At 46.5% G+C, this 115,343-nt stretch carries 110 protein-coding genes (1 of these 110 running past the window's edge); 65 read left to right on the top strand and 45 right to left on the bottom strand.

The annotated features are described in order from the left end of the window. Positions 1-649 carry the 3' end of a glycerol-3-phosphate transporter gene (gene glpT / locus AC5WJX_RS02240; RefSeq protein WP_494483179.1) on the top strand. The gene continues 695 nt to the left of window position 1, outside the view, so only the last 649 of its 1,344 coding nucleotides appear in the window; its start codon lies beyond the left edge, outside the window; its stop codon occupies positions 647-649. Then, positions 649-1,335: a GDSL-type esterase/lipase family protein gene (locus AC5WJX_RS02235; RefSeq protein WP_494483178.1), complete on the top strand. Its 687-nt coding sequence runs from the start codon at positions 649-651 to the stop codon at positions 1,333-1,335. Before glpT ends, AC5WJX_RS02235 begins: the two co-directional genes overlap by 1 nt. Before the next feature lie 7 nt (positions 1,336-1,342). Here the strand turns inward: AC5WJX_RS02235 and AC5WJX_RS02230 are convergent, their stop codons facing one another. Next, a complete protein-coding gene (locus AC5WJX_RS02230) occupies positions 1,343-2,107 on the bottom strand; it encodes a DeoR/GlpR family DNA-binding transcription regulator (protein ID WP_440428750.1) in 765 nt (254 codons plus the stop codon). Between the two features lie 287 nt (positions 2,108-2,394). On the opposite strand from AC5WJX_RS02230, the gene glpK reads away from it, so the two are divergent. From glpK to AC5WJX_RS02215, 3 genes are read left to right on the top strand one after another with little or no spacing between them, the layout of a single operon-like run. After that, a complete protein-coding gene (glpK, locus tag AC5WJX_RS02225) occupies positions 2,395-3,888 on the top strand; it encodes a glycerol kinase GlpK (protein ID WP_494483177.1) in 1,494 nt (497 codons plus the stop codon). Positions 3,889-3,910: 22 nt separating this feature from the next. Further along, on the top strand, positions 3,911-4,639 hold the full coding sequence (locus tag AC5WJX_RS02220; protein WP_440428753.1) for an MIP/aquaporin family protein: 729 nt from the start codon (positions 3,911-3,913) through the stop codon (positions 4,637-4,639). 37 nt (positions 4,640-4,676) lie between these two features. Then, positions 4,677-5,981: a D-alanyl-D-alanine carboxypeptidase/D-alanyl-D-alanine-endopeptidase gene (locus AC5WJX_RS02215; RefSeq protein ID WP_494483176.1), complete on the top strand. Its 1,305-nt coding sequence runs from the start codon at positions 4,677-4,679 to the stop codon at positions 5,979-5,981. Between the two features lie 24 nt (positions 5,982-6,005). On the opposite strand, the gene AC5WJX_RS02210 is transcribed toward AC5WJX_RS02215, so the two are convergent. From AC5WJX_RS02210 to AC5WJX_RS02175, 8 genes are all read right to left on the bottom strand, one after another. Then, on the bottom strand, positions 6,006-6,668 hold the full coding sequence (locus tag AC5WJX_RS02210; RefSeq protein WP_494483175.1) for a bifunctional 4-hydroxy-2-oxoglutarate aldolase/2-dehydro-3-deoxy-phosphogluconate aldolase: 663 nt from the start codon (positions 6,666-6,668) through the stop codon (positions 6,006-6,008). Positions 6,669-6,682: 14 nt separating this feature from the next. Then, complete coding sequence (locus tag AC5WJX_RS02205; protein WP_494483174.1) at positions 6,683-7,735, bottom strand: PfkB family carbohydrate kinase; 1,053 nt, start codon at positions 7,733-7,735, stop codon at positions 6,683-6,685. Positions 7,736-7,739: 4 nt separating this feature from the next. After that, entirely contained in the window at positions 7,740-9,158 is a 1,419-nt protein-coding gene (gene uxaC, locus AC5WJX_RS02200) for a glucuronate isomerase (protein WP_494483173.1), read from the bottom strand. Positions 9,159-9,187: 29 nt separating this feature from the next. Further along, positions 9,188-10,381, bottom strand: a complete 1,194-nt coding sequence (gene uxuA / locus AC5WJX_RS02195) for a mannonate dehydratase (RefSeq protein WP_494483172.1) — start codon at positions 10,379-10,381, stop codon at positions 9,188-9,190. A gap of 53 nt (positions 10,382-10,434) precedes the next feature. Next, entirely contained in the window at positions 10,435-11,247 is an 813-nt protein-coding gene (locus AC5WJX_RS02190) for an SDR family oxidoreductase (protein WP_494483171.1), read from the bottom strand. Between the two features lie 26 nt (positions 11,248-11,273). Then, entirely contained in the window at positions 11,274-12,578 is a 1,305-nt protein-coding gene (locus AC5WJX_RS02185) for an MFS transporter (protein WP_494483170.1), read from the bottom strand. 33 nt (positions 12,579-12,611) lie between these two features. Next, positions 12,612-13,793 (bottom strand): Gfo/Idh/MocA family protein, encoded by a 1,182-nt coding sequence (locus tag AC5WJX_RS02180; RefSeq protein ID WP_494483169.1) that lies wholly within the window; start codon positions 13,791-13,793, stop codon positions 12,612-12,614. A gap of 103 nt (positions 13,794-13,896) precedes the next feature. Continuing rightward, the gene (locus tag AC5WJX_RS02175; protein WP_494483168.1) at positions 13,897-14,949 is read right to left on the bottom strand and encodes a LacI family DNA-binding transcriptional regulator; all 1,053 of its coding nucleotides are present in this window, start codon (positions 14,947-14,949) and stop codon (positions 13,897-13,899) included. A 372-nt stretch (positions 14,950-15,321) separates the two neighbouring features. Here AC5WJX_RS02175 and AC5WJX_RS02170 point away from each other — a divergent pair, with 372 nt between their 5' ends. The 11 genes from AC5WJX_RS02170 (at position 15,322) to AC5WJX_RS02120 (ending at position 31,103) form a co-directional block, all read left to right on the top strand. Beyond that, positions 15,322-18,732 (top strand): SusC/RagA family TonB-linked outer membrane protein, encoded by a 3,411-nt coding sequence (locus tag AC5WJX_RS02170; protein WP_494483167.1) that lies wholly within the window; start codon positions 15,322-15,324, stop codon positions 18,730-18,732. 27 nt (positions 18,733-18,759) lie between these two features. Continuing rightward, complete coding sequence (locus AC5WJX_RS02165) at positions 18,760-20,562, top strand: RagB/SusD family nutrient uptake outer membrane protein (protein WP_494483166.1); 1,803 nt, start codon at positions 18,760-18,762, stop codon at positions 20,560-20,562. A 60-nt stretch (positions 20,563-20,622) separates the two neighbouring features. Then, the gene (locus tag AC5WJX_RS02160; RefSeq protein WP_494483165.1) at positions 20,623-22,893 is read left to right on the top strand and encodes a DUF7133 domain-containing protein; all 2,271 of its coding nucleotides are present in this window, start codon (positions 20,623-20,625) and stop codon (positions 22,891-22,893) included. 31 nt (positions 22,894-22,924) lie between these two features. Continuing rightward, positions 22,925-24,292 (top strand): 3-keto-disaccharide hydrolase, encoded by a 1,368-nt coding sequence (locus AC5WJX_RS02155; protein WP_494483164.1) that lies wholly within the window; start codon positions 22,925-22,927, stop codon positions 24,290-24,292. A gap of 112 nt (positions 24,293-24,404) precedes the next feature. Next, positions 24,405-24,776: a transmembrane 220 family protein gene (locus tag AC5WJX_RS02150; RefSeq protein WP_440428766.1), complete on the top strand. Its 372-nt coding sequence runs from the start codon at positions 24,405-24,407 to the stop codon at positions 24,774-24,776. A 7-nt stretch (positions 24,777-24,783) separates the two neighbouring features. Next, entirely contained in the window at positions 24,784-25,470 is a 687-nt protein-coding gene (locus AC5WJX_RS02145; protein ID WP_494483163.1) for an EboA domain-containing protein, read from the top strand. A gap of 14 nt (positions 25,471-25,484) precedes the next feature. Beyond that, entirely contained in the window at positions 25,485-26,471 is a 987-nt protein-coding gene (locus tag AC5WJX_RS02140) for a TatD family hydrolase (RefSeq protein WP_494483162.1), read from the top strand. 4 nt (positions 26,472-26,475) lie between these two features. Then, positions 26,476-27,354: a UbiA-like protein EboC gene (gene eboC, locus AC5WJX_RS02135; RefSeq protein ID WP_494483161.1), complete on the top strand. Its 879-nt coding sequence runs from the start codon at positions 26,476-26,478 to the stop codon at positions 27,352-27,354. 13 nt (positions 27,355-27,367) lie between these two features. Next, complete coding sequence (locus AC5WJX_RS02130; protein WP_494483160.1) at positions 27,368-28,540, top strand: 3-dehydroquinate synthase; 1,173 nt, start codon at positions 27,368-27,370, stop codon at positions 28,538-28,540. Next, on the top strand, positions 28,540-29,748 hold the full coding sequence (gene eboE / locus AC5WJX_RS02125) for a metabolite traffic protein EboE (protein WP_494483159.1): 1,209 nt from the start codon (positions 28,540-28,542) through the stop codon (positions 29,746-29,748). Before AC5WJX_RS02130 ends, eboE begins: the two co-directional genes overlap by 1 nt. After that, complete coding sequence (locus tag AC5WJX_RS02120) at positions 29,745-31,103, top strand: alkaline phosphatase family protein (protein ID WP_494483158.1); 1,359 nt, start codon at positions 29,745-29,747, stop codon at positions 31,101-31,103. The genes eboE and AC5WJX_RS02120 overlap by 4 nt, the downstream gene beginning before the upstream one ends. Positions 31,104-31,127: 24 nt before the next feature. Here AC5WJX_RS02120 and AC5WJX_RS02115 read toward each other — a convergent pair whose 3' ends face one another. Genes AC5WJX_RS02115 through porX form a run of 4 tightly spaced genes read right to left on the bottom strand, consistent with a single transcriptional unit; the run spans position 31,128 to position 35,053 of the window. Beyond that, positions 31,128-31,802 carry a M15 family metallopeptidase gene (locus AC5WJX_RS02115; protein ID WP_494483157.1) on the bottom strand — a complete coding sequence of 225 codons (675 nt, stop codon included), beginning with the start codon at positions 31,800-31,802 and terminating at the stop codon, positions 31,128-31,130. 7 nt (positions 31,803-31,809) lie between these two features. Further along, positions 31,810-33,036 carry an alanine dehydrogenase gene (locus AC5WJX_RS02110; protein ID WP_440428775.1) on the bottom strand — a complete coding sequence of 409 codons (1,227 nt, stop codon included), beginning with the start codon at positions 33,034-33,036 and terminating at the stop codon, positions 31,810-31,812. 46 nt (positions 33,037-33,082) lie between these two features. Beyond that, positions 33,083-33,499, bottom strand: a complete 417-nt coding sequence (gene tsaE / locus AC5WJX_RS02105) for a tRNA (adenosine(37)-N6)-threonylcarbamoyltransferase complex ATPase subunit type 1 TsaE (protein ID WP_494483156.1) — start codon at positions 33,497-33,499, stop codon at positions 33,083-33,085. Then, positions 33,500-35,053 carry a T9SS response regulator signal transducer PorX gene (porX, locus tag AC5WJX_RS02100; protein ID WP_440428777.1) on the bottom strand — a complete coding sequence of 518 codons (1,554 nt, stop codon included), beginning with the start codon at positions 35,051-35,053 and terminating at the stop codon, positions 33,500-33,502. A gap of 93 nt (positions 35,054-35,146) precedes the next feature. Between porX and AC5WJX_RS02095 the strand changes: the two genes are divergently transcribed. From AC5WJX_RS02095 to AC5WJX_RS02065, 7 genes are all read left to right on the top strand, one after another. After that, entirely contained in the window at positions 35,147-36,370 is a 1,224-nt protein-coding gene (locus AC5WJX_RS02095) for an HD domain-containing protein (protein WP_494483155.1), read from the top strand. 111 nt (positions 36,371-36,481) lie between these two features. Then, positions 36,482-37,558, top strand: a complete 1,077-nt coding sequence (lpxD, locus tag AC5WJX_RS02090) for a UDP-3-O-(3-hydroxymyristoyl)glucosamine N-acyltransferase (RefSeq protein ID WP_494483154.1) — start codon at positions 36,482-36,484, stop codon at positions 37,556-37,558. After that, positions 37,558-38,970, top strand: coding sequence for a bifunctional UDP-3-O-[3-hydroxymyristoyl] N-acetylglucosamine deacetylase/3-hydroxyacyl-ACP dehydratase (locus tag AC5WJX_RS02085; RefSeq protein ID WP_440428780.1), 1,413 nt, complete (start codon positions 37,558-37,560; stop codon positions 38,968-38,970). The genes lpxD and AC5WJX_RS02085 overlap by 1 nt, the downstream gene beginning before the upstream one ends. Continuing rightward, the gene (gene lpxA, locus AC5WJX_RS02080) at positions 38,967-39,752 is read left to right on the top strand and encodes an acyl-ACP--UDP-N-acetylglucosamine O-acyltransferase (RefSeq protein WP_494483153.1); all 786 of its coding nucleotides are present in this window, start codon (positions 38,967-38,969) and stop codon (positions 39,750-39,752) included. Before AC5WJX_RS02085 ends, lpxA begins: the two co-directional genes overlap by 4 nt. A gap of 12 nt (positions 39,753-39,764) precedes the next feature. Beyond that, the gene (locus AC5WJX_RS02075; protein ID WP_494483152.1) at positions 39,765-40,385 is read left to right on the top strand and encodes an ABC transporter ATP-binding protein; all 621 of its coding nucleotides are present in this window, start codon (positions 39,765-39,767) and stop codon (positions 40,383-40,385) included. A 151-nt stretch (positions 40,386-40,536) separates the two neighbouring features. After that, positions 40,537-41,097, top strand: coding sequence for an elongation factor P (gene efp, locus AC5WJX_RS02070; protein ID WP_440428783.1), 561 nt, complete (start codon positions 40,537-40,539; stop codon positions 41,095-41,097). A gap of 87 nt (positions 41,098-41,184) precedes the next feature. Further along, a complete protein-coding gene (locus tag AC5WJX_RS02065; RefSeq protein WP_494483151.1) occupies positions 41,185-41,760 on the top strand; it encodes a 5-formyltetrahydrofolate cyclo-ligase in 576 nt (191 codons plus the stop codon). Between the two features lie 7 nt (positions 41,761-41,767). Here AC5WJX_RS02065 and AC5WJX_RS02060 read toward each other — a convergent pair whose 3' ends face one another. Beyond that, positions 41,768-42,538 carry an exodeoxyribonuclease III gene (locus AC5WJX_RS02060; RefSeq protein ID WP_494483150.1) on the bottom strand — a complete coding sequence of 257 codons (771 nt, stop codon included), beginning with the start codon at positions 42,536-42,538 and terminating at the stop codon, positions 41,768-41,770. A 25-nt stretch (positions 42,539-42,563) separates the two neighbouring features. After that, complete coding sequence (locus AC5WJX_RS02055) at positions 42,564-43,280, bottom strand: peptidylprolyl isomerase (RefSeq protein WP_494483149.1); 717 nt, start codon at positions 43,278-43,280, stop codon at positions 42,564-42,566. Between the two features lie 196 nt (positions 43,281-43,476). Between AC5WJX_RS02055 and AC5WJX_RS02050 the strand changes: the two genes are divergently transcribed. Next, complete coding sequence (locus AC5WJX_RS02050; RefSeq protein ID WP_494483148.1) at positions 43,477-43,767, top strand: hypothetical protein; 291 nt, start codon at positions 43,477-43,479, stop codon at positions 43,765-43,767. A 32-nt stretch (positions 43,768-43,799) separates the two neighbouring features. Here the strand turns inward: AC5WJX_RS02050 and AC5WJX_RS02045 are convergent, their stop codons facing one another. Further along, positions 43,800-44,558, bottom strand: coding sequence for an SDR family NAD(P)-dependent oxidoreductase (locus AC5WJX_RS02045; RefSeq protein WP_494483147.1), 759 nt, complete (start codon positions 44,556-44,558; stop codon positions 43,800-43,802). A 46-nt stretch (positions 44,559-44,604) separates the two neighbouring features. Beyond that, positions 44,605-46,320, bottom strand: coding sequence for an IlvD/Edd family dehydratase (locus tag AC5WJX_RS02040; protein WP_494483146.1), 1,716 nt, complete (start codon positions 46,318-46,320; stop codon positions 44,605-44,607). Positions 46,321-46,515: 195 nt separating this feature from the next. Here AC5WJX_RS02040 and AC5WJX_RS02035 point away from each other — a divergent pair, with 195 nt between their 5' ends. The 3 genes from AC5WJX_RS02035 to AC5WJX_RS02025 all read left to right on the top strand — a co-directional run bounded on the left by AC5WJX_RS02035 (position 46,516) and on the right by AC5WJX_RS02025 (position 50,214). Beyond that, positions 46,516-48,873, top strand: coding sequence for a S9 family peptidase (locus AC5WJX_RS02035; RefSeq protein WP_494483145.1), 2,358 nt, complete (start codon positions 46,516-46,518; stop codon positions 48,871-48,873). Positions 48,874-49,012: 139 nt separating this feature from the next. Further along, on the top strand, positions 49,013-49,558 hold the full coding sequence (locus tag AC5WJX_RS02030) for a peroxiredoxin (RefSeq protein ID WP_440428791.1): 546 nt from the start codon (positions 49,013-49,015) through the stop codon (positions 49,556-49,558). Between the two features lie 71 nt (positions 49,559-49,629). After that, a complete protein-coding gene (locus tag AC5WJX_RS02025; protein WP_494483144.1) occupies positions 49,630-50,214 on the top strand; it encodes a carboxymuconolactone decarboxylase family protein in 585 nt (194 codons plus the stop codon). Positions 50,215-50,303: 89 nt separating this feature from the next. Here the strand turns inward: AC5WJX_RS02025 and AC5WJX_RS02020 are convergent, their stop codons facing one another. Further along, positions 50,304-52,796: a phosphoenolpyruvate carboxylase gene (locus AC5WJX_RS02020; protein WP_494483143.1), complete on the bottom strand. Its 2,493-nt coding sequence runs from the start codon at positions 52,794-52,796 to the stop codon at positions 50,304-50,306. Between the two features lie 479 nt (positions 52,797-53,275). On the opposite strand from AC5WJX_RS02020, the gene AC5WJX_RS02015 reads away from it, so the two are divergent. Then, positions 53,276-53,590, top strand: a complete 315-nt coding sequence (locus tag AC5WJX_RS02015) for a hypothetical protein (protein ID WP_494483142.1) — start codon at positions 53,276-53,278, stop codon at positions 53,588-53,590. A gap of 53 nt (positions 53,591-53,643) precedes the next feature. Here AC5WJX_RS02015 and AC5WJX_RS02010 read toward each other — a convergent pair whose 3' ends face one another. From AC5WJX_RS02010 to AC5WJX_RS01995, 4 genes are read right to left on the bottom strand one after another with little or no spacing between them, the layout of a single operon-like run. After that, positions 53,644-55,191, bottom strand: coding sequence for a DHA2 family efflux MFS transporter permease subunit (locus AC5WJX_RS02010; protein WP_494483141.1), 1,548 nt, complete (start codon positions 55,189-55,191; stop codon positions 53,644-53,646). A gap of 4 nt (positions 55,192-55,195) precedes the next feature. Beyond that, positions 55,196-56,239 (bottom strand): HlyD family secretion protein, encoded by a 1,044-nt coding sequence (locus AC5WJX_RS02005; protein WP_494483140.1) that lies wholly within the window; start codon positions 56,237-56,239, stop codon positions 55,196-55,198. Positions 56,240-56,256: 17 nt separating this feature from the next. Next, positions 56,257-57,573, bottom strand: coding sequence for a TolC family protein (locus tag AC5WJX_RS02000; protein ID WP_494483139.1), 1,317 nt, complete (start codon positions 57,571-57,573; stop codon positions 56,257-56,259). Next, on the bottom strand, positions 57,570-58,190 hold the full coding sequence (locus AC5WJX_RS01995) for a TetR/AcrR family transcriptional regulator (protein WP_494483138.1): 621 nt from the start codon (positions 58,188-58,190) through the stop codon (positions 57,570-57,572). Before AC5WJX_RS01995 ends, AC5WJX_RS02000 begins: the two co-directional genes overlap by 4 nt. Before the next feature lie 218 nt (positions 58,191-58,408). Here AC5WJX_RS01995 and AC5WJX_RS01990 point away from each other — a divergent pair, with 218 nt between their 5' ends. Continuing rightward, a complete protein-coding gene (locus AC5WJX_RS01990; RefSeq protein WP_440428800.1) occupies positions 58,409-58,591 on the top strand; it encodes a hypothetical protein in 183 nt (60 codons plus the stop codon). Between the two features lie 25 nt (positions 58,592-58,616). Further along, the gene (locus AC5WJX_RS01985; RefSeq protein ID WP_440428801.1) at positions 58,617-59,180 is read left to right on the top strand and encodes a DUF2911 domain-containing protein; all 564 of its coding nucleotides are present in this window, start codon (positions 58,617-58,619) and stop codon (positions 59,178-59,180) included. A 79-nt stretch (positions 59,181-59,259) separates the two neighbouring features. Here the strand turns inward: AC5WJX_RS01985 and AC5WJX_RS01980 are convergent, their stop codons facing one another. From AC5WJX_RS01980 to AC5WJX_RS01960, 5 genes are all read right to left on the bottom strand, one after another. Further along, positions 59,260-59,751 carry an anti-sigma factor family protein gene (locus AC5WJX_RS01980; RefSeq protein ID WP_440428802.1) on the bottom strand — a complete coding sequence of 164 codons (492 nt, stop codon included), beginning with the start codon at positions 59,749-59,751 and terminating at the stop codon, positions 59,260-59,262. Continuing rightward, the gene (locus tag AC5WJX_RS01975; RefSeq protein ID WP_440428803.1) at positions 59,748-60,329 is read right to left on the bottom strand and encodes an RNA polymerase sigma factor; all 582 of its coding nucleotides are present in this window, start codon (positions 60,327-60,329) and stop codon (positions 59,748-59,750) included. Before AC5WJX_RS01975 ends, AC5WJX_RS01980 begins: the two co-directional genes overlap by 4 nt. Before the next feature lie 112 nt (positions 60,330-60,441). Then, a complete protein-coding gene (locus AC5WJX_RS01970; RefSeq protein WP_494483137.1) occupies positions 60,442-60,789 on the bottom strand; it encodes a DUF6249 domain-containing protein in 348 nt (115 codons plus the stop codon). A gap of 104 nt (positions 60,790-60,893) precedes the next feature. Then, positions 60,894-61,412, bottom strand: coding sequence for a DinB family protein (locus AC5WJX_RS01965; RefSeq protein ID WP_494483136.1), 519 nt, complete (start codon positions 61,410-61,412; stop codon positions 60,894-60,896). Continuing rightward, positions 61,393-62,604 (bottom strand): sensor histidine kinase, encoded by a 1,212-nt coding sequence (locus tag AC5WJX_RS01960; RefSeq protein ID WP_440428807.1) that lies wholly within the window; start codon positions 62,602-62,604, stop codon positions 61,393-61,395. Before AC5WJX_RS01960 ends, AC5WJX_RS01965 begins: the two co-directional genes overlap by 20 nt. A 46-nt stretch (positions 62,605-62,650) precedes the next feature. Between AC5WJX_RS01960 and gltX the strand changes: the two genes are divergently transcribed. The 8 genes from gltX to AC5WJX_RS01920 all read left to right on the top strand — a co-directional run bounded on the left by gltX (position 62,651) and on the right by AC5WJX_RS01920 (position 71,993). After that, positions 62,651-64,156, top strand: coding sequence for a glutamate--tRNA ligase (gene gltX, locus AC5WJX_RS01955; RefSeq protein ID WP_494483135.1), 1,506 nt, complete (start codon positions 62,651-62,653; stop codon positions 64,154-64,156). A 9-nt stretch (positions 64,157-64,165) separates the two neighbouring features. Next, positions 64,166-65,008 carry a KPN_02809 family neutral zinc metallopeptidase gene (gene ypfJ, locus AC5WJX_RS01950; protein ID WP_494483134.1) on the top strand — a complete coding sequence of 281 codons (843 nt, stop codon included), beginning with the start codon at positions 64,166-64,168 and terminating at the stop codon, positions 65,006-65,008. A 111-nt stretch (positions 65,009-65,119) separates the two neighbouring features. Then, a complete protein-coding gene (locus tag AC5WJX_RS01945; RefSeq protein ID WP_494483133.1) occupies positions 65,120-66,244 on the top strand; it encodes a hybrid sensor histidine kinase/response regulator in 1,125 nt (374 codons plus the stop codon). Between the two features lie 14 nt (positions 66,245-66,258). Then, positions 66,259-69,846: a response regulator gene (locus AC5WJX_RS01940; protein WP_494483132.1), complete on the top strand. Its 3,588-nt coding sequence runs from the start codon at positions 66,259-66,261 to the stop codon at positions 69,844-69,846. 14 nt (positions 69,847-69,860) lie between these two features. Next, a complete protein-coding gene (locus AC5WJX_RS01935; RefSeq protein ID WP_440428988.1) occupies positions 69,861-70,229 on the top strand; it encodes a response regulator in 369 nt (122 codons plus the stop codon). A gap of 1 nt (position 70,230) precedes the next feature. Next, positions 70,231-71,052, top strand: a complete 822-nt coding sequence (locus AC5WJX_RS01930; protein ID WP_440428814.1) for a CheR family methyltransferase — start codon at positions 70,231-70,233, stop codon at positions 71,050-71,052. After that, positions 71,034-71,615, top strand: a complete 582-nt coding sequence (locus AC5WJX_RS01925) for a chemotaxis protein CheB (RefSeq protein WP_440428815.1) — start codon at positions 71,034-71,036, stop codon at positions 71,613-71,615. Before AC5WJX_RS01930 ends, AC5WJX_RS01925 begins: the two co-directional genes overlap by 19 nt. A gap of 15 nt (positions 71,616-71,630) precedes the next feature. Beyond that, positions 71,631-71,993, top strand: a complete 363-nt coding sequence (locus AC5WJX_RS01920) for a response regulator (RefSeq protein WP_440428816.1) — start codon at positions 71,631-71,633, stop codon at positions 71,991-71,993. On the opposite strand, the gene AC5WJX_RS01915 is transcribed toward AC5WJX_RS01920, so the two are convergent. Further along, a complete protein-coding gene (locus AC5WJX_RS01915) occupies positions 71,988-73,667 on the bottom strand; it encodes a DUF8614 domain-containing protein (protein ID WP_494483131.1) in 1,680 nt (559 codons plus the stop codon). The genes AC5WJX_RS01920 and AC5WJX_RS01915 overlap by 6 nt on opposite strands. A 121-nt stretch (positions 73,668-73,788) precedes the next feature. On the opposite strand from AC5WJX_RS01915, the gene AC5WJX_RS01910 reads away from it, so the two are divergent. Further along, positions 73,789-74,613, top strand: a complete 825-nt coding sequence (locus AC5WJX_RS01910) for an N-acetylmuramoyl-L-alanine amidase (protein ID WP_494483317.1) — start codon at positions 73,789-73,791, stop codon at positions 74,611-74,613. Positions 74,614-74,990: 377 nt separating this feature from the next. Here AC5WJX_RS01910 and AC5WJX_RS01905 read toward each other — a convergent pair whose 3' ends face one another. After that, positions 74,991-76,652, bottom strand: coding sequence for a glutamine--tRNA ligase/YqeY domain fusion protein (locus AC5WJX_RS01905; protein WP_494483130.1), 1,662 nt, complete (start codon positions 76,650-76,652; stop codon positions 74,991-74,993). Positions 76,653-76,731: 79 nt separating this feature from the next. Here AC5WJX_RS01905 and AC5WJX_RS01900 point away from each other — a divergent pair, with 79 nt between their 5' ends. The 7 genes from AC5WJX_RS01900 to AC5WJX_RS01870 all read left to right on the top strand — a co-directional run bounded on the left by AC5WJX_RS01900 (position 76,732) and on the right by AC5WJX_RS01870 (position 81,604). Continuing rightward, positions 76,732-77,151 (top strand): cobalamin B12-binding domain-containing protein, encoded by a 420-nt coding sequence (locus AC5WJX_RS01900; RefSeq protein ID WP_494483129.1) that lies wholly within the window; start codon positions 76,732-76,734, stop codon positions 77,149-77,151. A 1-nt stretch (position 77,152) separates the two neighbouring features. Next, entirely contained in the window at positions 77,153-77,935 is a 783-nt protein-coding gene (locus AC5WJX_RS01895; RefSeq protein ID WP_494483128.1) for an enoyl-CoA hydratase/isomerase family protein, read from the top strand. Between the two features lie 101 nt (positions 77,936-78,036). Then, the gene (locus tag AC5WJX_RS01890; RefSeq protein WP_494483127.1) at positions 78,037-79,419 is read left to right on the top strand and encodes a sigma-54-dependent transcriptional regulator; all 1,383 of its coding nucleotides are present in this window, start codon (positions 78,037-78,039) and stop codon (positions 79,417-79,419) included. A gap of 6 nt (positions 79,420-79,425) precedes the next feature. After that, entirely contained in the window at positions 79,426-80,478 is a 1,053-nt protein-coding gene (locus AC5WJX_RS01885) for an AI-2E family transporter (protein ID WP_494483126.1), read from the top strand. Between the two features lie 34 nt (positions 80,479-80,512). Next, positions 80,513-80,776: a YtxH domain-containing protein gene (locus AC5WJX_RS01880; protein ID WP_494483125.1), complete on the top strand. Its 264-nt coding sequence runs from the start codon at positions 80,513-80,515 to the stop codon at positions 80,774-80,776. Between the two features lie 20 nt (positions 80,777-80,796). Next, positions 80,797-81,171: a phage holin family protein gene (locus tag AC5WJX_RS01875; protein WP_440428827.1), complete on the top strand. Its 375-nt coding sequence runs from the start codon at positions 80,797-80,799 to the stop codon at positions 81,169-81,171. Beyond that, complete coding sequence (locus AC5WJX_RS01870) at positions 81,155-81,604, top strand: hypothetical protein (RefSeq protein ID WP_440428828.1); 450 nt, start codon at positions 81,155-81,157, stop codon at positions 81,602-81,604. The genes AC5WJX_RS01875 and AC5WJX_RS01870 overlap by 17 nt, the downstream gene beginning before the upstream one ends. Before the next feature lie 41 nt (positions 81,605-81,645). Here AC5WJX_RS01870 and aspS read toward each other — a convergent pair whose 3' ends face one another. Continuing rightward, complete coding sequence (aspS, locus tag AC5WJX_RS01865; RefSeq protein WP_494483124.1) at positions 81,646-83,394, bottom strand: aspartate--tRNA ligase; 1,749 nt, start codon at positions 83,392-83,394, stop codon at positions 81,646-81,648. 243 nt (positions 83,395-83,637) lie between these two features. On the opposite strand from aspS, the gene AC5WJX_RS01860 reads away from it, so the two are divergent. The 5 genes from AC5WJX_RS01860 to AC5WJX_RS01840 all read left to right on the top strand — a co-directional run bounded on the left by AC5WJX_RS01860 (position 83,638) and on the right by AC5WJX_RS01840 (position 87,818). Continuing rightward, positions 83,638-84,201 carry an RNA polymerase sigma factor gene (locus AC5WJX_RS01860; protein WP_494483123.1) on the top strand — a complete coding sequence of 188 codons (564 nt, stop codon included), beginning with the start codon at positions 83,638-83,640 and terminating at the stop codon, positions 84,199-84,201. Next, entirely contained in the window at positions 84,185-84,706 is a 522-nt protein-coding gene (locus AC5WJX_RS01855; RefSeq protein WP_494483122.1) for a hypothetical protein, read from the top strand. The genes AC5WJX_RS01860 and AC5WJX_RS01855 overlap by 17 nt, the downstream gene beginning before the upstream one ends. Further along, positions 84,703-85,860 (top strand): DUF4097 family beta strand repeat-containing protein, encoded by a 1,158-nt coding sequence (locus AC5WJX_RS01850; RefSeq protein ID WP_494483121.1) that lies wholly within the window; start codon positions 84,703-84,705, stop codon positions 85,858-85,860. Before AC5WJX_RS01855 ends, AC5WJX_RS01850 begins: the two co-directional genes overlap by 4 nt. A 105-nt stretch (positions 85,861-85,965) precedes the next feature. Next, on the top strand, positions 85,966-86,751 hold the full coding sequence (locus AC5WJX_RS01845; protein ID WP_440428833.1) for a TerC family protein: 786 nt from the start codon (positions 85,966-85,968) through the stop codon (positions 86,749-86,751). An 11-nt stretch (positions 86,752-86,762) separates the two neighbouring features. Then, positions 86,763-87,818, top strand: a complete 1,056-nt coding sequence (locus AC5WJX_RS01840) for a nucleoid-associated protein (protein ID WP_440428834.1) — start codon at positions 86,763-86,765, stop codon at positions 87,816-87,818. Positions 87,819-87,914: 96 nt separating this feature from the next. On the opposite strand, the gene AC5WJX_RS01835 is transcribed toward AC5WJX_RS01840, so the two are convergent. The 6 genes from AC5WJX_RS01835 to fcl all read right to left on the bottom strand — a co-directional run bounded on the left by AC5WJX_RS01835 (position 87,915) and on the right by fcl (position 92,723). Beyond that, positions 87,915-89,102 (bottom strand): class I SAM-dependent rRNA methyltransferase, encoded by a 1,188-nt coding sequence (locus tag AC5WJX_RS01835; RefSeq protein WP_494483120.1) that lies wholly within the window; start codon positions 89,100-89,102, stop codon positions 87,915-87,917. A gap of 99 nt (positions 89,103-89,201) precedes the next feature. Continuing rightward, positions 89,202-89,813: a superoxide dismutase gene (locus tag AC5WJX_RS01830; protein WP_494483119.1), complete on the bottom strand. Its 612-nt coding sequence runs from the start codon at positions 89,811-89,813 to the stop codon at positions 89,202-89,204. Positions 89,814-89,891: 78 nt separating this feature from the next. After that, positions 89,892-90,365, bottom strand: coding sequence for a nucleoside deaminase (locus AC5WJX_RS01825; RefSeq protein ID WP_494483118.1), 474 nt, complete (start codon positions 90,363-90,365; stop codon positions 89,892-89,894). A gap of 17 nt (positions 90,366-90,382) precedes the next feature. Further along, on the bottom strand, positions 90,383-90,718 hold the full coding sequence (locus AC5WJX_RS01820) for a tRNA-binding protein (protein WP_494483117.1): 336 nt from the start codon (positions 90,716-90,718) through the stop codon (positions 90,383-90,385). A gap of 56 nt (positions 90,719-90,774) precedes the next feature. Continuing rightward, complete coding sequence (locus AC5WJX_RS01815; RefSeq protein WP_440428839.1) at positions 90,775-91,707, bottom strand: hydrogen peroxide-inducible genes activator; 933 nt, start codon at positions 91,705-91,707, stop codon at positions 90,775-90,777. An 86-nt stretch (positions 91,708-91,793) separates the two neighbouring features. Next, entirely contained in the window at positions 91,794-92,723 is a 930-nt protein-coding gene (gene fcl, locus AC5WJX_RS01810; protein ID WP_494483116.1) for a GDP-L-fucose synthase, read from the bottom strand. A gap of 91 nt (positions 92,724-92,814) precedes the next feature. Between fcl and trmB the strand changes: the two genes are divergently transcribed. The 3 genes from trmB to AC5WJX_RS01795 are packed head-to-tail and all read left to right on the top strand — an operon-like array spanning position 92,815 to position 94,182. Further along, entirely contained in the window at positions 92,815-93,465 is a 651-nt protein-coding gene (gene trmB / locus AC5WJX_RS01805) for a tRNA (guanosine(46)-N7)-methyltransferase TrmB (RefSeq protein ID WP_494483115.1), read from the top strand. Between the two features lie 42 nt (positions 93,466-93,507). Further along, positions 93,508-93,834: an MGMT family protein gene (locus tag AC5WJX_RS01800; protein ID WP_440428842.1), complete on the top strand. Its 327-nt coding sequence runs from the start codon at positions 93,508-93,510 to the stop codon at positions 93,832-93,834. A 6-nt stretch (positions 93,835-93,840) separates the two neighbouring features. Further along, positions 93,841-94,182, top strand: coding sequence for a carboxymuconolactone decarboxylase family protein (locus AC5WJX_RS01795; RefSeq protein ID WP_440428843.1), 342 nt, complete (start codon positions 93,841-93,843; stop codon positions 94,180-94,182). 75 nt (positions 94,183-94,257) lie between these two features. On the opposite strand, the gene AC5WJX_RS01790 is transcribed toward AC5WJX_RS01795, so the two are convergent. After that, positions 94,258-94,953, bottom strand: coding sequence for a hypothetical protein (locus tag AC5WJX_RS01790; protein ID WP_494483114.1), 696 nt, complete (start codon positions 94,951-94,953; stop codon positions 94,258-94,260). Positions 94,954-95,019: 66 nt separating this feature from the next. Between AC5WJX_RS01790 and polA the strand changes: the two genes are divergently transcribed. Then, the gene (gene polA / locus AC5WJX_RS01785; RefSeq protein WP_494483113.1) at positions 95,020-97,830 is read left to right on the top strand and encodes a DNA polymerase I; all 2,811 of its coding nucleotides are present in this window, start codon (positions 95,020-95,022) and stop codon (positions 97,828-97,830) included. A 54-nt stretch (positions 97,831-97,884) separates the two neighbouring features. On the opposite strand, the gene AC5WJX_RS01780 is transcribed toward polA, so the two are convergent. The 7 genes from AC5WJX_RS01780 to AC5WJX_RS01750 all read right to left on the bottom strand — a co-directional run bounded on the left by AC5WJX_RS01780 (position 97,885) and on the right by AC5WJX_RS01750 (position 103,772). After that, entirely contained in the window at positions 97,885-98,562 is a 678-nt protein-coding gene (locus AC5WJX_RS01780; RefSeq protein ID WP_494483112.1) for a metal-dependent hydrolase, read from the bottom strand. Between the two features lie 26 nt (positions 98,563-98,588). Continuing rightward, positions 98,589-98,894, bottom strand: coding sequence for a YbaB/EbfC family nucleoid-associated protein (locus AC5WJX_RS01775; RefSeq protein WP_440428847.1), 306 nt, complete (start codon positions 98,892-98,894; stop codon positions 98,589-98,591). 121 nt (positions 98,895-99,015) lie between these two features. Then, positions 99,016-100,092: an NADPH dehydrogenase NamA gene (gene namA, locus AC5WJX_RS01770; protein WP_494483111.1), complete on the bottom strand. Its 1,077-nt coding sequence runs from the start codon at positions 100,090-100,092 to the stop codon at positions 99,016-99,018. A 265-nt stretch (positions 100,093-100,357) separates the two neighbouring features. Further along, positions 100,358-100,993, bottom strand: coding sequence for an outer membrane beta-barrel protein (locus AC5WJX_RS01765; RefSeq protein ID WP_494483110.1), 636 nt, complete (start codon positions 100,991-100,993; stop codon positions 100,358-100,360). 39 nt (positions 100,994-101,032) lie between these two features. Further along, positions 101,033-102,283 (bottom strand): glutamate-5-semialdehyde dehydrogenase, encoded by a 1,251-nt coding sequence (locus AC5WJX_RS01760; RefSeq protein ID WP_494483109.1) that lies wholly within the window; start codon positions 102,281-102,283, stop codon positions 101,033-101,035. A 2-nt stretch (positions 102,284-102,285) separates the two neighbouring features. Next, positions 102,286-103,371: a glutamate 5-kinase gene (gene proB, locus AC5WJX_RS01755; RefSeq protein WP_494483108.1), complete on the bottom strand. Its 1,086-nt coding sequence runs from the start codon at positions 103,369-103,371 to the stop codon at positions 102,286-102,288. Positions 103,372-103,442: 71 nt separating this feature from the next. Next, positions 103,443-103,772, bottom strand: coding sequence for a hypothetical protein (locus AC5WJX_RS01750; RefSeq protein ID WP_494483107.1), 330 nt, complete (start codon positions 103,770-103,772; stop codon positions 103,443-103,445). Positions 103,773-104,516: 744 nt separating this feature from the next. Between AC5WJX_RS01750 and AC5WJX_RS01745 the strand changes: the two genes are divergently transcribed. The 10 genes from AC5WJX_RS01745 (at position 104,517) to AC5WJX_RS01700 (ending at position 114,946) form a co-directional block, all read left to right on the top strand. Next, positions 104,517-105,191, top strand: coding sequence for a GNAT family N-acetyltransferase (locus AC5WJX_RS01745; protein WP_494483106.1), 675 nt, complete (start codon positions 104,517-104,519; stop codon positions 105,189-105,191). Positions 105,192-105,252: 61 nt separating this feature from the next. Next, positions 105,253-106,446: an argininosuccinate synthase gene (locus AC5WJX_RS01740; RefSeq protein ID WP_494483105.1), complete on the top strand. Its 1,194-nt coding sequence runs from the start codon at positions 105,253-105,255 to the stop codon at positions 106,444-106,446. Next, positions 106,436-107,407, top strand: coding sequence for an N-acetyl-gamma-glutamyl-phosphate reductase (gene argC / locus AC5WJX_RS01735; protein ID WP_494483104.1), 972 nt, complete (start codon positions 106,436-106,438; stop codon positions 107,405-107,407). The genes AC5WJX_RS01740 and argC overlap by 11 nt, the downstream gene beginning before the upstream one ends. 55 nt (positions 107,408-107,462) lie before the next feature. Continuing rightward, positions 107,463-108,596, top strand: a complete 1,134-nt coding sequence (locus AC5WJX_RS01730) for an aspartate aminotransferase family protein (protein WP_494483103.1) — start codon at positions 107,463-107,465, stop codon at positions 108,594-108,596. Positions 108,597-108,605: 9 nt separating this feature from the next. Beyond that, positions 108,606-109,571: a Rossmann-fold NAD(P)-binding domain-containing protein gene (locus tag AC5WJX_RS01725; RefSeq protein ID WP_494483102.1), complete on the top strand. Its 966-nt coding sequence runs from the start codon at positions 108,606-108,608 to the stop codon at positions 109,569-109,571. Positions 109,572-109,590: 19 nt separating this feature from the next. Next, complete coding sequence (gene argB / locus AC5WJX_RS01720) at positions 109,591-110,379, top strand: acetylglutamate kinase (protein WP_494483101.1); 789 nt, start codon at positions 109,591-109,593, stop codon at positions 110,377-110,379. A gap of 2 nt (positions 110,380-110,381) precedes the next feature. Next, on the top strand, positions 110,382-111,200 hold the full coding sequence (proC, locus tag AC5WJX_RS01715; RefSeq protein ID WP_494483100.1) for a pyrroline-5-carboxylate reductase: 819 nt from the start codon (positions 110,382-110,384) through the stop codon (positions 111,198-111,200). Positions 111,201-111,202: 2 nt separating this feature from the next. Continuing rightward, positions 111,203-112,270, top strand: a complete 1,068-nt coding sequence (locus tag AC5WJX_RS01710; RefSeq protein ID WP_494483099.1) for a M20 family metallo-hydrolase — start codon at positions 111,203-111,205, stop codon at positions 112,268-112,270. 72 nt (positions 112,271-112,342) lie between these two features. Then, positions 112,343-113,677, top strand: a complete 1,335-nt coding sequence (argH, locus tag AC5WJX_RS01705; protein WP_494483098.1) for an argininosuccinate lyase — start codon at positions 112,343-112,345, stop codon at positions 113,675-113,677. 15 nt (positions 113,678-113,692) lie between these two features. After that, positions 113,693-114,946, top strand: a complete 1,254-nt coding sequence (locus AC5WJX_RS01700) for a pyridoxal phosphate-dependent aminotransferase (RefSeq protein ID WP_494483097.1) — start codon at positions 113,693-113,695, stop codon at positions 114,944-114,946. 232 nt (positions 114,947-115,178) lie between these two features. Here the strand turns inward: AC5WJX_RS01700 and AC5WJX_RS01695 are convergent. Beyond that, a partial coding sequence (locus AC5WJX_RS01695; protein ID WP_494483316.1) for a transposase occupies positions 115,179-115,343 on the bottom strand: 165 nt, incomplete at its 5' end.

Below are 115,343 nucleotides of genomic sequence, written 5' to 3'. Positions count from 1 at the left end.
TTCTGCAGAACAGGAGAAGGAACTCAGTGCAAAAGAGATCTTTTTTACCTATGTGTTTAATAACCGGATGTTATGGTACATCGCTTTCGCGAATGCTTTTGTTTACCTGGTGCGTTATGGTATCCTGGATTGGTCGCCGACCTTTCTGAAGGAGGCAAAAGGCTTTACAATCAATGAATCAGGTTGGTCTTATTTCTTGTATGAATATGCAGGTATCCCGGGGACACTGTTGTGCGGCTGGATTAGTGATAAGGTGTTTAAAGGTCGACGAGCACCGGCAACCGTGATCTATATGGTACTGGTAACGGTCGCGGTCTTTGTTTATTGGAAGAATCCTCCGGGTAACATCTGGGTAGACAATGCGGCGCTGATCTTTATTGGATTTCTAATTTATGGACCGGTGATGCTGATCGGTGTTCAGGCACTGGATCTGGTGCCGAAGAAGGCTGCAGGTACTGCTGCAGGGTTGACCGGACTATTTGGGTACCTTGGAGGCGCTTTATTTGCGAACATCGCAATTGGTATTGTGGTGGATGAATGGGGCTGGGATGGTGCCTTTGAGATGATCATTGCAGCATGTATCCTATCCATATTCTTTACGGCACTATCATGGAACCGCGAAAAACAGAACTTAGTAAACCTAAAATAATGAAGAACGCATTTAAGACTGGCTGCCTCTTTTTTATCTTGTTCCTGCTTGGAAGTAGCGCAGGAGCACAAAAGCTGACCTGGGACAGTACCTATCGTCCAAAAACCTATGCGGAGCAGGTTGCCAAATTCAGGAAGGCGGCCCACTCCAAAAAGGATGTTGTCTTTTTGGGTAACAGCATCACCGCTGGAACAAACTGGGCAACCCTGCTTGACTTGCCTAATGCTAGAAACCGTGGAATTTCTGGAGATATCAGCTATGGTGTACTGGAGCGCCTGGATGAAGTGATCGCAGGTAAGCCGGCGAAGGTATTCCTGCTGATCGGCATAAATGATATCTCGAGGAACATTCCCGATTCCCTGATCATTGGAAACATCAAGAAAATTGTATCGCGTATACGTCAGGGCTCAAAACGAACAAAGGTCTATGTGTACACCTTGTTACCGGTCAATAGTTCCTTTGGAAAGTTCAAAAATCATTACAACAAGGATGAACATATCCTTTGGGTAAATGCTGAAATCCGGAAATTTGCAGGCGGCAAGGTCTCTGTTATTGACATCTATCCAGACTTTCTGGATGAAGAAAACCATTTGAGAAAGGAGCTGACCAAGGATGGATTACATCCAAATGCTGCTGGCTATGAGGTTTTTAAAGCAAAACTGAAGCAGGCTGATTATTTGAAATAGATGATCTTTAAACGATGGTCACCTTAATGCTCATGCCTTCCAGCTGCTGTTTGATGTGGCTGGAAATGCCACTGTCGGTGATAATTTCATCGATCTCTTCGACACCGCAGATACGTCCAAAGCCACGTTTCCCGAATTTGGTGGAGTCGGCAAGCACAATTACTTTGTGTGATACTGCAATCATCTGCCGGTTTAGATGTGCTTCCAGGACATTCGTTGTCGTAATACCGAAATTCAGATCGATACCATCAACCCCCAGGTATAATTTGCTGCAAAAGAAGTCTGCCAGGATCTGCTCTGCATAAGGCCCCATAACGGAAGAAGAGCTCTTGCGGAGCAATCCGCCAAGCAATAGTACTTCCACTTCCGGGTGACGCAGCAGTTCCTGGGCAACGTTTATTGCCGAGGTGATTACCGTTAAGGAGTCCAGCGGTTGAATGTTCTTGGCCAAAGCGAGCACGGTTGTACCGGAGGCGATAATGATCGAATCATTCGGTTGAATAAGCTTCGCAGCCATTGACCCGATCTTCGACTTTTCTGCGGCTTGCAGTTTTTCTTTCTCATTGACGTTCCGATCTACGGTGTAGGTGTCGGTTAAGGTCGCACCGCCATGGGTTCTGAACAGTAAATTCTTTTCTTCGAGAAGTTTAAGGTCTTTTCGAATGGTCACGGATGATACATCCAGTTCTTTACATAAATCCAGCACACTCACATGCCCTTCCTTCTGAATTTTATTTAAAATAAACTGGTGTCTTTCCGCTATATTAACCATGATTGAGGATTTGTCTGGCCAATTTAATACCCAGGATTGAATTCCAAAGCATTTTTATTTATGGTAGATCGGAACTGCAGGCGGGATCGGCTGTAAAATCTTTAATACAAGTTCTGGCGAACACACCAGGGTGGGTTTTTATGGTGCTTGGGATCAGTGCTTTAGCAAATTTGGTCTTTCGTTTTTAGATGCTTTTGTTTCTTTTCATATTTCATTTAATTTCATATACTTGAACAGGCGATTTCGTATTTTGTGATATTGAAAAAACCGAGACCAAATCAGACTGTATGAATAAATATATTTTAGCCTTTGATCAGGGTACCACAAGTTCCCGTGCGATTGTTTTTGATCGTACCGGTGCCATTATTTCCATTGCGCAACGTGAGTTTAAGCAGATTTACCCCCAACCAGGCTGGGTAGAACACAATCCTAAAGAGATATGGTCTTCACAGGTGTCTGTAGCTACGGAGGCCGTTCTAAACGCCAACCTGACCGCGGAGCAGATTGCGGCGATTGGCATTACCAATCAACGGGAAACGACGATTGTTTGGGATAAGGTAACGGGTGAACCTGTATATAATGCTATTGTATGGCAGGACCGAAGGACCGCAGATTATTGCGGATCGCTGAAAGCACAGGGGCATGACGTGCTGATCCAGGAGAAAACCGGCTTAATTGTAGATGCCTATTTTTCGGGCACCAAAATCAAGTGGATTTTAGATAATGTTGAAGGCGTACGTGATAAAGCAGCAGCAGGAAGATTACTTTTCGGTACGGTAGATTCCTGGCTGATCTGGAATATGACCGGCCGTAAGGTCCATGTAACAGATGTTACGAATGCCTCCAGAACCATGCTGTACAATATTCATACACTTTCCTGGGACGAGGACTTGCTTGCCTTGCTGGATATACCGGCGAGCCTTTTACCGGAGGTAAAATCATGCAGCGAGGTTTATGGTGAAACTTCAGGATCTGTCCTGGCCGCAAAGATCCCGATTGCAGGGATAGCAGGGGATCAGCAGGCAGCGCTTTTCGGCCAGATGTGTACCCAACCGGGAATGGTAAAAAATACTTATGGTACGGGCTGTTTCATGCTGATGAATATCGGAGAAACACCCATCCTCTCTAAAAATAATCTGGTAACCACCATTGCCTGGAAGATCAAAGACCAGGTTCACTATGCCCTGGAGGGCAGTATCTTCATTGCCGGCGCTGTAGTGCAATGGTTACGGGACGAGCTGAAGATCATCAACACTTCGGCAGATGTAGAACGGCTGGCGCTTAGTGTTGCGGATAATGGTGGCGTTTATCTGGTTCCGGCATTTGCGGGCTTAGGTGCACCACATTGGAACCAATATGCCAGAGGTACGATCTTCGGACTGACCAGAGGTACCAACAATGGACATATCGCCCGCGCAGCCTTAGAAAGCATTGCTTTCCAAACCATGGAGGTGCTGAATGCCATGGAAGCGGATTCCGGTAAAAATATTCTTGAACTCCGCGTGGATGGCGGGGCAACGGCAAATGATCTGCTGATGCAGTTTCAGGCTGATGTTCTGAATACTCAAGTGGTACGTCCTCAGGTCACAGAGGTGACTGCCATTGGCGCAGCTTACCTTGCCGGACTGGCTATTGGTTACTGGGATAGCCTGGAGGAAATACAGCAGCAGTGGAAGATTGATAACAGCTTTTCCCCGCAGGAAACGGCGGCTATGCCTGAAATGATCAAAGGCTGGAATAAGGCGGTAAAAGCGGTAAACGTTTGGACAGAACTTGAATAAAATTACCTCATCAAAATAAATTATGAATCAATTTACGGCTGAACTTATTGGGACCATGTTTGTGATCCTGCTGGGCAACGGTGTTGTGGCTAACGTGGTGCTTTCCGGTACCAAGGGCGAAAGTAGTGGTTGGATTGTGATCACTACAGGTTGGGCACTTGGCGTGTTCACGGGAGTGGTGATTGCCGGACCTTATAGCGGCGCACATCTAAATCCTGCAGTAACCATCGGACTAGCCATTGCGGGCAAGTTCGACTGGGCAAATGCACCGATGTTTATCCTTGCGCAGTTCCTGGGTGCCATGCTGGGCGCACTGCTGGTCTGGCTTACCTATAAAGATCATTTTAAGGTAACCCATGATCCTGGTTGCAAAGCGGCAGTATTCTGTACAGCACCGGCCATACGAAATACGACCTCCAACCTGATTGGTGAGATGGTCGGCACCTTTGTACTAATTTTTGTGATCTTTTATTTTACAAACCCCGAGATGGGCGACAAAACGCCATTTGGATTGGGCTCCCTGGGCGCATTGCCGGTAGCTTTTCTGGTCTGGGGCATTGGCCTCTCGCTTGGTGGTACCACAGGATATGCGATCAACCCTGCGCGCGACCTTGGTCCCAGGATTATGCATGCGCTGCTGCCCATCCCGAAGAAAGGCGATGGAAATTGGGGCTATGCCTGGATCCCGGTTGTAGGGCCTATTATTGGTGCCGCAATTGCCGCCTTGCTCTTTTTGTACCTGAAAAATTAATTAACTTGTCCGCCATACCCGGACAAGTTAAATTTACATGAAGAAAATCATCCTAGGCCTCCTCGCCAGTATTGTTTGCAGTGCCTGCTCCATGAACCAGAAAATGGCCAAGCAGGTTGCCAGGCAGTTTGACAAACCTGCTATAACCAACCAGTACCATACTGGTTTTGCCTTATATGACCTGCAGTCAAAAAGGATGATCTATGAGAAAGATGCTGATCGCTACTTTGTTCCGGCATCCAATACCAAACTCTACACTTTTTACGCTGGCTTGAAGATGCTGGGTGATTCCATTCCGGCCTTGCGTTATGTAGAACGCGGCGATTCGCTGATCTTTTGGGGCACTGGTGATCCCTCGTTCCTGGAGAACCAGCTGAAGAGTGATCGTGTACTGCGCTTCTTGAAGCATAGCCCCAAAAAATTGTTTTTCGCCGCCGGGCGTTATGCTGGGAATTTTTATGGGAATGGCTGGTCCTGGGACGACTTTAATGACTATTACCAGCCTGAGATCAACGAATTCCCCATCAAAGACAATATGCTTGCCTTAAGTGGCAGCAATGGCAAGTTGCAGGTATTACCGGCATCGCTGAACAACTGTATTGTCAAGGACACGAGTGCGGATCGTAAAGCTTTTCGCGTGGTTCGTGCTTATGATCAGAATCTTTTCAAGTACCCGGACATGCCTGTTCCGGGAGATTATACGCAATATGTGCCTTATAAGACAAGTACGGTATTGACGGTAAACTTGCTTACGGATGCGGTTAAACGCTCTATTGGTGTGATAAGCATGAAAATGCCCGGGGATGCTAAAACCTTGTACAGTGTTAAAACAGATTCGGTTTTGAAGGCTATGATGCTGCCAAGTGATAACTTTATTGCTGAACAGCTACTGCTCGTTTATTCTAATAGCCTGGGTGCAGAATTAAATGGCGTAAAAGCGATTGCACATGTCCGAAAGCAATACCTATCCAATCTGCCAGGAAATCCCTCCTGGGTCGATGGTTCCGGACTGTCGAAAGGCAACCTGTTCAGCCCAAGGGATATGGTGTCGGTACTGGATTCCATTTACCATACCGTGAAGGATCAGAAAAGATTGTTTGATATGCTGCCGGCAGGAGGTAAGTCAGGAACATTGAAGAATGCTTATCCTAAAACCGATAACCCTTTTGTTTACGGCAAAACAGGGACTTTATCTGGCGTGCACAACCAAAGTGGTTACGTGCTGACCAAAAAAGGGAAAGTTCTGATCTATTCTTTTATGAACAACAATTATGTGCTGCCTATGGCCGAGGTCAGGAAAGAGATGGCCCGGGTGGTAAGTTACATCCATGAACATTTCTAGACTCAGGCTAGAAATGTTTCGTTTCTACCGGTTTTCCTTTATGGTTTGTAGCACGTTTTTAGTGTTTTCTTGCAGGCTTGCATAATCTTTTTCCTGTACCAGCGACTTGCTGATCAGCTTGCTGCCCATCCCTACGGCACTTACGCCAGCCTTGAACCAGGCACTGATATTTGCTGCGGTAAGGTCTACACCACCGGTCGGAATGAAGTGCTGCCCCGGGAATAGCTCCCTGATGGAAGCGATGTATTCAGGTCCCAGGATATTCGCCGGAAAGATCTTGATGAGCAATGCGCCATATTGCTGCGCCAGATCAATTTCTGTAGGGGTCATGCAGCCCGGGATCCATAATAATCCCGTTTGTTGTGCGAGCTTGCCCACTTCAGGGTTGATGATCGGAGAAACCAGGAAATCGGCACCAGCGTTAAGGAATGTTTCAGCATCCTGAAGGGATTTTATCGTGCCAATGCCCAAATGTAGATCCGGCATGCTACGGTTTTTCAGTTCGATCAGGTGTTTGAAGTTCTCCAATGCGGCAGGACCGCGGTTGGTATATTCAAATACACGTACCCCGGCCCGGTATAAGGCGGTGAGTATTTCGGCACTTTCTTCCTTGCTGTCCAAATAAAACAGGGGTAATAGTCCCTGCTCCAATAATGCTGCTAATATTTCTTCTCTGGTTTTCTTCATCTGTAAAATGTTGCTCAGGTTTTCTTAATCGAGGCGTAGATCTCCGCTGTTTTGGTACTGGTCGCGTCGCTTGCAACGAAAAGTTTGTTGAATGCCGCTGCGGTGGCAAAATCCAGAATCTGCTGGTCATTGTGCCCCTGGAAATGGCCGTAAATTAATCCGGCCATAAAACAATCGCCACTCCCAACTTTATCAACGTAATCTGGTGTACTGTATACTGCGGAACGGTAAAACTGCTCGTCAGCATAAAGCGTTGTGTAATATTTTATGCCACTTTCCATAAAATCGAAGCGATAGGTGTTTGCGACCACCTTACATTTCGGAAACAGGCTGATAATGGCCTTGGAAGTGATTTCTGCCTGCTCAAGATAACCTTGTTCTGTATCGCGTGCTTTCAGATCGGCAGCTAAAGGTGTGCCGAGCATCAGTTCTGCGGCCCATACATTGCCCATGATCAGGTCAACGTATTTTGCCAGTTGCGGCATTATTTCAATGGGCTGTTTTCCATACTGCCATAGCTTTGCACGGTAATTCAGATCCAGGGAGATAAAGATGCCGTTTTCGGAAGCATATTGCAGGGCTTCCGCACAAACCGCTACGACATTTTCAGAAAGCGCCGGACATATCGCGGAAAAGTGAAACCAAGAGATGCCTTTAAATACCTCGGGCCAGTTAATTGCACCTGGTTGCAACTCCGCAAATGCGGAATGTGCGCGGTCGTAGATCACGCCGGCATGTTTTACATCCTCGCCGGCGGTCAGGTAATAGATACCCATACGTTTACCCTGCAAGCTAATCCGGTCTGCGTTTACCTTTCTCGCTTCAATATAGCCGATCAGTTGCCTTGAAAGCATGTTGTCCGGGATAGCGGTCAGGTAAGCTGATGAAACGTCCCAGAGCGTAAGCGCTGAGGCAACGTTAAGTTCTGCACCCCCAACGTATACAGGTAGCTGGTTAGTCTGTAGCCAATCAGCATTTGCATCCGGACAGATCCGCAGCAGTAGCTCGCCAAAGGATAACACGCCTTTGCCCGCTGGATTGAACCTGGTGTTTTCAGTTGTACTCATGGGCTTATCCGTTCTTTGAAGCGGGAAATGCAAAGTAGTTCTTCGCATTGTAATAGCAGATATCCTGGATGGTCTTTCCGATCCATTCGATGTCGTTCGGCAGTTCACCGTTCTCGACATCGTTCGCATAAAGGTTGCACAAAATGCGACGGAAGTACTCATGCCGCGGGAAAGAAAGGAAGCTGCGTGAATCCGTCAGCATGCCAACCATACGGCTCAACAGGCCGATGTTGGATAGCGTGTTTAGCTGTTTGATCATACCTTCCTTCTGGTCGTTGAACCACCAGGCAGAGCCGAACTGGATCTTTCCGGCAAGGGAGCCATCGTTGAAGTTCCCGATCATAGCGGCCATCACATCGTTGTCGGCAGGATTCAGATTGTAAATAATCGTTTTGGTCAGGCGGTCATCTGCATCAAGCTTATCAAGGAAGCGGGATAGGGCAGCGGCCTGGCTAAAGTCACCAATGGAGTCCCAGCCGGTATCCGGGCCAAGGTTTTGCAGTGCACGACGGTTATTGTTGCGTAAGGCCCCCAGGTGGTATTGTTGCACCCAACCTTTTTCGTGGTCCCAAAGCGCAAACTCGTAGAGCATGGCCGACTTAAACTTTAGGGCTTCGGAAGGGGTAAGTGCAATTCTGAGTCGTATGTTTTCGAAGATCTGCCGAATTTCTGCGGCTTCAAAATCTTCCGCATAGATCTGTTCCAGGCCATGATCAGACACGGTACAGCCCTTGGCGGCGAAGTAGTCGTGCCGGCTCTTTAAAGCTTTCAAATAGCTATCATAATCGGTGATTTCGATATCGCTGATACTTTCAAGCTTGTCAATATACTGGTTAAGCGCATCGAGATCATCCGGGTTCATGGCCTTGTCAGGACGGAAAGCAGGTGCTACCCCGATTTCGAACGCGCCTTCAAGCAATTGCTGGTGGAAGTTTAGCGAATCTAATGGATCATCTGTGGTGCAGACCTGTTGTACGTTCATGCGGCGCAGGAGGTTCCTTACGGAAAACTCAGGGCTTTGCAGTTGCTCATTACATTGCTGGTAAATGGTTGAAGCGTTTTTATCCGACAGCAGTTCATGAATGCCAAAATAGCGTTGTAATTCCAGGTGTGTCCAGTGATAAAGTGGATTACGCATCGTATAGGGGACGGTTTCTGCCCACTTACCAAACTTCTCTTCATCGGATTTATTGCCGGTGATGTAGGCTTCGCTAACACCGTTTGCGCGCATGGCACGCCATTTATAGTGATCGCCTGCCAGCCAGATCTGCGTCATGTTACCGAATTGCAGGTCCGCTGCAATCTGATCTGGTGGCAGGTGGTTGTGGTAGTCGATGATGGGCATTTCTTTCGCATAGTCGTGGTATAAACGTGCTGCGGTTTTCGTCTCCAGGAGGAACTGCTCGTCCAGAAATTCTTTCATATTGCCGGTTTTAGGTCGTTCTTTTAAATTCAATTACTGTTATCCAGACTTCTGCGGATGCCCAGTTCCAGTCCGCGTAGTTCGGCCAGTCCGCGCAAGCGGCCAATTGCCGAATAGCCAGGGTTGGTTTTTTTATGCAGGTCGTCGAGTATTTTATGGCCATGGTCGGGCCGGAATGGCATTCTGGTGTCTTTTCTTCCTGCCGCAATGCGTTTCTGCTGTTCCTGAACCAGGGCTTTCATCACGGCATACATATCGACGTCACCATCCAGGTGATCGGCTTCATGGAAGTTGCCATCTTCATCCCGCCGGGTGCTTCGTAGATGAATGAAATGGATCCGGTGCCCGAGGCGTTCCACCATGCCTGGCAGGTCGTTATCTGCTCTTACGCCGAAGGAGCCTGTACAATACGTCAGGCCATTGTGGCTGGAGGGTACGGCTTCATACAGCGCCTGAATGTCGGCTTCCGTGCTCACTACCCGCGGCAGGCCCAGGATGGGATATGGTGGATCATCGGGATGGATACAAAGCAGCACACCAGCCTGTTCTGCGGCGGGTACCACCTGCTTCAGGAAATGGATCAGGTTTGCCTGCAGTTCCTTCGGACCGATGTGTTCATAGCTTTTCAGCACCTTGAGAAACTCGACCAGGGTATAACCTTCTTCAGATCCAGGTAGTCCGGCAATGATGTTTTTAACGAGCAGCTTCTTATCCGTTTCTTTTTGCTCCTCCAGCCAGGTATGTGCTTTTTGTTGAATTTCTTCGCTGTAGGCTGCTGCGGCACCTGGGCGTTGCAGAATGTATAGCTCGAATGCGGCAAAGGCTAACGCTTCGAAGCGCAACGCAGTGGAGCCATCCGGCATTTCATAGTCCAGGTTGGTGCGTGTCCAGTCGAGCACCGGCATGAAGTTGTAACAAACGATGTCTATGCCGCAGGCACCCAGGTTAAGTAAGGTGGTTTTATAATTTTCAATGTAGCGCTCGTAATCGCCGCTACGTTTTTTGATGTCCTCGTGTACGGGTACGCTTTCCACGACGGACCAGGTTAAGCCCGCTTGTTCAACTTCAGCTTTACGCTCCAGAATTTCTTCTTTAGTCCAGATCTCTCCGTTGGGGATATGATGCAGGGCGGTAACAACGCCAGTGGCACCTGCCTGCCGTATGGTTGATAGTGGCACCGGGTCATTTGGACCGTACCACCTCCATGTTTGTTCTAAGCTCATAATTCTTTCATCACGCTTATAAATTACCTTTTTTAAATGGCTAACGCTTGTCTTTAAACGCCCCCGAATACGGCAAAACCGCCATCTACACTGACTACCGTTCCGGTTACAAATTTGGAGTCGTCGCTCAGCAGCCAGATCAGCGCACCCTCAAGTTCCTCCGGTTCACCGAAGCGCTTAAATGGCGTTTGGCGGATGACAAGATTACCACGTTCCGTCAGGCTCTGGTCTTCATTCGTCAGCAGTCGTCTGTTCTGTTCGGTAATGAAGAATCCCGGTGCGATGGCATTCATGCGGATCTTATCGCCATATCGATTGGCCAGCTCCACGGCAAACCAGCGTGTATAGGCATCAATAGCAGCTTTGGCAATGCTGTAGCCCATGACTTTGGTAATTGCCCGCTGAGCGGTCATAGAAGATATATTGACGATGCTGCCTTGTCCGACCTTTGCGATCTCAGGTCCGAATACCTGCGTAGGCTGGATGGTGCCTTGCAGGTTCAGGCTCATGACCTGGTTGAAGGCATTCATGTCCAGGCTGAAGAGATCCTGCTCCGGTGCGATCACCGCGCCAGGCATGTTGCCCCCTGCGGCATTCACCAAGCCGTCGATACGGCCAAACCGGAGGAGGATTTCAGCTTTCGCTGCTTCCAGACTGCTGATATCCATCACGTCGGCCATGACGGCAAGGGCGCTGCCTCCCTGAGCTTCAATTGCTGCTGCACGTTGCTGCGCGATCTCCAGCTTGCGACCGAGAATGACGACTTTACCGCCCATGCGGCTGATGCTGCTGACAAAAGAAGCGCCGAGCACGCCTGTTCCGCCAGTGACTACAATGACTTTATCTTTTAATGTTCCAAATTCCATATGGATGTGTTTGCAATAGTTTTAGATCAGTTTACTTCCTCTTGTATCATCGTAATGGGCTTCATTTTGCGGGTAAGGAGTGTGATGATTCCCCAAGCCAGAATATATGCGCAGCCACTGATGATAAATAGAATATGGTAGCCTGCGGAAATGTTTCCAAGATCTTTATAATAAGCCAATAATGTACCCACGAATATAGGGAAAAGGGCAGAGGCTATAGAACCCGACATCCCGCCGATACCTACGACGGTACTTACGGCCGATTTCGGAAACATGTCTGATACGATGGTGAAGATGTTTGCGCTCCAGGCCTGGTGTGCTGCGGTTGCCAAGGCAACCAGGGCTACCACATTCCAGATGTTCGAGGCATATTGCACCAGAAAAATCGGCATCACCAGGATGGCCACAATGAGCAGGGTGGTCTTTCTCGCCTTCAATGCCGGCCAACCCGATTTGATGAAATGGGAGGACAGATAGCCGCCGCCGATACTGCCAAAGGTGGTTGCGCCATAAATCGCGGCCAGCTGCAGGCTCGGTTTAGTTAGATCCAGGGCAAAGGTATCAGCAAAGAAAGAGGGCAGCCAGAACAGGAAGAACCACCAGATCGGGTCGGTAAGTACCTTACCCACGATATAGACCCAGGTTTGTTTCAGGCCCAGCAAATGACCCCACTTGATCTTCATTTTAGCTTCCGGTGCTGCCTGGTCCACATCGCTCATGATGTAGTCGAACTCCGGCTTTTTAAGTCTTTTCTGCTTGGTCGGAATCTCATAGAAGATCCACCAGAAGATCAGCCATATAAACCCTATGGCGCCGGTGATGACAAATGCTTCCTGCCAGCCATACAAACCGAGGATCCAGGGTACAATGACCGGGGCAAGTACAGCACCCACACTGGTTCCGGAGTTGAAGATCCCGGTAGCCAGGGCACGCTCCCGCACGGGAAACCATTCTGCAACCGCTTTAATCCCTGCAGGGAAGTTACCGGCTTCCGCCAGGCCCAGCAATCCTCGTACAAAGCCGAAGCCCAGGGTGCTTTTTGCCAGTGCATGCAGCACCGCCGCAATACTCCAGACGAGCACGGAGATACCGTAACCTATCTTTGACCCCACTTTATCGATGAAGGTTCCGAAGATCACATAACCTACGGCGTACATGATGGCGAATACCATCACGATATAGCCATAGTCGACTTCCGTCCAGTGGAATTCCTTCTCCAATGTGGGCTTAAGCAGGCCAATAACCTGACGATCAATGTAGTTAATTGTTGTTGCGAAAAATAAAAGGGCGCAGACGATCCAGCGGTAGTTTCCTCTTTTTGCGTTTTCCATATTCAAAAACGGGTTTATATTTGGTGATTTTGGTTAAAGGGTGGTGATGGCGACTTCCGTGCCTCTCTGCTCCGCAGACACGTAGCCCGCGTATATGGTTGCCATGACGTCTGCAGCCAGACTGCTGTTGGATTCGATCGGGGCTCCAAATGCAGCGCTGCGGTAAAAGGCATCCATTTCATGCTGGTATCCATTGAACCATCCTTCATCCGGGGAAATGCTTGACCAGCCTTGTTTGGTTTCTGTTTTTTCGACTACATAAACATCCTTGAAGTAGGTTTCATTTGGGGTATAGGCCTGCATGGCATCATTTGGTGCAATGTTGCAGACGGTGCGGTGGTTGTTGGCATTCACTTCCAGGCGGTTCTTTACTCCGCCGAGCACGAGCTCAGTCGCAAACAGGTTGGCAACCGTATTATCTTCAAAAACGATGTGCACCATCGCCAGGTCTTCAATGTCTTTATAGTGGGTTTGCAGATGACCTTTATTGTCGTAAGTTTCCATGCGAGTAATGGCATGGGTACGCGCGGATACGGTTTTTGGCCGTATTGGGGAGCCACTACGGGTACGGCCTTCGACATGTTTGAGATAGATGGCCGCAGCGATCGGGTGACTGCCTTTGCCGATCATCGACCCACCGCCGGACAACTTCCATTCGCCATAAGCCAGGGAGTGGGAGCCGGAATGCGATTGTTCGCCATGCATCCATAGAATCTGGCCGCCGGTTTTTTCCAGTACTTCACGTTCTTTCTGAATGGCGGGGGCGTAAACCCAGTTCTCCGCATACATGATCCGGCCCTGACTGGAGCTTTCAGCGTCCAGCATTCGTTTCAAACTTGCTAAGGTATGGTCCAGTCCGGTTTGGCGTGGAAAGGTATCGCCATTGAAGCTACTGCTGCCGTCACCAAAATAACCGGTAAAAGGCTTTTCGACAATTGCATGTTTGTGCTTTTGCAGAATGGCAAGCACCAGAGGTTCATGGGTAACCGGAGGGCTGCAAACATGCAGTACGTCGCAGGCATCAATAAGTGCTTCAAGCTGCTCAAAGGCCTGGATGTTTCGATCGCTGGTAAACTGCTGCAGTTTATCCATGTTCCTGGAATAGGCACCAACAACTTCAACCTTGGTGCTGAAAACACGTTTAAGGGCATCAAAATGAAATCTGGCAGCGAAGCCAGAACCGATGATGCCGGCCTTTATTACACTTTCGTTCATAGCTTATATTTGGTATTCTATTGCCGCAAGGATATGCAATCGTTTGCATTACATATTTAGAAATAATAATCCTTATATCAAAAGAAATCTTCGAAATAAAAGCTTAGTCCTTTTTGTGTCGGGTTGGTATCGTGCTACTGGACTCCCTGGTAATCAGCTCTACGGGCGTAGTCATGGAAATGTAGCTCTTATTGTTAAGATCCTGTGTTTCGATCAGGTCCATGATCAGCTTGGCAGCGCCGTCGCCCATCAAATGGGGGAACTGTTCTACGGAGGTAATTTGTGGCCTGGAGATCTCCGTCCTGCTGTCATTTGCATAGCCAGTGACCTTCAGTTGTTTAGGAACGCTGATGTTTTTGGTTCTCGCATATTCCAGTACTGCAAGTGCCGCGGTGTCATTACATGCAAAAACTGCATCCGGTACCTGAGCTTTACTGAACAGTGCTTGGCAGCTGTTCAGCGTATTTTCTTTGTTGAGCTCATGAAAGTAGACCAGCGATTCATCATAAGGGATATTAAATTCCTTTAATGCTTCTTTATAGCCACTGAGCCGCTGCAGGTAGATGCTGCAACTTAAGGGACCGCTGATGTGTGCAATGCGTCTGCAACCTTGCTCCAGCAGATGCCGCGTAACTTGGTATCCACCAGTGTATTCGTCTCCAACAATTTTATGGCAGGTTTTATCAATGGGTACCCGGTCGTAGAAAACAACAGGCACATTGCCTAAGGTGCTGCGATCAAAAATATGGTAGTCTTTGGTATATAAGGTCACAGAAACGATGAGTCCTTCCACCTGCGTGCCCATCAAGAGATTTACGATCTTTTTCTCCTGTTCTGGCGACTCATTGGACTGGAAAATCATGAGGTTGTAGCCAAAGGTCTGCAAGCGGTTCTGTATGGCGGTAATTACCGCAGCCTGAAAGGGCATGGAAATCCTGGGCACAATCAGTCCGATGGTCTTGGACCTACTGCTTCTAAGTGCGGCAGCAAGCGCATTATACCTGTAGCCAAGTTGTTGAGCAACAGCTTTTACTTTTTCTTTCGTTTCCTCACTGATGTGCGGGTGGTCGCTTAGTGCCCTGGAAACGGAAGACACCGACATGCCTACTTCGGTAGCGATGTCTTTAATAGTTACTTGTTGCTGTTTCTTTCTCATTTGCTGCAATCGTTCTCAAAAATAGCAGTAAAAATGTTACAGTGTCTACTCAATTTTTCCTTTCCACCTGTGAACCTCGATTCCTCCCGCTTAAAGCTGTTCCAGAGAATATGCTTTGATAACCTAGTAAAGGCCTTTGAGTAAAATGCTGTACATCAGATAAGTTGATTTCTACCTTCAACATTTTGTTTATTCTAATTTTTTGTATAAATATGTATCTGCAATCGTTTGCAGACATATACCAAATATAGACCTATAGATTATGATACCTCAAGAACCTCGAGCATCCAGCTCCTGATCCTGTAGCTGCGTGTTTCTGATCCACCTGCGCTCAGCCGTATATAATTCAACTTCTAACCAAAATAAACCTGTATGAATTCAAATTTTATCAAACCCTTAAGCTGGCAGGCCGTCTCCCGGACGCGCGTGCACCAGTTTGTGGCGGTAATTTTATTTACCGCAGTGACGACCGCGGAAGCGAGTGTAAGGCCATTACCTTTGATGGAGACGGTTTTTCAGCAGACCACCATTTCGGGTACCGTGACAGATGGGTCCGGACAGGGGATTCCTGGTGTGAGTGTGCTGGTGAAAGGTACGACAAATGGCACCTTGACCGATCCAAATGGGCGCTACACCTTGAATGCGCCTGCCACGAGCATGCTCGTGTATTCTTACATTGGCTATATAAGTCAGGAGATTCCGGCGAACAACCGTAAGGTCATCAATGTGAAACTTGCAGAGGACGTGGGTAACCTGAATGAAGTGGTGGTGACGGGGTATGCGACCGAGCAAAGAAAAGATATCGTCGGTTCGGTTTCTATTGTGGATGCAGAAGCCCTGCAATCTACGCCTACCGGAAATGTGACCAGTCAGCTGCAAGGCCGTTCACCGGGCGTAACTGTCAGCGGTGATGGTAGTCTGGATGGTGGTGCAAAGGTTCGGATCCGGGGTTTTGGTTCATTTACCGGCTCAGAACCGCTATATGTTATCGACGGGGTACCGGTATCGGCCAATACGCCAAACGCCGGATCCAGAAGTGGAAATACTTCCTCAGCAATTGATAACCTGAATCCAAATGATATTGCTTCTGTGCAGGTATTAAAGGATGCAGCCTCGGCTTCAATCTATGGTGCACGTGCGGCAAACGGGGTGGTGATCATCACCACGAAAAAGGGTAAAGCGGGTGCAGCGAAGATCACAGTTGATTCCTATACCGGCATCAATTACGTGAGTAAAGGGGATTTCCCGGATCTGCTGAATGCCAGAGAACTTGGTGATCTGTACTGGAGGCAGATGGAAGGTGCCTATGCGGCCACAGGGAATGCTGCCTATGCTGTTGGGGGGGCAAGCTGGAAACATGACCAGTTCGGATCTGGTGCAACACCGGTAGTTCCGGAGTATATTCTGGTAAATAACAACGGTTCAAGAATTGGCGGTGCGGCATTGGAGCGCATGCGGACCACCGATCCTGCTTTATTTGCTTCCCTTACTGACCCTAAAAATTACGATTTCAAGACCCATCAAATTGTAAAGTCCAGCGATACGGACTGGTTTGATGAGATTTATAACCCCGCACCCATCACTAACATTCAAGTCGGCGCGAGTGGTGGATCAGAAAATGGCAACTACGCATTGAGTCTTAACTACCTGACCAGGGAAAACACAGCAGCGAAAACCAATACGTTCGACCGGTATACCATGCGTGCGAACTCAAACTTTAAAATCAAAAATAACATCCGTCTAGGGGAAAATATTCAGTTCTCCTTCAGCCAGGTTAAAGGTGCAGGCAGCCCGGATGGTGCCGGTCCACAAACAGCCTGGGTGATGTCTCCACTGATTCCGGTTTATGACATCATGGGAAATCCGGCAAGTAGCGCTGCCCCACAGCTGGTTTCTACAAACGATCCTGGAAGAAATCAGGTAACAGAAACCTACCGCAACCGCTTCGACAATATGGCGAACTATGGTGTTTTCGGGAATGTTTATGCGGAGGTGGATATCCTAAAAGGGCTTACTGCACGAACTTCGTTTGGCCTTGATTATTCTTCGAGAAACTTCAAGAACATGACGCCGATCACCTACGAGCATGCTGAAAATACTGCGGCAAACAGCATCTCCAACGCCAAGAACTACAGCAATACCTGGACGTGGACCAATACTTTAACTTATAGCAGGACCTTTGCAGAAAAGCATGACTTCAAGATCCTTGCAGGTACTGAAGCCATCCGCTCGTATGCAGAGGATCTGTTCGCGCAGCGTCTGGGGATTTCACAGAACCTGGAGGATAATCCAAACTTCCAGGTGATTAATGCGGGTATTGGCGCACAGACCAATAGTGGAACTTTCCGGCGCAGCAGTTTATACTCACTGTTCTCCAGGCTTGATTATGCCTTTGCAGGCAAGTATCTTTTGAATGCCACCTTGAGAAGAGATGAATCGAGCCGTTTCTCTAAGAACAACCGGGTAGGTTATTTTCCAGCTGTGGCAGCCGGTTGGCGTGTCAGCTCGGAAAACTTCATGAAGGATATCGAGTTTATCAGCGATCTGAAGCTACGCGGTAGTTACGGTATCATCGGTAATCAAAGTGGCTTACCGGATGAGAACCAGTATAATGTTTATGTGTCCAGCCTGGGTGAAGGCTACCCGATCACTGGGGCACAATCTGGTTTCAGCGACAGTTACACCTTGGCTAGTGTCGCTAATTCGAATGCGAAATGGGAGCAGAATGCCACCACCAACATTGGTTTGGATGCAAGCTTGTTCAAGGGAACGGTTGATTTTACCATAGAGGTTTACAAGAAAAAGACCAAAGACTTGCTGGTACGGAATCAGGCGCCGGTTACGGGTACAATGGCTGTACAGCCATTCTTAAATGCCGGAGACATGGAGAATAAGGGTATCGATATCGGAATAGCAAAAAGAGGACAGTTTAAGGAAGGTTTTACCTATGAAGTTGGGCTTACCTTTTCCAAATACAAAAATGAAGTCACCCGTATTCTGGATAATCCACTGGCTACGATCATGGGCGCCAGCTCTCGTCTAAATGGCAGTCCAAGTTTGACCCGTGTGGGCAGTCCGATCGGATCATTCTACGGTTACCAGCTGGACGGATTCTTCAACAGTCAAGCGGAGGTAGATGCTTTTCAGGCGGTATACAACCCGAATGGTACTACAACGCCATGGATTCCTGCGGAAGTAGGTAACTGGCGCATCAAAGATGTAAACGGAGACAACGTGATCAATGCGCTTGACCGTACGATCATCGGCTCGCCGCACCCGGATTTTCAAAGCAGTCTGAACCTGTCTATGGGCTATAAGAACTTTGACTTTACGGCATTTGTATTCTGGAACCAGGGTGGGGAGATCTTTAACCTCAGCAGGTACAACGTGGATTTTAATACCTTCCAGTTTAACCGCAGCGCCAGAATGTTAAACGAATCCTGGACGCCTGAACTCGGGAATAATGCCAAACTGCCAAAGCTGAATATCCTGGATAATTATTCAAACTCCAACGTTACGGATTACTACCTGGAGGACGCGTCATACGTACGGTTGAAGACCATTCAGCTGGGTTACACCTTGCCAACGAACCTGGTGAATAAAGCGAAAATCGACCGGGTCCGTGTTTACGTGCAAGCACAAAACCTTTTCACCGCAAAAAATGCAACAGTGCTTGATCCGGATGCGGGGTTGAACGGGGATACCGATACCGCTATGGGCGTGATCACCAATACACTGCCGACGCCAAAACAAGTGATATTCGGACTTAGCGTTGGCTTTTAAAACAGTTACAAACCTTAAATTAAGAACATGATGAAAAATTTTCATTCCAAAATAATTGCCCTCCTCTTATGCAGCAGTTCGCTGATGTTCTCCTGTAAGGACAGCTTCGTGGAACAGCCACCCATCGGATCATTTCCGGAAAGTGTGCTGAGTACGCCAGAGGGGATCAGAAAAGCTTTAATCGGTGCCTATGCACCGCTCAACGGTACGGAAGGCCTGGAAAGAACGCCTGCTCAAGGCTTGTTCGGCAGCATTCGTGGCGGGGAAGCCAACCGTGGCTCAGGCTCCGGGGTACAGCCTCAGATGACACAGGTGCAACGCTTCGAGGTAAACACCAGCAACAGTTCGGTCTTGCTGTTCTTCAACCACTTCTCGGATGCTATAGCCCGGACGAATCTGGTGCTCAAAGCCTTGCCGGATGTACAAGGGCTGGATCAGGCAGAACGTACCCGCCTGGAAGCAGAAGCCCGGTTTCTGCGAGGCCACTATCACTTCATGATGAAAAGGCTGTTTAAGAACTTTCCCTGGATGGATGAAGGCAGCGTGGAAGATGCCAGGGTACCCAATACCGACGAGAGCGGCAATTTTCTTGAAATCTGGCCACAAATTGCGGCAGAGTTTAAGTTTGCTTCTGAAAACTTGCCTGCTACCCAGTCGGATTTGGGCCGCGCAAATAAATGGGCAGCAAAGGCTTATTATGGAAAAGTGTTGGTTTACATGGGCAATGAAGGTGATGATGCCAACTATGCGCTTGCTAAAGTGGAGTTTGATGATGTTATCGCTAACGGCGTAACCTCTCGGGGCCAGAAATACGCGCTTAATCCCAACTATCATGATAACTTCAACAGTCAGCTGGAGAATGGTCCGGAGTCTGTGTTTGCTATTCAGCATTCGGTAAACGATGGTAGTTCAAGTAATCATGCGAATGCAAACCGCGAAAATCTATATACCGGCGTGCAGGCAAGTGATGGTCCTACTTTGGGGCGTGGCTATGCCTACTTTAATCCATCGCAATGGTTCGTAAACAAGTTCAGGGTGGACGCTAATGGACTGCCGATCTTCGATGATGCGGCGCGAAATGCGGCTTTCATCAAAAATGATGACGGCATTGAATCTACCGCCGCATTTACGCCGGATGCAGGCTTTATTGATCCACGTCTGGACTGGACCGTAGGCCGACGAGGTATTCCATACCTGGATTATGGTATTATGCCTGGGAAGGCCTGGGTGAGGGATCAGGCATTCGCAGGGCCATATATTGGTAAGAAGTACTTTGTGCTTAAGGCCCGGGAGGGGGTGGATACCGCTCCTGGAACACCGTACAATAACCTGAACATTGATATCATCCGCTTTGCTGATGTTTTATTGCTTGCTGCAGAAGTGGAATCCAGACTGGGCAATTTAGGCGCTGCCATGGCTTATGTGAACCAGGTACGTAACCGGATGGCAACCAACACGACAAATCCGGAAAATTGGGTGCAGAACAATGGTGCTGCAGCGGCAAACTATAAAATTGGCTTATATACCGCTGGTGCTTTTCCTTTTGATAATCCTGCAAATGCGTTGAAGGCGGTATTCTACGAGCGTACGTTGGAGCTTGGGCTGGAAGGACACCGTGCTTACGATGCCATTCGTTTTGGCGCCGAAGACAATACTACCGATGCTGCCGAGTTTAATGGCTATTTGCAGTATGAATCGAAATTGCGGGGCTTCGTTGCCGGTGCTTCTTACTCCCGAAACCCGGATGCCTTAATCCCGATCCCGCAACAAGCTGTAGAAAATAGCTTTAAAGACGGGAAAGTTACATTGAAGCAGAACCCTGGTTATTAATTGTTCCTATTTTAGAGCTGCCGGCGCTGAGCCGGCAGAAATCCAAATATATCACCTTGTATGAACCTAAAACAGTGGCCTAAACCGATACGAGCCCTATTTATATTAAGCCTGGCTGCCATCACTGTCTTGTGTAGCCAGTGTAAAACTGACCCGATTTCTGCAGAAGCCTCGCTGGATAACATGACCGTTGAAGAGGGCTTTGAACTGAAGTTAATCGCTTCGGAACCGCTTATTGCGGCACCAGTGGCGCTGACTTTCGATAATCAAAGCCGCATCTGGGCGCTTGAGATGAATGGCTTTATGCCGGATACCCTTGGTACCGGAGAAGATAGTCCAAGTGGAAAAGTGGTTATTCTTGAAGACAAAGACCAGGATGGCGAAATGGACGAGCGCAAAGTGTTTCTGGACAGCCTTCGTTTACCCCGTGCACTTTGCCTGATCGAGGATGGCTTGCTTGTCGCGGAGCCGCCTTACCTCTGGTATTACGAGATCAAGAATGATAAGCCCGGTAAAAGGGTGCTGGTGGACAGCTTGTATGCCGATGACGGGAATGTTGAGCATCAGCCGAATGGCCTGTTGCGCGCAATGGACAACTGGATCTATAATGCGAAATCTGCCAAAAGATACAAGAAAGATGGCGACCGCTGGATCATTGAAAAGACACACTTTAGAGGGCAGTGGGGCATCAGTCAGGATAATTACGGCCGATTGTTCTATAACCACAACTCCGCAAATGTGATCGGCGACTACTTCAGTCCAGGTTTAGGAGCAACCAACAAGAACCAGCGCGAGGTTGCGGGTTACAACATGGCCGTGGTGCCCGACAATAGGGTGTATCCTGCACATGCTACTCCAGGGGTAAACCGCGGATATCTTCCTGGTGTATTGGATACGACACAGCGGCTGGTGAATTTCACTGCCGCCTGTGGACCATTGATCTACCGTGGCGACCTCTTTGCTTCGGCTTACCGGTTAAATTCCTTTGTTGCAGAACCTGCAGGGAACCTGGTAAAGCGGAACATCATGAATTTAGACAGTGGTTATGTTGCTAAAGGGACTCAGGCATATCAGGAGAAAGAGTTTATCTCCAGCGTAGATGAACGTTTCCGGCCGGTGAACCTGCATGACGGCCCGGATGGTGCTTTATATGTCGTGGATATGTACCGCGGTATCATCCAGCATAAAACCTACCTTACGCCATATCTGAAAAATGAAATTAAAAAGCGGGATCTAACCTTGCCACTGGTTTGCGGCCGCATCTATAAGGTTGTGCCTAAAGGTAAAGCACCGAAGTTCAAGGCGATGCCGAAAGCGTCGCAGGCCCTGGTGCAGCTTTTAGGAGATCCGAATGGCTGGATCCGGGATCGCGCACAGCAGATGCTGGTAGACCGAAAGCAAAAGGATGTGGTTCCGGCGTTGAAAAAAATGCTGCAGTCGAATAATGTGCTTGCACGTATCCATGCCTTCTGGACTCTGGAAGGGCTGCATGCATTGGAAAGTCCTGAAGTGCTTGCCGCGCTGAATTCCAATGCATGGCCGGTAAAAATGCAGGCACTTAGTGTTATACCCGCTGTGATAAACCAGCGCACTGCGGCGGCATATGTTACAGCCCTGAACAGCCCTGCCATGCTGAATGATAAACTTGCTGCCCCATACCTGGCTCTACTTGCGCAAACGATAAGAGCCTACGACAGCAAGGCTGCTGAGGCCATGCTAAATCAACTGGTTAAAAACTATGCTAACGACAAGTTTGTAGCAGATGCGGTAATCTCCAATCTGGAGGGCAAAGAGGAAGCCTACCAAAAGCAGGTACTTAACCAGCTGCCTGATACGTCATTGATCATCAATAAACAGCTTAAAACGATTGTGACCAATAAGTTCAATGCGCTGAACAACAATGATCCGAGGGAAACAGAACGGAAGTTCCCAAGAGGTGCAGCTTTGTTCCGTACCAATTGCCAGACCTGCCACGGCGCAGATCTGAATGGCATAAAGTCACTTGCACCGCCCTTGAACAAGTCTGAATGGGTGACGGGCAAAAAAGAACGGCTGGCTGCAATCGTGCTTTATGGCCTTACCGGACCTGTGGAAGTGAATAAACATCTGTACACCAAACCGGAGATCATGGCTGATATGCCTGGAATTGGTAGCAGCATAGAATTTTCTGATGAGGATATCGCGCAACTGCTAAGCTACATTCGCGATTATGGCCGGAACAAGGCCGATAAGGTGAAGCAGCAGGAAGTCACGAAAGTAAGGGAACAATTCAAAGGGCGTGATAAGGCATTCACCGTTGAAGAATTGCTGAGCAATCCATTTACAAAATAACAACAAGTATTAGCAACCAAACCATAACGATATGAACATAAGTAAATTATTGATCCTGGCAGTGTTCTGTTATTCAGGAACCTGTACAGCCCAACAGAAGCAATCCAGTGGTGGCTGGAAGTCCTTGTTTAACGGAAAAAACCTGGATGGCTGGGAGCAGCTGAACGGAAAGGCCACCTATGAAGTTAAAAATGGGGAGATCATTGGAACTACCGTTCCTAAGGAACCGAACTCTTTTCTGGCCACCAAGGAAAAATACAGCGACTTTATCATGGAGCTCGAATTATTGGTAAACAATGATATGAACTCGGGTATACAGATCCGGAGCGAAAGCAAGGCAGATTATCAGGATTACCGTGTGCATGGCTACCAGGTGGAGGTCGATCCTTCGGAACGCGCCTGGAGTGGTGGAATATATGATGAAGCCCGCCGTGGTTGGTTATACCCGCTGGATATTAATCCTAAAGGACAGAAAGCGTTTAAGCGTGACGCATGGAACAAGTACCGGATCGAGTGTATTGGAAATTCTATCCGCACCTGGGTTAACGGTATTCCAACCGCGAATGTGGTGGATGACATGACACCTTCAGGATTTATTGCGCTGCAGGTGCATGGCATCTATGGTGATATGAAGCCGGGCATGCAGATCCGCTGGAGAAATATCCGCATACAAACAGAGCATTTAAAACCTTCAAAAATGGACGACATATTTGTAGTAAACCTGGTGCCGAATGATCTGTCTGCACAGGAAAAGCAGGAAGGGTACCAGATGCTGTGGGATGGCAAAACCACTAAAGGCTGGGTGAGTGCAAGAAACGGCACCAAGTTCCCGGAAAACGGCTGGAGCATTTCCAATGGAGAACTGAATGTACAGGAAGCCAATGGTCAGGAGTCCACAAACGGTGGCGACATCATTACCGAAAAGCAGTATAAAGCATTTGAGTTGAAGTTCGATTTTAAACTGACCGAAGGCGCGAATAGCGGAGTAAAGTATTTTGTAACGCTGGCCGAAAAAACCAAAGGTTCCGCAATAGGTCTGGAGTATCAGATTTTGGATGATGAACGTCACCCGGACGCAAAGATGGGTAGGGACGGAAACCGCACCCTGTCATCACTATATGACCTGATCACCAGTAAGAAAATTAACAATGCTAAGCGTAAGATCGGGGAGTGGAACAGGGGATTGGTGCGTGTATATCCCGATAATCGTGTTGAGCATTGGTTGAACGGCTTCAAAGTGCTTGAATACAAGCGTGGCTCTGAGGAATTCAAGGCCTTGGTTCAGATCAGTAAGTATAAAGATTGGAAGGATTTTGGCCAGGCAGCGCAGGGACATATCCTACTTCAGGATCATGGCAATAAGGTTTCCTTTAGAAGCATTAAGATCAAAGAATTGTAGGTCTACTGAAGCCCAGCCTGTGTTGAGCCGGGCTTTAGTATATTCTTTTGTTACAAAATTTAGAACCAGATCTGTCGAATAATTGGTTAATTGGGTTTAGAAAACCAAATATATGCTGCTGACGATTCTGAACGTGATTTTCTGCATCTCTTTCATCGGCTTCGCTTACGTGAATCTGAATGATGGAGATTCCTGGCTTTGGGTGCCGATCTACCTGGTAGCCGCAGGCTTATGTGGGCTGGCTGCGATTCATTTCTATTACCCGCTTGGCTATCTGATTGCCATATCTTTTTACTTGATCTACGCGGTACGGCTGTTTTTCAGCAAAGACGGTGTCTTGGACTGGATTAAAGTTTATGGCCGGCCAAGTCTGGTCGAAAGTATGCAGGCAACGAAGCCTTACATCGAAAAAGCCAGGGAGTTTTTCGGGCTGCTCATCATCAGTGCTGCATTGGGAATCAATTATTTTACGACGTTGATATAGGCGTAACATGAAGACTGGAACGATGGAGGGCATTGAAAACCTGTTTACCTATCTGCTGGAAACCAGGTTGCGACCTGAGGCATACAGCTCGCTGAGCAACATAGCGGCTACGTTTAAAAATACGGGTGATTTAAAGCCCTTGAACAGAGTTTTTGCGCAGGTGCCGCGTTATGCATCCAAGGATCTGCTCGGCGGGGAAGATAAAGCCATACAGGAAATAAGCGTGCTCATTCCAGGGTACGAGCTAGGTGACTGGACCATTGAAACGTTCTGTCGGGTGTGGCTGTTGCAGCAGCTGCCCGCTGGTGATCAAGACAACTATGTGAAAGCTGTAGACACCCTGTTTGTAGGTGCGGAACTCCAGGAGCTGGTGGCGCTGTACAAAGCTTTACCCTTGCTGCAATACCCCACATACTGGCTAAGCCGCTGTGAGGACGGTATCCGGAGTAATATGGGTAATGTGCTGGAAGCCATCATGTACCATAACCCTTATCCAAGGCAGTACCTATCTGAAGCGGCATGGAACCAAATGGTTTTAAAAGCTTTTTTCACGGATAAAGATGTATTAAGAATATACGGATTGCAGGAGCGCCTAAACCCGGCACTTCAAGCAACATTATCAGATTATGTGCAGGAACGTCTGGCAGCAGGGAGAAGCGTTAATCCGGAGATATATAAATTAATAGAAGTATAGAAATCGCAAGAGATATGTGTTGTAATAACAATTTGAATGAACGTCATCAAGGTACAAGAACGCATACGCAACTTGACCTGACTGACATCTCCGGAATGCGGTTCTTTGATCCGCATGTACATATGACCTCGCGGACCACGGACGACTACCAGGCTATGGCCGATGCGGGCATTGTGGCGTTAATTGAGCCGGCCTTTTGGCTTGGCCAACCCCGGACAGGCTTAGACAGCTTCCGCGACTACTACAGCAGCCTGATTGGCTGGGAACGATTCCGCTCCTCACAGTTTGGTATCAAACATTATTGCACGATCGGCTTAAATTCCAGGGAGGCAAATAATGAAGCACTGGCGGAGCAGGTGATGGAGCTGCTGCCATCTTTCGTCTATAAAGAAGGGGTTGTGGGTATCGGTGAAATCGGCTTTGATGACCAGACCGCCGCAGAAGAAAAATACTACAGGTTGCAGCTGGAACTCGCCAAAGAGGCCGGGCTACCGGTGCAGGTGCACACGCCGCATCGTGATAAAAAGAAGGGCACCAGCAGAAGCATGGATATTGCCATCGAACATGGCTTGTCGCCAGCTTCGATAATTATAGATCACAACAACGAAGAAACGGTAAAGGAAGTGCTGGATCGCGGATTCTGGGCAGCTTTTACCATTTATCCATTTACCAAGATGGGCAATGAACGGATGGTGGAGATCCTCAAGCAGTACGGCTCTGAGCGGATTATGATCAACTCTGCGGCGGACTGGGGTATCAGTGATCCGCTGGCTGTACCGAAGTCGGCCGCTTTAATGAAGCAGCGCGGCATATCGCTGCAGGACATTGAGCTGGTAACCTACCGGAACGCAATTACCGCCTTTGGACAGAGCGGCCAGATCAATGAAAAAGATTTTGATCAGGTACGCGAGGTGGATCAGGCACAGAAATTTGAAAGCAACTCCATATTACGTGGCGGACAACAGCCGCGGATTGATAAGAACAACATCATCATTGCATAAAGGTATGGCTAAAGCATTGGGATTGGTCAGGTTAATGCGACTGGCAAATGTGGTTACCGCGATTGCCGATGTACTCGCTGGTATTGCCATTTCGGGTTATTTCAGCAGTTCGGAAGATTACCTGCCGGTGTTGCTGCTTTGTGTCTCTACAATCGGTCTTTATAGCGGAGGCATCATCTTCAACGATGTTTTTGATGCGGGGCTGGATGCCATTGAGCGGCCGGAACGGCCCATCCCCAGCGGCATGGTCTCCCGGGCGGAAGCCATTGTTTTCGGAACGTTATTTTTCGGTATAGGCGTTGGGGCAGCGGCTTTGTTCCAGCCAGAATCTCTGGTGATCGCCATATTAATTGTACTGGCCTGCCTAAGCTATAACCGCTGGGCAAAACATTATACCGTATGGGGGCTGCTGAACATGGGGCTTTGCAGAGGCTTAAACCTCATGCTGGGGATGAGTATCTTGTCGCATGAAATTGGAAACTGGTGGTTCCTCGGGCTCATTCCCTTGGTTTATATTGCCTCCATCACCATCATCAGCAGGGGTGAGGTTCATGGTGGAAATCGGAAGATGCTGCGCATTGCTGCAATTTTGTACGCAGTGGTAATTATCAGCATTCTCGGGGTTTCCGCTTCCTTGCATAATATTGAACTGACCCTGGTTTTTCTCATTCCTTTTGTGCTGATGATTTTCAAGCCACTGTTAAGGGCTTTCCGTCTGCCCAGTGCAGAAAATATTGGAAAGGCGGTTAAAGCAGGTGTCATTGCGTTGATCCTACTGAATGCATCCTGGGCCGGCGCTTTTGGCATCTGGCAATTGGCCCTGTTCATCGTTATTTTATTACCACTCTCCCTGTGGCTGAGCAAATCTTTTGCCGTCACCTAATCAGACGATCATCATGAATTTTTTAGAGCAATCCTTTCATATCCGGTACGAATACAAGGTCTTTTTTACAGAGGGCCTGTTCGACACCGACAATCTCACGTTAGCAAACTTTTTCAGGGCTCAACCTTCAACGGTAGAAAAGAAGGTTCTGTTTGTGTTGGACGCAGGTCTGCTGGAAGCGAATCCATCCTTGAAAACGGCAATCACAGCATACTTTCAGGTACATACCGATGTGCAGCTCGCCGGGGAACTGTTGATCGTTCCTGGTGCTGAGGCCGCAAAGAACGACCCGGAAGCCTTTGAGCGAATTATTGACGCGGTGAATACCGAAGGGATCGACCGGCACAGCTATATTGCGGCCGTTGGCGGTGGCGCAGTGCTTGACCTGGTTGGTTATGCAGCTGCGGTGGCACATCGTGGTATCCGGCACATCCGCATACCCAGCACGGTGCTTTCGCAGAACGACTCCGGTATCGGCGTAAAAAATGGCATCAACTATAAAGGGAAGAAAAACTTTATAGGCAGCTTCGCACCACCGGCAGCGGTATTCAATGATAAGCGGTTCTTGCTGAGCCTGAATAATCGCGATTTCCGTTCTGGTATCGCAGAGGCTATAAAGGTAGCCTTGATTAAGGATGCTGCATTTTTTTCCTGGATGGAGGAACATGCCCATCTGTTGTTGAACCGCGATATGGATAGCATTGCTTACCTCATCAAGCGCTGTGCGCAACTTCATATGGAGCATATTGCCGGAGCAGACCCCTTTGAAATGGGCTCTTCCAGACCGCTGGATTTCGGTCACTGGTCTGCGCACAAGCTGGAACAGCTGAGCAACTTCAGCATTACACATGGGGAAGCTGTGGCTATGGGAATGGCGCTCGACAGCACATACTCGCTTCATGCCGGGGTACTGACGGAAGAGAAACTGCAACGCATCCTAAATTTACTGGCCATATTCTTCGACATTACCCATCCACTAATGCGGATCACCGACCTCAAGGCGCCAATTCTAGATGGCTTAGCCGAATTTCGCGAGCATCTCGGCGGTAAGTTATGCATTACCCTGCTCCGCGACATTGGTGTGGGATTCGAGGTTAATGAGATGGATCTGCATACGCTTTTACAGTCCAGCCAGTATATCCTGCAATTCAAAATGTTCCAGTTCAAAACGAATACCCTCCATTGATGAAGACCAAATCAGGGCATCTAGGCTATTGTACAAACATCCATGCGGGAAAAGACTGGAACGCAGATTTCGAGAATCTAAAAACCCACTTTCCGGAAATAAAGGCCGCCATCTCGCCAACCGAACCAATGGGTATCGGCTTGCGGCTGTCGAACACAGCCAGTATTACGCTAGCAGATCCAGCAGTGCAGGAAGAATTTAACAGCTGGTTAAAGGAAAATCAGGCATATGTCTTTACCATGAATGGCTTTCCTTATGGAGAATTCCATCATACCGTGGTTAAGGCGGATGTTCATAGCCCGGACTGGACCACAGCGGCACGAAAAGATTATACGATTCGTCTGGCACAGCTCCTAGCTGGCTTGTTGCCGGAAGCTATGGATGGCGGCATTTCAACGTCGCCCTTAAGCTACCGTCATTGGTTCCACACGGCCGATGCACTAAATGCTGCGGTTGAAATGGCAACTATGAATATCCTTGAGGTTGTAAAAGAATTGATTTCCATCTACCGGGAAACTGGTAAATTAATTCACCTGGATCTCGAACCTGAACCCGATGGTGTGATTGAATCCGGACCGGAATACATCAGTTGGTACGAAACCCAACTCCTGCGAATTGGTATACCGCTAATTGCGGGAACCTTCAGCCTGAATGATCAGGAAGCGGAAAGCCTGATTAAACAGCACCTTTGCCTCTGTTATGACGTTTGTCATTTCTCCATCGGCTATGAAAATCATGCTGCGGTACTCGAACAGCTAAAAACGAAAGGTTTAAAGGTTGGCAAAATACAGATCAGTGCCGCCTTAAAAGGCAAGTTTAGCGATGAAGCCCATAACCAGGCAATTCTGGAGGATTTTAAGAAGTTTAATGAGCCCACCTATCTTCATCAGGTTGTAGCAAAAGATGCTGCTGGCAAGTTAACGCGCTATCCGGACCTGGATGAAGCCTTAGCTGCTTTTCATCCAAAAGCAGCAGCAGAATGGCGGGCCCATTTTCACGTGCCGGTTTCTACCGACCGGATCGGGCAGCTTTATTCCACCAGGGACGATATTGTCCAAGTACTAGAGCTTCAGAAACAAGCACCCTTTACCAATCACCTGGAAGTCGAAACCTATACCTGGGAGGTGCTGCCTGAAGGAATGAAAATACCCATCGCCCAATCCATCAGCAATGAACTGGACTGGGTGATCAATCATGCGATAAAATGAAGAAAACCGTAGTTATTGATGTTGTTGGACTGTCCTCAAACTTAATTGGGGAACACACACCGTTTCTCCAACGATACCTGAAAACACATCATATCAGCCACATTAAGCCTATGCTGCCTGCAGTTACTACAGCAGTGCAGTCGACCTATCTCACCGGGAAGAATGCCACGGAACATGGAATTGTGGGCAATGGCTGGTACGACCGTACGGATGCAGAAGTGAAGTTCTGGAAACAGTCCAACAAGCTGGTACAGCAACCAAAAATATGGGATAAAGCGAAAGCCATAGATCCCAACTTCACTTGTGCGAACATGTTCTGGTGGTATAACATGTACTCCAATGCAGATTATTCGGTGACTCCAAGGCCCAACTACCTTGCTGATGGTAGAAAAATACCGGATTGCTATTCCGCACCAGCAGAACTGCGTGACATCCTGCAGCAGGAGCTGGGTCAGTTTCCTTTGTTTCATTACTGGGGCCCTGGGGCGGACATTAAATCCAGCGATTGGATTGCCAAGGCGTCCATGCTTACTGACGAGCGTTATGACCCTACATTAACCCTGATCTATTTGCCACATCTGGATTATTGCCTGCAGAAATTTGGGCAGGATTTTTCCAGGATCAGCAAGGATCTACAGGAAATAGACAATTTGCTCAAAGATCTGGTGAACCATTATGAGCGTAAAGGTGCCAGCGTGATCATCCTTTCCGAATATGGCATTGTGCCGGTTCACAGGCCCATTCACTTGAATCGTGTGCTGCGCGAACATGGCCTTCTGCAGGTACGTGTGGAGCGAGGGCTCGAACTGCTTGATGCCGGTGCTTCTAAGGCCTTTGTCGTAGCAGATCACCAGGTGGCGCATGTTTATATCAACGACCCCACAGTAACGCAGCAGGTAAAAGAAATCCTTTCCAGCAGTCGCGGTATTTCCTTGATGCTTGATGAAGCTGGTAAAAAGGCTTATGGCATTGCACACGAAAGGGCAGGAGACCTGGTATTGGTAGCCGAAGCAGACAGCTGGTTTACCTATTACTTCTGGCTGGACGATGCAAAAGCCCCGGATTATGCGCGTTGCGTAGACATCCACAAGAAACCTGGATATGATCCTGTGGAGATGTTTATGAGCTCTAAAGGTCGTGCAGCCTACAAGTTACTGCAAAAAAAGGCGGGCTTCCGGTATGTAATGGATGTGGTGCCACTGGATGCCAGGCTGATCAAAGGTTCTCATGGTAGCATTAATGTTTCCGAAGCATTCTATCCGGTGCTGATTACCGATAAAGCACAACCTATTGCGCAGTTGGAGGCGACGGAGATCCATGATGTGATCTGGCGGGAACTTATGCGGGATGAATAGGAAATGAATCGTCTGCTGGCGGGATTAAAGCTTTTCAAAGGGAATATCCATCAGCTCATATTTCTCCCAGCCGCGGAAGTCGTAATGCCACCATTCGTTGTACATCACGCGGAAGCCATGTTTCTCCATTACCCCGATCAGGAAATCCCGGTTTTTCTTTATTGCGGTCGGTAAGTCCTGGTAATCTGCGGCAGCGGCCTTGCTGAAACTGTCGTAAGGCGTCGGCATGGGCACATCCTTGCCCGTTTTCAGATCAATGATCGATAGATCTACTGCGCAACCACGGTTATGCTTGGAACCACTTTTTGGATGGGCTACAAAGTTCTTGTCGGATGCTTTCTGGTAAAAGGCTACCGTGATCGTGTACGGGCGGTAGGCGTCAAATATCTTCAGTCCATAACCTTTCTTCTTCAGTTCGGCCTGTATTTTCTTCAACTGTTCCACCACAGGCTTTCTCGCGAAAGCTCGGGCTGATGGATACATCACCTGCTTCATGAAGTTGTTTTTTGTGGCATAGCGGATGTCCAGCACCACGCCTGGAACTGCCTTTTTGATGTCTACCAATGCTTTTTCCGGATGTGCCTTAATGGATGCACGGTACGCCTGCGGACTGTTGATGATGTTCAGGCCATAGGGGTTCTTTTGTGCCCAAAGCACCGATACCTGAAAGAAAAGCAGCAAAGCAAGGATGTACCTCATGATCCTATCAACGATTAGAAACCACAAGCAACTCTATGTCCTTGTATGGCAGGTTAAACTTGTTTGCAAGGTCTTTATTCGTCAGATGCCCTTGATAGATATACAGCGCCTGCCGGATACCCGGCTTGCTCCAGGCCAGGTTCACCATGCCACCCATCTCACCAATATCCACCAGAATTGGGGTGAAGATATTCGTCAGCGCATAAGATGCCGTACGAGGCACCCTAGAAGCAATGTTTGGTACACAGTAATGAATTACATCGTACTTCCGGAAAACCGGGTCTTTATGATTGGTTACTTCGGAGGTCTCAAAACAGCCGCCCTGGTCAATACTTACGTCGATAACCACGGAATCCGGCTTCATCTTGCTTACGGTCTCTTCGGTAACAATGCAGGGGCTGCGTCCATTCGTTGCACGGATGGCACCTATAACTACGTCGCAGGTGGTAATGGCTTTATTCAGCACAATAGGCTGCATAACGGATGTATATACCCGGTCGTGCAGGTTGTTCTGCAAGCGGCGAAGCCGGTAAATGGAGCTGTCGAATACCTTTACTTCGGCACCCAGAGACAGGGCAGTTCGAGCTGCATATTCACCCACGGTTCCTGCACCCAGAATAACGATCTCTGTTGGAGGCACACCGGTAAAGCCGCCAAGCATCAAACCTTTGCCTCCCGTAACGTTGCTCAGGTACTCTGCAGCGATGAAAATGGATGTTGCTCCCACAATTTCGCTCATGGCCCGTACCACGCTCAGGCTGTTGCCTTCATCGCGTAAGTGCTCAAAGCTTAAAGCATTTATCTTTTTATCTAAAAGGGCTTTCAGGTAATCCAGTTTAATGGAGCCCATCTGAAGTGCAGAAATCAGCGTCTGCCCTTTATGCATCATCGCGATTTCTTCGAAGGTGGGCGGGGCAATCTTTACCAGGATATCGGCATCGAAAACTTCTTTTTTGTTAAACGTAATAATGGCACCCTGCTCCGCATAGTCATGGTCGGAGAAGTTCGCACCAACACCGGCACCACTTTCCAGCACCACCTTGTGCCCATGGTTCACCAGCAAGGCCACGGAAAGCGGGGTTAGGGCAATCCTGTTCTCCTGAAAAGAGATCTCCTTAGGGATGCCGATGTAAAGACTATTGTTCTTCTCTTTTATCTCTGACAAGGTCTCCTTTGGCTGTATTAATCCTTGCTGGGCAATAGAGGCCATTTCTTCTCTTAAACAAGTAGCCATTTTTATTTATTAAGTTCTTAGAATACTAAAGATAAGCAATAAGGCATTAAATTTTCGAAATGCTGATTAGTCGCTGTTCCGGACCGGTGACCTGGATGTCAACTTTCACATGATGCTCGGGGATCAACAATGCAATGCGTTCCGGCCATTCAATCAGGCAGCGGTCGCCCGAATAGAAGTATTCCTCGTAGCCGATGTCGTAGGCTTCTTGTAAATCCTTGATCCTGTAGAAATCAAAATGATAGATCTTGCCATTTTTGGCCAGATATTCATTGACAATGGAGAATGTTGGACTGGAGACCAGATCATCAACACCCAGGGCTTCACAAATCACTTTAATGAAAGTGGTTTTCCCGGCGCCCATATCGCCTTCAAACAGAAAGATCTTCTCCGCTGCTGCAAACTCGAGTAATTGCCTGGCAGCAGATTTAAGATCTTCCTGACTATTTATCTGAATATTCATTTATCGTGAACTGTATGTCGCTACCGGAATAACCATTTCTTCAAGTGAGATACCTCCATGCTGAAAGGTCTCGTTGTAATAATTCACAAACTGATTGTAATTGTTCTGGTAAACGAAGTAGCGGTCTTCTTTCGCAAAAATATAATTTGAGCTGATATTGATCTTTGGCAGCTGCGCTTCATGCGGATTTTTGATCAGAAACACCTCTTTAGCGTTATAGTTCAAATTCCGTCCCTGCTTATAACGCAGGTTCGTGTTCGTATTGCGATCACCAATTACCTTACTTGGATGTTTTACCCGGATGGTGCCGTGATCGGTTGTGATCACCAGCTTCACCGGCTTCTGTGAGATCTTTTTCAACAGATCCAATAATGGCGAGTGCTCAAACCAGGACATTGTTAAGGAGCGGTAAGCTGCATCATCATTTGCAAGCTCGCGGATCATCTGCATATCGGTACGCGCATGCGAAAGCATGTCGACAAAGTTGTAAACGATAGCATTAAATTCGTTTTGCATCAGGTTGTTCACCTGTTCCGTTAATGCTTTTCCATCATCATAGGTCAGGATCTTGTTATAGCTGAATTTGCAATCCTTACGGAGACTTCTCTTGATCTGATCTTCCAGAAAGGCCGCTTCATGCAGGTTTTTACCACCGTCATCATCGTCATTCTGCCACATTGAAGGGAAACGTTTTTCCATTTCCAAAGGCATCAGGCCCGAGAAGATGGCGTTTCTCGCATATTGGGTGGCTGTTGGAAGGATACTGGAATAAGTATCTTCCTCTTCCATACGGAAGTATTCCGTGATCAGCGGATTGATGATTTTCCATTGATCATAACGAAGGTTGTCGATCAGAATAAAGAAAACCGGAACATTGGGATTGATTAAAGGAAATACCTTCTTTTTAAGGAGTTCATTCGATAGCAATGGCGCTTTCTCTTTGCCATTTACCCAGCCCAGGTAATTGTCTTCAATGAACTTGGAGAACTGCATGTTGGCCTCAGACTTCTGCATGGTAAGAATTTCATGCATCTGCGGATCATCCAGCTTCTCGAGCTCCAATTCCCAAAATACCAGCTTTTTATATACGTCGACCCATTCTTCATAGCTCAGCTTATCGTTTAGGGTCATACCCAAACGCCTGAAATCCTGCTGGTAGGCCATAGAGGTCTTCTCGCTCACCAGGCGCTTGTTGTCGATAATCTTTTTTATGGTTAATAGTACCTGTTTCGGATTTACAGGCTTGATCAGATAGTCATCGATCTTTGAACCGATCGCATCTTCCATCAGGTTTTCTTCTTCACTTTTGGTGATCAGCACCACCGGCACGTCACTCTTTATATTTTTTATCGCGGAAAGCGTTTCAATTCCGCTCAGACCTGGCATGTTTTCGTCAAGAAATACGAGATCAAAATGTTCTTTGCCAAACGCTTCCAGGGCATCATTACCATTGGTAAAAGTGGTTACATCATAACCCTTTTCGTTTAGCAGTAAGATATGTGGTTTTAATAAGTCAATCTCATCATCGGCCCATAGAATCTTAGTTTCCTGCATTATTTATCTAATTAGTATTCAAAAAGAACCTGCTCTTTCCAAACTATGGATAAAATTAGCAATTTTTGTACCGGATAAACGATTCGACCCATATTGAACAAGAAGAAAATCATAAATGATCCGGTTTACGGATTTATAAATATACCCTCTGCCTTACTCTTTGACCTGATCTCGCACCCGTATTTCCAGCGTTTGAGATACATCAAGCAGTTGGGCATGACCCACCTGGTGTATCCGGGCGCACTACATACGCGCTTTCATCACGCCCTGGGTGCGATGCACCTGATGAGCCTGGCCATCAAAGTGCTGCGCGACAAAGGTCATGAGGTAACCGCGGATGAAGAAGAGGCTGCTACCATTGCCATTCTATTGCATGACATTGGCCATGGGCCTTTTTCCCATGCGCTGGAACATTCGCTGGTCAATGGGATTAAACATGAAGACATCTCCATGCTGATCATGCAGCGGCTGAATGAGGCCTTCGATGGAAAGCTGAGCCTGGCCATCCGGATCTTCACCGGCAATTACCACAAGAGGTTCCTACATCAGCTGATCTCCGGACAGCTTGATCTGGACCGTATGGATTACCTGAACCGCGACAGCTTTTTCACGGGTGTTTCTGAAGGCGTGATCAGCTTCGACCGGATCATCAAGATGTTCAATGTAAGTAATGGTGAGCTGGTGATCGAAGAGAAAGGGATATACTCCATTGAGAATTTCCTGATTTCAAGACGCTTAATGTACTGGCAGGTGTACTTGCATAAAACGGTGATTGCTGCTGAACAGCTGTTGGTGAAGATCCTGGAGCGTGCCCGTGAACTCGCGGCTGGCGGCGTAGACCTTTTTGCCTCACCTGCATTGAAGCACTTCCTGACCAATAACATCTCAGAAGCGGCTTTCTTTTCCGAACCCTTACATTTGGCGCAGTTTACAACCCTGGATGATCAGGATATCTTTACCTCGATAAAGGTATGGGTATCGCACCCGGATCACATCCTGTCGGAGCTCTGCAAAATGCTTACCGCAAGGAACCTTTATAAGATTGAGATCAGCAATGATGAACCTGGTGCCGAGCGTATGAATATGCTAAAAGACACCACTGCTGCAGTTTACCACATCAGTAAAGCAGAAAGCAGCTATTTCGTGTTTACCGCCGCAATTATGAACCGCGCCTACAATGCCGGAACAGGAAACATCAATATTCTGTTAAAAAACAGTACGATAATTGATATAGCTAAAGCATCGGATCTATCGAACTTGGAATCATTGGATAGAACTGTAACAAAGCATATTTTGTGTTATCCAAGAACGATTTAAGAAATTTTAACAAATAAGTAACCATTTTATTCCGTCTTTAGCCTATTGGAAGGCTAACAAATACCAGAAGGGGTAATTTGTTCATATCAATTTAACATCTAACTTTGTAAAATGCAATTTACTGCCCGGCAGATAAGCGAACTTTTAAATGGAACCGTAGAGGGGGATGAAAATGTTCTTGTAGGAGAACTTTCGAAGATTGAGGATGGTAAGGCCGGTTCGCTGTGTTTTTTATCAAATCCAAAGTATGAGAACTATCTGTACGGCTCAAAGGCTTCCATTGTAATTGTAGGGGCCGACTTTACACCTGCTCAGCCTGTTCAAGCAACCTTAATAAAGGTTCCCGACCCATATAGTGCTTTTTCCATCTTACTGGAAAAATATAATGAAATGTTAAATATGCCCGACGAGAAGTCTGGTATTGAGCAGCCGAGTTTTGTGCACCCAAGTGCCAAGATTGGTAAGAACGTTTTCATTGGCGCTTTCTCGTACATTTCCGAACATGTTGTCATTGGCGATAACACCAAGATTAATGCACAGGTATTTGTTGGCGCTGAGGCTGTAATCGGCGAGAAATGTCTGATCCAGCCAGGCGTAAAAATTTATAATCGCTCCGCAATTGGTAACCGCGTGATCATTCATTCCAATACCGTGATCGGCAGTGATGGCTTTGGCTTTGCGCCACAGGCGGATGGCACCTATTCGAAGATCCCGCAGATTGGAAATGTGGTGGTCGAAGATGATGTGGAGATCGGTGCCAATACCACGATCGACCGTGCGACCATGGGTTCTACCTTTATCCGTAAAGGGGTGAAACTGGACAACCTGATCCAGATTGCACATAACGTTGATGTTGGGGCACATACGGTTGTCGCCGCACAGTCTGGTATTTCCGGAAGCACTAAGCTTGGTGGAAACTCTGTAATCGGAGGCCAGGTCGGCATTGCCGGTCACCTGAGTCTGGCAAAAGGAACCCAGATCGGTGCACAAGCGGGCATTAACTTTAACACCGTAGAAGAAAACAAACAATGGCATGGTAGTCCGGCGCAGCCACTGCGTGACTGGATGAGGGCCTCTGTGATATTTAAACAATTACCAAGTGTCGAAAAGCGCATCTCAAAATTAGAGGCTAAGATTGCCGAACTAACAGCTTTATTAGATCAAAGTAACACTACACAGACTTCATAATGAACGTAAAACAGAAGACCATTAAAAGTGAAATCTCCGTAACTGGGGTCGGTTTACACACCGGAGCGAATGTGACTTTAACTTTTAGTCCTGCACCAGAAAATCATGGGTTTAAATTTCAACGTATTGATTTGCCTGAACAGCCAATTATTGAGGCAGATTGTGATTACGTGACGGACACTGCACGCGGTACAACCTTAACTCAAAATGGTGCAAGCATCAGCACAGTGGAACATGTAATGGCATCGCTTGTTGGTATGGACCTGGACAACGTTTTAATGAAAGTTGATGGCCCTGAAGTTCCGATCATGGATGGTAGTGCAATCCAGTTCGTGGAGGCGCTGGAAAGTGTTGGAACGCTTTTACAAGATAAAGACCGTGAATACTTCCAGATTCCACATAACATCACCTATACAGAGCCTGATCGTAAAGTAGAGATCGTAGCCATGCCTTTGGATGACTACCGCTTTACCTGTATGATTGATTATAATTCACCAGTACTGGGTAGCCAGCATGCCGGTATTTCCAGCATCGCTGAATTCAAGAAAGATATCGCATCCTGCCGTACCTTCTGCTTCCTGCACGAACTGGAGTACCAGTTAAATCACAACCTGATCAAAGGTGGTGACCTGAACAATGCGATCGTGATCGTTGATAAAGAGGTTACTGCTGAGGAGCTTGATCACCTGGCCAAGCTGTTCAACCGCAATGAGATCAAAGTTGCGCCACAAGGCATCCTGAACAATATGGAACTGCGTTACCAGAACGAACCTGCAAGACATAAACTGCTGGACATGATCGGTGACCTGGCATTGGTTGGGGTACATTTGAAGGGCCATATTATGGCTGCAAGACCTGGCCATGCGGCAAACGTTGCTTTCGCAAAGAAAATTAAAGCAGCAATTAAAAAAGAAAAGAACAAAAAAGTACAACATACCTACGATCCAGGTGCTAAACCACTTTATGATGTGGTTCAGATCATGGACATTCTTCCGCACAGACAGCCTTTCCTGTTTATTGATAAGATTCTGGAGCTTTCCAAAACACACGTGGTGGGCGTGAAAAACGTGACCATGAATGAGGAATTCTTCAAAGGTCATTTCCCGGGTGCACCAGTAATGCCTGGTGTAATTCAAATCGAGGCCATGGCACAAACCGGAGGCATTTTGGTGCTCAGCACCGTACCTGACCCAAGAAATTACCTGACTTACTTCCTGAAAATTGACAACGTGAGATTCCGTGCCCAGGTGTTGCCTGGCGACACCATCGTGTTCCGTTGTGATCTGATGGAGCCAATCAGACGTGGCATCGCTCAAATGAAAGGTGTCGGCATGGTCGGTGAGAAAGTTGTGGTAGAAGCAGAGATGATGGCACAGATCAGTAAAGTAAAAGAAACACAGCCAACAACATGATACAACCGCTAGCATATATACATCCACAGGCTAAAATAGCTGATACCGTGGTGATCGAGCCTTTCGCCGTTATACATAAAGACGTCGAGATTGGTGAAGGAACCTGGGTAGGTTCGAATGTGGTCATCATGGATGGTGCGCGTATTGGTAAAAACTGCCGGATCTTTCCCGGCTCGGTGATATCGGGTATCCCGCAGGATTTGAAGTTTGCCGGAGAGGTGACTACCGCAGAAATCGGCGACAATACTACCATCAGGGAGTGTGTAACCATTAACCGTGGTACAAAAGATAAATGGAAGACCGTTGTAGGCAGCAACTGTCTGATCCAGGCTTATTCCCATATTGCGCACGACTGTCAGGTCGGCAATCACTGTATCTTCTCCAATAGCACGACGCTTGCAGGACACATCACCATTGGTGATTATGTGGTACTTGCCGGATTAGTAGCCATCAATCAGTTTGTTAAAGTTGGTTCTCACGCTTTTGTAACCGGTGGATCACTGGTTCGTAAAGACGTTCCGCCGTACGTAAAAGCTGCACGTGAGCCGCTTTCCTATGCAGGGATCAATTCGGTCGGGTTGCGCAGAAGGGGTTTCTCTTCCGAGCAGATCGATGAAATACAGGAAATCTACCGGATACTCTTTGTGCGTCATAACAACGTGACCAAGGCGCTGGACATGATCGAAACGGAATTTAAACCTACAGAGATCAGGGACGAAATTGTAGACTTCATCAGGAACTCCAACCGGGGTGTGATGAAAGGTTATGGTTCGGGAAATTAACCTCAGGGTTAGATGCGGATCGAACTTAAAGACGCGGGACGTCGCTTCAATCAGGAATGGATATACAGACATGTAAGCTACCTGTTTGAAGCGCCCAACCGTTATGCCGTACTCGGTCCCAATGGCTCTGGCAAATCAACGCTGCTAAGCCTTCTTTTAGGCAATCTCGCGCCCTCCGAAGGTGAGATCAGCTACACCGCTGCAGATGGCAGCAATATCCCCGTAGATGAAGTCTACAAACACCTCAGCTTTGCTGCACCATACCTGGATCTCATTGAAGAATTCACGCTGCAGGAAACCATCGACTTCCATTTTAAATTCAAGAAAGTTCATCCGGCAATCGCAAAATCCGAAATATTGAACTTACTAGGGCTGAAAAAGTCGCAGGATAAACCCCTTAAATACTTCTCTTCCGGCATGAAACAGCGAACCAAGCTGATTCTGGCCTGCTGCTCCGACACGCCAATGTTGTGTTTGGACGAGCCCACCTCCAACCTCGACGTTCAAGGCATCGCCTGGTACCAACAATTGATCGAGCAATTTTCAGACAAACGCCTCCTAATTGTCTGCTCCAATCAAAAAAATGAATATTTGTTCTGCAATCATTTATTAGAAGTTACTGATTATAAGTAAACAAGTTTATATTTGTGTATAGTTTTTCGGGAAAAAGCGAGAAATAATTGGTTAATTAAAATATTTATATTTACTATTGTTTTATAAGTAATTTACTTTTACCTTTGCGGCACCAAATAAGGCCGATAATATAAGGTTGATTTTTAGTACAATGGCAAAAGCATCAGAAGTAAAAAGTGGTAATATTCTTCGTTTCAATGGTGACCTCGTACAGGTAGAAGAGTTCCTTCACCGCACACCTGGAAACCTTAGAGCTTTTTACCAGGCCAGAATGAGAAATGTTAAGACTGGAAAACTGGTTGAATACAGATTTCGTACAGATGAAGAGGTAACCATCTGTCGTGTTGAAACCAGCGATTATCAGTACCTATATGAGGATGGAGATTTCCTTGTGGTAATGGACAACAATTCTTTTGAGCAGTTTAACATCCCGAAGATCCTTTTTGGAGATTCTGTTAAATTTCTGAAAGAAGGCATGAATGTGATTATCGCATTTGAAAGTGACGAGCCGATCATGGCACAAACACCTTCACATGTAGAGTTGGAAATTACCTATACAGAGCCTGCAGTTAAAGGCGACACTTCAACAAACGCATTGAAATATGCAACTGTTGAAACAGGCGTAGAAATTAAAGTGCCAATGTTTATCAACCAGGGCGATAAAGTTAAAGTTGATACACGTACTGGCGATTACATAGAAAGAGTAAAATAAAGATTTTTCATAGTTTAGTTTTAGGTTTAGGTTGATTGTGGCTTCGGAGTGGTTCCCGAAGCCATCTTTTTTTATATATAATTGTAAATGAAAAAATCAGCACTCCGGAAACAAGCCAATCTGTTAAGGGCGCAGCTTGATCCTGAAGGCGTTCAATCGCTGTCCAGACAACTCTTAGCCCAGTTTAGCCAGCTCAACTTCAATGGGGTAAAAGTGCTGCATACCTTTTTACCGATACAGGAAAAGAACGAACCCGATACCTTCCTTTTCATCGAATGGCTTCGTGAACACCAGCCCGACATCAAGATTATTGTACCAAGATCAGATTTCAGTACCTTCTTAATGACGCATCATGTACTGGGCGATCATAAAGCCCTGCAAAAAAATGCTTTCAACATCCTCGAGCCACAGCATGGAGAAGAACACAAGGGAGAGATTGACATGGTTTTATTGCCTTTGCTGGCTTTCGATAAAAGAGGATACCGTGCAGGCTATGGAAAGGGTTTTTACGACCGCTTTCTTCAGGGCATGGATACACTCAAGGTTGGCTTGTCGTTTTTTGATGTTTCAGCAGACATTGAAGATGTAAATGAACACGACCTGAAACTCGATCTATGCATAACTCCAGGCAAGCTGTATGATTTTCGCCCGCCTGAAGTTTAGTTTGCATTTAAACGTTTAGTTCCAGTAATACCGGGCAATGATCGGAATGAATGGCATCCGGTAGAATGCTGACCTTCTTCAAACGCGGTAACATTGGTTCGGTCGCCAGGTGGTAGTCGATACGCCAGCCCAGGTTCTTGCCCCTTGAACCCGCACGGAAGCTCCACCAGGTGTAATGATGCGGATCTTTGGTGAAATGCCTGAAGGTATCAATGAATCCACGTTTCAGGAACAGATCCATCCATTCACGTTCTTCCGGCAGAAAACCAGAAGAGTTCGCGTTGGACTTTGGATTGTGAATGTCTATCGGCGTATGGCAGATGTTGTAATCGCCCGAAATGATCAAATTCGGATATACTTTCCTTAATTCATCAATGTAGCCGTCGAAGAACTTCATAAATTCATACTTTTTAACCTGCCGTTCGTCGCCGCTTGATCCAGATGGCATGTACAGGCTCATCAGGGAGAAGTCTCCAAAATCAGCCCTTAAAATGCGTCCTTCACGGTCGATCCATTCCTCCCCGCAGCCATATTCTACATGCAGCGGCTTAACCCGGCTAAAAATAGCCACACCGCTGTAGCCCTTTTTCTCCGCCGGAAACCAGTAATGGTGGTATCCGAGCTGTTCGATCAATGCAATGATTTCAGGTATTTGTTCCGGCATGGCCTTTACTTCCTGCAAACACACCATGTCTGCGTCCGTAGCCTGCAGCCAGCCAAAAAAGTTCTTGGTAGCCGCAGAGCGAATACCGTTTACGTTATAGGATATAATTTTCATGTAAGGCTTTCTAAAGGTATTGTTATTAATATTCTTTATTGATCAGCAGTGGATTGCTGGTTTTAAGCGCCCTTTCCAACTTGCGGGCCTGGCGACGCTTCAAAATGCTAACCTCCATCTTTACGTCAGTTACCGGCCGGTCTCTTTCATCCGTTTTCAGCACAGCAATGCTGTCAACAAGTTCCAGCCCTTGAACCACCTCCCCAAAGGCCGTGTAGTTGCGGTCCAGGTGTGGGGAGCCACCCAGCGTTTTGTAAACGGCACGATGACTTTCCGGCAATTTAAACTGCAATCTTTTCGTTTCGATGGCATCCAGCTGCTCGTCGGTGTAGGTTTTCCCCTGAACGATATAGAACTGGCAACCACTGGAAGCTTTCTCCGGATTGTTGTCCCTTGCTGCAGCAAGTACGCCCTTTTTATGGAACAGGCTATCCCTGAACTCCGCCGGAACCTGGTAACCTACATCACCCTCGCCAAGCGCCGCACCACCCGCTGCATTCCTCGAATCAGGGTCTCCACCCTGGATCATGAAGTTCTGGATCACCCGGTGAAACAAGGTGCCATGATAAAACTTCTCTTTTGCAAGCTTCAGGAAGTTGTCGCGGTGTAATGGCGTTTGATTGTAGAGCATGATGATACATTCTCCTTTATCGGTGCTGATGCGAACATACTGATGCTTCGGCTTTGCCGCATAACTGCCCAGACTCAAGCACAGCAGGGCTACTAAAAAAAGGTTTTTCATTGCTTAGAATATTATTTGCGGTGATGCAAGCGCATCGGCTATTTAGCCGCTTTTCAGCCTGGAACCGACGTTTAAGCTCACCAAAATTATTTTTGCTAAGGTAATCGTTTTTCCGCAGGGATAGAAAGTCTTCGGTAGTAGTACTTTATGTATAAAAATTCTTGTAGTTTCAAGAAATTTATTATTTTTGGTCAGAATGAAAACAATGCGTACCATAGCAAAGGGATTGAGCATGCTGTGCCTGTTAGGCGCAGTTGGCGTGATGCTGGTTTTGCAGCTATGCACTTCTAATACAGGGGTTTTCAATAATACTGCCAGCGGTAGTCTAAACAACCGTCCCGCAGGCCATAAAGCCACTGAAGCCAGCTTCTCGTGTAAGGAAAATGGCCCGGCTTCCAATGCTCCAGCGGATATGGGTGTTACCAGTATCTTGACCCCGATCATCTCCGAATACCTGTCAGGATTGTTGCCGCGATTGCTGCGCTAAGCATTCCCAAACATCAACACTTATATTCAAGACTAATATGGATCTGGGCTCACTGCGCTCCAGCCACCATCCACCAGGATCGTCTGCCCGGTGATCTGCGACGCGTCATCAGAAACCAGAAACATTGCCGTGCTGGCAACATCCTGCACCGTACCCGCACGCCCCGTCGGCGTAATTCTTGCCCATGTTTTTTCGTAATCCGGATCTTCCAGTGTGCGTTCAGTTGCAGTGGCACCGGGTGCAATGCAGTTCACGGTAATGCCAAACCGGGAAACTTCAATCACCAGGTTCCTGGCAAGCATCTCCAGCGCTGCTTTACTCATCCCATAGGCAGCCAGATTGCGGTGTGCCTGGTGCCCGGTTACCGAGGACATGAACAGCAGCCTGCCGCTAGAGGTTTGTGCCTTCATTTGCTTTGCCGCAGTCTGCGCCAAAAAGAACGTGCCGTTTAAATTCACCTGCATCACCCGCGAGAAAGCTTCCTGCGTATAGCTGAAAAAATCACCAAAAAGCGTAATGCCAGCATTCGCAATGGCGATGTCCAGTTTTCCGAAATTCCAAACTGCGGTATCAACCATCTGCTGAATGATGCTGAGGTCGCTGGAATCACCAGGCACCGCTATACAAACACCACCGGCATTGTTCAATTCCAGGACTGCCTGCGCGGCAAGTTCAGCATCAACGTCGTTCAAAATCACCCTGGCGCCCGCAGCACAAAGCTTTCTGCAGATCTCTAGTCCAATACCTTGTCCGGCACCGGTTACAATAGCAACTTTATCTTCAAAACTCATATTTGCATCTATCTTTTAAAGCATCATGGAGATGCCCTTGGTAAAATCAATGAGAGTCACGGGTAACCTGACTTCCGGATCCACCACGAAGGAAATCCAGATCGGCACCCAGGTGTGCACCCTGTACATGCTCCTGATAGAGCCTTACATAACCCCTCGCTGCTGTTGGTGCTACAGGAGGCAGCGCCTTCTTGCGTGCCGCGATTTCTTCATCGGAAACATGTAAATGCAGTTGCCTGCCTTTTACATCCAAAGTAATCTCGTCTCCGTCGCGTACAATGGCCAGTGTGCCGCCATCCGCCGCTTCAGGAGATACATGCAGCACCACGGTGCCAAAGCCGGTACCACTCATCCGCCCGTCAGAAATCCGTACCATGTCTGTCACGCCTTTCGCCAGCAACTTCGCCGGCAAACCCATATTGCCCACCTCAGGCATTCCGGGATAACCCTTCGGACCAACGTTTTTCAGCACCAGCAAACTCGTTTCGTCAACCTCCAGCAAGGGGTCATCGATGCGTGCATTATAGTCCTCGATATTTTCAAATACGACCGCCTTTCCAGTATGTTTCATCAGCTGTGCGGAGGCCGCAGAAGGCTTGATCACTGCACCCTGTTCGCATAAATTTCCTTTAAGTGCAACAATGCCCGACATGGTGCTGAAGGGCTTGTCGGTCGTTGTAATGATGTTTGGGTCATAACACTCAGCGCTGCCGAAATTCTCGGCGACCGTTCGCCCGTTTGCGGTCAGGCAACCGGTATGAAGATGGGGCAGCAATTTATTGATGATGGCCGGCAAGCCCCCGGCATAGTATAGATCCTCCATGAAGAAACTGCCGGATGGCTGCAGGTTCGCAATCAGGGGAATGTCTGCCGACAAGCGGTCAAGATCTTCCAGGCTGAGCTCCACGCCAATCCGGCCGGCTATAGCCAACAGGTGAATTACAAAGTTCGTCGACCCGCCGATGGCGGCGTTCACCTTAATGGCATTTTCAAAAGCTTCAGGGCTCAGGATGTCCGATAATTTACGGTCTGCCTTAACCATCCTGACGATCTCGGCACCGGAACGCTGTGCAATGATCTTCCGTGCCGTATCAGGCGCCGGAATAGCGGCGTTCCCGGGCAAGGAAATGCCCAAAGCTTCTACCATGCAGGCCATTGTCGATGCCGTACCCATCACGGCACAATGCCCATCGCTGCGGCACATGCCAGCTTCTGCCAGCGACAACTCCATATCGTCCATGTGCCCGGCACGTTGTGCTTCTGAAAATCGCCAGAGGTCTGAGGTGCCGATGCACTTGCCCCGGTGCCTGCCAGTAAGCATGGGCCCGCCCGAAACCACAATCGTTGGCAGGTCCACGCTACAGGCACCCATCACCAATGAAGGTGTGGTCTTATCGCAGCCGCAAAGCAGCACCACGCCATCCAGGGGATTGGCGCGGATCGCCTCTTCCACATCCATGGAGGCTAAATTGCGAAATAACATCGCCGTAGGTTTCATGAGTGTTTCCCCTAAAGAGAGTACTGGAAATTCTACCGGAAAGCCACCGGCCTCGTACACACCGCGTTTTACATGTTCCGCCAGTTCGCGGAAATGCGAGTTGCAAGGGGTAAGCTCCGACCAGGTATTACAGATGCCGATGATTGGCCGCCCGTCAAACTCATGCGGCGCAATGCCCTGTTTTCTCATCCAGGCACGGTAGATGAATCCATCCTTGCCTTTACGGCCAAACCATCCCTGACTTCTTAATTTCTGCTCGTCCATACCATTCAAATTTTTGCTAAAGTTCAGCGCATAAGTATGCGGCGTCTTCAGCCTTACGGAAACGTTTACATTGGTTATAGCTAAAAATAGTTCTAATAAAGCAAGAAAAGAAAACCCGACCGTAAAGAGATTGTGGCGAAACTGCTAGCGCAAATTATTTTATCTTGCAGCAGCTATATAAATCCTAATTCCTTCATGAAAAGAATCTTTACCGCTTTGCTGCTGTTTTCTGCAGCCGCTGTTCATGCACAGCAAACCAGCACCCTGACCGTAGAAAAGATCATGCGCGATCAGAAGTGGATCGGTGTTGCGCCTACTAACTATCGCTGGGCAGATGATAGTAAAACGCTGTATTTCGACTGGAACCCACAGCAGAAAGCCAAAGAACAACTCTTCCGCGTACAAGCCGGTAAAAACAAACCGGAGCTTTCTCCTGATTCCACTACCGAAAAGGCCATCGGACCTGTTTATACTTTTAACCAGAATGGCAGCCTCGGTGTAGCGGAGCAGGATGGCGACATCTACCTCTTACAGGTAAAAACAAAAAAACAGAGCCGTTTAACCAATACCATGGATCGTGAAAGTAACCCTGGCTTCCTGATCAATGGTGCCATCTACTTCCTCAAAGGCGGTAATTTCTTCAGCCTGGATCCAAACACACAAACCTTAACGCAGTTAACCAATTTCGTACCCGGCAATAAACCCGCAGGGAACAAGGCAGTACCTTCTCCACAGGAGAGCTGGCTGAAAAACCAGCAACTGCAAATATTCGATGTGCTCAAAGAAAACACCAGCACAGCGGGCAGAAGGCCCGGTCGTGCCACAAATAAACAGGCGCTGAAACCCATTTACCTCGAAAACAAAGCCATTACAGGATTAACCCTTAGCCCTGATGGCCGTTTCGTGACCTACCAACTCGTAACCCTCGCCAAAGGGAACACCAATACCATCATCCCTAATTTTGTAACCAAATCGGGATTCACTGAAGATATCAATGGCAGAACTAAAGTAGGAGAGATCCCTTCCAGTTACGAGTTCTTCATCTACGATAAACAACGTGATTCAGCTTACCAGGTTGCGGTTAGCAATATACAAGGCATCAAGGACCTCCCGGATTATCTGAAAGACTACCCTAAACAGCTCGAAGAGCGGAAGAAAAAGAACGAAGACCGGAAAGTTCGTTTTACACCGGTGATCTGGAACAGCAACGCCAGCGCAGGGGTGCTTACGGCAAAGGCGCTGGACAATAAGGACCTCTGGATCCTGAAGCTTGACCCTGCAAAAGGCAGCTTCAGCGTAGTAGACCGGCAGCGGGATGAAGCATGGATCGCAGGCCCGGGAATCAGCTCCTATGTTGCAAACATCGATTTTATCGACCAGAACAAGATTTATTACCAGAGTGAGGCCAGCGGATACTCGCACCTCTATGTGGCGGATGTCAATACCGGCAGTAAAAAGCAGCTTACCAGCGGCAAATGGGAGCTGCAGACCTTGAACCTTTCCAAGGATAAAAAGACCTTCTATTTCACCGGTAACATGGAACACCCAGCAATCACACATTTCTACAGTCTGCCGGTAACCGGTGGTAAACCGACCCAGATCACCAGCATGAAGGGTGGTAACCAGATCACCATGTCACCAGATGAGAAATGGATCGCCATCAATTATTCTTACATGGACAAGCCCTGGGAGCTCTACATCCAGCCGAATAAAGCAGGTGCGAAGGCGGTACAGATCACGGAGTCCAGATCTGAAGAATTTAAATCCTATGCCTGGAGGAAACCCGATCTGGTTGCCTTTAAGAACCGCCATGGCGATGATGTTTATGCCAGGATATATCCTGCAAAAAATGGAGGCCAAAACAGCCCAGCGGTAGTCTTTGTACATGGCGCAGGTTACTTGCAGAACGTACATTACTGGTGGAGCCAATATTCCAGGGAATATATGTTCCACAACTTGCTGGCAGATAACGGCTATACCGTTATCGACATTGATTACACTGGCAGTGCAGGTTACGGCAGAAATCACCGTACCGGAATTTACAGGCATATGGGGGGTAAGGACCTCACGGATCAGGTGGATGGCGTTAAGCTCTTAGTCGATAAATATGGCGTAGATCCAAAGCGGGTAGGTATCTATGGTGGTTCCTACGGTGGGTTCATCACCCTGATGGGGCTCTTCAACGAACCGGATGTTTTCAAAAGCGGTGCCGGTTTACGTTCGGTAACCGACTGGGCACACTACAATCAGGGCTATACGGCTAATATCTTGAATGAGCCTTTTAACGATGAAATTGCTTATCAGCGTAGTTCGCCGATCAATTTTGCAGCAGGATTGAAGGGTAATTTGTTGATGTGCCATGGTATGGTCGACGTCAATGTGCATTTCCAGGACATTGTGCGCCTGTCACAAAAGCTCATCGAATTGGGAAAAGATAATTGGGAACTCGCCGTGTACCCGGTTGAAGATCATGGATTTACCACGCCAAGCAGTTGGACCGATGAATACAAAAGAATCTTCAAACTGTTCGAAACTACTTTAAAAGAAAAATAGTTAAACGCTATTTTTTGCTTTTATGTTTATAGTTATTCTCTATAACCCTATAGAGAATAACAATCTACAACAAGCCATTTGGTGTTGCTAATCAGGGCGCAGAGACATACCTTTGCGCCATAAAAAAACCAATATAATTATGATCAACTTAGGTGAACAATTTCCTTCATTCTCTAAAATTGCCGTTGTAAGTCTAGAAAAAGGTAAAGAATTTGAAACCATTACTTCAGAATCTTTCATCAATGACAACAACGAGTGGACTTGCATGTTCTGGTGGCCAAAAGACTTTACTTTTGTTTGTCCTACAGAAATCGCTGAATTCAACGCTAACTACAGCGAATTCCGTGACCGCGATACCAAACTAATCGGTGCTTCAACTGACTCAGAAAACGTTCACTTGGCTTGGAGAAATAACCATGATGATCTTCGTGGCTTAAAATTCCCAATGCTTGCAGATACTTCTAAGTCTTTAGCTAAAGCATTAGACATCCTTGAGCCTGTTGAAGGAATTGCTTATCGTGCTACTTTTATCATTGACCCTCAAGGTATCATCCGTTGGGTAAGTGCTAACGACTTAAGCGTAGGTCGTAACGTTAAAGAAGTATTGAGAGTTCTTGATGCTTTACAAACTGACGAACTTTGTCCTTGTAACTGGGAAAAAGGTCAGGAAACCTTAACCGTTTAATTTAAAAACGAAAATATTATCCCTGTAAATGCTTTTTGCAGGGATTTTTTATACCCTAATATTTAAAAAATATGAGCGCAAACACAGAAGTTATCCAGGAAGTTCTAGCCATTGTAGGCTTAGATGCAGATTACAGAAATGAAAGCTTAAACTTGCTTGAAAAAGGCAATTCAAGATATGTACGTGACCTTAAATTAAACTTTACCAGCACCCTTACATCTTCTTATTTATCAGAAAAGGAATGTGCTTTAGTGGCTTTAAGCATCGCGGTAAACAACAACAATGCGGTTTTAACCAATTTCCTGGAGAAACACGCTTTAGAAAAAGGTGCTACGGCAGAAGAGATTGCTGAAGCAGCTGGCTGTGCCTCTTTGTTGGCTTTAAACAACGTATTCTACCGTTTCCGTCACTTCACCGGTAAAGAAAAATACACGCAGATCCCTGCACGTATCCGTATGCAACTGATGAGCAGCCCGGTAACCGGAAAAGAGTTTTTCGAGTTGATGAGTATCGCAGTTTCTGCCGTAAACGGTTGCGAAATGTGTGTGAATGCACATGAGAAGTCAATCCTTGCACTAGGCTCTTCAGAAGAGCGTGTTTTTGATGCGGTACGTATCGCATCGATCATCACTGCAACGGGTAAAGTGATCTACTAATCCTTCGATCAGCACCATGTAAATGGTTGATTATAAAAAAACGCAGCCCTGATCACCAGGGCAGCGTTTTTTTATGCTAAATAGGTATGCTAAGCCAGGTTTCTGCCGGCATTAACAATACCGTAAACGGTACGGATCGCAAGCTTCTCATAAGCTTGCTGCTCATCTTCGCCTGGCTGCTGCTGTAGCATGGCCATCGCGTAATGCTGGATCAACACCAAAGGCAGCACGATCTTTTCCCTCACCGCTATAGAGCGCTTCTCTACAGGATAATTCTCCATCAAGGACTGTTGGTCAGCCAGCTTCAATAACATCGCTTTAGAAAGCTCGTATTCTGCATGCAGCATCTTCCAGAAACCACCGAATTCCGGGTCCTCCGCGAAGTGTGCGGTGATGGAGAAATCTGTTTTACTCATAGACATCATGCAGTTTTCAATGATCGTCTTGAAATAGCCAGATTCCTGGTAGGTCTTGTGGACCTTATCCCAGTTGCCTTGTTCTTCCTGATTTTTCAATGCGGTACCGATGCCGTAAAAGCCAGGGATGTTTTGTTTCAGCTGGCTCCAGGAGGTCACGAAGCTGATGGCGCGCAGGTCTTCTAATTCCAGTTTCTTTCCGGAGTTTCGTTTTACCGGTCTGGAGCTGATGGTGATCTTCGACAATAAGGTTAATGGTGAAAACTTCTCCAGGTAGCTTAAGAACAGTGGATCCTGACGTAAGGACACATAAGCATTGTAGCTATCCCTGGCCATGGTATCCAGTACCTCTTTGTGCAGCGGATCCAGCAGGATGTTGTGCTTTTCCCGGATGCCCGCGGAAATACCTGCATTGATCAGCTGCTCAATGTTGAACTCCGCACTGGCAATGGAGCCATACTGCGAGCTGATGGTTTGTCCCTGTATCGTGAGCTGGATGTTTTTGTTTGCAATTTCCTTACCCATCGAGGCATAAAAGCGGTGTGTTTTACCCCCACCTCTTGCCGGTGGTCCACCCCGGCCATCAAAGAAGGCCAGTTGGATATTATGCCTGTTAGACACTTCTGTGAGTGCTACTTTGGCGTTAAAGATCGACCAGTTGGCCATCAGGTATCCACCATCTTTGGTGCTGTCTGAAAAGCCCAGCATGATGTCCTGTTTATTGCCCCGGCGTTCGAGGTGCCTTTTGTAGAATGGATGGGTATATAGCGTCTCCATAATTTCGCCGGCAACGGCAAGGTCATCCACGGTTTCAAACAGCGGCACAAAGTCCATGCTCAGGTCTTCTTCTGTCCAGCCGTTAAACAGGAACAGGTCGGTAAGCTGCAGGATATCACTTGCACGCTGACAGTTGCTGATGATGAAGCGGTGGCAGGCCAGTTCTCCATTGCTCTGCTGAATCTGTTTGATCTCTGCAATGGTACTGATCGTGTCAACCGTTAGCGGATCGGGCTCTGTGGTACGATCCAGACAGTAGGTATACGCTTTACGCAGCACCCGGCTGTCTTGACGGATATCCAACGAAGCGAAGTGGCAACCATAAAGGTTTACTTTACGGATCAGGTCATCAACCACATCTACAAACAACCCATCATGTGAAGTGATCAGGGTGTTGCGGATCTCCTCCAGCTGTGCGATCAGGTCTTCATTAAGGTTCTCGGATTCAATGTTGGAATCAAAGGCATTTTTATACAGTACATCCTGTATTCTGGCGATGGTATCTTCCACGCCACGGAAAGTAATGCGGCGCTTCAAGTTCCTGAAATCACGATAGTAACAGCGGAACAGGATTTGACGAAGCAATTTGGCTACCTGCAATGTCGAGTCTGCGTGTACGTTCGGATTGCCATCACGGTCACCGCCGGGCCAGAAGCCCAGTTCAATGACCTTCTTCGAAGGGATGTTGAACTCAGCAAGCGTTTCATCGATATCCTTCTGGATGTTCGCTGCGGCGAAGTAGAATACATTTTCCATGAACCAGGCCAGGCTCAAAGCCTCATCGACGGGACTTGGTGATTTCTTGTTGAAGAAAGGTGTTTTACCCAGTTGCTGCAACAGTTGATTGATGGTGGAAATATCATTCACCTTCAAAGCAGCGGTAAGGTCGGTGATGATAGACAACACACTACCTGGATAGAACTGCGTAGGGTGGGCGGTTAATACCAATCGTAAGGAAAACTCTTCGATTAAAGCCTCTACCTTGGTCTGCAGCAACCTATTGTCAATACCTTTCGACAAATAGGAGTGCAGTGAACTCTGATCATCCGGTGTATTCAGCTTGTTGAAGGATGCATCCTCCACCGCGTCAAATAACACGACCTGGCGTTCAATGTATTGGATAAAGCGGAACAGCAGGTCAATGCCGTCCTTGGTATCTTCGGTCTTGCTGAACTTTTCGAAAAAGCTGTTGATGATCTCGGTAGGGTTCTGGTGTTGCTTCACACCATCCTCGCAATGTTTAATAAACAGCGGCAATAACGTTCCGGTATCTTTTATCTTGTAAAAGGGAAGCGTAAGGAATAAGCTGTTATAAAGTTCAAATCTGGACACGACATCGTTCGAAAAAATTGCTTCTTTTTGTCCACTGATTTTTGGTTTATAGGTCATAGTTTTAGGTCATTAAGAGCCCTTAAGCTAAGGATTTTAAGGTAAAAACGCCTAAAATGCTTCAACAAAAATTTTGAAGAAATACTAAAAGTTATTATCTTGCTACCACAAGGTTATTAAATCTTACAACAAATAGTAGTAATGATGTCCGCAAGACCATCAGATTTATTGTGTTAATTGTTAATTTTTTGGGAAAAAAAGGCCGCTGTTTTCAGCGGCTTTTTTTTGTTCAAAATTTTCTGCCAGCGTCTTTTTATTGACCCAAAAACGTGCAGATAAACCCGGATGAGACATAACCTCGGCTTGCAGTTGACAAGGGGTTAACAAGGGGTTGACAAGGCCTTGACAAGGCTAAAGCCGAAGAACCACCTTGTCAACCCCTTGTCAATGTTTGGTTAAGGTCTCTCCAGTGCAAAGGCAAATAGGTGTTCTTTACTGTTTTCTACTTGTATAATGCAGGAATTTAAAGATCTTTGGGTATGAAAAAGATAGTACTACTGTTATTCCTCTTTATAACGGGTAGTTATGTACATGCGCAGCAAAAACCTGCGGTGAAAAAAGACTGGATAGAAACCAAGGATCAAAAACGGAAAGCTTATACGATTCCCCGGAAGAAACTCATCAGTACTGCGGTGAAAGATGATTACCTGATCGTGGTAGACAACCGGATCTTCGACAATGATATTGCAGCTTTCGCGAAAGTGCCAAAAGATTCGCTCCTGTTGGTGAATACGATCAGAGATTCTTTAAGCACATCAAACATCAAGACCATCCGCATTTATAAAAGGAAATAAAAAAAAGAGATAAGGTTACCTTATCTCTTTTTTCATTAACACCATTAACATGATTAGTGAACATCAACCGGGATGTTCGCATTCTTTTTAAATTTCTGCAGGTAGAGCAGTGGGATGGAGCAAAGCATGATCATACCTGCAATCCAGTAGGCATCGTTATAGGTAAGCAGTAAAGTCTGTTTCACGATGGTACCTTCCAAAGCTTTGGTAGCAAGCATTTTCGCATCCAGATACCCGTAACCTTTACCCATAAAGTTATGTATAAAGCCCTCAAAGCGTTCTGAAAATGCGGGGTTGTATTCGTTTACATTGGTCAGCAGGTTTGTTCTGTGGTAACCCTGACGTACGTGGATGAGCGTGGTTAATGCTGCGATTCCAAACGATCCGCCGAGTTGGCGACTCATGTTATTTAAACCTGATCCTTGTCCGATTTCTGCGCCTTTCAGATCCTGTATGGCTAACGTAGTCAGTGGTACGAACAATAGCGCCATACCGAAACCACGGATCACCAGCGGTAAAAAGAAATCGCCGGTTCCGGATTGAAGGGTTGATTTGCTCAGCATCATACAAAACAAGTAGAACAAGAACATCCCAATGGTAGCCATAAACTGCGCTGGTACACCTTTCTTCAGCATGATCCCGATGAAAGGCATCATCAGGATGGTACACAATCCACCAGGGAACAGCAATTCTCCGGTTTGTAATGGAGAGAAGCCCAGCAGGTTCTGGCAAAAGATCGGGAACACGAATACGGAACCGTATAATCCGAAGCCAAGGATGAAGGACGTAAACATACCCACTGAGAAACTCCGGTGACGCATGATCTTGAAGTTCACGATCGGGTGATCTGTCGTGGTTTCGCGCCAGATGAATAACAGAATACCCAGAATCGACATTACCGTTAGTACAATGATGTATCCGGTGGAGAACCAGTCCTCGCTTTCACCTTTCTCCAGTACGGTTTGCAAGCTGCCGACAGCGACCGCCAGTAAGATAATGCCCCACCAGTCAATCGGCATACCTTTACCTTCTTTAGGCGTGGATCGCACGAAGGTGTAGGTGAGGTATGCGGCGAGAATACCGACCGGAATGTTCACGTAGAAGATCCATGGCCAGGTGCTGATGTCCAGGATGTAACCACCAATGGTAGGGCCTACAGTAGGACCCACAACGGCACCCAACCCGAATAATGCGGTTGCGATACCGATGTCTTCCCTTGGCCAGGTTTCAATTAAGATGGCCTGGGCCGTCGAGATCAAACCACCACCTGCAACACCCTGCAGGATACGGAACAAGATTAGCTCATCCAGATTTGTCGCATTACCGCACAAAAAGGAGGTAATGGTAAACATGATAATGGAGAATAAAAAGTAATTTTTTCGTCCGAAGCGTGAACCGAGCCAGCCCGACATGGGCAGGATGATCACGTTCGCCACGGCATAACCGGTGGAAAGCCAGGCTACGTCTTCGAGCGTGGCACCCAGGTTACCCTGTATCTGTGGCAGTGCTACGTTTACGATGGTCGTATCAATCAGCTCCAATAAGGAGGCGGTGATCACCGTGAACGTAATAATCCACTTTTTAAAACCTTTTTCGGCCATTTTATTAATCTTTTATGGAAACAGAAGCTTGTACACTCATACCCGGACGTAATTTGTCCATGATTTCTTTCGAGGCTTTTGTAATCTTAATTTTTACCGGAACGCGTTGTACCACTTTCACGAAGTTACCGGTAGCATTATCCGGAGGTAACAGGGATCCTTTTGCACCTGTAATCGGCGAGAAGTTGTACACTTCACCGATCACTTCGTCGTTTGGATAAGCATCAACTTCCACACGCACTTTCATGCCTGGTTTGATGTCTTCCACCTGCGTTTCTTTGAAGTTGGCAGTAACATAGATGCTGCCTTCATTCACGATAGAGAACAAAGACTGACCGGCTTGTACCAGCTGACCTTTCTGAATGTTCTTGCGGGAGACAATACCTGTTGCAGGTGCCTTGATCTCTGTATAGGACAATTGCAACTTGGCGAAGTCTACATCTGCCTGGCGCTGATTAACGCTGGAGCTGCTTACAGCAAGTTGCGATTGCGTGGTGCCCACTTGTTTCACAACGGCATTATACTGGTCTGTAGCGGCCTGAAACGCTGCTTCTGCAGACTCCTTTTGTGCTTTAGCCTGATCAAATTGTTGTTGGGTGATTGAACCGTCTTTTACCAGATTTGCATAACGTTCGTAGTCTTTCTGCGCAAGGTTTAGTCTTACTCTCGCTTCAGTAATGTTGGCTTTTGCCGTGCTGGTATTGGCAGAAGAAGCTGCAATTTGTGCTTGTGACACGCCTACACCTGCAGATGCACCTTTTTGAGTAGCAAGGGCCTGCTCTAATTTTACTTTGTAGTCACGATCATCAAGTCTTACTAAAACTTGTCCTTCGATAACACGGGTGTTTTCTTCGAAAAGGATTTCGTTTACATAGCCGCCAACACGGGCCACTACCGGACTGATGTCGCCATCAATCTGTGCATCATCTGTATCTACGTGGGTACTGTAATATAAGTACTCCTTTACGCCAAAGATGGCGCCTATAAGGATCAATACCCCTAAGATGATAGGTACGATCTTGTTTTTCTTTTTTACTTCAGTTGTCATGTTAGTGGTTGTATGATTTATTGAGAAATTTTTCCTGTTGAGTTTAGTAAGGTATAGTAAGCCAGTCCTGCATCTGCTTTAGCGATTTCAAGGTTGATCTTACTTTGATATAATAAGGTTTCTGCATCAATACGGTCGATTGCGGAAGCCACATTGTTCCTGTATTTGGATTCCAGTAAGCGGTCGTTTTCAGAAGCCTGCTGAATAGAAGTTTCCAGCACTTTGATTCTGGCCAGTGCGAGTTGGTAATCCTGGTAGTTCTTGTTGATCTCCGTTTTCACCTGATCCAGTTGCAGGTCCTTGGTTAGGGTAACCTCTTTCTGCTGAATTCTGGCTTCGCTTACTTTATTCTTGTTGTTCCACAGTGCGCCGATGTTCCAGGAAACATTCGCGCCGACCGTCATTGGAACGATATATTGGTTGGCTGGTGGAATAAACTTGCCACTTGGATTTACATAGTACAGGTTCGCACCAACACCTACCGTAGGCAGCACATTCGCTTTCACATTTTTGATGTTGTTTTCGGCAACCTTGTTTTGCAGATCAAGGGAACGAAGTTCCTGCCGATTGGCAAGGCCCATTTCCAGGTAGGCATCCAGCTGCTGTGGCGTAGCCAGGCTCTCATCCGGATTGGCGATCTCCAGTTCTGTTTGCTCTGGCAAACCCAGGAGTACATCCAGGTTATAGTTGATCACCTTGCGGTTGTTTTCCGCTTCCATTTGCGAAAGGGTCACGTTTGCTTGTTGCAGCTGGAACCTTAACACGTCATTCTTGGTTACAATACCTTGTTCAAAAAAGCGCTGCGCTTGTTTCAGCTGGCTGGCAATCGCCTCCAGGTTTTGCGCAATGACTTTCTTGCTCTGCGTGATCTTGTGCAAAGCATAATAAGTGTTGATCACTGCATAACTTACATTTTTAGCGCTTTTATCGGCATCCAGTTTAGCCACTTCCGTAAGCAGACGGATAGATTCTTCAGCAAGTCTGAATTTGCCACCGCCGTAAACCAACTCTTGCACAGCTGCCGTACCAATAAAGGCATCAGAGCGTTTTGGCAAACGCAGCGGGTCGGCACCGCCAAAGTCGAAGGTGCTGGTTGGAATTTCTGCGTGGTTATAGGTAAACGAGGCACTTGCCGTAGGCAGTTTCTCGTCTTTGACGGTTTTGAGCTGCGCTACGGCGCGGTCGATCCGGTTTTGGGACAGCTTCAGGTTCTTGCTGTTCTCCAGTCCCAGTTGTACCGCCTCAGGCAAGCTTAGTTTACGCACGTTCTGTGCGTACAACATTCCGGGCAGCAGCAAAGCCAGGATGCTTAGTTTTAAGGTGTTCTGTATCATTGTTGGGGTGTTAAATACGTGGTAATTAAATCTTTCAGGTAGGCAATCAGTCGTTCGGTCAAAATCTCACGGTCTGCAGGGATTTTGATATCCAGTTTAGAGCCCGCGGTAATCTTTGATGGTGCCGTAGCCACATTGGTGATCGTTCCCATGATGGTTGCGATAAGCATCCGCACATCTACCGGACGAAACTGCTTCTTGGCGATACCTTCATTGATGATGCGCTCAATAGCCATCAGGTTTTTGCTCATGGCCTCCTTAAGCTTGTCGTACATTTCCGGCCGCTGTGTTAAGGATAGCTCCCGGTGCATCATTTTATGAAAGGATATATTTCCGAGAATTCTGCGGGCATACTGATCAACAACCATGGTCAGCTTTTCCAGCTGACTTAAATCCTCAGCCTCAATGCTACTCAGCGCCAGGCTGAAGCCATTTATCCGGTTAGACATGATCTCCATGAACACACCTTCTTTGGAGCCAAAGTAGTAGTTGATCATGGACATATTCGCCCCGGCTTCATTTGCGATCTGCCGGGTGGATGTCCCTTCATAGCCCTGAGAGGCAAACAACTTTTCAGCAGCATTAAGGATACTGGTTCGTTTATCTGTTTTTTCCATTTCTTTATTGCGCGGCAAAATTAATCAATCGTTTGATTGATTGAAAGAGATTTAAAGAAAAAGCGCACAGATTACCGGAGTTTGACAGTTGCGTTTGGTTGCTGGCATGATACGGTAGAAAAACGAGTGTATGGAAACCGAAAGGGAATGAGTTTGTTAAGGAAAGTAAATACTTTTTAAAATAATTCGATACCTTTGAAGCATTAGCATTTATGAATATGAATACAGAAGAAAGCACACAGAATTTTGATTGGGTTTATTATGTATTAGGGATCATTGCCGGAATCCTTATTGCAGCAGCCGCTACAGGAAGTTTCTTATCGTCAATTTTAGGCGGTATTATTGGTTTGATTATTTCGTCTTTATTCTTGAATAAGATCGTTAAAGGCCGCACCTACTAACTAGTATTTTAGCTAACCAAATATTATGAGAAAATTAAGTTTAATGCTTGTATTTGCATTGTTTGCAATTACGGCTACTGCACAGGAACTGAAGTTCCCGGGATTGGATCCAAGTCCGGTTGATCTGGCTTATTTCCCTGCAAGGGCTACACAGATGGCGAAAAAAGGTGCTGAATCTGCTGCGCTGATCAAAGTTACCTATGCCCGTCCTGCGAAAAAAGGACGCGAGATCTTTGGTGCTTTGGAGAAATTCGGAGCGGTTTACCGTTTAGGTGCCAATGAGAGTACAGAGATTAAATTTTATAAACCCGTAGTAGTTGGTGGCAAAACCATCCCTGCAGGAAGTTACAGCTTGTTCGCAATCCCGAATAAAGACAACTGGACGATCATTATCAATAAGGATACCGACAGATGGGGTGCTTATTCGTATGATGAAAGCAAAGATGTTGCAAGGGTAGAAGCTCCGGTTAAGCCGTTGACGGAAACTGTAGAAAATCTTGCTATGGTATTTACTGGTACAGGAAACGATGCGGTGTTAAACATCGGCTGGGATAACACCAGTGTAGCATTGCCGATTCAGGTACAATAAAAAGAGCATAAAACGGTCCACAGCAGGACTGTATCAGATACAAAGCCGCTTAATCTTCATTAAGCGGCTTTTCTATTTTCTAGTGTGCTGGTTTGTGCATCTTCCTTCTGATCAGGCGATCCATGTACAACAGCAGTAATGCCAGGTCGAACATCAGGAAGATCTTCATGTACAATGGGCTGAGCATCTGGCTCAGATCCATTTTGAAGCTAAAGCTTGGCATTGTAAATTCGGTTCCACCAGGTGTGCTATTTGCCAATGCATAAACGAAAATGGCGGCAATGGACAGAATAAAGAATGCGGCGATGCTATAGATGATCTTGTTGTTGACTTTGGTCGTTAGCTTTTTTGGCGCAATCTCCAGGGCTACCGCTTCCATAACATTCCTGCTGAAAGACATGGAAGGTTCTTCCAGATCGTCTGCTGCCATCAGTGTATTCAGCTTCATCAGTTCCTGATAGCTGGAGGCATAACGCTCGTCGGTCGCGATCTTTGCCGCTATGCGCTCGCTTTCTGCGGCATCGCAGCTACCGTCTATATAGTCCCAGATTTCTTCGTCTATGGTTTTCATAACAATTCTTTAACTTCATCTTTTAACAAAAACTGCAGCTTTTCTTTGAGCCTGGTTCTGGCCCGGTGCAGTTTAACTTTCACCGTGTTGGGTTCCATTTTTAGTGCCTGCCCAATTTCTTCCAGGCTTTGTTCCCCTTTGTAAAAGAGCGTAATAATTGCGGCATCATCGGGCAGCAGCTGCTCAATGGCCTGATTCAGGTATACATATCCGGAGCGTTGTTCTATGCCATTTGCCTGGTAGGCCGAAATATGGTTCTCCAATTGTATGCCACTTTCTTCATCATTGATGGAGTCGGTGAGCAGTCTTTTTTTGCGCAGGAAGGTCATGGCTGTAGTATAGGTGATGGTAAACAGCCAGGTGCTGAACTTGGAGCTTTGCTTGAAGGTTCCCAAGGCGCGGTAGGCCTTAACAAAGGTGTCCTGCGCAATCTCTTCTGCATCTTCCCGGTTTTTAGCATAGCGCATGGCCAAAGTAAATACATAACGCTGGTGGCGCTTCACCAACTCTGCATAGGCGGAAGTATTGCCCTCCAGAATGGCTGTAATTAAATCGTTGTCGCTAAGCTTTTGCTGCATAATTACCCATAAGACGCAACTTGTCTTGCTGAGGTTACACTAAATTACCAATAGTTTGTTGGAAAAAAAAAGGATAGCTATGGGCTATCCTCGTGATTATTGAACGCGTGTTTTATTCCGGATGTTTATCGATCCAGCTTTTCTCGATGGCATAGGATATAATTAATCCGATTCCACCGAAGATGCCTAGAAATCCGAAGTATATCGCTACAGATTCTTCTTCTGTAAGGTTATTTAGCTTGGCAACAAATAGGGCCGCAATTAAGCCAATGCCGAGCCCGACCAGCAACAATCCGAACTTTAGGCTAAGGAAGGGTCTTGGTGCTGCAACACTCTTGCTCATGCCTGGGTCCATGCCACGTTCGATCATGGCCATCTTTTCTTTGTTCGATAAATATCTGATGCCAAACACCATTGCGAATGCACCAAGAAACATTGTGATAGGAATTAGTTCTTCCATGATATTGTGTGTTAAAAAAGGTTAAAGTAAATGAACTCTTAACAGCTGTTCTGTATACTAAGACCACATGAATTTTTAACAGGTTACAGGTAAAATAAAAAAAACTAAACAGCGGGTGTTTCCAGGTAACGTTCCTTGATGATGCGGGTGTGATGGATGATGTGTCCGGCCAATACAAACAGCATTGCACGGACCGTGATGTCCCGGTTGGAAGCATTGCCCATCTGATCCAGCTCTTGCTCCTGAAGCGATTTGAACAGGAACATATTGGCGCGCCTTAACAAAGAGAATTCTTCTGAAAAACTAAGCAGACTGCGGTCGCTGAAGTGCGCATTGGCAACATAATCATCTTCTTCAAAGCCTGGCAGTGGCGTTTTTTCACCACGAGCGAAACAGGTCAGGCGATAGGTAAGAATCCGTTCCGTATCGATCATATGGCCGATCAACTGTTTGATGGTCCATTTTCCGGGCGCATAAGCGTAGTCCGCCTTTTCTACCAGGTTATTGATGAAATCAGCAAACTCCGTAGCTTGACTTTCCAGGATCTGCAGCACGTCGTCCTCTACAAGTTTGATATAGGTTTCCGCCCATGCGGGGTATTCACTAGGTTGTGGTCGGTTCATAAGTTATACTGCTTTTTAATACAATTCTGAAGGTGGTGCCTTTCCCGAGTTCAGACTCTTTTACGAAGATCTGTCCGCTATGGTAATTCTGAATAATACGTTTTGTTAAAGATAGACCAAGGCCCCAGCCACGCTTACGGGTGGTATATCCCGGCTGGAATACCGCTTCAAACTTGGAACGCGGAATACCTTTACCCGTGTCGGTTACATCAATAAAAACCTCTTCTTTGGCCAGATGCTCAATGATGTTTACCGTGATGGTGCCTTCATTGCTGATCGCGTTGGCGGCATTTTTAAGCAGGTTTTCGATCACCCAATCGAACAGCGGTACATTGAGCAGGGCACGAACCTGGTCATCACCAGTGATTTTAAAGGTGATCTTATCGGAGGTCCGTAATTTGAAGTAATCCACAAAGTTGCTGATCACCACATATACCACGTGATCTTCCAGAATGGGTTTGGACCCGATCTTTGAGAACCTGTCGGTAATCACTTCAAGCCGTTTGATATCGTTCTCCATCTCTTCAATAAGCGGATCATTTTCGGCGTTAAAACGGGCTTTCATCAATTCGACCCAGGCCATGAGAGAGGATATCGGCGTGCCAAGCTGGTGTGCCGTTTCCTTGGCCATACCCACCCAAACCTGGTCCTGTTCTGCTTTTCGGGCAGAGCTGAAGGCCACATAGGCGGTGATTAAAAACAGGGCAATTACACCCAGTTGTATGTAAGGGAAGTAACGCAATTGGGTAAGGATGAAAGAGTCTTTGTAATAAACCAACATTTTCTCGCCCATGTAGTTGATGGGTAATGGCGCATGCTGTTCTTTCATGCGCCTCAACTCACGCTGGAAATAGGCCGGGTCGTAAGTGGCATCCGACTCTGCGTTCATGTAATTGGTCTTGGTACTATCGAGCCGCAGATAGGTCATGATCTTTGTGCCCGTCGTATCGGTGAGGATCACCGGTACTTTACTACTCTGAATAATCATATTGAGTACATCCGCATAGCGGACATCGTCGAAGATTTCGGAAGACTTTTCCGTTCCTTTAACCCAGAGTTCAAATTGGATCTTCTCTTCCCGCTCCATCTTTTTGACGAAGAAGTCGGAATAGAATACAGATGCCGTTCCAATAACGATGGCAAAAACAAGGAGAAAGATCTTCCAGCGGCGTTTCTTTTCGTAAGGATTCATAGGATAGAAACGCAAATTACAAATTATATATCTTTGCAACACAGTTATGGAAAAGAAAGTAAGAGTAAGATTTGCTCCAAGTCCAACCGGAGGACTTCATTTAGGTGGTGTACGTACCGCCCTGTTTAACTATTTGTTTGCCAGGCAACATCAAGGAACCTTCATTTTAAGGGTCGAGGATACGGATCAAACACGCTTTGTACCCGGTGCTGAGGCATATATTGCTTCTTGTTTGGAGTGGTGCGGAATAAAACCGGATGAAAGTCCTGATTTGGGAGGCCCTTTTGCGCCTTACCGCCAAAGTGAACGCAAAGCAAGCTACAGGCAATATGCCGAGCGGCTTGTTGCAAGCGGCCATGCTTACTATGCCTTTGATACGCCTGAAGAGCTTGACGCTAAGCGCAAAGCGGCTCCAAACTTCCTCTACGGCCAGGCCACAAGAATGGAGATGCGTAATTCCCTGACTTTGGATGCGGCAGAGGTACAAGCGCTATTGGATGCAAATACGCCGCACGTAGTGCGGATTAAGATACCAGAAAATGAAACGGTTTCTTTCCATGACCTGATCAGGGGCCATGTAAGTTTCGATACGAACCTGGTTGATGATAAAGTACTATTAAAAGCGGACGGCATGCCAACCTATCACCTGGCGGTTGTTGCAGACGATCGTGCCATGGAGATCTCACATGTTTTCAGGGGTGAAGAATGGTTGCCTTCAGCACCGATCCATATCCTGCTTTGGCGCTACCTGGGTTGGGAAGATGAGATGCCGGCATGGGTGCATTTACCATTGATCCTTAAACCAGATGGCAATGGAAAACTAAGTAAACGTGATGGCGACAGGCTCGGCTTCCCGGTGTATGCACAAAACTGGACGGATCCTAAAACCGGTGATCTTACCAAAGGTTTCCGCGAGCTGGGCTTTATGCCGGAAGCATTCGTGAACCTGCTAGCCATGCTTGGCTGGAACGATGGCACGGATCAGGAGATCTTTAGCCTGGACGAACTGGTGGAAAAATTCTCCCTGGAGCGTATTTCGAAAGCAGGAGCAAAGTTCGACTACGAAAAAGCCAAGTGGTATAACCATGAGTGGATCAAGAAGACACCAGCTGCAACACTCGCACCGGCAGTAAAAACTGCTATGACTGCTGCAGGGATTGAAATTGCTGATAACGAAAATTTATTCACTGTTATTGAGCTTGTTAAAGACAGATGCAACATAATCTCTGATTTTGTCACACAAAGTGCCTACTTCTTTGTTCCTCCTAAGGAATATGACGTCGCATCGGTAAAGCCGAAGTGGAACGAGCAGAAAACAGCATTCTTTGAAGCTTATGCGGCCAGCCCGATGGAAGGCACTGCACAAGCGCTTGAAGCGGAGTTTAAGGCACTTGCAACAGTACACCAGTTAAAGCCAGGTGAACTGATGTTGCCCTTCCGTGTGATGCTGGTAGGCGGCAAGTTTGGTCCGGGTGTATTCGACATTGCTATTCTATTGGGTAAAACTGAGGTAAAGAACAGAATAAAAGCTGCGCTAGCGGCGTTCATTTAAAAGACAACTATGCAATGGTTCGGTAAAGGAAGCGGAAATGTAGATGATAGGCGTGGTATGAGCGGAGGTGCCATCGGCGGCATCGGCGGTATCGTGCTTGTTGTACTCGGACTGTTGTTTGGTCAGGATTTTAGCGGAATCGTAAGCCAGTTGCCAATTGGCAATCAGGCAGCCGTTGAAGGTCGCAAAGGTGTGCCGGAAGATGCTGCAGGGCGCTGGGCATCCAATGTACTGGCATCTACAGAAATGGTCTGGACGGCAAAATTTGAAGAAATGGGCCGTCAATATGAACCACCGATCCTGACCTTGTTTGAAAATGGTGTTTCTACCAGCTGCGGAAATGCCAGTTCTGCTGTAGGGCCGTTTTACTGTCCTGCAGACCGGCATGTGTATCTGGATCTGAGTTTTTATAACGAGCTGAACAACCGATTTGGTGCTTCGGGTGACTTTGCAAACGCCTACGTGATTGCACATGAGGTGGGGCACCACATACAAACCTTGTTGGGTATTTCCCAAAAGATGGATCGTTACCGCTCGCAGCTTTCGGAAGTAGAATACAACAAGCTCTCGGTAAAGCTGGAGCTTCAGGCAGACTTCTTCGCCGGTGTTTGGGCACATGACGCCCAAAAGCTTGGTCCGGATCTGTTCAAGCTCGAAGAAGGTGACATCGAAGAAGCATTGAATGCCGCAAACGCCATTGGCGATGATAAGTTGCAGCGGCAGGCACAGGGTGATGTGAAGCCGGATACCTTTACCCACGGGACTTCTGCACAGCGCATGGCCTGGTTTAAGAAGGGATTTGACACCGGCGATATGAGCCAGGGCGACACCTTTAATTCTGATGTTTTATAGGTGTAAATAACAGATAATTAAGATTTTACTTTAACATTATAGCATAACATACAAAGTTGTATAACTTGCCTAGAAAATATACAGCTGCCTTTAAGGCTTACTTATAAAAGAATGATTCTAATCGTAGATGACACCCCGGAGAACTTGATATCCTTAAAAAAAGTTCTTGAAAAACATGATTTTGAAGTTGATACCGCCTCTTCGGGAGAAGAAGCACTGCGAAAGGTACTCCGAAATGAATATGTTTTAATCATCCTAGACGTACAGATGCCGGGAATGGATGGCTTTGAAGTTGCGGAAGCCATCTCGGGCTATAGCAAAGCAAAAGAAACAGCCATTATCTTCCTGTCGGCTGCAAATACGGAAACCAGGTTTATTACTAAAGGTTATTCCTCAGGTGGATTGGACTACATTACCAAGCCCGTGGATATGAGCGTATTGCTGCTCAAAGTGAAGACTTTTTACCGGATCTATGAACAAAGCAGAAAACTTATTGAAATTCAAACCGCCTTACTTGAGGAAATTGAATATCGTAAGCAGGCGGAATATAAGAAAGATGAGTTCATAAGCATCGCCAGTCATGAGCTTAAAACACCCCTTACCAGCGTAAAGGGTTATGTTCAGCTGCTCGAACGAAGTATCGATAAAGGCGATGTGGATACCGTCAAAAAGCACCTCCATAAGGCGCAGACACAGCTGGAAAAGCTAAACAATCTTATCGCCGACTTACTCGATATCTCCAAGATCGAAAGCGGTAAGCTCAAGTTCAATAAACAAAATTTCTTTATTGGCGACCTCCTCAAGAACATTGTTGAGGTGATGGCGCAGTCCTTCCCGGATTATAAGATCACCGTAAGCGGCGCTGCAGAACATTGCATTTATGGCGATGAGATGCGAATTGAACAGGTGATCATCAACTTCCTGACCAATGCCATCAAGTATTCTCCCGGCACCAGCGAAGTGTTGATCAACGTACGGGAAGAAAACGAACATATCTATGTTGGCGTGCGTGATTACGGCATCGGTATAGCACCGGAACAACAGAAAAACCTGTTCGAGAAGTTCTATCGTGTAGAAGAAACTGCACTTCATTTTCAAGGTTTAGGTATTGGTTTGTATATTTCTGCGGAGATTATAAGAAGGCATGGCGGTAAAGTCGGCGTAGAAAGCACCTTGGGTGAAGGCTCCGAATTTTACTTTGAAATACCTTTAAACGCGCCTTCAGAAATCGAATAATATTTTAAGTTACTATGCAGAAATCACTAAAAAGCAACCTTCAGGTCGGTTTAGGTCTGTCATTATTAATTCTATTTATCACCTCACTCGCTTCTTTTATAAGCATTCGAAATCTGGTTAAAAGCTCTGAACTTGTTGCACATAGCAATGAGGTGATCTTTAAAACCAACCAGATCATTTCACACCTTAAAGATGCAGAAACCGGTCAGCGCGGCTACCTGCTTACAGGCGAACAGGTCTTTCTGGAGCCTACAGTGGGTGCTAAAGCAAAAGCCTTAGACCTGATCAATGAGGTTGCTGCAGAAACAAAAGACAATCAATTTCAGCAAAAGAACCTCGAAAAGCTGCATCGCATTGTAGACCGCAGGTTGGATATGATCTTGCGCCTTGTTGATGTAAGGACAAAGGGTGGCGACATCAGCGTGAATGCCTTACTTGAAGGCAAGGATCTGATGGATGAAGCCAGGTCGATTATAACGATGATGCAGACCGAAGAAAATAAGATCCTGCAGTCACGTACGGAAGAACTGAACAGGTTTGCTGGTTATACACCAATCCTGATCATCATTGCGGCGATCATCTCTATCTTCATCACCATATACTTCTACCGTAAGGTCTATAAAGACTTTTACGCCAAAATGGAGTTGCAGCGGGCGCTGGAAGAGAAGAACAGGGAAGTTGATTACCGCATCGGGGTTATCAGAGACCTCGCCAGTCAGATTTCTGCAGGTAACTATGACATCCGCCTGGACGATCAGCAGACCGACGGACTGGGCAGCCTTACCGGGCACTTGAATGCCATGGCAGAGTCGCTGAAGAAATCTTTCAGCTTACTAGAGGAGAAAGAATGGCAACAGGCTGGAATCGCGACCTTGAATGATAAAATGGTTGGAGAGAAAACTGTAGCCCAGTTAACCAGTGACGTTCTTGAAAATATCGTTGAACATACCGACAGTCAGGTTGCCGCTTTTTACCTGCTTGAAGACAAGGAATTACACCTGGTAAGCAGCTTTGCACTAGAGGGCGGGCATGCTAAAAACAGGGTTAAGATTGGTGAAGGCCTGGTTGGCCAGGTGGCTGATTCTGGCAAGCTGATGGTGTTAAACGATATCCCTCAGGATGAGCTGACCATTAGCTACACATCAGGTGAAACTGCTGCAAGAAATGTGGTTGCCGTTCCGGTGTATCGCGACAGAGCACTGATCGGGGTCATGGAATTCGGCTCCTTAACCACTTATACACCGCAACATCTGGCCTTCCTACGCGAGGTGTCACATAACATTGGTGTTGCCATCCATGTTTCACAGAACAGGAAAAAGCTGCAGGAATTCCTGGAGGAAACGCAGGCACAAGCCGAAGAACTGCAGGCACAACATAGCGAGCTGGAGGGCTTGAACGCTGAGCTGGAAGCACAGTCTCAGAAAATCCAAACTTCAGAAGAAGAACTGCGCGTGCAGCAGGAAGAGTTGCTGCAAAGCAATCAGGAACTCGAAGAACGCACCAGTTTACTGGAAGAGAAGAACCAGATGATACAGGAGCGTAACCGCGACATTCAACTGAAAGCAGAGCAACTGGAACAGAGCACCAAGTACAAATCTGAGTTCCTGGCCAACATGTCGCACGAGTTGCGTACGCCGCTGAACTCCATTTTGCTACTGTCCAAACTGATGTCAGAGAACAATGATCTGGATAAGGAATACATTGAGTATGCGGAAGTTATCCAGAGCTCTGGTCAGGGGCTGTTAGGCTTGATCGACGAAATACTCGATCTTTCAAAGATCGAAGCCGGCAAGATGAAGCTGGAATTCTCGGAGGTGAACATTGGCGAAGTTGCCACGGATATGCGTTCCTTGTTCAACCCATTGGCTAAGAATAAGCAGCTGCAGTTGCTCATCGAGCTAGATGAGGATGTTAAAACGCTGAACACCGATAAGATGCGTTTGGAGCAAGTGCTGAAAAACCTGCTTTCCAATGCCATCAAATTCACCACAGCGGGTGAGGTGCGCCTGAGTGTTTCAAAAGATGAACGCGGTCAAAACATCCTGTTTAAAGTTACAGATACCGGGATCGGCATTCCGGAAAATAAGCAAAGCCTGATCTTTGAAGCTTTCCAGCAAGCCGATGGTTCAACCCGCAGAAAATACGGCGGTACCGGCCTTGGATTGTCCATCAGTCGTGAGCTCGCCAAGCTATTAGGGGGTGAAATTGAGCTAACCAGTAAAGAAAACATCGGAAGTGAATTCACACTTTCACTACCAATCGAGCGCGGGACAACAACTGAAGATGCTTCATTCGCCGAACCAGTGGTGGTGAAACAGGTTTACCCGGAAAAGGTACCTGAACCGCTGCCGGAGCGTTACACGGTACCAAACATCCCTAAGGATGTAGAGGATGACCGCGACGACATCCAGGAAGGCGATAAGATTATTCTGATTATTGAGGATGATACCAACTTCGCAAAGACCCTGCTGAACTTTACCCGTAAGCGAAGCTACAAGGGCATTGTTGCCGTACGTGGTGACGTAGGTATAGAGCTGGCCAACCATTACAAGCCTCTGGCGATCCTGCTGGATATTCAACTACCGGTAAAAGATGGATGGCAGGTCATGGAAGAGCTGAAGAGCAATCCAGCTACGCGTCCGATCCCAGTGCACATCATGTCTTCCATGGAAGTGAAGAAGGAGAGTCTGTTGCGTGGTGCCATTGATTTCATCAATAAACCCGTAGCACTGGAACATATGAGCCAGATATTCCAGAAACTGGAACATGCGTTAAGCAGGTTTCCTAAAAAGGTGCTTATCGTTGAGGAAAACCGTCAGCATGCCGAAGCGCTGAACTACTTCCTGAGTAACTATAACATCCAGACACAGGTCGCGAACAACGTGACGGAAAGTATTGGTGCCCTAAGTAAGCAGGAAGTGGATTGCGTTATCTTGGATATGGGTGTGCCGGATACCAATGCTTATGATACGCTAGAAACCATCAAGAAAACCAAAGGTCTGGAGAACCTGCCAATCATCATTTTCACCGGTAAGAACCTGTCGAAAGGTGAAGAAGCCCGCATCAAACAGTATGCAGACTCTATTGTAGTAAAAACCGCACATTCTTACCAGCGTATTCTGGATGAAGCAGGCTTATTCCTGCACCTGGTAGAAGAACATGCTGCTGGCACTAAGCCAGGTAAAACACTACCTGAACGTTTCGGTGGATTATACGAGGTACTGAACAATAAGACGGTGCTGATTGCGGATGATGATGTACGTAACATCTTTTCACTAACCAAAGCATTGGAACAGCACAAGATGAAAGTGCTTGCCGCTACAGACGGAAAAGAGGCCTTGCAGGTGCTTAAAGAGAACCCGCTGGTTGATATTGTCCTAATGGATATGATGATGCCGGAAATGGACGGATATGAGACCACCAAGCAAATCCGTAAGATTCCTGCGTACAAACAATTGCCAATTTTAGCTGTTACAGCCAAAGCGATGATGGGAGACCGGGAGAAATGTATTGCTGCCGGCGCTTCGGATTATATCTCGAAGCCGGTGGATGTGGACCAACTGACCTCATTGCTGAGGGTATGGTTGTATGACAAAGTTTAATGATCGCTTTCAATATGGCTAAGGATAAGATTTTAATCGTAGATGATGATAACAGGAACATTTTTGCCCTCTCAGCGGTGCTGAAGGCGAGGAAGTATCGCTGCGTCTCCGCGACCAGCGGAGAGGAGGGATTGGCCCTGTTAAAACAAGATAAAGAGATTGGCATTGTGTTGATGGACATGATGATGCCAGGCATGGATGGTTATCAGGCCATTGCCGAGATAAATGCTGATGAAGAACTTAAAGCTGTACCTGTAATTGCGGTTACTGCACAAGCCATGCTTGGCGACCGCGAGCGCTGCCTGGAGGCGGGTGCCACAGGATATGTGTCGAAACCTATTAATGTCGATACGCTTACCGCTTTAATCACTAAATACATCTAATTTGGAAGGTACTGTAATTACAGAAGATCAGATCGACATACTGCTGGCAGATTTGCTGGAGCGGTATGGTTACGACTTCACGGGCTACTCGAGAGCTTCATTAAAACGTCGTATCCATCGCTTATACAGCATAGACAAAGCCTTAAGTTTTGCCGAATTCAGGTTTAAAATTGCGAATGATCCGGTATACTTCAAGCGTTTTGTGGAGCAGATCACGGTTAACGTAACCGAGATGTTCCGTGACCCAACATTCTTCAAGACCCTGAGGAACGAGGTGCTGCCGAAACTTGGCACCTACCCATTGATCCGTATTTGGGTGGCAGGCTGTTCTACCGGCGAGGAAGCTTATTCGATCTGCATCCTGTTGCAGGAATTAAACCTGCTGCACAAGTCCTTGGTTTACGCTACAGACCTTAATCCCGCCGTGCTGGAAAAAGCTGCGCAGGGGATGTTCGGCCTTAGCCAGATGAAGCAGTATTCGGAAAACTACATTCTTTCGGGCGGTAGCAAGGACTTCTCCAGCTACTACACGGCGAAGTATTCTTTAGCGAAGTTCAATGATGATCTGCGAAGAAAGATCATCTTTTCTACCCATAACCTGGTTTCTGATCGTTCCTTTAATGAATTTCAGCTGATCTTATGCCGCAATGTACTGATCTATTTTGATCGTGATCTGCAGCACAAAGTGATCAGCCTGTTCGACGACAGTCTTGAGGAGCTGGGCTACCTGGCCTTAGGCAGTAAGGAAACCCTGGAATTTTCTAACGTATCAAAACGGTACCGAAGGTTACCGAATGAGAAAATATGGAGGAAGATGACCTGATGAAAACCTGTGAGGCCCTGATCATTGGCGGCTCTGCGGGGAGCCTGGATGTACTGCTAAAGGTACTGCCGGATTTAAGGCCCGATCTGCCTTTTCCAATCATCATTGTGATCCACCGTAAACATGGCGCAGATTCACTGCTTCCGGAATTGTTGAAGGGCAGGACAACCTTGATTGTAAAAGAAGTTGAGGAGAAAGAACCGATACTTGCAGGTACCATCTACGTTGCTCCATCCGATTACCATCTCCTGATTGAACAGGATCTTACTTTTTCGCTCGACTCCTCAGAGAAGGTTAACTATTCCCGGCCCTCGATAGATGTAACCTTTCAGACCGCTGCAGAGGTGTATGAAGACAAACTGGTTTGTATGTTGCTTTCCGGTTCAAATGCTGATGGGGTGAATGGTTTGAAAGCGGTTAAAGCCTACCGTGGCAGGGCGATTATCCAAAATCCGGCAGATGCACAGGTGCCTTACATGCCTGCGCAAGCCGCACAGAATGTTGTAATTGATGCATCATTAAACATTGAAGATACCGCAAAATTTATAAATTTGTTATCTTAGATTAAATTAACATACATGAGCAAGGCAAAAAAGGTGTTCGTCTTTGACGACAATGTTGACATACTCGATCTATGCACAATCATTCTTGAAGACGCTGGTTACGAAATCAAGACCTCCTCTACATCAAACAATATCATTGACCAGGTTTCATCCTACGTGCCTGATATTATATTCATGGACAACTGGCTTCCGGATGTAGGTGGTATAGATGCGACTAAGGAATTGAAAGCCCACAAGGAGCTTTCCCATATTCCTGTAATCTATTTTTCTGCGAATAATGACGTTAAATCCCTGGCTGAACAGGCCGGCGCGGATGATTATCTTTCCAAGCCATTTGATATCGAAGAATTGGAGAAGATTATAAGTAAGTACTTATAATCCACCCAATACGTCTACACCTTGTTGAAAAACGATATCTACCGGAATTCCCTTCTTATTTAAATTATCCAGGTCCTGCTTAAGTTCGCTGCTGATGACTGCGTTTTCAGCTTGTGCTTTTGCTACAGCCGCGCGATCCCCGTCACCCTGTAAGGTGAGGATCATTTTACTCAGGGCATTCATTGCCTGTTCAAACTTTACATAATCAACTTTGTACGTTCCATTTGCAGTTCTTGTGAAAGCACCTTGTTGCTTAAAGAAGTTAAAGCCCTGCATATTGGCCTGACCATGTGCGCTGGCTGCACCAAAACGAACAGAACGTAATAAGCCGGCCATGTAGGTCGTGTAATACGCCTTAATATCGCCCTGCAGCTCGCCTGCTTTAAGCATGTTGGTTACCATGTAAAGTCCTAAAACATCTGCTTTACCTTCTTCCAGCCAGGAAAACTGCTCTTTCAGCGCATCTTTAACCAGACCTTTACCATTTACAGTCTTTTTAATACCCAATCCATGCGCAACTTCATGGAACATGACATTGGCGAAAAACGCGTCGAAGTTGATGTATTGTTGTTGCTCCTTATCGATCAGTTCGTTAGCGATCGGAACCAGGATCTTGTCGAACTTCGCCTGCATGGCGTTCTTCAACTGCGACCTTCTGGTGCCTTTTTTCTGCTGTATCATCGCGTCATTTGGAAGGTTCACGGCAATCGTTTTAGAACCCGCGTTGCAATCTCCGGCATAAAATACCACATCATAGGCATTAAGCTCCGAATCTACACCTGGTTTTTCCTGTTTATACTTTGCAGGCACCGGTAAGCCTTTCTGAAGCCCTGGAAGCAGGCTTACATATTTGGCCAGCCGTTTACTCCATTCCTTGTCTTTTACAAGCACATAAGCTTCGTATGATGCCCGTGCATTGAAGAGATTATCTTCATAGTTCTCAATCGGACCGATGATGATGTCCAGTCCATTATCTTTCATATCCATCCAGGCCAGGTCGCTGGCGGTATAATCATCCGAGGTAAGTGCATCTGCACGCAGGTTCAGGTACTTTTTCAGACCTTCATCTTCCGCAATCAGCGCCGCTTGTTTCAGCAGGCTCGAAGCGCGCTGTAACTGGGTTGCAAAAAGCTCGTGATAAGGAACGGTCATCAGTTTGCCGGTCGAATCTCTTTGAACAACACTGTACTGCCCATACTTATCCTTCAAGTCTGATTTTTCAAGCTCTTCCTTGGTCATGTCTGCCGGGTAAAATGTTGCTCCCGCTGGTTTCAAACCAATGCCCGCAATAAAGGGTTTATTGTTGTTTAGGCGGTCCCATGGACCATAGTTGATCCGGATAAATTCTTTGGCCCGGTCATCTTTAACCGCATTCAAAAGGCTGTCTCTTTGCGGATAAGTCTGCAACCAGAAAAGCTCGTCCATAATCTGAGCAGCCTGGATCAGCAATGGCAGCATTTTACGTTCCGCGGTGCTCAGCTGATTAAGGTTCGTTGTCAGTTTAACCGTTTCATAGGTCTTTATTCTGTCATTTACGTATTCCTGTAAGCTGTCTGGCAGTACAACAGTATTCGTCTTTTTTTCTGTATTACTGGCCGTATTGGTGCAGGAATGAAGGCTAGCTGCCAATGCGCAGCCGGTTAGAAATAAGGTTGTTTTATTAAATAATTTCATTCAATATAATTTCAAACGATTGGAGGGTCAAAACTACTAAATATTAGGCTTCTATAAAGAATCGCGATCCTGTTGGCTGCATTGGCGAATAAATCCTAATTTCACACTTTTGAAATCCAACATGTTCAGACCTTACAAACTCCTCTCTTTAATGCTTGCTGCAATTGCTTTTTCGGCATGTTCAAGCAATAAATACGCCGCAACGAATAAGATTTACAAACAGCAGGCAGAAAATTTCGCCAACAACATCAAAGCGATGCCCCCTCAAGGACAGTTCATTGATTCGCTTAGACCAGAAGTACAGTCCTTTATTGGCTCGGTGAACTTCGGCATCCGTAAGCCGAACTTTGTGGTAATACACCATACGGCACAAAATTCCCTTGATCAGACCATTAAAACCTTTACGCTTGCCAGGACGGGCGTTAGCGCGCACTACGTGGTGAGCCGCGATGGAAAAGTGGTACAGATGGTGAATGATTACCTGCGTTCTCAGCATGCCGGCTTGGGCAAATGGGGGAATGATACAGATCTGAACTCTTCCTCCATCGGGATAGAGCTGGATAATAATGGCTCGGAAGCCTATTCCACGGCCCAGATCAATAGCCTTCTGGGTTTATTGGCTACTTTGAAAAAGAAATACAACATTCCAAGGGCAAACTTTATTGGTCATGCGGACCTGGCTCCAAAGCGGAAGCCCGATCCAAACAACTTTCCCTGGAAAACACTTGCCGACCGTGGCTTCGGACTCTGGTACGACCAGGTGTTAAAGATGCCACCACCGGAGTTTGATCCACTTGTGGCTTTAAGAATTATCGGTTATGATATCAGTAACGTCGGCGCAGCAGTAACTGCTTTCAAAAGACATTTTCTGCCCACAGAAACCGGGCCTACCATTACACCAGGTGTTAGGCTGGTGTTGTATAACCTGTACCCTAAATACATGTAACAGCCACGAATTGCCTTTTGGGCAAATGTTATACAGCCTGTCTCATCCTGAATGAAGACAGGCTTTTTTGTACGTAGACATTGCTGCGGCAACGCAGTGCCGGCAGGTTCGGATCAACCGAAGGTCTGAGGCACATCACACGCACACCAAACACACAGCTGTGTGCGTTTGGTGTGCACTTGGTGTGCGCTTGATGTGGGTCAGGTGTGCGTTTGATCCGATGCTTCCGCAATACTGGGTCAAGCTTCCTGGGCGGAATACCTGCAAGGCATCAGACAGTTCCCGGACATGGAATCACCAGGATTCGGGCATAAAAAAAGAGGATGCTCAATTGCTGAGACATCCTCTTGGAATGATATGTATTTAAGGCTTTGCCTTTATTTCTTTGCCTTCGCCCAGGCGTCTTTCAAGCCCACGGTCTGGTTAAATACCAGCTTTTCCGCTGTCGAGTCTTTATCAAGGGTGTAATAGCCCTTACGGATAAACTGATATCTGGTGTCAGCAGTAGCACTCGCCAGATAAGGTTCAATATATGCTTCTTGAATGACCTTAATGCTGTCAGGGTTCAGATAATCTTTAAAGTCGCCTTCTTCGCTGTCAGGAGATTCTACGCTGAACAAGCGATCGTATATCCTAATTTCCGCCGTTTTAGCATGTTGTGCACTTACCCAGTGGATCGTGCCTTTTACATTGATGCCGCTGCTGTCTTCACCGCTTTTGGACTCTGGAATGTAGCTACAATGGATTTCGGTTACGTTACCATTTTCATCTTTCACAAAGCTATCGCACTTTACGATGTAAGCGAATTTTAAACGTACCATGGCGCCAGGCGCTAACCTGAACCACTTCTTGGCAGGCTCTTCCATAAAGTCTTCACGTTCGATCCACAGCGCTTTGCTGAAAGGAATTTCACGTGTTCCGCCTTTATCCTCCGCTTCCGGATTATTCTCGCCGATGAGAACCTCCCCATTACCTTCAGGATAGTTGGTGATCACCATCTTGATTGGATCCAGCACAGCCATCACGCGATTAGCCGTTTTATTCAGGTGCTCACGGACACAGAATTCCAGCAAGCTAAGCTCGATCAGGTTTTCTCTTTTCGCAACCCCGATACGGTCGCAGAACTCACGGATACTTTCCGGGGTGTAACCGCGTCGTCTCAAACCGCTGATCGTTGGCATCCTTGGATCATCCCAGCCACTTACCACACCTTCATTAACCAATTGCAGCAGTTTACGCTTGCTCATAACCGTATAGGTCAGGTTCAAACGTGCAAACTCATACTGATGTGAAGGGAAGATGTTCAGTTTTTCAATGAACCAGTCGTACAATTCACGGTGTGAAACGTACTCCAGGGTACAAAGGGAGTGGGTAATGCTTTCAATGCTGTCACTTTGGCCATGCGCAAAATCGTACATCGGGTAAATGCACCATTTGTTACCGGTACGGTGGTGTTCCGCATGTTTAATGCGATACATGATCGGGTCGCGCATCAGCATGTTCGGACTGGCCATATCGATCTTTGCGCGTAAAGTGCAGGCACCGTCCGGAAACTCAGCGTTTTTCATGCGGTTAAAAAGATCCAGGTTCTCTTCCACAGAACGAGAACGGTAAGGGCTATCCTTACCAGGCTCTGTAGGTGTGCCTTTTGCCTGTGCGATTTCTTCCGCAGTGCTGTGGTCTACGTATGCCAGGCCGGCCTCAATCAGCGTTACCGCAAATTGGAAAAGCTGGTCGAAGTAATCTGAGGTATATAATTCATTTTTCCATTCAAAACCAAGCCATTTGATGTCAGCCTGCTGGCTGTCTACGTACTCGGTTTTTTCAGTTACTGGATTGGTATCGTCGAAACGTAGATTGGTGTAACCGCCATATTTTTTTGTAAGTCCGAAGTTCAAACAAATCGCTTTGGCATGTCCTATATGTAAATACCCATTTGGCTCCGGAGGGAAACGGGTGATCAGGGTCTCGTATTTTCCGCTTTGTAAATCGTTTTCAATGATTTCCTCAATAAAATTCAATGATCTTTCTTCACTCATAAAAACTGTTAATTTTTCTCCAAAGTTAATATAAAACCGCTAATTTACTTACTTTTACCACCCGCTATCTTAACTATTTATGAGTAAAACCTTGAACAGGCCAATCCGTGTTTTAGTGGCAAAAGTAGGGCTGGACGGCCACGATCGTGGTGCTAAAGTGATCGCTACCGCACTCCGCGATGCGGGCATGGAGGTCATTTACACCGGCCTGCGACAAACCCCTGAGATGGTCGTAAATGCGGCTTTGCAGGAAGACGTTGATGCCATCGGGATCTCTATCCTTTCCGGTGCGCACATGACCGTCTTTCCGAAAATGATGGACATTATGAAACAAAAGGGGCTGGAAAATGTACTGGTAACCGGAGGCGGCATCATACCGGAAGCGGATATGCTAAAACTTAAACAGATCGGGGTAGGCGAGTTATTTGCGCCAGGAACCTCCATGCAAACCATTACCGAATATATTACCAACTGGGTAACCGAAAACCGAAACTTCTAACATGGAATATCAAAATCTTCTTACCGAAATCAAAGACAACATCCTGTATGTAACCATCAACAGGCCACTAAAGATGAATGCTTTGAACCGTGAAACGTTGAAAGAGCTTGCAGATGTGGTGATCTACGCGAACACCACCCCGGAGGTACTTGGCGTGTTGCTTACCGGTGCTGGCGAAAAGGCCTTTGTAGCGGGTGCGGATATTTCCGAGTTTGCCGACTTTGACGTTACGCAAGGTGAACAGCTTGCCAGAGATGGCCAGACTGCAGTTTTCAATGCCATCGAGCGGAGCACAAAACCTTTCGTTGCTGCCATCAATGGCTTTGCACTGGGTGGTGGACTGGAACTGGCCATGGCCTGTCACCTTCGAATTGCTGTTGAAGGCGCAAAGTTAGGTCTGCCGGAAGTTACCTTAGGACTTATCCCGGGGTATGGTGGCACACAACGCCTAACGCAGTTGGTGGGTAAAGGAAGGGCTTTTGAAATGATTGCTACAGCAGATATGATCACCGCACAGAAAGCTGCTCAGATTGGCCTGGTTAATGAGGTGGTGCCCGCCGGGGAACTCATTTCTACAGCCGAACGTATGCTGGGCAGGATCAAACAACGTGCTCCACTAGCCATAGCCCATGCAATTGCTGCGGTAAATGCAGCCGTAGATGTGGATGTAAACGGCTTTGATGTTGAAATTAAGGCCTTTGCAGCTTGTTTCGGTACGGTGGACTTCAAAGAAGGCGTTTCTGCCTTCCTGGAGAAACGGTCGCCACAGTTTTCAGGTAATTAACCCGGAGCTCCGGTGTAGCTTTACCTGAACTGTAGAAAATATTTCCCATTAACAATTTTTGCTTATCTTTACTTTTGTATTTAACGGGCTCTTGTAAGCATATGAAAAAGATCTTAATAATTGACGATGAGGTAAATATAGGTGTACTGCTTTCCAAATTTTTAACGAAAAACGGATTTGTAGTAGATGCTGTTACCTCGGGTGCTTCAGCGCTTGATCATCTTACCAGCAGACAGTACGATCTGGTACTTTGCGATTATCGGTTGGATGATACGGATGGACGTGAATTATTAATAAAGATCAAAGCTAAATATCCACAAACCTGTGTAATTATCATCACCGGTTACTCGGATGTAAAAATTGCTGTAGAGCTGATTAAATTGGGTGCCTTTGATTATATCACCAAGCCGCTTTATCCGGACGAGATCCTCGCTACCATAAATAAAGCCCTGGAAACACAAAATGCTCTTGCAGGTACGCAAAATGCAGAACCGCAGAAAGATAAACAACCATACAATCAGGATGCAAACTTCGTAGCCGGGCAAAGCCAGGCATCAAGGGATCTGTTAAGACAGATTGAACTGGTTGCACCAACTTCATACAGTGTGATCCTTACCGGCGAAAGCGGTACCGGAAAAGAGTCGGTGGCCAAGGCCATTCACATGAACAGCCCAAGAAAGGATATGCCTTTTATCGCCATGGATTGTGGCTCGCTCACGAAAGAACTTGCGGGCAGTGAGTTTTTCGGGCACGAGAAAGGGTCTTTTACCGGAGCACTTTATACCAAAATCGGGCACTTCGAAATGGCTAATGGTGGTACTCTATTTCTGGATGAGGTGGGTAATTTGTCTTATGATATACAAGCGGCCTTATTACGTACGGTTCAGGAGCGTAAGATCAAACGGATTGGTAGCACCAAAGAGATTGACCTCGATGTACGCATTATTGTAGCAACCAATGAAAACCTGTCTGTAGCCATTCAGAAGGGTAAGTTCAGGGAAGATCTTTATCACCGTTTTAATGAGTTCTCGATCAGTTTGCCGCCTTTAAGCCAACGTGGCAAGGATATTCTTGTTTTTGCGCACACTTTTCTGAAGCTTGCAAACAAAGAACTGAATAAAGATGTTCAATCATTTTCAACGGAAGTTGAGGAGTGTTTTCTAACCTATAACTGGCCAGGCAATGTCAGGGAGTTGAAAAACGTGATCAGACGTGCAGCCTTGCTCGCGGAAGGTACCGAGATTCAGCTTAAAGCTTTGCCGCTGGAGATTTCAACTTATGCCAAAAGCGCGGTTATTGAAACCAGTATTCAAAGAACGGAACGCCCTAGGGATTTGAAGAATGCAGCTTTTGAAGCGGAATATGCTGCAATACTGGCGGTGTTGCGTGAAGTGAACTTCAATAAAACAAAGGCCGCTAAGATCTTAAATATAGACCGGAAAACACTTTATAATAAAATGAAAGCAATCAATCTGGATACCTAAACTTGTATGTCCCTATTTACCTATAAACAGCGTAATAATATAAATCTTGTCATTATTGTCGCTCTGGGGGGACTAATTGCATATTCACTTCTCGGGATATTCAGCTCCATATTAGGCACTCTGGTGCTTTATACCATACTCCGGCCGGTGTACCTGTACCTAGTTCAGGATCATCACCTCAATAAGCGCTTTGCGGCCATTCTACTGCTTTTTACCTCCATTGTGCTCATTGTACTCCCCTTCTATGGTTTGAGTAATATGGTCATCACGAAGATTCATGAGCTGCAGGGCGATCAGATCTATTACAAAAACCTTTTCTACAAAATCCAGCATCTGGTACCCGTAGGCGGTGATGCCGAACGTTTAATCAGTGAAGGATTAAGAAAGGCGGGCACCTGGGCCACAGAGCTCTTTCCCTCGCTCATTTCGGGCGCTTTCAACATCGTTTTAGGCCTGCTACTCATGTATTTCCTGCTATACTTCATGCTGGTAGAACATGAGCGTTTTGAAGCCGCTATGCTCAAGTATGCGCCTTTTCGTGAGCAGAACGCACTACGCTTTGCGGAAGAAATGAAGAACACCACCTTCGCCAATGTGGTGGGACAGGGTTTGATTTGCCTGGTGCAGGGTTCATTGGTCAGCCTTTCTTTCTTTGTACTCGGCTTCAGCGATCCCTTTTTCTGGGGTGTTATTACCACCTTTATTTGTTTTGTTCCTGTACTTGGTCCACCGATCATCTTTGTGCCTGCTGCAATAATGCAGATCGTCAATGGCAATGAATTTGGGGGTTATGCCATGCTCATCTTCGGCTTTGTTGTGATCATCAACATCGACAATGTACTGCGTTTTCTTATCGCGAAAAGAGTCGGAAACATCCATCCGATCATTACGGTCATCGGTGTAGTCATTGGAATCCCGCTTTTTGGTATATTGGGCCTGGTCTTTGGTCCACTGTTGTTATCGTACTTTATCCTTGTGGTTAAAATATACGAAACGAGTGCCCTGGCCTCCGATAGAATGGAAAGAATTAAAACAATTTCAGAAACTCAAGAGTTATAGTCTTTGATAAACAAACAATTTAAAATTTACGGTTATGAATGATAGTTCAAAAGTATTATTAGGGCTTTTAGCAGGTTTGGCAGCTGGTGCAGCATTAGGTTTATTATTTGCGCCAGAGGCTGGTTCGGAAACGCGTGAGCGATTGGGACAGTCTTTTAAAGATCTGAGCGATACCATTAAAGAGAAAGCTGCTGAAGAGCTGGACCACCTAAGCAGCCTTAAAGATAAGGTCGTAGACTCCGTGAAAGGCAAAATGAACAATGATGACGAGTATGCCGACGAATTAGACATTGCTTAGTACTTCTTAACCTTACAACGATGCAGGAAAATCAAGAAAAAACGCTGGAAGAACTTTATGCTGACGCGAAAGTTTATCTGGAAACCCGGGTGGAGTATACCCGTTTTTATCTCTTAGAAAAAACATCAAAGCTCGTTGCAGATATCATCACCAATACTTTCATGATCATCTGCTTTATCCTGGCTTTTCTTTTTGCTATAATCACCCTGGCACTATTCTTATCTGAATTGATCGGCAGTTATGCAGCAGGATTCGGAATAGTGACTTTGCTTCTGGTTTTGATTGCAGTAGTTGTAATGCTTGCGAAAGAGAAGGTAGAAACAGCAGTCATAAACATTGCTATAAAAAAGTATTTCACCAAACTAGCGGACAAGGAAGATGAGGAGAAAGTATAACATCAAGAACGCAGAAGAGCTTCAGGCAGCAATAAGCGGCCTTAAAGCGGAATATACCATGCAGGAGGAGCGATTGGTCTCTGATGCCAAGGTATACGTTAAACAATATTCTTTTAAAAATCTGACTAAAAAGTACCTCACACCATCTACCTTCCGTAAGGCTGATGATCAGCTGAATATCAGTAGTAGGGTGATGTCGTTTTTACTTCCGGTATTGATGAACAACACCTTGTTCAGGGGCTCCGGATTTATCACCAAAACCCTTGTAGGTTTAGCAACCAGTAAGGTTGGTAAATCGCTGGATGCAGAACACCTCAGCGGGATCTTCAGCAATGTTAAATCATGGTTTGGTGGTGCCAAAAAGAAAATCGCAGCGAAGCGGCAGGTTGGTTATGTGGATTACGGCATTCCACCTGATAGCGAAACATATTAATACATGAAAAAAGGAGCTTAGAGCTCCTTTTTTTATGTTGATTATTTTAAATCTGTTTTGATTCTCAGTTCCTTGAGCTGTTTATCATCGATTGTCGATGGACTGTCGATCATTACATCACGGCCGGAGTTGTTTTTCGGGAATGCGATGACATCACGGATGGTATCCAGACCAGCGAAGATGGAGCACAACCTGTCAAATCCGAAAGCAATACCACCGTGTGGAGGTGCGCCGAACTCGAAGGCATCCATTAGGAAGCCAAACTGCTTTTGTGCTTCTTCTTTGGTAAATCCAAGGTGTTTAAACATCAATGCCTGCAGGGTCCTGTCGTGAATACGGATAGATCCACCACCAATCTCGGTACCATTTACAACCATATCATAGGCATTTGCACGCACATCACCAGGGTTGGTGTCTAAAAGCGCGATATCCTCGGGTTTTGGAGAGGTAAAAGGATGGTGCATGGCATGGTAGCGCTCAGTTTCTTCATCCCATTCCAATAGTGGGAAATCAAGTACCCATAGGGCGCTGAAGGTGTTTTTATCACGGAGACCAAGTCTGGTACCCATTTCTAAGCGCAGTTCATTCAGCTGTTTACGAACTTTATCTTTAACACCGGCGAGGATCAGGATTAAATCACCTGGCGCTGAGTTAAATGCTGCAGCCCATTTCTTCAACTCCTCTTCGTTATAGAACTTGTCTACAGAAGATTTGATGGAACCATCTTCATTGTGTCTGTAGTAGATCAGGCCGGTAGCGCCAATCTGCGGACGTTTGATGAACTCTGTAAGTTCGTCAAGCTGTTTACGGGTATAGTGTGCTGCACCCTTGGCGTTGATGCCCACAACAAGCTCTGCCTGTTCAAACACGGGGAAGTTATGGCCCTTAACAAGGTCGTTCAGTTCAACGAACTTCATGTCAAAGCGGGTATCTGGTTTATCTGAACCATACAAGCGCATTGCATCCGCATATTGCATTCTAGGAACTTCAGGAAGGTCAATGCCTTTGATATCTTTGAATAAGGTACGGATCAGGCCTTCGAAAGTATTCAGGATATCTTCCTGCTCGATGAAGGACATCTCACAGTCGATCTGGGTAAATTCAGGCTGTCTGTCGGCACGTAGATCCTCATCACGGAAGCATTTTACGATCTGGAAGTAGCGGTCGAAGCCCGATACCATCAACAGCTGTTTGAACGTTTGTGGGGATTGTGGCAAAGCATAAAACTCACCGGCGTTCATTCTGCTTGGCACAACGAAATCTCTTGCACCTTCAGGGGTAGATTTGATCAATACCGGTGTTTCAACCTCAATGAAGTCTAAGGCATCCAGATATCTTCTTACGGCTTGAGCCATCTTGTGGCGCAACACCATGTTATTTCTAACCGGATTTCTGCGTAAATCCAGGTAACGGTATTTCATTCTTAGATCGTCGCCACCGTCGGTCTCATCATCGATCAAAAATGGTGGGATCTTCGAGGCGTTCAGGACTTCCAAAGCTGTGATCTTGATCTCTATTTCGCCAGTAGGGATTTTAAGGTTTTTATTGGAACGCTCAACTACAGTACCGGTAGCCTGAATCACGAATTCCCGGCCAAGTGTACGTGCTGTCTCGCAAAGTTCCTGATTATCATCCATATTGAAAACCAACTGGGTGATTCCGTAACGGTCACGGATATCAATAAACGTCATTCCGCCCAGGTCTCTGGATTTCTGCACCCATCCGCATAATGTTACACTTTCACCGATGTTCTGAATGTTCAATGCGCCGCAAGTCGTTGTTCTTAGCATTTTTTATCGTATTAAGCTGCAAAAATATTCATTTTGAGCCATATATCACTGCCAATCTCTATTTTAAGGACTTGCAGCACTGATTTCTGTACTTTCAAAAGACATCGTTTTGCTGCTATAGCGGGAAATTCTGAAATAAATCTGCGGCACATGCAACATTTGTAAAATCCGGTAGTCTTTTAATCAGAATTGAGATGGAGGAGATTGGGCAGCAAACCTTAAACTGGATAACCGGATATTACTTTGGAAGCGGTATACATAGACAAACATGTTTCTTTGATCAACGAATGCAGGCAGGGCAGCCGGCAGGCACAATTTGAGATTTACAAGTTGTACGCCAAAGCCATGTTCAATATAGCCTTCCGCATTCTGAATCACCATGGGGAGGCTGAAGATGTACTGCAGGAGTCTTTTCTGGACGCGTTTATGCGTGTTAAAGAGTTCCGCGCTGAAACCACCTTCGGATTGTGGCTGAAGCAGATCGTGATCAACAAATCGATCACCTGTCTGCGCAAGCGAAAGATGGACCTGGTGCCGGTTGATGAAATTGATATCGCGGAACCTGTGGAAGATGATCATCAGGATCTTCAGTTACAGGTAGATCTGGTTAAAAAAGCAATCGCCTTGCTACCGGATGGGTATCGGCTGGTGTTAACCCTCTATCTGTTTGAAGGTTATGATCATGAGGAAATTGCACATATTTTGAACATCTCAGAAAATACATCACGCACGCAATATATGCGGGCAAAACAAAGATTACATCGCTTACTAGAAAAGAAAGGAGAAAAGGATGAGCAGAGAAATTGAAGATTTTATCAGGAACAATAAGTCCGCTTTTGACACGGAAACGCCGGGAGAGCACCTATGGTTCAAAATGGAGCAGCAGTTAAAAAAGGCCGAGCAAAAGCGGCCGAACAATCGCTTATGGATTAGCATTGCAGCTTCCTTACTGGTGGTCTTCAGCATCGGGTACATGTACACGCAAAAAGGACAGCATAGCAGTACCCTGGCGCAGGTGAACCCTGGTCAGGCGCAGAAACAAGTGCGGTTTACCAGTTTGATCGAGAAGAAAACAGACAGCTTACAGGTGTACGCTGCAGAAAATCCAGAGCTCTATCAGAAGTTCAGTACAGACCTGGAGCGCATTCAGGCCGACTATGACCTGCTAAAGCAGGATCTGGCAAAGAGTCCCAATCAGGAGTTTATCATCCGGGCGATGGAGAAGAACCTGGAACTTCAGTTACAAGTTGTTTCGCAACAGCTCCAAATTATAAATCAAGTCAGACAAGTAAAAAAAGATAACCAACTATGAAAAACTTCCTTGTAACGCTCGCAGCAATTAGCTTGGGAACCATTGCTGTCGCTCAAAAGATACCGGCAGCACCGCAATATTCTGCATTAAAAAGCACAGTACTAACTGCACCAGCAGCACCAGCAGCACCATCAATGCCAGCTATGGATGCTAGCATGGCTACGCCGGCGATCCCCGAATTGCCAGCTATACCTGAAACACCTTCCTTAGAAAACTACAGCCCAAGCAACGATTCAGAGGATGATGGGCTGACAAAAACCTTCAGCAAAACCTTCTCTGCAGCTGCGTCTGATAAGATCAGCGTTAACAATCAGTTCGGTTCCATCACCATAAAGACCTGGGACCGGAAGGAAGTGAAGGCAGATGTTACCATCAGTGCTTACAGCAATAATGCCGGGGAACAACAGAAGCTCTTAGATGACACCCACATAGAGGCGGAGAAATCAGGCGATCAGATCAGCTTCAAAACGCAAATGAACACCAACCGTAATGGTAACTGGGGTAACGGCACCAGAAATGGGAAGAAATGGCGTAGAGAAGTGCGGGTAAACTATACACTTTATGTTCCCTCAAGCAATCCGCTAAACTTATCACAGCAGTATGGAAATGTTGAGCTTGGTAGCCATGCAGGGCCTGTTAATGCTAAAGTACAGTACGGCAATTTCAACGCCCAAAAGCTAAGCAGTGCCAATAACAACCTCAATGTGCAATATGGTAAAATGACGGTACAGGACCTGAATAATGGTAATCTTAAGCAGCAGTACGGGGGAGGAATAACTTTAGGCAGCGCCAGAGACATCAACGTGAGTGCGCAATATTCGAATGTGACGATTGAAAGGCTAACTGGAGAGGGTATTTTAAGCGTGCAATATAACAAGCTTAGAATTGGCGAGGTGGCTGAGAGTTCAAAGGTGCTGACCATTAACGCTCAATACGGTGGGGTCGACGTTGGTTTTAGTGATGGCTACAAGGGCCGAATGGATGTAAGAACCAGCTATGGCGGCTTCAAGTTTGGCGCAGGGGTATCTGCGAAAGTTGAAGGCGAGGATGAAGGCCGTGTTTCCTTTTCAAAGAGTTATACAGGAAGCATCAATGGCGGCGGCAGTGGTCAGGTGAGTGTTAAATCTTCTTACGGCTCTGTTACCTTCCGATAAAAATAACTACAGCAATTCAGGGGTTTTTAAAACTCTAGCATAAAGAAGCTTGTTGATCATTCAGCAAGCTTTTTTCATATCTTAGCAACAAATATCGACAACCCTATGGAACTCTTAAGTAATCCGGAAGCCTGGATCTCCCTCATCACCTTAACCCTTCTTGAAATTGTACTTGGTATTGATAACATCATCTTTATCTCTATTCTTTCTTCTAAACTGCCGCAAAATGTGCAGAAGAAGGCCAGACAATGGGGACTGGGCCTTGCGATGATTACCAGAGTGTTACTGTTGCTATCCCTAAGCTGGGTGATGACCTTAACTTCTCCTTTGTTCAACATTGGCGAATGGATCAGTGTCGATAATGAAGAATGGTTAAGTAAACTGGCCATTTCCGGACGCGACCTGATTCTGATTGTCGGCGGACTATTCCTGATCTACAAGAGTACCCATGAGATACACCTCAAACTGGAAGGGGAGGAAGATGAAACCGGAAACCCTAAAGTGCACACCTTTGCAGGTGTACTGATTCAGATCTTACTCCTTGATATCGTGTTCTCCCTGGATTCCGTAATTACTGCCGTAGGTATGGCCGATCACGTGGAGATCATGATTGCTGCCGTAATAATCGCCGTGCTGATCATGATGGTTTCCGCAAATGCGATCAGTAATTTTGTAAACAACCACCCAACGGTAAAGATGCTGGCGCTGTCATTCCTGCTACTGATTGGCGTTTCCTTGCTCGCAGAAGGGTTGGATCAACATATTCCTAAAGGATACATCTACTTCGCAATGGCCTTCTCTATCCTGGTAGAAATGCTGAACTTAAAGATGCGCGGCAAGGAACGGAAACCTGTAGAACTTAGAGATACGCCGAAAGAAGATCAGGTTTAGTACTTTTGTACATGATTTCTTTTTATGAAGCCTTCTTGGCTGAACTTGCTATCCACAGGATTGGAAACAAATCCCAGGACGAATTCTACGTGCTTTCTGATCAGTCGCTGCACATTCAGGACAACCTGCTGAAGAACCTGTTGCTTCAGTATTTTCTGAGTCCATACCAGAAGGTGAATGAAATATACCGGTTCACACACCCAAACAATGATCTGAACCTGAATGAGGTTTACCATTTCGCAGAAGCGATATTCGCAGATGGCTCAACCTTCCATGAGAATAGTCAGCAGCTGGCAAAATACCTGTATGAAGTATCTGGTCACCCGAAGATCAAGTCCGGGGAGTTGTACGTAGCGTATTTTGAAAACGTTCAGATTGAAGGTGAACTGCTGGATGCGATCGGTATCTTCAAGTCCGAAACCAAGGAGACATACCTGAAGGTCTACCCTGAGCAGGCAGGTTTCAACTTAAGTTACGAGGAGGATGCCATCAACATCACCAAACTCGATAAAGGCTGCCTGATCTTCAATACCGATAAAGAAGAAGGTTTCAAAGTGGCTGTAATTGATCAAACCAACAGGACTGCAGAAGCCGTTTACTGGAAGGATGAGTTCCTCAAGTTAAAGGTGCGCAATGATAACTACAACCAAACCAACAACGTATTGGGGGTTTACAAGAGCTTCGTAACAGAAAAGCTGGACGAAGAATTTGAGATGACCAAGGCAGATAAGATTGACCTGCTGAACAAATCCATGAAGTACTTCAAAGAGAAAGAAAGCTTTGATCTGGATGAGTTTGCCAACGAGGTGATCGCCAATGAAGACGGTATTGAATCCTTTAAGAACTTTAAGAAGAGCTACGAAGAGGAATTCGATACGGCTATTCCAGACAGCTTTGATATCAATACAGCCGCCGTTAAAAAGCAGGCAAGGGTATTTAAAAGCATCATTAAGCTCGACAGGAACTTCCACATCTATATTCATGGGGATAAAGAACTCATTGAGAAAGGCTTTGATGAGGATAAATCCATGAACTATTACAAAGTGTATTTCAAAGAGGAAGCTTAAGCTGTTCGTTTCTTCAGCTTATTGCAAAAGCCCTTAAAGTAAAAAGCCTGCGTGTCAATTAAAGGAACACGCAGGCTTTTTACAATCTATGGTGTATTACAGCACTCTTAAAAGCAAGCCTTTCAAATACTCACCTTCTGGGAAGGAGATCCTTACCGGATGATCTTCAGGCTGGCTAAATTGCTTCACAATCTGGATTTCCTTACCTGCATCTAATGCCGCCCAGGCGATGATCTGCTTGAAGGTTTCGATATCTACTGCGCCAGAGCAGGAGAAGGTAGCCAGCAGGCCTCCACTTTCCAGTAAACCCATGCCATGGCGATTTAAGTCTTTATAGGCGCGAGCAGCACGATCCAATGCAGAACGTGATGGCGCATATTTTGGTGGATCCAAAACAATCACATCGAACTTCCTGCCTTCTTCTTTAAAAGCACGTAGTTGCTTATTTACGTCAGATTGAACCACGGTGCTTTGTGCTTTGTCAAAGCCATTCAAATCAATGTTCTGCTGCAATGTTTCCAATGCCAGTGCAGAGCTATCTACACTCGTTACATGTGTTGCACCTGCTTTTAAACTGTTTAAAGAAAAACCCCCGCTGTATGAGAAACAATCCAGCACCGATTTACCGGCAGTGTATGCTGCTAAGATCTGACGGTTATCCCGTTGATCGCAATAAAAGCCCGACTTCTGTCCGCCTGCAATGTTGATGTGGTATAGGATTCCATTCTCTTTTACTTCCAGGAATTCTGGTGGCTGCTCACCCCAAAGCAAGCCGTTGGCCACTTCCAGGTCTTCATGGCCACGTGCAGTCGCATCGCTTTTATCAAAAATCCCTTTTGGCTGTAACTCTTCACGCAGGATGCTGATGATCTCTTCTTTGGCATTTTCAATACCTGCGCTTAGGATTTGCAGGGAAAGAAAGTCCGCATAGCGATCTACAATGAGTCCCGGAAGGAAGTCTGCCTCGGAGAATACCAGGCGGCAGGTATTGGTATCCCCATGCTGTAGCACATGTGCCCGCGACGCAATAGCGGTGCGGATCTTTTGCTGGTACCAGTCGCGGTCAATGGTTTTCGTTTCATCCCATTCCAGCATACGCACGGCAACACGACTCTTTTCGTTGAAATAACCATAAGCCAGGAACGCTTTATCTGCAGCCAATACGCGCACCACTTCCCCGTTTGCCGGACTACCTTTTATGCGATCCAAAGCACCGGAGAATATCCATGGATGTCTTTGCAGCGCTGCTTTTTCTTTTCCTTTTTTCAGTATTACTTCAACCATGCCGCAAAGTTACTAAAAGCAAAAACACCAATACCTTTCTGCATGATATTTCTACCAGGCAGCGGTATTGGTGTTTTAAGATCTAAAGATTAGATCAGCTTATTTTGTAGATTTTTCGAAACGCTCGCTAACAGCATCCCAGTTTACTACATTCCAGAAAGCCGCGATATAATCAGGGCGTCTGTTTTGATATTTCAAGTAATAAGCATGCTCCCAAACGTCCATACCCAAGATCGGAGTACCTTTAACTTCTGCAATGCTCATCAAAGGGTTGTCCTGGTTAGGGGTAGAGCAAACCGCAACTTTCTTATCAGCAGTTACGATTAACCAAGCCCATCCGGAACCGAAACGGGTAGCACCAGCTTCAGCAAATTTGGTTTTGAAGTCAGCGAAAGATCCAAAAGCAGCATTGATAGCATCTGCTAAAGGGCCTTTAGGCTCACCGCCTTTGTTCGGACCGATAACTTCCCAGAATAGCGAGTGGTTATAGTGACCGCCACCATTGTTTCTCACTGCAGCAGGGAACTTGTCTACGTTCTTCATTAAATCTTCAATGCTTTGGCTAGCTTCTGGTTTGCCTTCCAATGCCTTGTTTAAGTTGGTAACGTATGCCTGATGATGTTTGTCATGGTGGATTTCCATGGTCATTTTATCGATATGCGGTTCTAATGCGTCAGTTGCGTATGGTAACGCAGGTAGTTCAAAAGCCATATTTTTATGATTTAAGTTTAAATTCTATACAAATATAACATTCAGCTGCAAAGTTTGTTCAGCCTATTGTCAAGTAGTTTAATCGCGTCTGGCAGCAAAGAACTTACGCATCAGCTCGCCACATTCTTCTGCCAGAACTCCAGCTTCCATAACTGTTTTCGGATGTAAAATATTGCTGCATTTGCTTGTAAAGCCTCTTTTTGGTTCTGGTGCACCATAAACCAGTTTGCTGATCTGCGTCCAGTAACTTGCACCTGCACACATTACACAAGGTTCAACGGTTACATAAAGCGTGCAGTCCTTTAAGTACTTGCCACCCAAGGTTTCACTGGCTGCGGTAAAAGCCTGCATTTCGGCATGAGCAGTAACGTCGTTAAGCTGTTCGGTAAGGTTATGCCCACGACCTACCACACGGCCCCTGCAAACCACTACGGCACCAACTGGAATCTCGCCCAACTGGAAAGCTTTCTCTGCTTCCTGCAATGCCAGGCGCATGAAATACTCGTGTTCGGCCCTGGGGTCTTTATCTTCTGCGAAATTGTAAAAGCTCATGCCGCAAAGATAAGGCTTTAGATCAGTTTGCTGCCATTGGGAACAGGGCGTTCCAGACTCGTTAACACGATGTCGCCATTTTCATCAGCGAATCCCGTCACCAGGAACTCCGACATGAACTTGCCGATCTGCTTCTTCGGAAAGTTGGTCACGGCAACAATCTGACGCCCCACCAGCGTTTCCTTCGTGTAATGCTTGGTGATCTGCGCCGAGCTCATCCGTAGCCCGTAAGGGCCAAAATCAACCTTAACTTTAAATGCTGGTTTACGTGCTTCCGGAAAGTCGAAAACTTCCAGGATGGTTCCTGCACGGAGTTCTACTTGCTCAAATTCAGACCAGGTAATCTCTTTCATGATACTCTTTACTATGCTTTTATTTTAAGTTCTAATTGCTAATTAAAATCCCAAACTTAGATTCCAATTACATCCTTTTTCTTGCGCTGTTTCATCGTCTTTGGAATCACGGCGAGGATCTCTTCCCGGAATGCATTCAGCATGCGCTTTTTAATGAAATTCTTGTGGGTCACGATGCTGATCTCCCGCACGGGTTCCGGGGATTTAAATGAGCGCACCTTACTCAGTTGCTTGTTGGTCAGCTCCGCAAGCGCCAGCTCGGGTACCAGCGTAGCGCCGTCATTGCGGTCAACCATACGGATTAAGGTTTCCACACTGCCGGTGTTATAGGTAAGGCCCTGCAGGCGATTATCCTTGGTGGTCCGGCAAATGTTCAGCACCTGAGAACGCATACAATGCCCCTCATTCAAGAGCCAGATGTTCTCCTCCTCCAGATCATCCGGGTCAATGTTTTTCTTTTTATAGAGCTTACTGTTCTTGCTGATATAGGTCACGAAAGACTCGTAGTATAAAGGAAGTTCTTCCGTAGCCGGATCACCGAAAGGCGTGGCCATGATGCCGCAATCCAGTACACCGGTTTTCAGGTGATGGATGATGTCTTCGGTGGTATATTCCCAAATGAGTAGTTTCAGATCAGGATATTTCTCCATCATCGCAGAGATGACCTGGGGAAGCAGGTAAGGGGCAACCGTTGGAATGATGCCTATGCGGAGCTCGCCAACGATGTCCTGTTGCTGGCTGTTGATGATCTCCTTAACCTTATGACTTTCCTGCAGAATAACCCTGGCTTGGGCGATGATCTGTGCACCAATTTCTGTTGGTACCACTGGCTGTTTGCTGCGGTCAAAGATCTTCACGTTCAGCATTTCCTCCAGCTTCTGGACCTGCATGCTTAAAGTAGGTTGCGTTACAAAGCACTTTTCTGCTGCACCTACAAAACTGCGGTAAGTATCAACAGCAACGATATATTCCAGCTGTACTAATGTCATATAATTAAAGTTTATATACTTTGATAAATATATAAACTTTAATTATTTATATCGCTACAAGGAGAACGATGTTGATGACTTGAAGGTTAGATTCTGATATTTAAGAAGTCTTCGTAAGCTAATTTGATACCCTGCTCCAGCTCAACTTTATGTTTCCAGCCAAGTTTGTGCAACTTACTCACGTCCATCAGTTTCCTTGGTGTGCCGTCAGGTTTGCTGCTGTCGAACGTTAAGGCACCCTCATAGCCAATCACTTTCTTGATCAGTAAAGCCAGGTCTTTAATGCTGATGTCCTCGCCGGTTCCGATATTAATCAAAGTTGGCTCGTCATAGTTCTGCATCAGGTAGTAACATGCTTCCGCAAGATCATCGGCGAAAAGGAATTCGCGTAATGGCGAACCTGAACCCCAGATGGTCACCTGCTCCGCATTATTGATCTTGGCTTCATGAAAGCGGCGGATCAATGCAGGCAATACGTGCGAGTTCTGCGGGTGGTAATTATCATTGAAGCCATATAGGTTTGTCGGCATCACAGAGATGAAATTACAACCATATTGTGCACGGTATGCTTCACACATTTTGATACCTGCAATTTTCGCAATCGCATAAGGTTCGTTCGTTTCTTCCAGCAAACCGGTCAACAGGTACTCCTCTTTCAATGGTTGAGGCGCAAGTTTCGGGTAGATACAGCTGGAGCCTAAAAACATCAGCTTTTTAACGCCGTGTTTGTACGATTGGTGGATCACGTTGTTCTGAATGGCAAGATTCTCATATAGAAAGTCAGCGCGGTAGGTGTTGTTTGCCACAATCCCACCCACTTTAGCCGCTGCAAGAAACACGTAATCAGGTTTTTCCAGGTTAAAAAATTCCTGCACAGCAACCTGGTTACGCAGGTCAAGTTCTTTAGAAGTCCGGGTTACGATATCAGTATAACCTTCTTTAGCAAGCTTACGGTGAATTGCGGAGCCTACCATTCCACGGTGGCCGGCGATGTATATCTTTGCGTTCTTTTCCAATGTATAGTCGTTTAGGTCCTCAAAATTACTAAATAGATGCCAACTTATTTAAAAGACTGATTTAATTGTACTTTTGTAAAAAATTTCACAGGTGGGCAAAGATAAGCTAAGAAAATTCTCAGAGATAGACACTTTTCATAATGTATACCAGCTTGATGCAGGTAAGGAACTAAAAGGAAAATGGGCGGAAACGCACTTCAAAAACGATAATCCAATTGTACTGGAGCTTGCCTGTGGCAAAGGAGAGTACTCGGTTAATTTAGCGAAACTATTCCCGGAGAAAAACTTTATAGGCGTAGACTATAAAGGTAACCGGATTTGGAGAGGTGCTAAAACCGGTATTGAAGAAAACATTCCCAATGTTGCATTCCTGCGTATTCAGATTGAAGGCATCCTGGAGTTTTTTGCACCAGGTGAGATCGACGAGATCTGGATCACCTTTCCCGATCCCCAGCCGCAGATCAGCAGGGAGAAGAAACGTTTAACCTTCCCAGGTTTCCTGGAGAAATACAAACAACTGCTTAAACCAGGCGGCAGGATTAACCTGAAAACCGACAATGACGGTTTGTACGCTTATACCGCAGAAAAAGTAAAAGAACTTGGGTTGATCTGCCACAAGTCTACTGATCAGCTTTACACCTCCGAATATTACGATGAGGTGCTGAAGATAAAAACGCATTATGAGCGCATTTATCTTAAACATGACAAAAACATCAACTATATTCAATTCTCCTTCGAGTAAGCTGGAATAATACCGCTGCTTAGGGACCTTAAACCAGTACTTATGGAAAAAACATTTTACGAAATGGTCTATGAGGTGGTGCGACTTATCCCCGCAGGAAGGGTAACTTCTTATGGCGCCATTGCAAAATGCTTGGGTTCAGGCGGTTCGGCAAGGATGGTTGGCTATGCGATGAACAATGCACATGGTATGCATCCGCCAGTGCCCGCGCACCGTGTGGTAAACCGCAACGGACTGCTTACCGGTAAGTTTCATTTTACACCACCAGAACTGATGCAGCAGTTGCTCGAAAACGAAGGCCTGATCATTGTTGATGACAAAATTCAAAACTTTAATAAACACTACTGGGATCCTTCAGTAGAAATTTAAGAACACATGGGAAAATTAGTAGAAGAATTTAACGACTACCGTTCTAAAATGAACGATAGGATCATGGAAACGGCAAATACCAATATCAAAAGGTTCTTTGCTTTAGATACCACCACCTATGCAGACGGTGCCTTGAACGTGAAGACCAAGGAGATGCTTGGCCTGGTTGCTTCAATGGTGCTTCGCTGTGATGACTGTATCAAATATCACCTGGAAAAGTGTTATGATGAAGGTGTAAGCAATGCAGAGATCAATGAAGTATTTATGATCGCTAACCTGGTTGGAGGTTCTATCGTGATCCCACACTACCGCAGGGCCGTAGAATACTGGGACGAGTTAAGTCTTTAAACCCCAATCAAAAGACAAAGACGGAAAAGCAAAGTCATAAAAAAAGCTGATGACCAGAGGGCATCAGCTTTTTTGTTATTTATGCATCAGGTTGTAGGCCTTCACGTAAGCTGCTACTGACTTAGCATCGAAGGACTCTGTTTCCTTGATCCGTTCTGCGAGATCCTCATCATTATTTAGTTTCTCCAGCAAGATCTGTTTCAGGCGCTGCTGATCGCTTGAAGAGTTCAGCTGTATTTCTAACATCGGTCCGCTGCCAGGTTTCTCAATAAAGTACAACGCTTTTCTGCCAGACGCTTTTTTGGCGTTATTCCTCCGCCCGCCGCCAATGGAAATACCACCGCCGATACCTACACCACCAAATCCACCACGGCCCATACCGCCCGAACCCAAGCCAATACCAACACTGGGACTAACCCGGACCCGCTTTTCCTGCGGCGCAGTGGGGTCGGCCGACTGCTCGCCAATGGCATACATGTTCACTGTACCCATTTCAATAACCTTAAAGAACCGTTGTTCTACTTTCTTATTGTTGATGATCGGCTTGCTTACATAGGTCTCGCCATTCCAGAGGAACTCCTTTACATCTTTTGCTTTATAAAGCACCTCCACCTGGTCGTCCTTCAGCAGCGCTACGGTACTATAATCTGTGCCTTTTATCGTTCCACGTACGAAATTCGTGCTGTCGAGCATCACCACATCCTGCGCAGCAGCGAGGAAGGAAAAGCTGATCAGGAACAATAAAATGGCCGTAATTTTCATGACTTTCATAGGTTACAAATAACGTAAATTATGGATTCTTTGATACAAAGCGGTTTACAATAATTAACTTTGATTATGAAAAAACTGTTCCTGCTCGATGGAATGGCGCTTATTTACCGGGCGCACTTTGCTTTAAGTAAAACTCCACGATTCACCTCCACAGGTCTGAACACTTCTGCCGTAATGGGCTTCGCAAATACCTTGCTGGAAGTGATCAAAAAAGAGAAACCAAGCCATATTGCGGTGGTTTTTGATACCAATGCACCTACCGAAAGACATACTGATTTTGAAGCTTACAAGGCACACCGTGAAGCCATGCCAGAAGATCTTGCAACGGCCTTGCCTTACGTGGTGAAGCTTATTGAAGGTTTCGGTATTCCGGTGATCACCAAAGATGGCTTTGAAGCAGATGATATTATCGGCACCCTGGCTAAGGAAGGTGAGCGACAGGGCTTCCAGGTGTTTTGCATGACGCCGGACAAAGACTTTGCACAGCTTGTTTCAGAGAACATCTTCATCTATAAGCCATCCCGCATGGGTAATGGCGTAGAAATCATGGGTGTACCTGAGGTGCTTGCCAAATGGGAGATTGAAGATGTAAAGCAGGTGATCGACATCCTCGGCCTATGGGGTGATGCGGTAGATAATATCCCGGGTATTCCGGGAATTGGTGAAAAAACCTCCAAGATCCTGGTTAAACAATACGGGTCGGTAGAGAACATCATCGCCAATGCAGATGAGCTGAAAGGCAAAATGCGTGAAAACGTGAAGATGTATGCCGAGCAGGGTATGGTCTCCAAAAAACTCGCCACCATCATTCTGGATGTGCCGGTAGAATTTGACCCCCATGCGCTGGAGCTTGGCGAGCCTAACCGGGAATTGCTGGAACCGCTTTTCGCGGAACTTGAATTCCGCACCTTAGGCAGACGCGTATTTGGAGATAACTTCTCCATTGGGGAAGCGGGCAGTAGCGTATCACAACAGACCGACCTCTTCGGACAGCCGGTTTGTGAGCCGGAGCAAGCCTCGAAAGTTTTTGTTGCACCACCTGCCTTATTCGAGCAGCCTGCATCCAAAACCATTGCTGATGTTCCACATGATTATAAATTAGTTGACACGGCGGAAGCTCGCAAAAGCCTTATCGACCTGCTCTTACAGCAGGAAAGTATTTCCTGGGATACAGAAACCACTGGTACAGATGCGAACCTGGCCGAGCTGGTTGGTCTTTCTTTCTGTATTAAAGTAGGCGAGGGTTATTACATCCCTTTGCCGCCGGAACGTGAAGCGGCGCAACTGATCGTCGATGAATTCCGTCCGGTGCTTGAAAATGAGAAGATTGCTAAGATCGGGCAGAATCTTAAATATGATATCCTGGTGCTTAAATGGTATGGCGTAAACATTAAAGGTCGCTTATTCGATACCATGCTTGCCCATTACCTGATCGATCCGGATACCCGCCATGGTATGGACCTGCTTTCGCAGAACTACCTTGGTTATACGCCAATATCGATCACCAGCCTGATTGGCACCAAAGGGAAGAACCAGGGCACCATGCGTGATGTGCCCGTAGAAAAAGTAGTTGATTATGCTGCCGAAGATGCTGATGTAACCTTACAGCTGGCCAATATCTTCGAACCGATGCTGAAGGAACTGAATGCGGAAGAACTGGCCAGGGACATTGAAAACCCATTGATCTACGTGCTTGCGGACATTGAAAAAGAAGGTGTACGCATTGATGTAGATACCTTAAATAAATATTCCAAAGATCTGGAAACCGACATCGCAAGATTGGAGCAGAGTGTATTCGAGAAATGCGGTGTTACCTTCAACCTGTCTTCACCGAAACAGCTTGGAGAAGTGCTTTTTGATAAACTGGAACTGGATCCTAAAGCGAAGAAAACCAAAACCGGGCAGTACCAGACCGGCGAGGATGTGCTTTCACGTTTAGCGAACAAAAGCGATGTGGTGCAGGATATCCTGGATTACCGCCAGCTTTGTAAACTAAAATCCACCTATGTGGATGCCTTGCCGCTATTGGTTAACCCAAAATCCGGACGCGTACATACCAGCTTCAACCAAGCGGTTGCTGCAACTGGCCGGTTAAGTTCTAATAATCCAAACTTACAGAACATCCCGATCCGAACGGAAAGGGGCAGGGAAGTGCGCAAAGCTTTCATTCCAAGAGATGAAAACCACGTACTGCTGTCGGCGGATTATTCGCAGATCGAGCTGCGTATCATTGCGGAGATCAGCAAGGAAGAGAACATGCTGGATGCTTTCAGCAAAGGCATCGATATCCATACCGCAACTGCGGCGAAGGTTTACGGAACCAGCATCGAGGAAGTTACACCTACACAAAGGCGGAACGCCAAAGCGGTAAATTTCGGGATCATCTATGGGCAGTCGGCATTCGGACTTTCTCAAAACCTGGATATCCCAAGAAAAGAAGCCGCAGACATCATTGAACAATATTTCACCCAATATCCAGGCATCAAGCGCTACATGAGCGACACGATGACCTTTGCACGGGAAAACGGCTTTGTAGAAACCATTATGGGGCGCAGGAGATACTTAAGAGATATCAATTCTGCCAACCAGACGGTACGTGGTTTTGCGGAACGAAATGCGATCAATGCGCCGATACAAGGCTCTGCAGCAGATATGATCAAGATTGCAATGATCAACATCCATAAAGACATACAGGAGCGTGGTTTACAGGCTAAAATGACCATGCAGGTGCATGATGAGCTTGTGTTCGACGTGCCGAAGCCAGAGGTCGAGGTGATGAAAGAGATTATTAAACACCGTATGCAAACAGCCATTAAAACCAATGTGCCAATCGAAGTAGAGATTGGTATGGGGGAAAACTGGTTGGCTGCACACTAGTTAGTATAGATTGTATAAAAGAAAGGCCCGGATCAATCGATCCGGGCCTTTCTTTTATAACTCGATAGTCTCTCCAATTGCAGGAAGCAACAGGATCTTGCCTTCACGTTTAAATTTCGCAAGTGCATCTTCCTTGTCGATCTTAATCAAGTCGAAAGTATCATAATGTACGCCAATCACCTTATCGCATTCGATGTATTTGGTTGCAACAAGTGCATCATCGACGTCCATGGTGAAGTTACCCCCGATAGGCAGGATGGCATAGTCCAGATTGTACAAGTCTGCAAGCAGCTTCATGTCCATGTTTAAAGCAGTATCTCCGGCGAAATAGACCGTTTTACCTGCACTTTCCAATACAAAGCCGGCAGGATTACCACCGTAGCTACCATCAGGCAAACCACTGGAGTGCGTAGCCCATACCATACGCAGGTTACCGAATTCGAACTTGGTCTTACCGAAGTTCATCGGATGCACATTGCTTACCCCCTGTGTCTGCAACCAGTTGGCGATTTCCACCATCGTGATCACCAGGGCACCGGTTTGTTTAGCAAGGTCTACCAGGTCGGCAACGTGGTCGCCATGGCCATGACTAACCAGTATATAATCTGCAGTAATGGATTTTGCATCAATCGCTGATGCCAGCGGATTTGGGGTAATAAAAGGATCAAAGAGAAACTTTTTACCGCCAAGTTCCAGCAAAAAGCAGGATTGTCCGTAATAGCTGAATTTCATATTTCTGAGTTTTATGAATTGAATTGTTAAGCGCCAAACATGCCACCTAAACCGCCAAGCATGTCTTTAGTTGCCGACTGCATTTCTACAGCGCTCACCTGGTCTGCCTGTGTCAAAGCTTTGTTTACAGCCGTTAGCAGCAGCTCTTCGATTTCTTCTTTATCCGCTTGCTTGAAAAATTCTTCCTGAATTTCAATGGCTGTGATGGTCTTGTTTGCGGTTGCAGTAACCTTAATCGCACCACCTTCAACCTCACCATATACAGAAACGTGATCTAAACGTTTTTTTATTTCCTCGGCCTTTTGTTGTGCGGCCATCAATTTATCGAACATAACTTTAAATTTATATTAAGACCCTAAATTATTGAATTTGTTTGTATCAAGTTTCATCTGCGTGCTTTTTGTCTCCCAAACCGGGATCGTAGCGTCACCACAAACGGAAACCGAGCCCGGCTTAATGGTGTTTGCGGGGTTTAGCCCTTTCATATTGCACCGGCCATTTCAGCTCAACATCAAGCGCTTCTGCGGCATGCAGCGGGAAATATGGGTCACGTAAAAATTCACGCGCCAGGAAGATTAAGTCTGCCTTTTCCTCTTTCAGGATATCTTCTGCCTGCTGTGCCGAGGTGATTAATCCAACTGCACCGCTCAGTATACCGGTTTCCTTTTTGATCTGTTCGGCAAATTGCACCTGATAACCCGGGAAAACGGGGATCTGTTGTTTCTTGGTTAAGCCACCTGAAGACGCATCAATAAGGTCTACACCTTTATCTTTCAGCAAACCCGCGAGTTTAACCGATTCTTCAGCATTCCAGCCGCCTTCTGCCCAGTCCGTTGCGGAAATGCGCACAAATAGGGCGTTTTCTGCTGGCCATACTTGCTGAATGGTTTCTACGAGTTCTAACAGCAGTCGTACGCGGTTTTCAAAGCTTCCGCCATATTGATCCGTACGTTCATTGCTCAATGGCGATAGGAACTGGTGAATCAGATAGCCATGCGCTGCATGGATCTCAATCACCTTAAATCCAGCTGCGATGGCTCTTTGGGTAGCAGCTTTAAAGTCGTCCTTCACTTTTTGGATACCTTCAGCGCTTAGTGCTTCAGGGATGGTATCTTCCTCATTGAAAGGAATGGCACTTGGTGCTACGGTTTGCCAGCCACCTTCAGCAATGCTGATCTGCTTGGGGTCTAACCAAGGGGCTTTGAAGCTGGCTTTACGACCGGCATGTGCCAGTTGAATGCCTGCAACAGATCCGTATTGGTGGATGAAGGCGGTAATGCGCTTTAAGCCTGGGATATGTTCATCTTTCCAGATGCCGATGTCTCCGGGCGAGATCCTGCCTTCCGGTGATACGCTGGCTGCTTCGGTGATGATCAGCCCTGCGCCACCCATAGCGCGGCTACCAAGATGCACCAGGTGGTAGTCGGAGGTAAAGCCATCTTCCGCGGAGTACTGGCACATTGGAGAAACCACAATTCTGTTTTTTAGGCTTAAATTCTTTATGGTAATTGGGGAAAATAGATTGGACATTGTCTGGTATTATTGATGTATTTACGTTTAGAAAGATTCGGTTCCTGGCCGGCTCTTCTTCGCCTCTTGGCCGCCTATTGTTCGCCTATTGTTCGGCTCCAAGCGAACAGAAGGCGTTTAATAGCCAAGCAAGAGCCGTAGAAGGCCCGAATCTGAATTGCAATGATAACAAGTCTTAAGTTTAATTGTTCAATCTGGAATGTAAGGCAAACCTCATAAAAAAAGCGCTCCGGAAGGAAGCGCTTTTAATTACAATGTGGATATCTTATTTGCCTAAGACATAATAGAACGAGAATGATGTCGTATTATTCAAGAAGCCGAGACTAAGATCAGTTTGTTTGGTGGCTCCAGTCGACCTTTTGAATTCTGTCCGTGAATAGGCTAAGCTGCCCAGTGATGCAACAAGTCCAATTCTCCTCACTGGGAAATAGACAAATTCCAGATTCAAGCCTGCGCTGTAGCCTTTGAAGTCGAAATCACCGCCGTTATAGTCGTAGGTGCTTGTAGCTTTAGCTTTTTGGGTGTTATAACTCGCGAAAGGTCCTGTACGGACACCTATTTTATCTTCGAATAAGAAATATTTGTTCAGAGACAGTGACGCGAATAATCCGGTGTTAGTGGTTTCTGTAGATCCACTGGTCGCGTATTGATCCGAATGGGAGCGGGAATAACCAAGATTAGCAGTAAGCCCAAGTTTGTTTGCCAGAAAGTAGGTGTATGAAGGACCTATGCTAAATGCATTTTGCTTGTTAGTTGCTTCTGCTGATGGTGTGTTCGCGGGCTCACTCTTGTTGTGATTTAAAGAGAAACTGCCCCCGAGCATGTGTGTTCCTTTTTCTGTTTGTGCGCTTGCGGTCAAGCCACTTAGTGCAGCTAATAAGAGTAACGTTAATTTTTTCATGTATTAAATTTTCAGCGAATATAGAAACAAATCGCAGTTTCAAGCACTTCGAGTTTGCCCATTACCCCGAATCACCCACTTATAGCTGGTGAGTTCGGTCAGGCCCATTGGTCCGCGGGCATGGAGTTTCTGTGTGCTGATACCAATTTCCGCACCAAGCCCGAACTGGGCACCATCGGTAAATGCTGTCGAGGCATTTGCATATACCGCTGCGGCGTCCACCTGGTTAAGGAAGGTCTCCACGTTCGCTGCATGCTCAGAAATGATGGCCTCGCTATGTTTGGAGCTGTACTTAGCAATGTGCTGCAGAGCCTCCTCCAGATTCGAAACCGTTTTTATAGCCAGCTGGTGGGAAAGGAACTCTGTCCCGAAACTATCGGCTGCGGCAGGTTTAAGTAAGTCCTCAGGATAATTATCCTTTAACACGGCATAAGATGCTTCATCAGCATGGATCAGGACCTTCGAGCCACTCAGTGCGATCACTAATGAAGGCAGGTCTTCCAACCGGTCTTTGTGGATCAGCAGGCAATCAAGCGCATTACATACACTTACCCTTCGGGTTTTGGCATTTAGCACAATGCCTTTACCCTTTTCCAGATCACCGTCCAGGTCGAAATAGGTATGTACAATGCCGGCACCGGTTTCAATCACCGGGATCTTGCTGTTCAAACGAACATAGTCGATCAAAGCCTGACTGCCTCTTGGGATCAATACATCCACCAGTCCGCGGGCATTCAGCAGACTTTCTGTTGCCGCGCGTTCCGGTGGCAGCAGGGTAAGGACATTTTTGTTGATCCCGAACTGTTGCAGTACTTTCTGGATCACTTCTGCGATTGCGGCGTTAGACTGCGTGGCATCGCTTCCACCTTTGAGCACGGCAACATTTCCCGTTTTAAAGCAAAGCGCAAAGACATCAGCGGTTACATTCGGCCGCGATTCATAAATGACCCCAACAACGCCGAGCGGCACGCGTAACCTGGAGATCTGCATGCCATTTTCTGCCTGGTGTCCATCAATTAGCTGGCCTATTGGGCTTTCCAGGTTAGCTACCTTGCTCATGTCTGCAGCGATATCCCGGATTCTATCTGGCGACAACCTTAGGCGGTCGTACTTAGGGTCCGCTTTGTCCATGAGGTCAAGATCCTTCTTGTTGGCTTCCAGGATCTTGTCTGTATTCCTCACCAGCGCTTCCGCAACATCAAGCAGGGTGTGTGCAATAGTTTCTTTTTTAAGGATGTTCAGTTCTCTGCTGGCGGTAACCGCGGCTTCAAAGTAGCTTCTGTATTTCATAATCAGATCAGGGGATGAAAGTAGTTGTAGTGTACCAAAGGCCTTTGTTTTTGTTCGCCAATGCAGGCACGTGCTTTTTCTGCACCATATTCCGCAACACCCAACCCGATCAGGTGTTCCTGCTCATCGATGAGCTTTATGATGTCACCTTTTTTAAAATCCGCATGGATGTCTATGATTCCTACGGGTAGCAAACTGCTTGCTTTGCCCGACAGCAGTGCTTCTTTGGCACCCGCATTAAGTTGCACAATGCCGGTTGCGGCACCTTCCGAATGCGCAATCCATTTCTTTTTGCCAGACCTGATCTTTTCGGCCGCAAAGCGGGTATGGACAACCGTCTTGTACAGGAGATCTGTTATAATGTGCTCCCGGTTGCCATTGGCGATCATGACCGGGATGCCCAGTCTAGCGACTTTTTGGGCCATACTGAGCTTGGTGACCATGCCGCCACGTCCATGGCCGGACTTGCTTGTTGTAATGAAGTTGCCGATGCCGCCTTCGGTACCCTTGATCTCCGGAATCACCTTTGATGAGGGTAATCTGGGGTCACCGTTATAGATGCCGTCTACATTGGAAAGGATGATCAAAGCATCTGCATTGAGCATGGAAGCGATTAGGCCAGCCAGCTCATCATTATCGGTAAACATAAGCTCTGTAACGGATACCACGTCATTTTCATTGATCACCGGGATCACTTGATGCTGCAGCAGGATCTCCAGGCAGTTTTTGATGTTCAGGTAATGCATGCGATCACGGAAGTCTTCTTTTGTGACCAGCACCTGCGAACAGAGCATCTCATGCTGTTCAAACAGCTGCAGGTAAAGGTTGATCAGTTTGATCTGGCCTATGGAAGCGAGTAGCTGTCGTGCAGCAACGGTATTTTGCTTTTCGGAGATCTTAATCAGGCTCCTGCCGGAAGCAACCGCACCTGAAGATACCAGGACGACTTCTTTTCCATCTTTTTTTAGCTTTGCCAGTTGATCAACGAGGTGGCTGATGCGCTCCACGTTCGGCAGACCATCTGCTTTGGTAAGTACATTGGAGCCTACCTTAATTACAATTTTCTTGAATAGGGAAGTATCGGACATAGAAAAGGGTTACAGGACCGTGAGGATCGGATAAAATGAAGCGTTGGTTCTGCCATTTAAAAGGACAGTGTTTAGTCCTTCTTGTCCTCGGGGACGGCTAAAGGAATTTTCTTTATCCGCATGGGCGTAGAAGTGGATCGCACCGATTTAAAGGAATTTGGGAGAGCAACGGGTTGATTATACTCGTTGTAACTAGGCTTTTTGACGAACTTGTTGGAGTCAATCAGGTAACTGTTAGAATCCAAACGAAGATATAAATGAGGGCTATCAATCCTGAATTTCAGACCTGGGCTTAGCTTATCAGCATCAGGTAACAACTTTAAATCTGTTTGTGCCTTAGCATCTATGACCGACAAGGTCAGGATCAATGCCGTAGCAGAAAGGAAGGTAAATGGTTTCATGTCAGCAGCTTTGCAAGCAATTTAATGAAATTACGTCGCTGAGCAATGTAGAAATTTCATTACTTTTTTCGGGTACGGTGCACCATCGGGCATTTTAAAGCTGTTTATCTTCCACGTCCGTAGTGTTATGTTCCAGCGTGCAATCTGGCATCCGGCTGTTTGATGATGCTGATGCCACCTGTTTTTCTGTCCTGTAGCTGCATGGAAAATTTATCGCAAGACCTACGAATTAGGTAATGATCCTTTTCCTTTCGGATGAGATATTCATGCAATTTTAAAGGCTGTTTTTTTGGAACAAAACAGGTATGTTCCTGTTTGTTAAATAAGTTATGGTTTTTCGGCAGTCCGGTCGAATATTTCGAAGTTTGACGTCCTTTGTAATAAATTGATTTTCAGACCTTTCGATGGTGTTGTCTCGAAAATCGATCACTTTAAGGGAAATGTAAAAAAAGCAAAAACGTTTTGCACAACTGAATATTTATTTAAACCTTTGCGCTTCAATTAATTTAAAGCGGGATCTAACACAGAAAATGAGTAAACAAAACACACATAAACTTTCCATTATAGCGGCAAAGGTTCTTGCTTCTAATAGTTTGTTTATCGAACGTTTACGACCCATATTTTTTGCGCCGTCCAACCGGCATGCCTACACGCCACGTCTTTGAGTAATTGCTACTCATCGCCCCCGGGACATATTCGTTCCAAACAGTTAAACAGTTATTTTATTTTTTCGTTATATAAATAATGAATATAAACGATTTTATAGTGCAGGTTGCACTACCTGAACATCGTGTTTTTGCAGAGGAAATCTGCAATGAAATGGCCGAATCTGCTAAGGCCCGCGGTACAGGAATTGCCAAACGTTCTCCGGAGTATGTTGCTGGCAAAATGGCGGATGGCAAAGCGGTGATCGCTTTCCATAAGGATGGCAGCTGGGCAGGGTTTTGCTACATCGAAACCTGGAGCCATGGTCAGTTTGTGGCCAACTCTGGACTGATCGTTAGTCCGAATTACAGAAAAGCCGGACTGGCGCATGCCATCAAAGAAAGAATTTTCGAACTCTCCCGTACAAAATACCCTAAAGCAAAGATCTTCGGTTTAACAACCGGTCTTGCGGTGATGAAAATTAACTCTGATCTGGGTTATGAACCGGTAACGTATTCTGAACTTACCCAGGATGAGGATTTCTGGAAAGGCTGCCAGAGCTGTGTAAATTTTGAGATCCTGAAAAGCAAGGATCGCAAGAACTGCATGTGTACGGCAATGCTTTATGATCCGGCGACCCAAAAGCATGACGTTGCGAAGAAATTCGCAGAGGAGTTGAAGCGCAAGCCTAAGCTCTATGAACGTTTTATGCTGATGAAGCAAAAGATGATCATCAAAAAGAGTCCTTTATTATTTTTATCGCTGTTTAAATAGCAGTTTCAATTTTTGAAATCGTCACTAGGATGGTTTCATCACCAACACAAATATAAAATAGATGAAAAAGAAAGTCGTTTTAGCTTTTAGCGGAGGGTTAGACACCTCGTTTTGTTGTGTTTACCTGTCTCAGGATCGTGATTTAGAGGTACACTCTGTCATTGTAAACACCGGTGGTTTTTCTGAAGAAGAATTACAGGAAATTGAGAGACGGGCATACGCACTGGGTGTAGCTTCTCATGCCGTGGTTGATGAAACTGATAACTACTACGACGGTTGTATTAAATACCTTGTGTTTGGTAATGTGCTTAAAAATGCCACTTACCCGCTTTCTGTTAGTGCGGAACGTGTAAGTCAGGCCACAGCAATTGCGAACTACGTTAAAAAGATTGGCGCGGACTACGTGGCACACGGAAGCACCGGTGCTGGTAATGATCAGGTGCGTTTCGATATGATCTTCAACATCATCATTCCGGAAGTAGAGATCATCACGCCGATCCGTGACTTAAAATTATCCCGCGAAGCGGAAATCAAATATCTTGCAGAGCATGGTGTTGAATATAGTGCAGCGAAAGCGAGATATTCAATCAATAAAGGGCTTTGGGGAACTTCCGTAGGTGGTCAGGAGACTTTAACCTCTCATGAGATGTTACCGGAAGAGGCATGGCCGACCCAGGTTACCGAAAGCGGCAATCGCAGAATTGAGCTTACTTTCGAAAAAGGTGAACTCACCGGCATTGATGGCGAAACCTTGGCACCAGTTGCGGCAATCCAGAAATTGCAGGCCATTGCACAGCCTTATGGCATCGGTCGCGATGTACACGTTGGTGATACCATCATCGGTATCAAAGGCCGTGTAGGTTTCGAAGCTGCGGCACCGATCCTGATCATCAAAGCACACCATACTTTAGAAAAACATACGCTAACCAAATGGCAGCTAAGCTGGAAAGAGCAACTCGCTTCTTTCTATGGCAACTGGCTGCATGAAGGTCAGTTTCACGATCCGATCATGCGCAACATAGAGGCTTTCCTTGCAGATACGCAAAAAGTAGTTAGCGGAAAGGTATTCGTTGAATTGATGCCTTACCGTTTCCAGATCATCGGTATCGAGTCTGGGCATGACCTGATGAGCAACAAATTTGGTAGCTACGGCGAGATGAACAACACCTGGTCTGGCGAAGATGTAAAAGGCTTCTCCAAGATTTTTGGAAACCAGGTGATGATCTGGCACAAAGTGAACGGCCATGAAGATTAAAGCAGGAATCGTTGGTGGTGCGGGTTATACGGGTGGAGAGATGCTCCGCCTGTTGCTGAACCACCCTGACGTGGAAATTGACTTCGTGCTGAGCAGCAGCAATGAAGGTAACCTGGTCTCTGACGTACATACTGATCTCTACGGGGATACGGATCTTCGTTTTTCAGGTACTTTAAAACAGGATATTAATGTACTGTTTTTATGTGTTGGCCATGGTGATGCGAAGAAGTTTTTGGATGCCAATCCGATCGATAAAGGGGTAAAGATCATTGATCTGAGCCAGGATTTCAGGTTAAAAGCTGCGGCGGGTAACGACTGGGTTTATGGTTTGCCGGAGTTTAACCGTGAGCAAATCAAAACAGCGAATTACATTGCTAATCCAGGCTGTTTTGCAACGGCGATACAGCTGGGTTTACTGCCGATGGCGGCAAACGGATTACTTAAAAGCGAGATCCACATCAACGCAACAACCGGTTCTACCGGTGCTGGACAGGGTCTTTCTACGACCTCACACTTCAGCTGGCGCAATAATAATCTTTCCATATATAAAGCTTTTGATCACCAGCATCTGAATGAGATTGGAGAGAGCATGGTGGTGCTTGATCCTGAGTTCAGTGCACCGGTGACCTTCATCCCACAACGCGGTGATTTTACCAGGGGGATTCTGGCATCTATCTATCTGGATACCGATCTTTCTGCGGAGGAAGCGCTAAAGTTGTATGAAGATTATTATGCGGATGCAGCCTTTACCCATGTAAGTAAGAAGAATATAGATTTAAAACAGGTGGTGAACACCAGTAAGGGCTTGTTATACGTGCAGAAATATGGAAGTAAGCTCCATGTGATCAGCATAATTGATAACTTGTTAAAAGGTGCCAGCGGACAGGCGGTTCAGAATATGAACCTGATGTTTGGACTGGAAGAACGGCAAGGGTTGCGGTTGAAGGCTTCTGCCTTTTAATTTGAGCATTGTCTAATTTTTAAACCGGGCCTTCTGGTCTTTAAACCTTTTTAAAATGAACTTATTTGACGTTTATCCATTAAATGATATCGAAATTGTAAAAGCATCCGGCAGCAATGTATGGGATGCAAACGGACAGGAATACCTTGATCTTTATGGCGGTCACGCTGTAATTTCTATCGGGCACACCCATCCGCATTATGTTGGCCGATTAACCGAGCAGCTATCTAAGGTTGGTTTCTATTCCAACTCCATTAAAATTCCTTTGCAGGTACAGCTTGCGGAGAAATTGGGTCAGGTTTCCGGTAAAACAGATTACCAGTTATTCCTTTGTAACTCTGGTGCGGAAGCGAATGAAAACGCACTGAAGCTTGCTTCTTTCTATAACAACAAAAAGACGGTAATCGCCTTTAAAGGTGCATTCCATGGCAGAACCTCCCTTGCGGTGTCGGCAACAGATAATCCAAAGATTATTGCGCCGGTAAATGAAACCGACAATGTGGTTTTCCTTCCTTTCAACGACGTGGCGGCACTTGCGCAAGCCTTTGAAGATCATGGTGAAGAGATATCATCCGTGATTATTGAAGGTATTCAGGGTGTTGGCGGGATCAAAGAAGCTTCAGTAGAATTCCTGAAATCCATCAGATCATTCTGTGACCAGTATGATGCGGTATTTATCGCGGATAGCGTACAATGCGGATACGGTCGTACAGGCTTGTTTTACTCGCATGATTATGCAGGCGTGGACGCTGACATCTATACCATGGCAAAAGGTATGGGGAATGGTTTTCCGATCGGTGCGATCTCTATTGCGCCGAAGTTTGTGCCATGGCATGGGATGCTGGGTACTACTTTCGGTGGTAACCACCTGGCTTGTGCGGCAGCATTGGCGGTTTTGGAGGTAATGGAGCAGGATCAACTGATGAAGAATGCTGCGGAAGTAGGTGCTTACCTGATTACAGAACTGAAGAAATTCTCTGAAGTGCAGGCGGTACGTGGCCGTGGTTTAATGATCGGTATCGATCTGCCTGCAGAACTATCGGGCGTAAAAAAGAACCTGCTCTTTAAACATCATATATTCACTGGGGAAGCAAAGCCGAATGTGATTCGCTTGCTGCCTGCATTAAACCTGACAAAGGCACATGCAGACTTGTTCCTTGAAAAATTCTCTCTGGCTTTAAAAGATTAAGAATCCGTTATGAAACAATTTACATCTGTACATGACGTCGCTGACGTTGAGCAGTTGGTGAAAGATGCGTTAAGTTTAAAATCAAATCCATATAGCGATAAGCAGCTTGGCGAAAATAAGACCTTAGGTCTGGTGTTTTTAAATCCAAGTTTACGTACGCGTTTAAGCACGCAGAAGGCTGCGATAAACCTGGGCATGAGCGTTATGGTCATGAACATGGATAAAGACGGCTGGGCGCTTGAAACGCAAGATGGCGTGGTGATGAACGGTACTACTGTGGAGCATATCCGCGAAGCGGCTGCAGTGATGGGACAATATTGCGATATTCTTGGCTTACGTTCTTTTCCAAAACTGAAGGATCGTGAAGAGGATTACAGTGAGGATTTCTTTAACAAGTTTGTTTCTTATTGCGGTGTACCGGTAGTGAGTTTAGAAAGCGCAACGCGTCACCCGCTGCAGAGTCTTGCGGATCTGGTAACGATCAAAGAAACCTGGAAAGCTGAGGCAAAGCCTAAGGTAGTTTTGGCTTGGGCGCCGCACGTGAAAGCGTTGCCGCAAGCTGTTCCGAATTCTTTTGCCGAGTGGATGTGCAAAGCGCAGGAACTGGGTATGGTCGACTTTACCATTGCACAGCCTGAAGGTTTTGAATTGAATAAAGACTTTACGCCGGGTGCGCAGATCGTGCATAACATTGATGAGGCACTTCAGGGTGCGGATTATGTTTACGTCAAAAACTGGTCGAGCTACAGTTCTTACGGACAGGTGCTTCCTTATCCGGAAGGCTGGATGATGAACAATGAGAAACTTGCTTTGACGAACGATGCGAAAGTGATGCACTGTTTGCCGGTAAGAAGGGATCTGGAACTATCCTCAGAGATCCTGGATGGGCCCAATTCACTGGTAATCCATGAAGCTGGGAACCGCTTATGGGCGGCACAGGCGGTTTTGAAAGACCTTTTGCAAAGCCTATCTTAGGATTTCTTAAATTCTAAAGATGAAAAAGACACTCACCATAGTAAAAATCGGGGGTAATGTAATTGACAATTCGGAGCAGTTACATTACTTCCTGGAAGACTTCTCTGCATTATCGGGCGACAAGATCCTGGTACATGGGGGCGGAAAAGTAGCAACGGAGCTTGGGGTGTCTATGGGCATTGAAGCGAAGATGGTTGATGGACGGCGAATTACTGATATCCATACGTTAAGGATCGTGACCATGGCTTATGCCGGGTTGATCAACAAAAATATTGTGGCCCAGCTGCAGGCCAGGTATTGCAATGCGATCGGCTTGACCGGCGCAGATGGCAATACGATCAAAGCAGTGAAACGGCCAGTAAAGACCATTGATTATGGCTTTGTGGGCGATCTTGATGAACATTCCGTTTCCGTTGAGACCATTTCCAGTCTTTTAGGGAGTAAGCTGGTACCTGTGTTCTGTGCGCTTACGCACGATGGGGATACCCAGCTACTGAATACCAATGCGGACACGATTGCTTCTGCCATCGCAGTTGCGATGTCTTCAGTTTACGATACTACGCTGATTTATTGCTTCGAGAAAAAAGGGGTGCTACGCGATGTGGATGATGAAAGCTCGCTTATCCGGGAGATCCGCCTGGAGGAGTTTACTTCATTGCAGGAATCTGGTGTGATATCCGGAGGCATGATCCCGAAGTTGCACAATGCTTTTGAAGCAATTAAAAGTGGAGTAAAAGAAGTGTTGATCGGCCATGCCGATGAACTTTTAAAAAATGGTGATGCAAAAGGTACACGTTTAACGCAATAATCATGGAGCAGTTTACAGGTCAAATCGCCATCATTGGCAGCGGAAATATCGGAACTTCATTGGCGCGTGGGTTGGTGAAGTCAGGCTATGCTTCAGCTTCGCAGATTACCTTAACCCGCAGGAATGTAGCAGGTTTAAGTGCTTTTGCAGAACAGGGTTTCGGCATTAGCGGAGATAATCCCGCTGCGGTTGCAGCAGCTGATATCGTGGTGCTTTGTGTGTTGCCACAGCAGTTAAATAAACTGCTGGAAGAGATTAGTCCGGTGATCGATGTGAGCCGGCACCTGGTGATTTCGGTTGCTTCCGGGGTAAGTTGCGCTGATATCCGGAGCAAACTTTCAGCGGGTTTAGAGGTGGTACGGGCGATGCCGAATACAGCCATCGCCATTGGGCAATCTATGACCTGTGTGGCTAGCGACCGTGCTTCGGATGAAAATGTGCAGCTGGTAAGCCGTATGTTCGAAACCGTTGGTGCAGTGGTTAAGATTAACGAAGACCTGATGACGGCAGCTACGGCACTGTGTGCTTGTGGTATTGCTTTCTTTTTACGTGCCATTCGTGCGGCTTCGCAGGGTGGGGTAGAGATCGGCTTTCATGCCGAGGATGCATTGAAGATGGCGGTACAAACGGCAAAAGGTGCTGCAGATCTGCTCTTGCAAATGGAATCGCATCCAGAGCAGGAAATAGATAAGGTGACTTCGCCGAAGGGCTGCACCATTGCAGGTTTAAACGAGATGGAGCATAATGGCTTCAGCTCTTCACTGATAAAAGGCATAAAACTATCTGCAGTAAAAGCAGGTGAACTATATAAAAAAGAATAGCTATGATGGAGAAACTGCAAAATGATGCAGTAGCATTGTTGAAAGAATTGATCACGATTTCATCGTTCAGCAGGGAAGAAGATAAGACAGCTGATGTAATTGAACGCTTCCTGCGGGAACGAAATGTGAAAACCCAGCGAAAGGGTAACAATGTCTGGGCTTATAATGCTCAGTTTGATGCCAATAAGCCAACTTTGCTTTTAAACTCCCATCATGATACCGTAAAGCCCAATTCCGGATACACCAGAGACCCGTTTTCTCCGGATGTAGAAGCGGGCAAGCTTTACGGCTTAGGAAGCAATGATGCAGGCGGCTGTCTGGTTTCCCTCATTGCAACCTTTCTTTACTACTACAATACCGAAGATTTAACGTACAACCTTTGTCTGGCAGCCACTGCAGAGGAGGAGATTTCTGGTCTGAATGGGCTGGAAAGCATCTTGCCTGAGCTTGGTTTGTTGGATTTCGCGATTGTCGGTGAGCCTACCCTGATGAACCTTGCCATCGCGGAAAGAGGTTTAATGGTGCTGGACTGCCAGGTGCATGGCAAAGCTGGTCATGCTGCCCGTGAAGAAGGGGAGAACGCGATCTATAAAGCTTTGAAGGATATTCAATGGTTTAAATCTTATCGCTTTGCGAAGGTTTCCGAGCTGTTTGGACCTTTAAAGATGTCGGTTACCGTAATAAACGCCGGCACACAGCATAACGTGGTGCCCGAGCTTTGCAGCTTCACTGTTGATGTGCGGGTAACAGACGCTTATACGAATGAAGAGGTGCTGAAGATCATTAAGACCAATGTAAGTTGTGCGGTTAAACCGCGATCTACGCGTTTGAAACCTTCTTCAATTGATAAGAACCATCCAATTGTACAAAGCGGTATCCGCATGGGTAAGGAAACTTACGGCTCTCCGACCACTTCAGACCAGGCATTGTTAAGCATTCCTTCGCTGAAGGTTGGGCCTGGGGATTCGGCGCGTTCGCATATGGCGGATGAGTACGTTTACGTTCAGGAGATTCTGGATGGCATTGAAGGATATGTGGAGATGCTGAAGCCCGTGATCACCGCTGGGTAACGGTAAAGCCTCGCCGGCACGGCTCTTATTAATTATTCCTATTTTTGTTTCAATTTAAATATATCGGTAAGCATGAAGATCTGGCAAAAAAACATTGACGTTAACAAGGACATTGAAACATTTACTGTTGGGCGCGACCGGGAGCTTGACCTGGAGATGGCGGCTTTCGACGTATTAGGCTCCTTGGCGCATGTGGAGATGCTTGAAAGTATTAACCTGCTTACAGCTGAAGAGCTTAAAACCGTGCAATCGGCTTTAAAGCAGATCTATAAAGAGATTGAATCCGGTGATTTCGTGATTGAAGATGCGGTGGAAGATGTGCACTCTCAGGTAGAGTGGCTCTTAACGCAGCGCATCGGTGAAGCTGGTAAAAAGATACACAGCGGCAGATCTAGAAATGACCAGGTGCTGGTAGACTTAAAATTGTACTTCCGTGCCTGCATCGAGGGCATGGTGACAAACACCTCCGCACTCTTTGAACAGCTGATCAGCTTGAGCAATACGCATAAAGATAAACTACTGCCGGGCTATACACACCTACAGATCGCCATGCCTTCGTCCTTCGGGCTGTGGTTCGGTGCTTATGCAGAAAGCCTTGTTGATGATATGGACATGATGCTTGCCGCCTGGAAGATCACCAATAAAAACCCACTGGGTTCTGCTGCGGGATATGGTTCTTCCTTTCCTTTAAACAGAACCATGACAACGGAACTCCTGGGCTTCGAACGGTTGAACTACAACGTGGTTTATGCCCAGATGGGCCGTGGGAAAACGGAGCGTATTTTGGCACAAGCCATGTCTTCTATTGCTGCTACACTGGCCAAAATGGCCATGGATGTATGTTTGTTCATCAATCAGAACTTCAGCTTCATTAGTTTTCCAGCGGAACTGACTACGGGTTCCAGCATCATGCCGCATAAGAAGAACCCGGATGTTTTTGAGCTAATTCGCTCTCGCTGCAACAAGATCCAGGCCTTGCCGAATGAAATTGCCATGATGACGACCAACCTGCCTTCAGGATATCACCGCGATCTGCAGTTGTTGAAAGAAAGCTTGTTTCCAGCAATTACCTCCCTTAATGAATGCCTGCAGATGGCAACTTATATGTTACAGCATATTGAGGTTAAAGACGGCATCCTGGCGGATAAAAAGTATGCATATTTGTTCAGTGTGGAGTCTGTGAATGAACTTGCACTGAACGGTGTTCCATTTAGAGAGGCTTACAAGATTGTTGGCGAGACCATCGAGAACGGCACCTTTGAACCAGGTACTGCCGTTAACCATGTGCATGAGGGCAGTATCGGTAATCTATGCAACGAGGAGATCTCGGGCATGATGAATGACGTGCTTGCGCAGTTTAACTTTGAAAAAGTAAAAGGTGCCATTGAAAAATTACTGGCACATTAATTAAATCAATTAAAAATGAATGTATCCTTATTAGCAAACGCCCTTGTAGGCTCGGAGATTATCAAAATTGGAAATGAAGTCAACGAGTTGAAACGAAAGGGCGCCAAGATCGCCAATCTTACGATAGGTGATTTTGACCCTGCTGTATTCCCAATACCTGAAGCTTTGAAATCGGAGATCATTGCGGCGTATAATGATCATCAAACTAACTATCCACCTGCGGATGGTATATTGCCGCTACGGGAAACGGTAGCGAACCTGCTGGATAAGCGAATGAACCTGAACTATAGCACCGGTGACATCCTGATCTCCGGCGGTTCAAGGCCATTGATCTATGCCACTTACCTGGCCCTGGTTGATCCAGGCGATAAGGTGATCTATCCGGCACCATCCTGGAATAACAACCACTACTGCACTTTATCTTCTGCAAACGGTGTAGCTGTTGAAACGACCGTTGAGAACAACTTCATGCCTACTGCAGCACAGCTGAAGCCACATTTGAAAGGTGCAACCTTGCTTGCCTTATGTTCGCCATTGAACCCAACCGGTACTATGTTCACCGCAGAACAGCTGGAAGAGATCTGCGACATCGTGTTGGAGGAGAACAAATCCCGGTCAGCAGGGGAGAAGCCCTTGTACTTGATGTACGACCAGATCTATTCTTTGCTGACCTTTGATAAGGAACACGTTAACCCTGTTACATTACGTCCTGAGCTGAAAGACTACGTAATCTACATCGACGGGATTTCAAAAGCACTTGCTGCAACCGGTGTTCGGGTAGGTTGGGCTTTCGGACCATCATTGGTGATTTCTAAGATGAAAGCATTACTTGGTCACATCGGAGCCTGGGCGCCTAAAGCGGAGCAGGTAGCGGTTAGTAAGTATTTTGCGGACGATGCGCAGGTAGACACCTTCCTTGGAAACTTCAAAGAGCAGATCCAGTTGAGCCTTAATGCAATTTACGATGGTTTCCAGTCGCTTAAAGCGGAAGGTTTTAACGTCGATGCAGTAGTGCCAATGGGTGCAATTTACCTGACCATCAAGATTGATTATATCGGGAAGACAACGCCTGCAGGTGATGTTTTGAAGGATAGTGCGGATGTCAACTTCTACCTGATCAAGGAAGCGCAGTGCGCATTGGTTCCTTTCTCCGCTTTTGGCAACGAGCATAGCATGCCTTGGTTCAGGGCTTCTGTGGGCGGTTGTTCTTTAGAGGACATACAGGCAATGATGCCAAGAATTAAAGCTGCTTTGAGTAAGTTGAAATAGTACTTCGATTGATGGACTTCTGCTCGCGTGGAGAAATACGCCGGCTGAAAGTGCCATTATAAAGAAAAAGCTCAATATAAATAGCATGAAAAGAGGCCGTATCATTGAAAGATGATTGGCCTCTTTTTTTTGTTGATGCTGTTTTTTGTTGTTCAGAGTTTCTTGATCATCAAGGGTAGAAAGTGGTGCTTAGCGGAAGCTTGCCGCATCACAACCAGCAAAAACAGCCTTTCTAAGCTGCTTTTTTCCTTAAGTTTTGTGCTATCGCGAGTAAACCCCATTCGATCTCGACTTTTTCTTTACCCCGGAGCATAAAGCGGCGGAACCCATGGTTCTGTTTGATATTTGCGAAGACTGGCTCAACATCAAAGCATCGTTTCTTTCGATGCCTTATTCC

The sequence above is a fragment of the Pedobacter sp. NEAU-ZC8 genome, from assembly GCF_059278965.1.
The sequence above is the reverse complement of the archived record's forward strand: the minus strand, read 5'-3'. Positions and strand labels throughout refer to the sequence as shown.

Bases quoted from the DNA above. Each gene is read 5' to 3' on its own strand.
- AC5WJX_RS01920 (WP_440428816.1), top strand. From the start codon at position 71,631: ATGAGCAAGGCAAAAAAGGTGTTCGTCTTTGACGACAATGTTGACATA.
- AC5WJX_RS02165 (WP_494483166.1), top strand. From the start codon at position 18,760: ATGATGAAAAATTTTCATTCCAAAATAATTGCCCTCCTCTTATGCAGC.
- AC5WJX_RS01925 (WP_440428815.1), top strand. From the start codon at position 71,034: ATGGAGGAAGATGACCTGATGAAAACCTGTGAGGCCCTGATCATTGGC.
- AC5WJX_RS01835 (WP_494483120.1), bottom strand. From the start codon at position 89,102: ATGGTTGAAGTAATACTGAAAAAAGGAAAAGAAAAAGCAGCGCTGCAA.
- AC5WJX_RS01970 (WP_494483137.1), bottom strand. From the start codon at position 60,789: ATGGAAGAACTAATTCCTATCACAATGTTTCTTGGTGCATTCGCAATG.
- argH (WP_494483098.1), top strand. From the start codon at position 112,343: ATGAAGATCTGGCAAAAAAACATTGACGTTAACAAGGACATTGAAACA.
- AC5WJX_RS02170 (WP_494483167.1), top strand. From the start codon at position 15,322: ATGAATTCAAATTTTATCAAACCCTTAAGCTGGCAGGCCGTCTCCCGG.
- lpxA (WP_494483153.1), top strand. From the start codon at position 38,967: ATGATACAACCGCTAGCATATATACATCCACAGGCTAAAATAGCTGAT.
- AC5WJX_RS02010 (WP_494483141.1), bottom strand. From the start codon at position 55,191: ATGGCCGAAAAAGGTTTTAAAAAGTGGATTATTACGTTCACGGTGATC.
- AC5WJX_RS02130 (WP_494483160.1), top strand. From the start codon at position 27,368: ATGAATTTTTTAGAGCAATCCTTTCATATCCGGTACGAATACAAGGTC.
- AC5WJX_RS01890 (WP_494483127.1), top strand. From the start codon at position 78,037: ATGAAAAAGATCTTAATAATTGACGATGAGGTAAATATAGGTGTACTG.
- lpxD (WP_494483154.1), top strand. From the start codon at position 36,482: ATGCAATTTACTGCCCGGCAGATAAGCGAACTTTTAAATGGAACCGTA.
- AC5WJX_RS01940 (WP_494483132.1), top strand. From the start codon at position 66,259: ATGCAGAAATCACTAAAAAGCAACCTTCAGGTCGGTTTAGGTCTGTCA.
- AC5WJX_RS02140 (WP_494483162.1), top strand. From the start codon at position 25,485: ATGTGTTGTAATAACAATTTGAATGAACGTCATCAAGGTACAAGAACG.
- AC5WJX_RS02030 (WP_440428791.1), top strand. From the start codon at position 49,013: ATGATCAACTTAGGTGAACAATTTCCTTCATTCTCTAAAATTGCCGTT.
- AC5WJX_RS01850 (WP_494483121.1), top strand. From the start codon at position 84,703: ATGAAAAACTTCCTTGTAACGCTCGCAGCAATTAGCTTGGGAACCATT.
- polA (WP_494483113.1), top strand. From the start codon at position 95,020: ATGAAAAAACTGTTCCTGCTCGATGGAATGGCGCTTATTTACCGGGCG.
- ypfJ (WP_494483134.1), top strand. From the start codon at position 64,166: ATGCAATGGTTCGGTAAAGGAAGCGGAAATGTAGATGATAGGCGTGGT.
- AC5WJX_RS02155 (WP_494483164.1), top strand. From the start codon at position 22,925: ATGAACATAAGTAAATTATTGATCCTGGCAGTGTTCTGTTATTCAGGA.
- AC5WJX_RS01800 (WP_440428842.1), top strand. From the start codon at position 93,508: ATGGAAAAAACATTTTACGAAATGGTCTATGAGGTGGTGCGACTTATC.
- argB (WP_494483101.1), top strand. From the start codon at position 109,591: ATGAAAAAGACACTCACCATAGTAAAAATCGGGGGTAATGTAATTGAC.
- AC5WJX_RS01790 (WP_494483114.1), bottom strand. From the start codon at position 94,953: ATGAAAGTCATGAAAATTACGGCCATTTTATTGTTCCTGATCAGCTTT.
- AC5WJX_RS01960 (WP_440428807.1), bottom strand. From the start codon at position 62,604: ATGAATCCTTACGAAAAGAAACGCCGCTGGAAGATCTTTCTCCTTGTT.
- AC5WJX_RS02025 (WP_494483144.1), top strand. From the start codon at position 49,630: ATGAGCGCAAACACAGAAGTTATCCAGGAAGTTCTAGCCATTGTAGGC.
- AC5WJX_RS02180 (WP_494483169.1), bottom strand. From the start codon at position 13,793: ATGAACGAAAGTGTAATAAAGGCCGGCATCATCGGTTCTGGCTTCGCT.
- AC5WJX_RS01700 (WP_494483097.1), top strand. From the start codon at position 113,693: ATGAATGTATCCTTATTAGCAAACGCCCTTGTAGGCTCGGAGATTATC.
- AC5WJX_RS02235 (WP_494483178.1), top strand. From the start codon at position 649: ATGAAGAACGCATTTAAGACTGGCTGCCTCTTTTTTATCTTGTTCCTG.
- AC5WJX_RS01830 (WP_494483119.1), bottom strand. From the start codon at position 89,813: ATGGCTTTTGAACTACCTGCGTTACCATACGCAACTGACGCATTAGAA.
- AC5WJX_RS01905 (WP_494483130.1), bottom strand. From the start codon at position 76,652: ATGAGTGAAGAAAGATCATTGAATTTTATTGAGGAAATCATTGAAAAC.
- AC5WJX_RS02215 (WP_494483176.1), top strand. From the start codon at position 4,677: ATGAAGAAAATCATCCTAGGCCTCCTCGCCAGTATTGTTTGCAGTGCC.
- AC5WJX_RS01875 (WP_440428827.1), top strand. From the start codon at position 80,797: ATGCAGGAAAATCAAGAAAAAACGCTGGAAGAACTTTATGCTGACGCG.
- argC (WP_494483104.1), top strand. From the start codon at position 106,436: ATGAAGATTAAAGCAGGAATCGTTGGTGGTGCGGGTTATACGGGTGGA.
- AC5WJX_RS01845 (WP_440428833.1), top strand. From the start codon at position 85,966: ATGGAACTCTTAAGTAATCCGGAAGCCTGGATCTCCCTCATCACCTTA.
- AC5WJX_RS02210 (WP_494483175.1), bottom strand. From the start codon at position 6,668: ATGAAGAAAACCAGAGAAGAAATATTAGCAGCATTATTGGAGCAGGGA.
- AC5WJX_RS02035 (WP_494483145.1), top strand. From the start codon at position 46,516: ATGAAAAGAATCTTTACCGCTTTGCTGCTGTTTTCTGCAGCCGCTGTT.
- AC5WJX_RS01775 (WP_440428847.1), bottom strand. From the start codon at position 98,894: ATGTTCGATAAATTGATGGCCGCACAACAAAAGGCCGAGGAAATAAAA.
- eboC (WP_494483161.1), top strand. From the start codon at position 26,476: ATGGCTAAAGCATTGGGATTGGTCAGGTTAATGCGACTGGCAAATGTG.
- efp (WP_440428783.1), top strand. From the start codon at position 40,537: ATGGCAAAAGCATCAGAAGTAAAAAGTGGTAATATTCTTCGTTTCAAT.
- eboE (WP_494483159.1), top strand. From the start codon at position 28,540: ATGAAGACCAAATCAGGGCATCTAGGCTATTGTACAAACATCCATGCG.
- AC5WJX_RS02145 (WP_494483163.1), top strand. From the start codon at position 24,784: ATGAAGACTGGAACGATGGAGGGCATTGAAAACCTGTTTACCTATCTG.
- AC5WJX_RS01745 (WP_494483106.1), top strand. From the start codon at position 104,517: ATGAATATAAACGATTTTATAGTGCAGGTTGCACTACCTGAACATCGT.
- AC5WJX_RS02050 (WP_494483148.1), top strand. From the start codon at position 43,477: ATGAAAACAATGCGTACCATAGCAAAGGGATTGAGCATGCTGTGCCTG.
- AC5WJX_RS02045 (WP_494483147.1), bottom strand. From the start codon at position 44,558: ATGAGTTTTGAAGATAAAGTTGCTATTGTAACCGGTGCCGGACAAGGT.
- namA (WP_494483111.1), bottom strand. From the start codon at position 100,092: ATGTCCAATCTATTTTCCCCAATTACCATAAAGAATTTAAGCCTAAAA.
- glpK (WP_494483177.1), top strand. From the start codon at position 2,395: ATGAATAAATATATTTTAGCCTTTGATCAGGGTACCACAAGTTCCCGT.
- AC5WJX_RS01880 (WP_494483125.1), top strand. From the start codon at position 80,513: ATGAATGATAGTTCAAAAGTATTATTAGGGCTTTTAGCAGGTTTGGCA.
- AC5WJX_RS01765 (WP_494483110.1), bottom strand. From the start codon at position 100,993: ATGAAAAAATTAACGTTACTCTTATTAGCTGCACTAAGTGGCTTGACC.
- uxuA (WP_494483172.1), bottom strand. From the start codon at position 10,381: ATGAGCTTAGAACAAACATGGAGGTGGTACGGTCCAAATGACCCGGTG.
- AC5WJX_RS01795 (WP_440428843.1), top strand. From the start codon at position 93,841: ATGGGAAAATTAGTAGAAGAATTTAACGACTACCGTTCTAAAATGAAC.
- AC5WJX_RS02075 (WP_494483152.1), top strand. From the start codon at position 39,765: ATGCGGATCGAACTTAAAGACGCGGGACGTCGCTTCAATCAGGAATGG.
- AC5WJX_RS02065 (WP_494483151.1), top strand. From the start codon at position 41,185: ATGAAAAAATCAGCACTCCGGAAACAAGCCAATCTGTTAAGGGCGCAG.
- AC5WJX_RS02085 (WP_440428780.1), top strand. From the start codon at position 37,558: ATGAACGTAAAACAGAAGACCATTAAAAGTGAAATCTCCGTAACTGGG.
- AC5WJX_RS02040 (WP_494483146.1), bottom strand. From the start codon at position 46,320: ATGGACGAGCAGAAATTAAGAAGTCAGGGATGGTTTGGCCGTAAAGGC.
- AC5WJX_RS01870 (WP_440428828.1), top strand. From the start codon at position 81,155: ATGAGGAGAAAGTATAACATCAAGAACGCAGAAGAGCTTCAGGCAGCA.
- AC5WJX_RS02190 (WP_494483171.1), bottom strand. From the start codon at position 11,247: ATGGAATTTGGAACATTAAAAGATAAAGTCATTGTAGTCACTGGCGGA.
- AC5WJX_RS01885 (WP_494483126.1), top strand. From the start codon at position 79,426: ATGTCCCTATTTACCTATAAACAGCGTAATAATATAAATCTTGTCATT.
- AC5WJX_RS01710 (WP_494483099.1), top strand. From the start codon at position 111,203: ATGATGGAGAAACTGCAAAATGATGCAGTAGCATTGTTGAAAGAATTG.
- porX (WP_440428777.1), bottom strand. From the start codon at position 35,053: ATGCAGGAAACTAAGATTCTATGGGCCGATGATGAGATTGACTTATTA.
- AC5WJX_RS01980 (WP_440428802.1), bottom strand. From the start codon at position 59,751: ATGAAAACCATAGACGAAGAAATCTGGGACTATATAGACGGTAGCTGC.
- AC5WJX_RS02185 (WP_494483170.1), bottom strand. From the start codon at position 12,578: ATGGAAAACGCAAAAAGAGGAAACTACCGCTGGATCGTCTGCGCCCTT.
- AC5WJX_RS01730 (WP_494483103.1), top strand. From the start codon at position 107,463: ATGAACTTATTTGACGTTTATCCATTAAATGATATCGAAATTGTAAAA.
- AC5WJX_RS01985 (WP_440428801.1), top strand. From the start codon at position 58,617: ATGAGAAAATTAAGTTTAATGCTTGTATTTGCATTGTTTGCAATTACG.
- proC (WP_494483100.1), top strand. From the start codon at position 110,382: ATGGAGCAGTTTACAGGTCAAATCGCCATCATTGGCAGCGGAAATATC.
- AC5WJX_RS02055 (WP_494483149.1), bottom strand. From the start codon at position 43,280: ATGAAAAACCTTTTTTTAGTAGCCCTGCTGTGCTTGAGTCTGGGCAGT.
- AC5WJX_RS02150 (WP_440428766.1), top strand. From the start codon at position 24,405: ATGCTGCTGACGATTCTGAACGTGATTTTCTGCATCTCTTTCATCGGC.
- gltX (WP_494483135.1), top strand. From the start codon at position 62,651: ATGGAAAAGAAAGTAAGAGTAAGATTTGCTCCAAGTCCAACCGGAGGA.
- AC5WJX_RS01825 (WP_494483118.1), bottom strand. From the start codon at position 90,365: ATGAGCTTTTACAATTTCGCAGAAGATAAAGACCCCAGGGCCGAACAC.
- AC5WJX_RS01725 (WP_494483102.1), top strand. From the start codon at position 108,606: ATGAAACAATTTACATCTGTACATGACGTCGCTGACGTTGAGCAGTTG.
- AC5WJX_RS02205 (WP_494483174.1), bottom strand. From the start codon at position 7,735: ATGAGTACAACTGAAAACACCAGGTTCAATCCAGCGGGCAAAGGCGTG.
- AC5WJX_RS02060 (WP_494483150.1), bottom strand. From the start codon at position 42,538: ATGAAAATTATATCCTATAACGTAAACGGTATTCGCTCTGCGGCTACC.
- AC5WJX_RS01915 (WP_494483131.1), bottom strand. From the start codon at position 73,667: ATGAAATTATTTAATAAAACAACCTTATTTCTAACCGGCTGCGCATTG.
- AC5WJX_RS01780 (WP_494483112.1), bottom strand. From the start codon at position 98,562: ATGAAATTCAGCTATTACGGACAATCCTGCTTTTTGCTGGAACTTGGC.
- AC5WJX_RS02175 (WP_494483168.1), bottom strand. From the start codon at position 14,949: ATGAGAAAGAAACAGCAACAAGTAACTATTAAAGACATCGCTACCGAA.
- AC5WJX_RS01995 (WP_494483138.1), bottom strand. From the start codon at position 58,190: ATGGAAAAAACAGATAAACGAACCAGTATCCTTAATGCTGCTGAAAAG.
- AC5WJX_RS01750 (WP_494483107.1), bottom strand. From the start codon at position 103,772: ATGAAACCATTTACCTTCCTTTCTGCTACGGCATTGATCCTGACCTTG.
- AC5WJX_RS01910 (WP_494483317.1), top strand. From the start codon at position 73,789: ATGTTCAGACCTTACAAACTCCTCTCTTTAATGCTTGCTGCAATTGCT.
- AC5WJX_RS02020 (WP_494483143.1), bottom strand. From the start codon at position 52,796: ATGACCTATAAACCAAAAATCAGTGGACAAAAAGAAGCAATTTTTTCG.
- AC5WJX_RS01855 (WP_494483122.1), top strand. From the start codon at position 84,185: ATGAGCAGAGAAATTGAAGATTTTATCAGGAACAATAAGTCCGCTTTT.
- aspS (WP_494483124.1), bottom strand. From the start codon at position 83,394: ATGCTAAGAACAACGACTTGCGGCGCATTGAACATTCAGAACATCGGT.
- AC5WJX_RS02110 (WP_440428775.1), bottom strand. From the start codon at position 33,036: ATGGCTACTTGTTTAAGAGAAGAAATGGCCTCTATTGCCCAGCAAGGA.
- AC5WJX_RS01900 (WP_494483129.1), top strand. From the start codon at position 76,732: ATGAGTAAAACCTTGAACAGGCCAATCCGTGTTTTAGTGGCAAAAGTA.
- tsaE (WP_494483156.1), bottom strand. From the start codon at position 33,499: ATGAATATTCAGATAAATAGTCAGGAAGATCTTAAATCTGCTGCCAGG.
- AC5WJX_RS02015 (WP_494483142.1), top strand. From the start codon at position 53,276: ATGAAAAAGATAGTACTACTGTTATTCCTCTTTATAACGGGTAGTTAT.
- proB (WP_494483108.1), bottom strand. From the start codon at position 103,371: ATGTCCGATACTTCCCTATTCAAGAAAATTGTAATTAAGGTAGGCTCC.
- AC5WJX_RS01820 (WP_494483117.1), bottom strand. From the start codon at position 90,718: ATGAAAGAGATTACCTGGTCTGAATTTGAGCAAGTAGAACTCCGTGCA.
- AC5WJX_RS01840 (WP_440428834.1), top strand. From the start codon at position 86,763: ATGATTTCTTTTTATGAAGCCTTCTTGGCTGAACTTGCTATCCACAGG.
- AC5WJX_RS02230 (WP_440428750.1), bottom strand. From the start codon at position 2,107: ATGGTTAATATAGCGGAAAGACACCAGTTTATTTTAAATAAAATTCAG.
- AC5WJX_RS01975 (WP_440428803.1), bottom strand. From the start codon at position 60,329: ATGCAGCAAAAGCTTAGCGACAACGATTTAATTACAGCCATTCTGGAG.
- AC5WJX_RS02005 (WP_494483140.1), bottom strand. From the start codon at position 56,239: ATGACAACTGAAGTAAAAAAGAAAAACAAGATCGTACCTATCATCTTA.
- AC5WJX_RS02160 (WP_494483165.1), top strand. From the start codon at position 20,623: ATGAACCTAAAACAGTGGCCTAAACCGATACGAGCCCTATTTATATTA.
- AC5WJX_RS01815 (WP_440428839.1), bottom strand. From the start codon at position 91,707: ATGACATTAGTACAGCTGGAATATATCGTTGCTGTTGATACTTACCGC.
- AC5WJX_RS01965 (WP_494483136.1), bottom strand. From the start codon at position 61,412: ATGAACCGACCACAACCTAGTGAATACCCCGCATGGGCGGAAACCTAT.
- AC5WJX_RS01740 (WP_494483105.1), top strand. From the start codon at position 105,253: ATGAAAAAGAAAGTCGTTTTAGCTTTTAGCGGAGGGTTAGACACCTCG.
- AC5WJX_RS01945 (WP_494483133.1), top strand. From the start codon at position 65,120: ATGATTCTAATCGTAGATGACACCCCGGAGAACTTGATATCCTTAAAA.
- AC5WJX_RS01990 (WP_440428800.1), top strand. From the start codon at position 58,409: ATGAATACAGAAGAAAGCACACAGAATTTTGATTGGGTTTATTATGTA.
- uxaC (WP_494483173.1), bottom strand. From the start codon at position 9,158: ATGAAAGAATTTCTGGACGAGCAGTTCCTCCTGGAGACGAAAACCGCA.
- AC5WJX_RS01935 (WP_440428988.1), top strand. From the start codon at position 69,861: ATGGCTAAGGATAAGATTTTAATCGTAGATGATGATAACAGGAACATT.
- AC5WJX_RS02115 (WP_494483157.1), bottom strand. From the start codon at position 31,802: ATGAGGTACATCCTTGCTTTGCTGCTTTTCTTTCAGGTATCGGTGCTT.
- AC5WJX_RS02000 (WP_494483139.1), bottom strand. From the start codon at position 57,573: ATGATACAGAACACCTTAAAACTAAGCATCCTGGCTTTGCTGCTGCCC.
- AC5WJX_RS02220 (WP_440428753.1), top strand. From the start codon at position 3,911: ATGAATCAATTTACGGCTGAACTTATTGGGACCATGTTTGTGATCCTG.
- AC5WJX_RS02120 (WP_494483158.1), top strand. From the start codon at position 29,745: ATGAAGAAAACCGTAGTTATTGATGTTGTTGGACTGTCCTCAAACTTA.
- AC5WJX_RS01760 (WP_494483109.1), bottom strand. From the start codon at position 102,283: ATGAAATACAGAAGCTACTTTGAAGCCGCGGTTACCGCCAGCAGAGAA.
- AC5WJX_RS01895 (WP_494483128.1), top strand. From the start codon at position 77,153: ATGGAATATCAAAATCTTCTTACCGAAATCAAAGACAACATCCTGTAT.